Source organism: Bacteroidota bacterium (assembly GCA_016194975.1).
Lineage (GTDB): Bacteria > Bacteroidota > Bacteroidia > Palsa-965 > Palsa-965.
In genome coordinates this window covers 115,343-230,685 of the sequence record JACQAM010000004.1, presented here as the reverse complement: position 1 = coordinate 230,685, position 115,343 = coordinate 115,343, and the positions used below count along the sequence as shown (strand labels likewise).

Sequence of the window (115,343 nt, the reverse complement as noted above, 5' to 3'; positions counted from 1 at the left end):
GGGATGGTGGGATTCGGGAATATGGTCGCTCCGAAAAAAATAAAAAAACCAAATTCCAAAAAGAAAATTTTTATTTTGGAATTTGGAATTTCTTTTTTTTACTGAACAATAAGTCTCCTCACTGTTCGCTGCCCATTTTGTTCGAGTGAAACAGAATAAACTCCACTCGCAAAATTTTGCAGGTCGATAGCGATGCGCTGCTGCCCGGTGGAAGAAATATTTTCTTCATGAACTTTTCTTCCGGATGCGTCAGTGATGGAAAGAATAATTTCATTGGAAGGATTGTTATTCTCAAATTCTATCCACGCCACATTGCTCGCCGGGTTCGGATACAATTTCACCAACCCGAATTTATTCCATTCAGTCCCTGTACTCAGCAATGAAGATTTCAGTTCCACATCATCAACATAAAGAATACTTCCCGTATTCGTGCTGTCGGCATTTCCGAAAACAGAAGCAAATGTCAATCCAAGAGTATCAGGAGCGCTGAAGGAAGAAAATGGAATTGAAAAAGAAGTCCACACTGCAGCAGGAGGCAAGCCCACGTAAGCGCCGCCAACTCCTGACGCATTATTTGTGCAATTGATCCAAACTGTTGCACTGTCAATTCCTGCCGGCAGAAATTTATACCAGCCCACGAGTGTGTCCTGCATGAGCGTGTATGGACGCCCGCCTACGGGACCCATGTTAGTGAGTTGGCCTGTTGTCGCAACTCCGAAGCCAGTATTCGGTCCGCCGCTGCTGATGTTATTCAGTTGCAAACAATAAGTTCCGCTATGCGCAGATGTAGAACGATAAATGGTATCGCCACCAACAGCCCAACTCACAGGAGTGTACATGGAACGCGAAATCCAGTTTTCAAAACTTCCGTTCAGTTGTGTCGGTTGCGAAACAACTCCTGTAAAATAAATATTATCGATCTGCAGCATGCTTCCCGGAATTCCGTTGAACACAAATGCATTGCTCGATGCAGCGCCTATGATCACCGAATCCGGCGTTGCAAATCCGGGAATATTGAGCGTGACTGTGAATGGAGTGTAAGTATTGTGCACGCCATAAAATTGCCCGGCATCAAAACTCACTGCACTTCCTGCTTGTTTGAAAATGACAAGAATAATTCCGGTATCACCCGCAGGAATATTGCTTTTGTAATAACCGGTGAGTGTAACAGGATGCTGGCTGTATGGAATTCCACCAGCCAAAGTATTCGGATCTCCATTGATAAAATATCCGAAAGAAGTATCCGTGGCGTTGGAAACGGTGGTGAGTTGAATGGCATAAGTTCCTGCCTGCGGGTCGGGAACTTTGTTTGCATTCACAGGAAGTCCGCGCAGAATATTATTCTGGTTGGAAGTCATCCAGTAGTACATCGGATCTTCATACGATGAAGTATTCCAGTTTTCAAATCCTCCGTTGGGGATCGTTTGCGCGAATGTTGCTGCGCTGAGAAATGAAACGGAAAGAAAGAGTAGTAGTTTTTTCATTTGATAACATTTTTGTCAAAATTAATGAATTGTGGTGTGCGTTTCAGATGATAGTTGGCAGATGAATTGATGATTTATTCCCAGTTAAAGAATGTTAACCTTCCGAATGAAAAATAGGGGTTTGTTAATTTTGTTAGGCATGCGAATCGTTTCACCCAAGCTGATCACATTCCTGGCAGGAACCGCTCTTGTCGGACTTTGCGTGATCCAGTATTACTGGATAAGCGGCGCTATTTCGCAACGTCACGAACATTTCGGGCAGGACGTGCGTGAAGCGCTCATGCAGGTTTCGCGGAAATACAATCGCGAGAAAGCAGAAATGCGAATTCGCAAGCAGCTCGATTATCGCCGGCAGAGTTTGTTTCATCCGAGTTTAAATTCAAAAACGTACGGGCAACTGCAGGTGTTCGAAGAATTCAATACGGATTCCGGCGGGCATCACACTTCTTCGCGCCGCGAACAATCTTATTATGGCGATACGATTTCAAAAGAATATAATTCTATACCGGCTTACAACACACTTTATGCGCCTTCGCATTACCTGCCGAATGGTTTTCTGAAAACAGATTTCAATAAAACGCCGGTCATGTTCGGAAATCTTTTTGATGAAGTGATTCACATCAATGTGTATGACGATTACAACAGCTACATCGATACCGCGCTGGTCGATTCTCTTCTGAAAAATGAACTTACCAGCCGTGGCATCAACACGCATTACATCTGGGCTATTCTCAATACGCCCGTTTGTGTTTTCAAATCCGATCATCATTCGCTCGATCCGTTCCAGGACAGTTTGCTCACTTCGCGCTATCGCGTGAGTCTTACTCCCGACAACCTTTTTTCGCAGCCGCGTTTACTTTCCGTTTATTTTCCCAATGAACGCAGCTTCATTCTCCGTTCACTGTGGGTGATGCTTATTCTCTCGGCGATGTTCATTCTTTTCATCATTCTGCTTTTCTATTATTCCATTACCACCATTTATCGCCAGAAACAACTTTCGGAAGTGAAGAATGATTTCATCAGCAACATGACGCACGAACTGAAAACGCCGATCTCCACGATCTCGCTTGCGTGCGAAGTGCTCGGCGATGAAGATGTGACGAAAACAAAAGAAAGAAAAGACCGTTATCTCTCCATGATAAAAGAGGAAAACAAACGGCTGAGTGTACTCGTGGAAAATGTGCTGCAAACCGCTATTCTCGATAAAGGAAATTTTAAACTCAAACCCGTTCCGTTCGATATGCACGAACTCATTCGCGCAGCGATCGCCAATGTGCAGTTGTCCGTCGATAAAAAACAGGGAAGTATTTCCTGCGAGTTGCGTGCAGAACATTCGCAGATCGTTGCCGACAGAACACATATTCAGAATGTGATCTACAATCTCATTGACAATGCCGTGAAGTACACGCCGGAAAAACCAAAGATCAGTATCATCACGAGTGATCTCCCCGGAATTTTTGAATTCTGCGTGCAGGATAATGGCATCGGCATCAGTCGCGAAAATCAGAAAAAAGTTTTTGAAAAACTATACCGCGTTCCAACCGGAAATATCCATGATGTAAAAGGTTTTGGACTCGGCTTGAGTTATGTAAAAGCAATTATAGAAAAACACGGAGGACAGGTATGGGTGGAAAGCGAGCCGGGACAAGGCAGCCGCTTCTGCGTTCGTCTTCCGTTCACCCCAAATGAAAAACCAGTTTTATGACAGAAGAAAAAACAACACGCATCCTGCTTGCGGAAGATGATCCGAACCTCGGACACCTGTTGCAGGAATATCTCGATGCAAAAGGATATCAAACTGTTCTTGCAACGAATGGCAAAGAAGGATTTGAACAATTCCGCAAAGGAACATTCGATCTCTGTTTGCTCGATGTGATGATGCCCGTGAAAGACGGCTACACACTTGCAAAGGAAATAAGAACGATCAACAAAAATATTCCGGTGGTTTTTCTCACGGCAAAATCCATGAAGGAAGATACCATCGAAGGATTCAACGCCGGCGCTGATGATTACATTACCAAACCATTCAGCATGGAAGAATTGTTGCTGCGGCTGAAAGCGATTCTCCGCCGCACACAGGGACATGTCATTGACATGGAACAAACGCAGTTCACCATTGGCGATTACAAATACGATTACAAAAGACAGATGCTTGATTTCGGTACGCGCTCACAGAAACTCACTTCGAAAGAAGCGGATCTTCTTCGTTTGCTCGCGCTGCACAAGAATGAAGTACTCGATCGCTCCTTTGCATTGAATACCATCTGGGGCGACGACAGTTATTTCAATTCACGTTCGATGGATGTTTACATCGCTAAACTGAGAAAATATCTGAAAGATGATCCTACCGTAGAGATCATGAATATTCACGGAAGAGGATTCAGGTTGATCGCGAAATAAAAGCGGCAGGTTTCAGCAGCAGTCATCGCGGAACAATCTTTTTCGGACAGTTAGCAAGTTCGTACTTCGCATTTTCGTCCCGAAGCTGTTCGGGATTCGCAATTCGTTCCCTGCGCCTGTGGTATGCGCGAAGCGTTGTACTATAGCACAACCACTAATTTCACCGTGTTGGCCTCATTCCCTTTTTCAAAACGGCAACTGTAGATGCCGGCAGGTAAGGACGTTTCTATCTTTTCTCCATCGGTTACCATTGCAGAAAAACAGATCCTTCCCGTTTCATCGAAGATCTCGAGTGGAATGGCTTTGGTTTCATTTGTTCTTACTGTGAAATTTCTATTCGAAGGATTCGGAAAAACAGAAATTGCATTTACAGAAGTATAAGAATGAATTCCGGTGCAGGGCATCACGGTCACAGTGAGTGGTGGATAAACAACCGGTGTGCATGTTAATCCATAGATCCAGAATCCGCCGAAAATCGTGGTCTGTGTGATGTTGCACGAATAAGAACCGGTGACGCTGCTGCTCGGATCGCAATTCGGATTATCGGAAAAATAAGTTTGCGCCATCGGTATCACGGGGCCATTTGGAGAAGGAATAAATGAAACAATGATCTGGTCGCCTGAACAAACTGTATCATTAGGAATGATCGTGATCGTTCCTGTTCCTGCATTTGCATCACAAATACTAAATGGAATTGGCGTAGTATTTTGTGTGCAGCCCATCGCAGTATTTGCAGAATCGGTTACCGTCACATTGAATTCTCCCGGAGGTAAACCGGAAAGTGTGTCGTTCATAGAACTCACCGTATCGGTGCGCAAAACCTGGTTGAACGGCAATCGCACCCACGTCACATAATAAGGAGCAACACCGCCCGTGTAATTTACAGTTGCGAGATAATCGAAGGGAGGACCAACAGCGGCGGTTGTTACACCGGTGATGAGCGCAGGAGTAACGAGCGTGAGTGAACCGGAATACGTTGCCGTATTTCCGAAAAGATCTGCGACGGTAACGGTGTAAGAAGTTCCGCACACGCCCGTGAATACGCCCGATGTGTTCAGTTGTGTAGCGGGTGCGAGCGCGTACGTGTAAGGAGGAGTTCCGCCCGATGCAGAAAAAGTAAGTGCGCCGTTGCATGGATTAAGGCAACTCGCGCTTGCGCTCACGAGTGAAACGGATACCTGCGCGTGCACGATGCATGCGCAAATAATGAAAGCAAAAAGTAATTTGAATTTCATGAGGAGGGTTTTGAATGAGAATGCAAATTACAAAAAACAAAAATCTTTCTCAAAAAAATTGCATCAGGAAAAAATTTTAAAATTTCGCACTGAACCCGACGCCAAGCACCTGCCTGAATTGCAAACGCGGGCCATGCGCATCGATCACGCCATCGTGATTGGAATCAACAGCAATGATCACATCATCGTCATAGATCGCCTGCATGTTCAGCCCCGCAGAAATATGTTTGTTGATCTTCATTGACAAAAGCAGTTCAGTATTCACATCCACATTCTGCGGTTTCTTCAGGTAGTTCGAAAAAAGTTCGAGGCGATAAGTGAGCGTTACATTTTTCATGATTTCCGCTTTGTACTGTACGCGAACATACGAACCGAATTCATAGCGTATGTTCGCACCATTTGCAATTTTATTTCCGTTGAGATCGTATTGCGCTTTTTTCACACCGAATGCGCCTGAATCGGCAAGCGCCTGGTCGAGGACGAATGTTGTTCTTCCTGTCAATGGAGAAACCAGCAACGAGATCTTTTCACTCGGTTTGTAATCGAGACCGATAGCAGTGATCAGGTAAGCCGGCGACATAAAACCGGAAATGAGCGTTTTCGAAATATCATCTTTGTAATTGTAGCCCGGCTGAAATTGTGTTTTAAATCCGGCGAGCGCAGAATAGTACCAGACTTTTTTAAAAGCATAGCGGCCATACTTCGAAGTGAAATCAATTTTATCATCTGTTTTTCTCATGAGCCCCGTTCCCTGGTAGAGTAATCCGTAAGCGAGATCGAGACCGTTATCCCACGTGGTAACTTTCTTTTTGTAATTCGCAAAAACAGTAAGTGTAGTTTGCCCGGAAACAGAATTCGATCCGCCGGAAGCCCAGTTGGTGAATGACGACTGGGTAAAATTCAAAGCGAACAAACCTCCGTGCTTCCACGCTTTGGCCGTATCGTGAACAAGAGAATCCCTGCCCGTCCGGCTGGCAGGCTGTGAATGAAGAAAAACCGGGAAGAGAAAAAATAAAAAAAGAATTTTTTTCATGGGCAGTTATTTTTTCGCCTGCAGAAGATCGCGGATCTCGGCGAGCAGTAATTCCTGTTTGGCAGGTTCGGGAGGAGGAACAGGTTTTTTCGCTTCTCTTCTTTTCGCAGCATTAATGCCTTTGATCACAAGAAAAAGTGTGAAGGCAACGAGAATGAAATTGATCACTGCGGCAAAAAAACTTCCGTACTTCACCGTTCCCATCACGGTGAGTTCTTCGAGTTTGGTGAGGTGAGCGGCATCGAGCGCAGGTTTGAGAAGGAGCGGTGTGATCACATCTTCAATGAGCGAACTCACAATCTTTCCGAAGGCAGTGCCGATGACCACACCAACCGCGAGATCGATCACATTTCCCTTGATCGCAAATTCTTTGAATTCTTTGATGAGCCCCATTTCGTTTTTTTAATTTTCAATTGCACAACGAATTTACTCTGCAGAAAAAAGCGTTGCACTCATTTACACAAAGAGAATCAACAGGGAATTGTTATTAAACCAAAAGAAAAATACCAAAGGGAAAAATCCAATCCCGATGGTTATCGGAACCAAATTTCGGTAGTGGTCAGTTTGAGAACTTCGTGAATGAACATCGTGGCCTGGGGCCTTCGTGGCATTTCTGATTTTTTGCCACCAAGTCACAAAGCCACAATGAAAAGAATGAAACTGACCCACGACCCAAATTTCTTTAGTGAGCAGGGAAATTTTGGGATTTGGAATTTTATTTTTTTAAACTTTCATTGGAAAATCTGATTCGGGATGAATCCTTACAGGTTTCCTGTTCTTCCCCCATCAACCGGAATATTTATTCCATTGATGTAAGCGGCGGCAGGTGTAGCGAGAAATGCAATGGCCGCTGCAACTTCTTCAGGAGCGCCGAATCGTGCAGCAGGAATTTCCCGGAGCATTTCTTTTTCCGCTTCTTCGCGCGACATTCCTTTCTTCTGCATTTTTCCCTCGATGATCACGAACAAACGTTGTGTTGCTGTTGCGCCGGGCAGCACATTATTAACCGTGATCCCGAATGGAGCTACTTCCATGGAAAGTGTTTTTGCCCAATTAGCAACTGCAGCGCGAATAGTATTGGAAACGCCAAGTCCGTAGATCGGTTGCTTTACAGAAGTGGAAATGATATTGATAATGCGCCCGAATTTTTCATTCTTCATTCCGGGAAGTACGGCCTGCACGAGAATGTGATTGCATAAAAGATGATTGGAAAATGCACTTTCAAATTCTTCTGTCTTCGCTTCGATGATCGGCCCGGCAGAAGGCCCGCCGGTATTGTTCACGAGAATATGAATGATCTTTTCTTTTTTTAGAAAATCCGCAATTACATTTTTTACCTGTTTCGGATCGGAAAAATCGGCGACGAGATAATTGTGTTTTCCTTCTCCGCCGAGATCAGCCACCGCATTTTTCAATCGCGGTTCATTTCTCGAAACAAGTGTAACATCAGCGCCGAGCAATGCAAGTTCCATAGCCGCAGCCTTGCCGATTCCCTGCGAACTTCCGCAAACAAGAGCATGTTTTCCTCTGAGATCAATATTCATAGTTCAAAAAAATTAAAATGTTTGATCAGGTCTTTCATAGCTCCAGGAAATTTTTCCGGTTGCCACGTTCACGCCGATCGCATTACGGTTGCCGGCGGTCATGTAGATCACAATGTTGTTTTTACCTTCTACCAATTGCAGTGCATTGTTATTGGCGCCGTATTCATCAGAGAATGGTTTCAGCGATGAACCACCAAGATCCCATAATTGCTTCCCCGAATTATCATAACACACAATGTGAAGTGCCGATTGTTGCGCATTACTTTCTTTGTAAGCGATCACCGCACGAGCATCATTCGCAGAAAGCAGAGTACCGTTGAAAAAAACTTTGTCCGGGATATTTTTGAATTCTTTCACATCCGCGCGCATGTAATCGGGCATACCCGCGAGTGAACCATACCCGTCAACTTCATTGGCAAAAAGCATGGAGGTGGGATCGAGCGCATAACTTTTTTCTTTTGAAATGTAGAGCGCAGGACGCGAACTTTCGGAGAGGGTGAAAAAATTATGCATCACTTTCCGTTCATCATTCGCTTTATCCCATTCCGATTTGGAGTACACTTTTTTCAAAGACGGAAGAAAAACAAAATCAAAACCATCGGCCGTATTCACTTCGAAGTAACGGTTGTTATAATACGAAGACACCTGAGTTATTCCCGCAGCGAACTGCGGATAATTTTTTTTCATCTGGTTAGCATCAACGAGAACATTCCCGGAATAAATATCACGCGCTATCAGTCCGTCGCGTTTGTTCGCCTGCCAGCACGTATCACCCTGCGCGTAAAAATCGCCAATGAAATCGCCCGAACTGAATCCATCATGCCACGTTACATCAGGAACAAAAAGAAATTCTTTCTTCGCCGAATTCTTAATCGGATCGAAGATCTGCATGGTGTAACGTTCACTGTCGAGCGAGAAACCGCTTTGCTCACTCAGCACCCAGGCAACAGGGCCTTTGCTACCGTTGAATAAATGATAAGAAGTGATCGTTGCCGCCGACCAGTTTCTATCACCCCCAAGCGAATTGCCAGTCGTGTTTTTTGCTTTGAAAAAAACAAATCCTGCAACTCCCGCGACCATCACAATCCCTGCAAGCATTCCTGTCATCACAGCGGTTTTCCGTTTTCTACTAAGCTCATCGTAATTCGGATAATTGGCGGAAGGATTTGTTTGATAAGGAGTCGAAGTGTAATTCGCAGTTTGTTTTTTAAGAATATCATTGATGAGATCTCCGGCATCAGCTTTCACTTCAAAATCACTATCACAGTAAATGCAATGATAATGCGTGGCCGAAACTTTCATGGAACTTGCAGCGCCGCACTGTGGACATTGGTATTTGTTCATCGTTCAAATGTAGTGAAGAAACGATTCTTTTTCATTAGCACATTAGCACATTTACGCATTAGCACATTAGCACATTTACAATTAACTTCGTCGTATAAAAATCAAACTCATGATCACACGCCCTTTCTCTTTCAAAAAATGGATCGACGAAAATCGTCACCTGCTGAAACCTCCCGTAAATAATAAAGTTGTTTACAAGGACACCGAATTCATTGTCATGGTCGTTGGCGGACCGAATGCAAGAAAAGATTATCACTTCAATGAGAGTGAAGAATTTTTTTACCAGCTCGAGGGAAACGTCACGGTAAAAATCCAGGAGAATGGGAAAGCGGTGGATGTTCCTATCAACGAAGGAGAAATTTTCCTGCTTCCTCCGAATGTGCCGCACAATCCGGTACGGGGAGAAAATACAATTGGACTGGTAATGGAACGCAAGCGCCGCGAAGGAGAGAAGGACGGACTGTTGTGGTTCTGTGAAAAGTGTAATGAAAAACTTTACGAAGAATATTTTGTGCTCACTGATATTCAAACACAATTCCAGGGTGTTTTCGCAAAATTCTACGGCAATGAAAAACTGCGCACCTGTAAAAACTGCGGACATGTAATGGAGCCGCCTGTTCCTACAAAATCTTCCAGTCATTAAAAATTCAAAATTCAAGATTCAAAATTGCGTTCCGTGCCGTGCCAATCTTGGATCTTGAATTTTGGATCTTGAATTTTATGGAAATATTAACCATCGACATTCACACCCACATTCTCCCTGAGAATATCCCAAACTGGAAAGAAAAATTCGGTTATGGTGGATTCATTCAACTTGATCATCATAAAAGCTGTTGTGCGCGAATGATCCGCGATGATGGAAAATTTTTCCGCGAAGTGGAGGACAATTGCTGGAGCGCGGACAAGCGCATGCACGAGTGCGATCACCACCGCGTGCACGTGCAGGTGCTCTCGACCGTACCTGTACTATTTTCTTATTGGGCAAAACCGAAAGATGGCCTGGAAATTTCTGTTTTTCTCAATGATCATATTGCGGAAATTGTAAAAAAATTTCCGAAACGTTTCATTGGGCTCGGCACCATTCCCATGCAGGATGCAAAATTGGCTGTGCAGGAATTGGAGCGTTGCAGGAAAATTGGATTGCGCGGAATACAGATCGGCACGAATGTGAATCAGAAAAATCTGGATGAGCCGGAATTTTTCGAAATATTTTCTGTGTGCGAAAAACTTGGCATGGCGATTTTCATTCACCCGTGGGAAATGATGGGCGAAAAAGAAATGCAGAAATACTGGTTGCCCTGGCTCGTGGGAATGCCGGCAGAAACTTCGCGCGCCATTTGCTCTATGATCTTCGGTGGAATTTTTGAAAAACTTCCTGAACTTCGTGTTGCATTCGCTCACGGTGGGGGAAGTTTTCCTGCAACCATTGGAAGAGTGCAGCACGGATTTGATTGCCGTCCCGATCTTACTGCCATTGACAATAATATTCCGCCGAAAAATTACATTGGTAAATTCTGGCTCGACTCGCTTGTACACGATGCGCGCATGCTCGAATACATTGTCGATCTTTTTGGCGCCGGTAGAATTGCATTGGGAAGCGATTACCCTTTTCCCCTCGGAGAAAATATTCCGGGAGAATTAATTAAATCGATGAAGTGGAATGATGAGAAGAAAGAAATGCTGCTGCACAGATCGGCGCTGGAATGGCTGGGGATGGAGAAGAGTTTTTTTGAAGGAGCTTAGACTTCGCGGGGCGCGAACTGCGAATGTCACCTCACAAAACCCTGCCCGCTTCGAATATGCGAAAATATACTAAATGCGAAACAGGAAACTTTTTGACATTCAAATGAATCAGACTGAGCATCGGGAATGCCTTGCAAATGCTCAGTTTTTAATAATGGAGCGCTTGCAATCATTGTTATACAACTCTTAATCGATATAAACTCTAATCTTTGAATCATCGAAATTTGAATTCCCCCTGTAACTAATCTGCTATTCTCCCCGTCTTACGCACAACTGTTAAAGGAACATTCCGTCTCCGTAATGTGATGTACATTTGTTTCCGACTCCCACTCATGCGTAAAAGCATTCTTTTTTTTCTTCTTTTTATTTTCCCAGTCTTCGCTTTTGCCGGCGTAGTGAAAGGTGTGGTGCGCGATACTTCAGGTCAGCCGCTTCCTTTTGTTGTTGTTGGTGTGAAAAATTCCACGTACGGCGTTAATACCAATCTTACCGGCGCGTATTTTATGGAATTGAAAGCAGGAAATTACACCCTCGTTTTTTCGCAGCTCGGTTTCGTTTCCCAGGAAAAAAATATTGTGATCAGCGATGATCATGCAAGCGAAGTGAACGTGGTGATGAATTCCGATGTGCGCGTGCTGAATGAAGCGCAGATCACGGCGAAGGGCGATCGCGATAAAGGAAAAGAAATTATGAAAGAAGTGATTGCTCATCGTGACGATTACTGGAACCGCGTGCAGAATTATAAATGCGATACGTACCAGAAATCTTCATTGGAAAAAATACTGCGAGAGAAACCGGATTCCGCCATTGTTCCTATTGCACCGCCGAAAGTTGACACTACGAAAAAAGGAAAGAAAAAAAATAAGGGAGAAGATCTGCAGGCAGAGATCAACGACGATCACCTGAATCTCATCGAATCGGTTTCCACTACTTTTTTCAAAGCGCCGAATCAATTCAAGGAAAATATAATTGCTTACCACGATTATGCAGGAAAGAAAAAGTACGAAGGCGGGAACGGAGGCGCAAGCGTAGGCGTGGAATACGGCGAGCACGAGATCGCGCCCGTTACGTACGAAGCAGATAATCCATATCTGTTGGTCAGTGATGCACAGAGTGCCGATTTTAATTTTTACAAAAATGAAATTGATGCACCTTCTCTTTGTTCGCGCCCGCTGAAATCTCCGGCTGCTACAGGAGCATTTCTCAGTTATCGTTTCGAATATGTTTCTTCCTTCGAAGAGAACGGAAAAACAATTCATCGCATCAATGTAATTCCGCTCTTCAATGAAGACGCTTTGTTTTACGGAACAATTTTCATTGAGGATTCTACCTGGGCTATCGTCTCTGTCAATCTCAATATCAATTCAGGTGCACTTTTATATTGCAAAGATTTTTCCGTGATCGAAGATTATTCCGAAGTCGATTCATCTGTTTATCTCCCGGTGCGTCGTGAATTCAATTACACGATCCGCGAAGGAAAATACAACATCATCGGAAACACGCGTGTCGATCACACAAATTATGTGGTGAACGGAACTATTCCGCCGAAAACTTTCAACGACGAAGTGAAACATTATGCCGATGATGCGTTCGATAAAGACAGTACGTACTGGTCGGAGAATCGTCCGCTGCATCTCGAAGACAAAGAAATTTCCTACGTGCATAAAGTGGATTCACTCACGGAATATTACACGAGTCCCGCTTACTATGCGCATATCGATTCCTCTTTCAATCACATCAACGTGTGGAGTTTTTTATTGAATGGAGTTGGGCATCGCAATCGTGCAACCGGAACAGAATTCTTTTTCGATCCGCTCATTGCTGATGTGGTTCCGTTCGGCGTAGGAGGATATCGCCAGAAACTCGGCGGATATTTCAATAAAGATTTTGACAACGGATATAAATTAGAAACGGAAGAGCAGATCGATTACGGATTTCTCAATAAAGATGTGCGCGGTAAAGTGGGAGTAGGGCTCACGTACATGCCCCTGCATTTCGTGCGCACGTTCGTGCGCGTCGGCGATTACTACGACATGGTGAATAATTATGCGTCGCTCGAATCTGTTTTTGCCCGGAGCAATTATGTCCGTTGCCGTGAGATCAGCGTGGCGCAGCGTGCAGAATTGGTGAACGGGCTTTACGCCGAACTTACATTGGAATACAGCGATAAATTTCCGATCACAGGAATGAAATTAGAATCGTGGTCGCAATATCTTTTCGATACACTCAATACGCCGTCCGATTTCCAGGAATACATCAAATCGGAAGTTCGTCTTGAATTGAAATATCGTTTCAAACAGAAATATATTATCAAGAATCACAAAAAAATTATCATCGGAACAAAATATCCTGAGATCCGTTTTTTCTACCGCAAAGGAATTCCCGGTTTGTTCAACAGCGAAATTGATTTCGATTACATCGAGATCGGCAGCCAGGATGAACTCAAGCTCGGGCGATTCGGAACCAGCGACTGGAATATTCTCTATGGTTCATTCCTCAATAAAAAAGATCTGCGCCTGCTCGAGTATAAATATTTCCGCGGCTCCGACTCGTTTATTTTTTCCGATCCCATGCGTTCCTTCCAGTTGCTCGGCCCCCGGTTGAGCACATCGAATTCTTTTTTCCGTTTGAATTACATTCATCATTTCGAAGGTGTATTCGGAACAAAAATTCCGTTCTTCAACAAATTGAAAATTACTGCGGCGGTCGGCGGCGGCGTATTGATGATCCCTGATCAGAAATTCACGCACGAAGAATTCTTCCTGGGACTCGAACGGATCGTCCGCATCAAAAAACAACTTTTCCGCATTGGAGTTTTCGCAGTAACGGCAGACAGTAACGTAACGAAAGCAGCCATCACTTACAAAGTCGGGATAAGTTATTACAACACGTTTACGAGGAAGTGGAGTTATTAGCATTGAGCAGTTCTCATCGGTAGTAAGCAGCAGGCAGTTCTGAGTTGGCAGCAGGCGTAAAAAATTCATTTTACACCCAACAATTGGCTGATTTCATTCGTAAGGGTCAAATGAAAGGAGTAACTTTCTTCTTCATGAACATTGATCTCGACCTGATAACTGCCTGCATCCGCCGGGAGCGCAAATCCGAGTACGAATTGTACCGGCTCACGTACAGTTATCTTCTGAGCATTTGTCTGCGTTATTCGAATTCGAAAGATGATGCCAAGGAAATGCTCAATATCGGGTTCACAAAAATTCTTTACAATCTGGAAAAGTATAAACCGGAAGTCCCGTTCAAAAAATGGATTCGGAAAATAATGATCAATATTCTCATTGATGAATACCGGAAAGAAAAGAAACACCAGGAGGTGATTGATTACGTGGAAGAATATACCGAGACGGCACATCACGCCGAATTAAATGATGCGCTGGTGAAAATGGATGTCGATCAGATTCACAGTCTTATCATTAAACTTCCGCCGGTAAGCCGCCGTGTTTTTACGCTCTATGTCATTGACGGATTCAATCACAGGGAGATCTCCGATATGATGGCGATGACGGAAGGAACATCGCGCTGGCACCTGAATTTTTCGAGAACAAAATTGCGGGAACTTTTTAAAAAATATATTTCAAAATCAGAAGTAGCGTGAAAAATAATCTGGACAAATGGGAAGAAACGCTGAGTTCGAAATTCACCGAGCCGGATTTCCCGTTCGATGAAGAGAACTGGGAAAGAGCCGAAGAACTGCTTGATTCCCGGCTGAAAAAAGACAAACGAAAAAAATGGATGTTCATTTATTTTTCCGGCCTTCTCTGCGGATGCCTGGCAACTTTTTTCACAATGAAATTATTCCTCACGCCGGGTATTCACCAGGAAAAAATTATTCAAACATTTCCGGTAAAAGCGAATAACGCTGCGGACGTGAAAAATAATTCCGGCAATTCAGGAATAATTCATTCGGATAATAGTCCGCTTTCTTCCTCTGGAAATTCAACTTCATCCAACGGGAATTCCACATCGCGCATCAACGCGCACACGGCGAACGATGCAGGCAACAACACCAATTCAGGCCAACAACACACCGGCGCAAATTTAAATTCATCGCTGATCATTCCTGCCGCTAAACATACAGATCATTCCGAAATACTCGTCTCGTCTTCGGATAATCTGGATCTGCAAACCAACAAGGATAATTTTCTCACGGAAGAATTTCATCACGCATTGAAACAGAATCTTCATTTTCATTATGGAAATATACTCGGTGAGGATACGATCGCGACGATCAGGAACAGTAATGAGATGCTGGCGAAAAGCGCAGACACGGCGCATGCAAAAGAAAACGGACATATCGGAAGCACTACTGATTCAGCTATGAAAAAAACAAAATTCATTGTGGTTGCAGGAGCCAACTACACGATCGGATGGAAATACGGAAGTGGTGTTGAGGCCAGAGGTTTCAACCCGATCGCAGGAATGGAAATGGAACGGGAACTTAAACCGAAGTGGGCGGTACGATTCGGAATTCACTATGAGCGGATCGGATATTTAAAAGGATACCGCGAAATTATTTCTGATTCTAAACCCGGATTCGGAATGAACAATACGATCACGACTATCATTCCGCAACAACTGCACTACATGAGTTTCCCGTTTCTTATTGAGAGAAAAACAGGAAAACATTTTATTGCCGGAATAGGAATTGATATAAATTATCTTTTCAATACTACAAGCAGGATAGAAATAGGGCAGCAGACAGATGGCAACCAACCGCAGGTAATGCAAACGAAAAACGAATATGGCCACATGGATGGATTCAATCGCGTCGATGTTCAGTTAAGTATGTTTTGCAGATACGGTATCGGCCGCCATTGGGATATTGAACTCCAGGATATGATTGGCATTGGAACCATTAAACGACAGTCTTACTTTACTGATGGGGAAAATCACGGGAGTACTGTTTATGGAGCGCGGCTGCTATTGCTTTACACTTTTTAAAATAAAATGAGAACAGCACTCAAAATACTATTCGCATTGACGATTATTTTTTCTTCAGCTTCCTGTCGCAGAGAGGATCCGCAATCGGTAATTTCTTCACCTGTATTTTATTTTACAGGCACAGTGGGCAGCGCTGTGGTGAATATGCACGCGGGAGAAAATAATTATTACATGTATTCTTCGCACACGCAGGACGTGTACGGTATTTACAATTTCACCGGCGATCTTCATGTTTACAATTGCACTTCCTGCGGCAACGGAATCAAAATTACGATCAACGATTTTCAACCTTCCGTTCCCAATGGAAATGCGGCGATCAACACGTCACTTTCCCCCGGGCATTACGCGTATAAAATTCCAGGTGGAGCTCCAACAGAGTTTAATGTACAGTTCTATTCTGCACCGCAAAACGGAACAGCGTCTTCTTATCTCTGGGATTTTGGCGACGGAATAATTTCAACAACACAAAATCCTCTTCATACTTATGCGCGCCCGGGAAAATATCTTGTCTCCAATTCTGTGACGTTCACCAATACAACTGTGAGTGTAAGTTCGTATTTAGTCAACGTAGGAATTCCGGATGCAGCATGCTCGGCCGCATTCGGTTCTTCTGTAACCGGCACAACTGTTCTGTTCACTCCTGCTGTAAGTGGCCAGGCGCCGTTCACTTACCAATGGGATTTCGGTGATGGAAATAATTCCTCTGCGGCAAATCCTTCTCATACGTATGCGGTAAACGGAGTTTATTCCGTTCATCTTATCGTTACCGATGCTAATAATCACATTTGTGAACTGGTGCGCAACGTGGCAACGCAGAGTTTCACGGGCAGCTATTCCTATTTCTATTTTTCACCGGCAATAACAACTAATCCTAATCCAAGAGCTTTTTCCAATGTAACAGTAGAATGGACGGATGCGTCAGGAACAATTTATTCTTCCGACAATTCAGCGCAATCGGCATTCAATTATTTTAAACTTGTTGCCGCTGATAGTTACGATAATAACCAGAATGGAGAAACGACAAAAAAACTTCATGTTTATTTTAATTGCAAAGTTTATTCAGCTACCGATTCATTGCAGATTAATAATGGAGAAGCTGTAATGGCCGTTTCTTACCAATAAATTTTTTTGCACCACCCAACGTTATTGTTTTTTCATTCGTGATAGTCTTATGAAGGGAAAGGATTTTATCCTTATCCCGGGAATCACTTTGAATCCCGTTTTATTTTTTTATCTCTACGGATCACTTCAAGCATTTTTCCGGGAGTATTTTTTTCCATTATATAAAAAGACGCACTATGAACACAAACACTACTTCTGCACAAAAGAAAAAAACTCAACCGGCAAGTGTTTTTTTCATGATGTTATTCTTTATTCTCATTCCTGCTTTTCATGCCGGTGCGCAATTGATCTTTCAGAAAATATACGGAGGATCAAGTGGCGACAATGCGACGGATATGCATGCTATGCCCGGTGGTGGTTATGTTTTCGGCGCATCTACGAGTAGTTTCCTTCCTGCAAACCAGGGAAAAAGTTATGTTATCCGTACGGATAATAATGGTGATACTTTATGGACTTCTGCATTCGGTGGCACGGGCGGTGTTTGTGATGGTGAATACATCAATGAAGTTTGGCCGGTAAATGACGGCGGAGTAATTGCAGCTGGAGGAAAAGTTGCGTGCAATAGCAGCGGAAGCGGACACATTACGCGCCTTGATGCGAATGGAAATATTATCTGGTGCAAACAAATGTCTCCATCAGGAGAAGATGCCTACCCGGTCATTCAGTGTGCCGATGGAAATTTTGTAGTAGGCGGTGGCGGGTTCGGGGTAGGTGCGGGAGGCGGAGATGCGATCATGATGAAACTTGATGAAGCAACCGGCGATACACTCTGGTCAAAAACATACGGCGGCCCGAACAATGATTATTTCACTTACATACTGCAAACCCCGGACAACGGATTTATTTCCGCAGGTTTTACTTACAGTTTTGGTGCAGGACGAAAAGATATTTATGTGGTGAAGACAGATGCTAATGGAAATGTGATATGGTCGAAAGCATACGGTACTTCCGCATTCAGCGAAGAACCTTATGGCAATTGTATGCAGGCCACTTCCGATGGAGGATTTATTTTAACCGGTTATGGCGACAGTGTGGTGCAGGCTCCACAGGGAATTTTTTTATTGAAGATTGATGCAACGGGAAATATGCAATGGGCAAAATATTTTACCGGACAGTATGGTCATGGTCTGAAGCAAACTCCTGATGGAGGTTATGCAATAGCAGGTCGGCAATATTTTGCGGCATCTAACACGGATGCATTACTTATTAAAACAGATGCGAACGGAAATGAACAGTGGGTTAAAGTTTATGGAGGCGCACAAAGTGATAGCGGCGATATGCTTGACCTTGCCAACGACAGTGGTTTTGTATTGGGTGGTTCCACTACCAGTTTCAGTGTGAGCCGTGATGTGTATGTAATAAAAACAGACCCCAATGGCATTTCCGGGTGCAATGAACAAAGTGTTGTCCTCGCAACGAGTGCAGCACCTTTCATTGTGAATAATGCTCCGACACAAGTGTTCACCGGTTTTCATACCACTTCATATCCCTATTTCCTTACGCATGGCGGAGTCATTGCAGATCTTTGTACCACACTCGGTGAGAATGATCCGCAGAAAAAAAACTCATTGAAAATTTTTCCGAATCCATCAGTTGGAATGATCACCATTCAATCGCAAAACAAGTTGGGGGCTGTTGTCATTTACAATACGCTGGGAGAAATAATTTTCAACGAACAAACGGATACATCGGAACAGGAAATTGATTTGAGCAGCCAGCCCCCCGGAATTTATTTTCTTCTCGTTAACGGCGGGTTCAAAAAAATTATGCGCGAATAAATTTGTCATAATATTTTTTGTTCACCCAACGCTTTGTTCATTCGTTGCGTAAAAGTCAGCAGAGGGCATCACCAAAAAAACTAACCCCTATGAAAACGAAAATTACTTTAAGCACAATATTCATTGCAGGAATATTTTTCATTGCACGCGCACAAGCCCCCGCTATACTCTGGCAGAATTGCACCGGCGGAACTAAAATGGATTATTTCAACGGAGCAGATCAACTTCCCGATGGAGGATTTGTCGCTTCGGGTGATGGAGAATCAAATGATTTTGATCTCACCGGCGACTCGCAATGGGGGGTGCAGGAAGGATGGGTGAAAGTGGTAAACTCAAACGGAACACTTCGTCATCAGAAAACTTTCGGAGGATCGGGCGGCGATCAGCTTCCGAGCGTAGTGAGAACTTTCGATGGAGGATATGCGTGTTGCGGACCCTCGGCATCAGGCGATCATGATCTTCCGGGAAATTATGGTTCCAATGATTATTGGGTAATTAGAATGGATTCCCTTTTGAATATTGTATGGTCAAAACATTTCGGGGGAAGTGGAGACGATTGGTGTTACATCATCAAACAAACTTCCGACAGCGGTTTTGCAATAAGCGGACGTTCCAATTCGCTCGATCACGATGTAACCGGTAATCACGGAACATTCGATTGGTGGGTCATCAAATTAGATAAAAACGGAATCCTCCAATGGGAACGGGCAATTGGCGGATCAGGAATAGATAATTTTCCTGCTGCATTGATGCAGACTTCGGACGGAGGTTATCTCGTTGGAGGAAATTCCAATTCAAATAATTCAGGAGATATCGGCGCAAGTCATGGCGGATATGATGCTGTACTCGCAAAATTAAATGCGAACGGAACAGTGGCGTGGACAAAAAATTATGGTGGTGCAGGAGATGAAGGTGTGCGTAGTGTTTGCCAGACTCCCGATGGAGGATTTGTTTTTTGCGGAAGCACCACTTCCGTTTCAGGAGATGTGAGCGGTAATCACGGCCTGAATGATTATTGGGTGGTGAAAACAGATTCGGCAGGAAATCTCCAGTGGCAGCGTTGTTGCGGAGGAACAAGAAATGACTTTGCTTTGAATATTGCATTGACCACTGAAGGCGGTTACGTGGTGTGTGGAAGAGCATTCTCTTACGATGGAGAAATTACCGGGCATCAACCTGCCGCTTCCACCTTTGTTGACAGCGCCGATTGCTGGGTGGCAAAAATAAATGCATTCAATCCTACAGGCGCGCTCGATTGGGAAATTGCATTCGGCGGTTCTCATTACGACGGCGCGAATTGGATTCTTCAAAGTGCAGATCATGGATTTTTAGTTGCAGGAGAAGTTTATTCTTCCGATGGAAATGTCACCAACTTTCATGGTTCATCTGCATTCGAAGATGGATGGTTAGTGAAACTTGCTCCCGACCCTGTTCTTTCTTCCAACGAAATTTTTCCTAACGAGTCGAATGTAGTTGCGTATCCGAATCCATTTCACGATCAATTTAATATTCAGCTTAACACCATCAACAATGAATCGAATACAGTTTCTGTCTACAACGCTATTGGAGAATTAGTGTTGTGTATAAACAGCCCGGCGAATGAGGTGATTGGAATCGGGAGATCTGATCTTCCTGCGGCCGGGCTGTATTTTTACACCGTGACGAATAAAAATCTGATTATAGCCCGTGGGAAAATGATGGCCGAATAGAATTTTAGTTTCCGAACCCTTCAGTTGAGGCGGGCAGGTAAATGGCAAACATTTCCTGCCTGTTTTTTTATGCAACTTTTAGTATCTTTTCGTATTTCGTACTCCACTTTTTTTTTCGCATCTTCACGTAAACAAAAAACAATTCCGCATGAAAAAAATTTACTCCTTCTGCATTTTATTTACTGCCCTCAACGCTTCGGCACAGATCACCTGGAACCAGCAAACCGGTGTTGGCTCCAATGATCTTTATGGTTGCTCTTTTCCTGATGTCAACAATGGTTGGGTAGCAGGATTTGCAGGAACAATTCTTCATACGGTGGATGGTGGAAATAACTGGGCGCAGCAAAATGTGACCACGACCAACAATTTCCGCAGTATAAATTTTGTAGATGCAAATAACGGGTGGGCCTGCGGCGACGGAGGAATTATTTTTCACACCACAGACGGAGGTGCGAACTGGAATCCACAATCGAGCACCGTCACAACCAATCTCCGTTCCATTTATTTTACCGATGCAAATAACGGATGGTCTTGCGGTTTTTCGGGAGTGATGTTGCATACTACCAATGGAGGAACAACATGGACTCCGCAAACAAGTACACAAAGCAATTCACTGATGAGTGTGAAATTTTTAAACACCACAACAGGATGGGTTGCGGGATCTTCTGCACCTTCCACGCAGGGATTTATTCTTAACACTGCAAATTCAGGATCAACATGGGGATCGCAAACTCCGCCGAACAGTTACAATTTATATTCCGTAGATTTTTTCAATGCAACAACAGGATGGGAATGCGGAACAAATGGAACCATTGACAAAACAACCAATGGAGGAACCACATGGAATTCTCTTACGTCCGGAGTGTCCCATACTTTCCGCGGAATCAGTTTCCCTTCTCTTACTGATGGATGGGTGGTTGGTGATTCAGGATACATTTACACAACGACGAATGGGGGAACTTCCTGGACACAGCAACAAACATTCATGATCAGTTTTTTGCGCTCCGTTCATTTTGTTACTACAACTGTTGGATGGGCTGTGGGCGATAACGGAACCATTCTTAAAATTTCCAGTCCGGCGGGATTGAATGAACTCCGCAAGCTGGATGATTTTATTACACTTTGTCCGAATCCCTCCAATGGAAATTCAACGATGAAAATTATTGCGGATAAGAATCTGAAGATGAAATATTCCGTCACGGATATTAACGGAAAAGAAATTATTAATCGCGAAGTGGAACTTTCTTCCGGGGAAAATATTATTCCGCTGGAATTACCAATGGATATTGAACATGGAATTTATTTTATCACCGCAAGAAAAGAATCCGGCGAAATTATCACGAAGAAATTAGTAGTGGAGTAATACTATACGCCTTAAATAAGGGTTGGCCATTGGCCGACCCTTATTTTTTTAAACAAACTTTTATTGAAACTCTGATTTAATTTGATATCACAAAGCAGCATCGATCATTTCAACAATTCCAAAAAAATCATTGGCATCTGTTGTAGCGCTCATTCCCATGGAGGTTGCTCTTGGCAGAGTGATCACGACAATGTGAGTTCCGTTCGCGGCCGGAATCAATCTGAAATAGCGGTCCATTTTCAATCCTCCGCCAATATCCGATTGTACACGGGCAAATTTGTCGGCGGCTTTCAGCAGGTTTTTATTCCCGTTGAGTTTTGAAGCCACAGTTGCATCGCCTGTGAATTTTGATGACCCGAAAAATTTCGGCGCTTCCAGTGCAACTTCGGCGGTTATCATTTTATTTATAAAAGCGGAAAATGTGATGGAACCCACATGAGATCCTATTCCCTGGCGATTGACATTCACTTCAAGCGTAATTGGTTTTGGTGTTGCTATATCGAATTTCATTCTGAAAAGAACAGTTTCGTTTCCGCCGAAAATAAAATTAGCGGCTGTCTTCGCGATCGATTCAAGAGCTCCAGCCTGAATACCGGATTCTGCGAGCGAATAGATCAATGGAGAACTACTGTTGAGATCTTTGCGGATGATTTCCTCCACTCTGGGAGCAACGTCTTCCGATTTTTGTTTGGAATAAGTTAAGTTGTTCATGGGAAAAAAATTTAGTTTTATTTAGTAGGAATCGAAAGTTAAACAAAAAGTGATTGATGGAATTTTTTATGCGATTCAAATCATCCTGCCCTTGTGATTGCCCATTGAAATATGTTCGTCTACTCAAAACCACCATCGGTCTACACAAAAATTTCACGCCGATTAAAACCTTAAATTTGTACTCCTGACGACGGATAAAATATTGGACTGTTCTGAAAACTTCGGGACTTTCGGAAAACAAAAAGGTCGCAGGAAAATAAAATGAGCGAAGCCATAAAGCATGAGTGCGGCATTGCACTTATTCGTCTTCTCAAACCTCTCCAGTATTATATCGACAAATACAACTCGCCCATGTACGGGTTGAACAAATTGTATTTGCTCATGGAGAAACAACACAACCGCGGACAGGACGGAGCGGGAGTGGCCACTATAAAATTTGATATTCCTCCCGGCACGCGTTACATCAGCCGTTATCGTTCGAACACTTCGAGCGCCATCAAAGATATTTTCGGAAAGATCAATGATAAATTTTCTGACGGGTACAAAAAAAATCCGGAGAAAATGAAAGATGCGCGCTGGGTGAAAAAACATGTTGCATTCGCGGGAGAATTGATGCTCGGCCACCTGCGCTATGGAACTTACGGCGGAAATTCCATTGAGAACTGTCATCCTTTTCTTCGCCAGAATAACTGGATCACGAGAAATTTAGTTGTGGCCGGAAATTTTAATCTCACGAATGTCGATGAGTTATTCGATCATCTTGTTGAACTCGGCCAGCATCCGAAAGAAAAAACAGATACAGTTACTGTAATGGAAAAGATCGGGCATTTTCTCGATCGTGAAGTAGAACGCCTTTTCGGAATTCATAAAACAAAAGAAAATACAAATGCGGAGATCACGGATCTCATTGCACGCGATCTGAACATTCAGCAAATTCTGAAAGACGCCGGAAAAAAATGGGACGGAGGATATACGATGGCAGGAATGTTCGGCCACGGCGATGCGTTTGTATTGCGCGATCCGAACGGGATACGTCCTGCTTACTGGTATGCGGATGAAGAAATTCTTGTTGTCACATCGGAACGTCCCACGATTCAAACTGCATTCAACGTTCCATTCGAAGAGATCCGCGAGATCACTCCCGGTTGCGCACTCATCATAAAAAAAGACGGGCATTACGAAGAGAAGCGCGTGCGTACGCAGAAAGAAAAACTCTCCTGTTCATTCGAAAGGATTTATTTCTCGAGGGGAAATGACAAAGATATTTATGAAGAAAGAAAAAGTCTCGGCCGGCAACTCACTGCAAATGTGCTGAAGAGTGTGGGCTTCGATCTGAAGAAATCTGTTTTCTCTTTTATTCCCAATACAGCGGAAGTTGCATTCTACGGATTGGTGGATGGATTGAATGCTTACATGAACACGGTGAAGAAACTGAAAATTCTCACTATGAAAACGGTGGCCGATCCGGAGTTGTCTGAAATTCTGAATATGCAGCCGCGCATTGAGAAGATCGCTTTGAAAGATGCAAAACTCAGAACGTTCATCACGAGTGATACGCACCGCGATGATATGGTCTCGCATGTGTACGATACAACTTATGGAGTACTGAAACCCGGCGACAACCTCGTGGTGCTCGACGATTCCATTGTGCGCGGAACAACATTGAAGCAAAGTATTCTGAAAATTCTCGACCGGCTTGGGCCGAAAAAAATAATCATCGTCTCATCGGCACCACAGATCCGTTATCCCGATTGTTATGGAATTGATATGGCGAAGATGGGCGACTTCATTGCTTTCCAGGCGGCGGTGGAATTGCTGAAGGATAATTACAAAGAGAATCTTCTCGAAGAAGTTTATGAAAAAGCAAAAGCGCAGGAAGATCTGCCGAAAGATAAAGTGATCAACGTGGTGAAAGAAATTTACAAACCATTCACGGCCGATGAGATCTCGCAGAAAATTTCCGAATTGCTCACGCCGCCGAACATCAATGCAGAAGTGGAAATTATTTACCAGACCATAGAAGGTTTGCGCAATGCCGTTCCCGGGAATAAAGGAGACTGGTATTTCACCGGCGATTATCCAACGCCCGGAGGAAATAAAGTAGTGAACCGCGCTTTCATGTATTACATGGAAGGGAAAAATGTGAGAGCATACTGAGGTTGTGTTGAAGTACAACCCCATTTCTTACTCAATTCATTCTTCATCATAATCCATTTACCAAAAAAAGTTACTGCCGGTCGATCCTGCAAAAAGCGCTCCGCCCGAAAAAACGCATCTACATGTTTATTATTCCTTGTGAATCAGCAATTTAAAATCAATTATAAAAAACTGATAATCAGCCGTATGCCTAAAAATTTATCAATGAATAAAATAATTGACTTCCAGTAAGCGCCATTTTCCGTATCTTTTTTCTGGCAAACAAAGTACTTCTTAACCATGCACACCCTTACACGCAATTCAGCAGGATTTTGTTGCGGACTTCTGGCAATGATCTTTTCTGCTTCTGTTCCGCTTCATGCGCAGCAGATCCTGAATAAACAGGGAAACCTTCTTCCCGGAAATAAATTCAGCGAAAGTCCATTCACGGCAAATTTCATCGACAACAAAACGCAGTTCGATAAATATTCTTCGAAAGGAGAGACCGTGAAATATGGTGCTTTCGCCGGCGGTGCTATCACTTTATTTTCCGGCGATGCGGTTCAATATGTACAGGACGTGGCGATCCATTCGAAAGAAGATAAAGAGGCGCGCAAAAATAAAATGGAGGAGAAAAAATTCGAGTTGCGCCGATTGACGATGAAGTGGGTGAATGCAAATTCCAATATTCAATTTGAAACCGGTGATGCATTGACAGAATATTTTTCCTGCCCCGATCCTGCCGATAATCAAAGAACAATTTATTCTTCCTGCTTCACCACCATCACTGCAAAGAATGTTTACAACGGCATTGATGTTGTTTACACTTTTCCGGCAGAAGGCGGAGTGAAATATGCATTGCGCGTTCATCCCGGCGCCGATCTTTCTCAGGTGAAAATTCAGTGGGAAGGGGACAAAGATATTCAACTCGTTGACGGAAATATAGAAGTGATCACAGAGAAAATGGGAACTTCCACCGATCATGCCCCGAAATCTTTTTACGAAGAAAACAATGCTTCACTTACTTCCTCATTTATTCTCAACGCTGATAAAACGATAGGATTTGATCTCGGAAGTTTCGATCATACAAAAACAGTGCTCATTGATCCATGGACGTTCAATCCTGCATTCACCACCTTCAACAGCGCGTATGATATTGCACAGGATGGAAACGGAAATATCTATTTGTATGGCGGAGCGAATCCTTATGAATTAAAAAAATTCACGAGCGCAGGCGCGCCGGTGTGGACATTCGCAACATTTGCATCCGGTTATTATGGCGACATGTGCCTCGAACCCGGAACGTGGAATATTTATTGCGCGTATGGCCCGTGGGGAGATGCCATCATAAAAATTTCTCCTGCTGCCGGAATTATTTACCAGGTGAACAGCGGAAATTTTTCGAGAGAGATTTATCGCATTTATTACAACCCCGTGAGTTTACAAATGACTGTGATGGGAATGAATCTTCCGAGTTCACTCAACCCGATGGTGCTCAATATTAATCCTGCTACCGGCGCCTACTCCGCCGCAGTGCAACATCCAACGTGCACGTCGGGCGAGATCCGCGGTATGTGCGTGGATGCGAATGGCGATGTGTATGGAGAAGTTTTCAATACTGCAGGTTCGCCGAATCCTCCGGCAGATAATCTTATCTGGCATGTGAACAGCGCATACACTACAATTAATTCTGTGCAGGACGGTTATCTTCTCAATGAGATTGATCCGAGCCAAACAGATTCCTGGTTCTCCGGTTACAATGGAATGGCTGTTGGCTGTGATCTTTATTCTACCGACGGATTGGTTGTAAAACACTGGGATAAAAATACACTTGCACTTCTTGGCAGTGTTCCTGTTGCCGGTGGAATAGAATATAACACCAGCGGACTCTGTCTTGATGGTTGTGGAAATGTTTATGTAGGAACTCCCGGTGGAGTTAAAGAATATGATGCCGGATTGAATCTGCTCACAACAATTGCAACATCGGGACCTGTGTATGATGTTTGTCTCGGCGCAAATCCCGGAGAAATTCTTGCATGCGGACAGGGATTTTTTGCATCGCTTACTTTTCCTGTTTCCAACTGCAGCGCAAATACAACAACGGCTATGCTTCCTTCTGCAGGTTGTACCTGTTCCGGACAAGCTTCCGTTGCTGTTCAGGCATTATGTACTGCAGGAAATTATACTTATCAATGGCTTCCCACCGGCGGAACAAATGACACTGCATTCAATCTTTGCCCGGGAACATACACTGTACTTTTTACAAACACTTCTACCGGCGGAGTTGATTCTGCATTTGTAACCGTTACCGGCTCAGTAGGAAGTCTTGCAGCAACAACGACTTCAGTTAATCCAACTTGTTTCGGTTCGAACAATGGATCCATCACTGCAAATCCTACAGGAGGAACAGGGCCTTATACTTATCTCTGGCATCCGGGAAATCAAATCACACAAACGATCACCGGACAAACTGCAGGAACTTACACGGTCGATATCACCGATGCTACGGGTTGTACTCTAACACAAACCATCACTCTCGTGCAACCACCGGGAATGACATTCACCACGGCGAACACAGCAACATCATGTACAGCTTGTAACGGAACGGCAACTGTGAATGTGAGCGGGGGAAATCCGGGTTACACTTACAGTTGGAATTCCACACCGGCACAATCTACATCCACCGCAACAAATCTTTGCGCAGGCACATACACATGCACGATCGTTGACGCGAACGGATGCCAGCAGGATACTTCTGTTATTGTTCCGCTCACCGGCGGACTCACTTCCACTGCAAGTATCCAGGCGCCGATCACTTGTTTCGGTTCATGCAATGGTTCACTAACCGCAACACCTGCGAGCGGAACGGCGCCTTACACTTACAGTTGGAATACTTCACCGGTGCAAACGACGCAAACAGCAACGGGACTTTGCGCAGGAAATTACCAAGTGGATATTACCGATGCGAACGGATGTACTTCCACAAGCACTATCACGCTCACACAACCCGCTGTTCTGAATGCAACACCATCGGCTCCTCTCGCTGTGTGTGCAGGAAAATGCGGCATCATTTCCATTGCGCCATCAGGCGGAACACCCGGTTATACTTATTCGTGGAATCCAGGAGCGATGACAACGAGCAGCATTAATATTTGCCCGGCAACAACTGGATTTTATACGGTAACAGTTACTGATGCGAATGGATGTACGACCACAGATTCTATTCAGGCGATTGTAAATCCGCTTCCGGTTGTTGCATACACTGCTGATACTACACAGGGATGTTCACCGGTTTGTGTTACGTTCACGAACAACACTCCGAATACACAATCACTTTTGTGGGAATACGGAAACGGGAACAGTGACGGCGCAGGTTTCCAGTGTTACACAGTAGGAACTTACAATGTAACGTTGGTGATTACAGGAACAGATGGTTGTATTGATTCACTCACGAATATCGCTTACATCAATTCCTGGTTATCGCCAACGGCAGGATTTGTTCCGAGTGCAACGCAGAATATTCTGATGGAAGCAAATTTCTGTTTTAATGAAACGGCGCTCAATGCCACAACGTACCTCTGGAATTTCAACGATCCGAACGATGCGAATAATTCTACAGTACCGGATCCGTGTCACTCTTACACCGACACAGGAACGTATTGCGTGCAGCAGATCGTTTATTCTTCGAATGGTTGTACAGATACTACGGTGAATTGCATCGAAGTTGTTCCTGATCCTGCGTCCATTTATGTTCCGAATACTTTCACACCGAATGGAAATGGGCTCAATGAAATTTTCATGCCGGTCGGTTATAACATTGACGCGAACCGTTATCACTTCATGGTATTCGATCGCTGGGGAATGCTCATTTACGATACGCGTGTGTGGGGCGATGGATGGGACGGAACTTTCAAAGGAAACAAATGCCAGATCGATACGTATGTGTGGAAAGTGGAATGCAATGATATTTTAGGATACCATCATTCACTCATTGGTCACGTTAACCTCATCAGATAAAAGATCACAGTGAAAAGTTTTTTTAATTTGCCCTGTATTATTTTTTCCATCGCCGGAATTCTTTTTCTTCATTCGGCGAAAGGGCAACTCACGATCAATTCGGCGGTCACTGCGAATCAACTTGTGCAGGCACTCGTAGGAAACGGATTGCAGGTTTCAAATGTCACGCTCAATTGTTCTGCGGGCGGTTACGGTTCTTTTTCCAACGGAGTGACCACCAATCTCGGTTTGAACAACGGCATTGTTCTCAGTTCAGGCGCAGTCGATAGTATTCCCGGAACGAACAGTTCTTCTTCCGTAGATGTGAGTTATTGTTTCAATGCAACTTCCTGCAATGATCCCGATCTCACGGCGCTTGATCCGAACACGAATCATGAAGATTGTTGCGTGCTTGAGTTTGATCTTATTCCGCATTGCGATTCACTTTCCATACGTTTTGTTTTCGGTTCGGAAGAGTATCCGAATTTTGTGAACTCGTTCAATGATCTTTTCGGATTTTTTATTACCGGCCCCAATCCTTCAGGACCTGCTTATGCCGGAACAAATATTGCAACACTTCCAAACGGACAATATGTTTCGATCAACAATGTGAATAATGGAAATTCGAATACGGGGCCTTGCGTGAACTGCGCATATTACATTGACAACACTGGCGGAGCTACGATCAGTTTAAATGCATTCACAACTGTACTCACCACAACAGTTGGAATGGTTCCGTGTCAAACGTATCATTTTAAAATCGCGATTGCCGATGCGATCGATTGTATTTACGATTCTTCTGTGTTCGTTGATTTTCTCCAATGCACCACGGCTTATACTTTCACTTCGAATTCTGTTCCCGACCAATGTAATTCATGCACAGGTACTGCTTCTGTGAATGTAACGGGCGGACTTCCTCCATACACCTACACGTGGTTACCGAGTGGTGGAAACGCAGCAACTGCAACCAATCTTTGCGCGGGAACTTATTCTGTTCTCATCACGGACGCTTCATCGTGCGGAGTGCCCGATACTGCGATCATTAATGTGGGAAATATTGGTTCTTTGTCATCGGTCAATACTGCGCAGAATGTAACGTGCAATGGAGCTTGTAATGGATCGATCGTGCTCAATACTTCGGGAGGAACAACTCCGTACGTTTACACGTGGACGCCGAATGTGAGTACAGTGGACAGCGCAACCGGACTTTGTCCTGGAACTTACACTGTGGATGTTGCAGATCAATCAGGATGTACAAACAGTTATACGTTCACAGTTACACAACCAACTGCTCTCGCGCTTTCAGTTACAGGAACGAATGCGATCTGTATTGGTAAATCGACCACGCTTGTCGCTACTCCGTCAGGAGGAACCGCTCCATACACGGTGAACTGGATGCCGGGCAATTTGAACGGTACTTCGCAGACCTTCAGTCCAACCGTAACGACCACTTACACGGCAACGGTCACCGATGCCAATGGTTGTACTCAAACACAACCGTTCACGGTTACGGTCAATCCATCGCCGGTCGCAGCATTTGCACCTGGACAGGGCGGTTGTGTTCCTTCTATTGTGAATTTTACGGATGCATCTACGGGTGGCATTTCCTACAACTGGGATTTCGGCGATCCGACTTCCATGACCAACACATCGACCTTGCAGAATCCGTCGCACATTTACACGCAGGCGGGAACTTACAATGTGACACTCGTGGTGGTGAACGGAAACGGATGTTCCGATACACTGATCATGAATGCAGCCGTCACCACGTACGCATATCCTACAGCATTATTTTCTGTGAACACGGATAGCGTGGGTGAATTGACACCTGATATTATTTTCACAGATGCAGAACTTGGAGGAGACACCTGTGTATTTTATTTCGGCGATGGTGACTCGCTTAGCAATTGCAATTTCGGAACGAATGATCACACCTATCCCGGTGCAGGATATTATACGGCCATGGAGATCGTGACGAATGCGGCAGGATGCGTGGATACATTCATGATCGATGTGGTGGTTGGAGAAGAAACTTCATTGTATGTTCCGAATGCATTCACTCCGAATGGCGCTCCGCCGAATGAGATCTTCCTTGCTTACGGAGTGAATGTCCAGAAATTCCACATGATGGTATTCGATCGATGGGGAAATCTTCTTTTCGAATCGAGCGACATCAATAAAGGATGGGACGGAACTTACAAAGGACATCTGTGCCCCGAGGATACGTATGTGTGGAAGATCGATTATGTCGATACGCACGGAAAGATGAAAAAGCTGTATGGCCATGTGACGATGGTGCGCTGACGAAAGTCCGGCAACTCTTTTTTTATTCACAACCTTAATTTTTCAATGCAAATTTATTTCGCAGTTGAATTGATGTGTTGTTTTTATCCGGGAATAAAATTCATTCCGTGATTTCTTTAGCTTTGCAAAAAAACAGTTCATGAAAAATATTATTCTTCTCTCAGCGATTCCCATTTTCCTTTCGGTAAATGTTCATTCACAATCAACCGCCAACGACGGGGACTGGAAAGCGCAATATGTAAAAATGCAGAACACTCCCGAAGCGGCGTGGATGATCCGTTATGGTGATATCGATAATCTTGGATTCGGATGGGAAAAAAATTTCGATCCGTTTTCCGGGAAAGAAACTCCTTCGCATCCTTATCCCTGGGATCGGAATCCGAAAGACACGATCGGTTTCGATATGATCATGCTGCCATCGAGTATGGGAACAAAAGATGAACCGTGTGGTGGCGATGGTTACAGCGGCCAGTACGATTCGATCAAGTTCAAATACGGAAAAACAAATTTTCCCTTTCACATCCCGATGGGTGTTCCGAAAGAAACAAAAATTACAACGGCAACTATCATGATGTTCGTTGATGATTTTCAGCATCCTGTTTTCTGTTCGCAATTCGAAGCATACGTCAATGGAAGAAGAGCCCCGTTCATTGAAAAAGCGCTCAACGCACTCAATCAAACCGGCCCTATCGGAAAAATGATCACGCTGAATGTTCCGCTCGATTTTCTTGACTCACTCAAATCTCCGTTGCTTACAATTTATATTGACGATGCAACCACAGGAGCCGGCGACGGATACGCGATCGATTTTATAAAAATTCTTGTGAATCCGAATATAGCGAAGATAACGCGCGCCGCTTTGCAGGGAACTGTGGTTGACCAGGAGACCGGAAAACCGGTTGCCGGAGCAGTCGTGACATTATCAGACGGAACTATGACGACCACGAATGCACAGGGAGTTTTTCAATTGCAGAAAGTTTCTCCCGGGCTTGCTGTAATTGAAGTGAAAGCAAAAGGATACAAAGAAGATTCATTCACTGCGAATGTGATCGTGGGAGAAGCGAATGAAACAAGAATAGAATTGCAGAAATAATATTTTTATTTTAAAAAATAATTTCAGTGAATGAATGGATCCGAAAACTTCGGATCGGTGATGAAGGAAGGATCCGACAAAGATCTCAGGAAAGCTTCCAGTTGTTGTTTCTCCAGTTCAGTCAGCCCCATTTGCACAACCGGGAAAACGGACCAGTCGAAGGAATTGTTATTCATGTTGATATTCAGCGAATCGATGGATTCATCAGGGATCACGCGCAACACCGGGCTGAGATTTTTCGAATCCATAATTCCGTGATCATAATGATCGATCACTTCGCGCAACGTGTTGTACCGGCCATCGTGCATATAAGGCGCGCTGTATTCCACGTTCCGCAATGAAGGCACCAGGAATTTTCCATTGTCATGCGCATCATGCGTTATTCTTCCGCGGCCGATGTCGGAATAATTTGCATCGAGTCCTATATTCTCATAATCGGATTGGTAACCATTGAAATTATCTCCATTGTGGCAGGAATAACATCTCGCTTTTCCATCGAAGATCTGTTCACCTGCTTCCGCGAGAGCGTCCATCTGGTTCAGATCAAATTTGCTGTTGAAGGAATAAAGATTATCCACAAAACATCCTAAAGCATGACGAATTCCATACACCGTAATTTCAGGCGATCCATAGGCGTCCTGGAAAAGTTGCGCGTAATAAGATAATTGTGAAAGCCGTGGCGGAAGAAGATTCAGATCAAAAACATGCATCTCCACGTTATTCATCACCGGCATAAACACCGCTGTATCTGCATTAGCTGCACGCCCGTCCCAGAACCTGTTGTGAGGAGAAAAGGAATTTGAACTTCCCGGACCGATCGCAGAAGAATTGCGCGCGGTATAACCATTGAATAATCCGCGGCTGAAAGGATGATTATCGGCAAAAGCATAACGCTGCTGGTGACAGGATCCGCACGAAGTAGTATTGTTCAGTGAAAGATTCCTGTCGTAAAAAAGAACGCGGCCCAAAGTTGCAAGTGCGTTCTGGCCGGAAGGATAAGAATAAAACTGAGCCGGAAGTTGCGGCGTACCCGGGCTTGCATTTATTTCAAGAGGATCTTTTTCTTTTTTGCACGATGCAGGAACGATCACGATCAGCGGGATCAGCGCTGCGCAGATAACGAGTGCGCTGTTCCGTAAAATATTTTTTCTTTTCATGCGTCCGGTTTTTTTTAAAATCTTATTCCAAGATAAAGTGTAACGGGAAGCGTAATGGTAAACCTGGATCCGGTGATAGTGCTGGTCGAAGTATTCGTGGTGATCGTATATTGCGATCCGGATAAATAGTTATTGTAATCATTCGTCTTGTCTTTCTGCATGGAATAAAAAGCATAGAACGGAATTTCAGTGCTCAAACTCATTCGCTTGCTCAGGTTGAACTGGATACCTGCAGCAGGGCCTCCGCCGAATTCCATCAAACCTGATGTGAAAATTGTTTTCGAGTAAGAATAATAATTCGGAAGGTTGTTATATAACACAACCGTTTGCGAAGCGGAATTCTGTATGTGCGTCGCAAGATCCAATGCTACCCACGTAAGAAATCTTCTTCCCAACGGGAAACGCCATTCCCATCCACCGCGGAAATAAATAGAATAAGAATCAGAGTAAGTAGGTGCAACAGGATCGGGGCCGGCAATGACCGAAGTTCCGGAATTAACGGTGCTCGTTTTCGAATTGTTCATGTCGGCTCCCAAACCGAAACGAAGTGCGTGTTTGTTCCACGCAAGTTTATACGTCACCGAATAAGGAAGCATGGTGAACGTGTTGTTCGAAAGATTGAAAACCTGCTTGAGCAGAAGCGTGGTATTGAAACCGAATTCGTGATGAAAAATTTTCTGCTCATTCGCGGGAGCAAGCGTGTCCTGCGCATGCATGCGCGCAGTCAGCAGCGCACTCGCGAGAAAAATTGTACAAAGAAGATGACGCATAGAGTGGGGTTAAGCGTGAAAATCAAATTTAGGAATGAAAAGCATGAATTGCAAATCGCAATACGCGATCCGTCTTCTCAATGGAAGACGGGGATTCCTCACTTTGGTTGCTTGTACACCGGCACCGTCGAACACGGCTCTCCGTACATGATACTTTTTACCACGGGCTGCAGTCTTCTTGTCAATTCCACATACGCGGTTTTCGGAACCGGTTTATCTCCGCAACCTTTTATGATAATTCTTTTGTCGCGGTAAATTTCCACATCAAATTTATTCAGCGCTTCTTCGAAGAGAACGGTTTCGAGCAATTCCATATTTCCGAAAACAATTTTTTTTGCGAATGGCTGTAATGACGAAGCGAGAAGCATCCAGGTCCAGTCGGGAATAATAGCATCAGCAGAACAGGTGAGTGCAACAAATTTTCCGTCGTACTCTTTCCAGTTTTTATTTTTAATGAATTCACGGAAATCTTTTTCTTTCAAGATCAATCCCTGGTAGAGCTGATCTTTTATATCGATCACCACGCGCTCACCTGGAAAATAAATTTCACCCGGATCGATCGTGATCAATCCGCTCTGTTCCACTTTATTTATTATTTCTTCCATTTGTTTAGAACATAGAATCGAGAGCTTAGAAGTTAGACTTAACGAACGAGAGGGAATTTCTAAGCTCTAAGTTCTCTGCTCTTTTTACATAAATCCCAATTCCAGTTGCGCTACTTCACTCATCATTTCTTTTTCCCACGGCGGATCGAAGGTGATATTCACTTTCGAAGATTTTACTCCTTCTACTTCGCGCACTTTATTTTCCACATCCTGCGGCAGTGATTCTGCAACAGGACAATTCGGGGAAGTAAGTGTCATGAGAATTTCCACTTCATTATCGTCGTTCACTTTTATTTCGTAGATCAAACCGAGTTCCCAGATATCGACAGGAATTTCCGGGTCGAAGCACATTTTAAGTACATCGATGATCTTCTGCGTGAATTCTGCGTCTTTTGAAACTATTGTTGCCGGCATAGGATACTGATTACAAATTCTTACTGATATACTGATCACAGATTTATTTTGCACTCAAAGCGAGTGCGTCCATTTTCATTTGTTTTACCATTGCTATGAATCCATTCGACCGTGTTGGAGAGAGATTATCTTTCAAACCAATCGTATCGATAAATGTCAATGGTGCTTTTGTTATTTCTTCCGGAGTGTGACCTGAAAGAACGTGTACCATCAAAGCAACGAGCCCTTTCGTGATGATCGCATCACTGTCCGCCTGAAAAAATATTTTTCCATCACGCAATTCAGTATGGAGCCACACTTTGCTCTGGCATCCTTTGATGAGGCGGTTTTCTGTTTTCAGATTTTCATCCATTGGCGCAAGCGATTTCCCGAGATCAATGATGTATTGGTATTTATCGTCCCACTGATCGAACATGGAAAAATCTTCCACGATCTCTTTTTCATTTTCTACAATTGAATTCATGACAGCATCTTTATTGATTTGACAAGTGCGGTTATGAAATGATCTATTTCTTCTTTGGTATTATAAAGTGCGAATGAAGCGCGTATAGTTCCCGGTATTCCGAATTTTTCCATGAGTGGTTGTGTGCAATGATGCCCCGTTCGTACCGCCACTCCCTGCTGATCGATAAGCATTGCAATATCGAAAGGATGAATTTTTTCTATCACGAATGAAAGAACGCCGGCTTTTTCTTTTGCTTCACCAATGATGCGAACACCTTTTACCTGCTTGAGTTTTTCAGTCGCATATAAAAGCAATTCATGTTCGTGCGCCGCAATATTTTTCATTCCCACTCCATTCACATATTCCAGTGCTTTCGCCATTCCTATAGCACCTTCGATGTTCGGGGTGCCCGCTTCGAATCGCAACGGCCCATCGGCGTAAACTGTTTTTGCGAAGGAAACAGTTTTGATCGTTCCGCCACCGGTTTGATAAGGCGGTAACTCATTCAGAATTTCTTCTTTCACATAAAGCGCGCCGATACCGGTAGGCCCGTAAACTTTGTGTGCAGAGAAACAATAGAATTCGCAACCGAGTTCCTGCACGTTCACGCGCATGTGCGGGGCCGCCTGTGCGCCATCTACGAGGACGGGGATATTCTGCGCGTGTGCGAGAGCAACAATTTCTTTAAGCGGGTTTATCGTGCCGAGCGTATTCGACACGTGCGCAACAGCAACGAATTTTGTTTTTGGTGAAAGCAGCAGCGGCACCCGGGTCATTTCAAGTTCACCGTGTTCATTCACCGGAATTATTTTAAGTGTTGCATTTTTTTCTTCACACAATTGCTGCCACGGAAGAATATTGGAATGATGTTCCATTTCTGTGACGAGAATTTCATCACCGGCGTCGAGTTTTTTTCTCAGGAAAGAAGCAGCAACAAGATTGATGCTTTCTGTTGTTCCTCTTGTGAAAATTAGTTCATTCGGAGAATTTGCGCCGATGAATTCTGCAACAGTTTTTCTTGCTTCTTCATACGCCTGAGATGCTTCCTGGCTGAGCTTGTGTACGCCGCGGTGAATGTTGGCGTTGTAATGTGAATAATAATTTGAAATGCAATCGATGACCACTTGCGGCTTTTGCGTAGTAGCCCCGTTGTCGAAATAGATCAATGGTTTTCCGTTGACTTCACGGGAAAGAATGGGGAAGTCCTGGCGGAGCAGATTCACGTCGTAAGTGTTTTTTGATATGATCTTTGTTTCCGTCATTTTTCAGCGATTAAACTTTGTGGCAGCATGAGCAGGAAAGGGATACTCAAATCGTAATTGATGGTATAATAATTTCCGCCGAGCTGCAGATTTTTGTAGTAATTACTTCGGTTCAGGAAATAATTTTTCTCTGACTCGATATTCCACGCTTTCATTCCGAGTTTCGCTGCAAGAAACCATTTTTCGAGCAATCGTGTCGCGCGTCCGTTGCCATCCACGAACGGGTGAATGTTTACGAATTTGAGATGGATCATGGCTGCGAAATAAAATGTTTCTTCGAAAGAGAGTTTCATTTTCAACAGCAATTCAATATCGGCAAAAAGTTTTTTCAATTCCGTTTTTACAAATTCCGGTTCGATGGCGAGATAAAGCATTTTTCCTCCTCCGGCAACGCCGACCATCGTTTTCCGCAATTTTCCTACTTCTCTTTTATCTGAAATAAAACTTTTCGCATATATCGAATGCGTATGCAGAATATTTTCAAGTGAAATATTATTTTTCTGCGCAAATGTGTAAGCTTCCACAAGGTCTTCAATTTCTTCCGTTTCTTTCTTTTTAATGCTCAGGCCGAACGTTTTATTTTTGAGATACGTTTCAAAATCAAGAGAATTTCCTTCGATGTTGGATGAAAAAGCGGAAGCGCTGGCGAGATAATAATCGAAGTTCTGAAAACCTTCATTCTTCCCAGGCAATGCAGCAAAAAGTTTTTTCAGATCAACCTTCAGCTTCTTTTTATATTCGCCCAGATAGTTGACCGGTAAAAGTTTTATTTCGCTGAACTTTTTCATTTCAGTAGTTCATCAATTCTTCTGTCAATATAATTTCTCAGTTCTTCGTTTTTTACTTTTTCCACCACTTCGCCTGCGAATGCGCGTATGAGGAGTGCACGTGCGCCCGTTTCGCTTATGCCTCGTGCGCGCAGGTAGAACATTGCATCTTCATCCACTTTACCGGTGGAAGTTCCGTGCGAACATTTCACATCGTCGGCATAAATTTCCAACTGAGGTTTGGTGTTGATAGAAGCATCATCGCTCAGCAGAATATTCCGGTTCGTCTGGAAAGCATTTGTTTTCTGCGCATCGGGCCGCACAAATATTTTTCCATTGAAAACCGCCATCGCTTTCCCGTCGATAACTCCTTTATACAATTCATTGCTCAGGCAATTCGGTACCATGTGATCGACAACCGTGTGATTGTCCACCACCTGTGAATTCTTCACCGGGTAAAGTCCGTACAGGTGAGCTTCCGCATTTTTTCCGGAGAAAATAATATTCAGGTTATTGCGGATGAAATTTCCGCCGAGTGTAAACGTGTACGTATTGTACAATGCATTTCCGCACACATGTGCATTCGATGTATTCACCTGCTGTCCTGATTCACTTTCATTCTGCAGGCGGTAGTGATCGAGTTTTGCATTCGCCCCCACAAAAACTTCGGTCACTGCGTTGGTAAATGTTTTTACAGGCCCTATCGATTCATACGATTCGATGATGACCGCCTCACTGCCTTCTTCGGCGACGATGAGATTTCTCGACTGGTGAAATGAAGAGATCTCGTTATCTGCAATGTGAAGAATGTGAATAGGATTTTTAAAAGCAATGTTTTTTTCAATGTGAATAAAAACACCGCCGTCAGCCATGGCTGTATTCAGCGCAATGAAAGGATCGGAAAGATGGGAAGCGTATTTCCCGAAATGTTTTTTTGCAACTTCATTATCCGCGATCGCGCCAGAAATATTTTTTATCGTGATGCCTTCCGGGAAATTCTCCGAATGTGAACTGTATTTTCCATTCACGATCACAATGTTCACTGCATCTTTCACCAATGAAAATTCCTTCAAATCATTTTCCGTAACGCCGCGCATTTTTTCATTTCGGAAACTCAACCCTTTCTTAAGAACAGATTCGGGATTCACATATTTATAATCTTCCCACTTCTTCGTCGGAAAACCATTCTCACGGAAAAATTCAGCCGCTTCACTGCGCAACTTCGCATCTCCCGGTAAAGCCGGAAGCATTTCTTCAAAATGAGCGAGAAGAACATCTCTGAAATTCATTGTTTCTGTTGCATTCATTTTTATTTTTTCTTCGATCGTAGTTTTTCAAGCTCTTCCACGTCTAATTTATCTCTCGTTCTTCCGGTTGACATCTTATTTTTAATAAGGTCGTTATAATGAATGAACACCATTTTTGTTCTTTCGAACTGAATGCTTTCTGCATTTTTGTAACATTCATCAAATTCGACTCCTTCAATAGAGTTGAGAATGTCGATCCGAAAAGGTTCGTTCCCGAAATATCCGCCGGCAAGCGGATTCTCATTCAGAAAATCCGCTTTGGCGAATAGATTTTTCGGAGCAGGAAATTCATTGATAACATGCATCATTTTCTCCGCATTTTCGTTTGATATTTTGATCCATATATCCAGATCGCCGGTGTACCTGGGAAGTCCGTGATAACCGACGGCGTAACCACCTACAATAATGTAGAGCACCTGATTTTTATTCAGGAGATCAATAAAATCTTTGAAGTGCTGACTTATCATTTTATCTCTTGCCGAAAACTGACAGATCCGGCGTTTTTGATTTATTATACATCTCAATGAATTGTAATCGCAGAATCTCAATCGCGGTAAGCCGTTCTTGAAAACTTTTTGAGAGCCAGTTTTCCCGGAGATCTTCCCAACCGGCTTTTGAAGAAATTATTCCTCCACGATCCCGGTCTGTATTTTCTTTTTCTTTTTTCATCGCTATTTAAAGTGCAGCTTCAGTTTTCAACCAGTCATATCCTTTTGCTTCCAGTTCAAGCGCCAGTTCTTTTCCGCCCGACTTCACAATTTTTCCATTGTAAAGAACATGCACAAAATCGGGAACAATGTATTCGAGCAATCGCTGGTAATGCGTGACCACGATGAAGGAACGTTTTCCATCACGGAGTTTATTCACGCCTTTCGCCACAATTCTCAACGCATCAATGTCGAGGCCGGAATCAGTTTCATCAAGTATAGCCAGCGAAGGTTCGATCATGGCCATCTGGAAAATCTCGTTGCGTTTTTTTTCTCCACCGGAAAATCCTTCGTTCACCGAGCGATTCGCCAGTTTGCCATCGAGCTCCACTAATTTCTGTTTCTCTCTTACGAGTTCAAGAAATTCTTTCGGTTCTATCGGCGGAAGATTTTTATAAGTGCGGATTTCGTTGATGGCGGTTTTAAGAAAATTAATATTACTCACACCGGGAATTTCAACCGGGTACTGGAAGGCAAGAAAAATCCCTTCGCGAGCGCGGTCCTCAGGTGAGAGTTCGAGCAGGTTCTTCGAATTGTATTTCACTTCATCGGCGGTCACTTCATAATTCTCATTGCCGGCGAGCACGGAAGCAAGTGTGCTTTTACCGGAACCGTTCGGCCCCATGATAGCGTGCACTTCTCCTTCTTTCACTTCAAGATCGAGTCCACAGAGAATTTCTTTTCCTCCAACAGATGCATGCAGATTTTTTATTGAGATCATAAAATTATTTTTTACTGATTATTTCGAATGCAACAACACCGCGGTATCGCTGTTGTTCATTCACATTAAAAAGCCCGCGGATCACATTCTTGATACTATCACCTGCTGCCAGTGCGTGATCACCGGGCCGGAGCGAATCGGCAGAAGTCATGATGTGCAATTCTTTTTTCTGCTCATTCATTTTATTGTGATAAAAATCCAGACACTGGTCATGCCAGTTCTGAACAACGCACCAGCGATTAAGATCGGTCTTGTCATTGCCGGAGAGAAAGAGATACGTTGACAATTCCTCTGCTTTCCGGTCACCGGGAGCGATATCGTTGGCGATCGATTTTTTTATGGCAAAATAAATAGGGATGAAAAACAGAAGCATCATTGCTCCATGAAATTTCAAGGGAGAAAAATTTTCAAAATTGAAAAGTTGTAACACAGCAGAGAGGGCATAGCCGGCAGCGATGGCCAGTAAAGGATAAAGGGGCACATCGTACCACTCGAGTTTCGTGACCGAGAGAGAAATGGTAAGGAGAAAAGAGATCACGCAAGCGAAAACAGAAATTCCCAAACGATGAATGCGTTGCTCGCCCGAACGCATCATGAATATCATGCCTATGAAAGAAAGAACGATCCAGAGTGTATAACGCCAGTTGAAAAAATTATTCAGGTAAAAATCAAATGGCTCACGATGCGATTCCACCACGTTCGTCACGCGCATGGCATCGAAACGGAAAAGGTGTGCGAGATAACCGGGTTGTTGCATATTGCGGATCAGAAGCGGAAGAACACCGGCCAGAAATGCAGCGGCGAGTCCAAGATAGAATGCCCTGTTCTTAAGTAATGGAATAATTTTGTGGTAAACGAAAAGAAGAATGGCCTGCGCAGGAATGAAAAGCAATGCGGCAAAACTTTTCGATGCAAATGCCAATCCGGTGAACAGCAGGTAAAGAAAAATATTTTTCCGCGCCGGGGTTTCTTCAATCAGGATGCGGTAAAAATTAAAAAAAGAAAATGTAAGAAATACGGCGAGCAACGCATCCATATCGCCGGTGCGTGATGAATGAAAATGAATGAATCCGGTGGAAGTGATGAGTACGATGAAAGAGGTCCATGCCCAGGTATTACCGAAACTGCGCCGAATGAAAATGAGCAACCCTATAGCGGTGCATACAGCGGCGATGGCGGATGGAATGCGGATGGAAAGTTCGGAGAAACCGAAAACACTGATGGATGCTACCTGCAGCCACAAGGGAAGAAGTGGTTTTGTGCTGTACATATCGGGAGAACCATGATGCAGCGGAACAAAATAATTTCCGCTCTTCCACATTTCATAAGCATGATTTGCATAGATGGCTTCATCCCACGGGCGTATCTGGAATGCACCGAGTTTCAGAAAAAAAATAAAGTAAAGCAATGCTCCCCCCGCGATTAAGATCAGGAAAATTTCGAAATTTATTTTGCGCGCGATCATGAACAGTGATTGACTATTTTTTTTATCCTACGCTACCTTCGAGTGATACCGCCAGTAATTTCTGCGCCTCCACGGCAAATTCCATCGGCAGTTTATTCAATACATCTTTACAATATCCGTTTACAATAAGGCCGATCGCTTTTTCAGTATCAATCCCCCTCGAGTTGCAATAGAAAAGCTGGTCTTCACCGATCTTGGAAGTGGTTGCTTCGTGTTCTACAATTCCGCTCTTGTCGTGAATTTCTATATAGGGAAAAGTATGAGCGCCGCATTTATCGCCCATGAGCAGCGAATCGCATTGAGAAAAATTCCTTGCATTCGTTGCGCCTTTCGCCACGCGCACGAGCCCGCGGTAACTGTTGTTGCTTTTTCCTGCCGAAATTCCTTTCGAGATGATCGTACTCTTCGTATTTTTTCCGAGATGCGTCATCTTTGTACCGGTATCGGCTTGCTGATAATTATTGGTAACGGCAACAGAATAAAATTCGCCGGTAGAATTATTTCCTTTCAGGATCACGGAAGGATATTTCCAGGTGATAGCTGAGCCGGTTTCTACCTGCGTCCAGGAAATTTTTGAATTATCACCGAGACAGATTCCGCGTTTGGTCACAAAATTATAAATGCCACCTTTCCCTTCTTTGTCGCCGGGATACCAGTTCTGTACGGTGGAATATTTTACTTCCGCATTTTTGTGTGAAATAATTTCAACCACGGCGGCGTGCAATTGATTTTCGTCGCGTTGTGGTGCAGTACAACCTTCGAGATAGGAAACGTAAGCATCTTCATCCGCAATAATAAGCGTTCTTTCAAACTGGCCTGTTCCTGCAGAATTGATTCTGAAATAAGTGCTCAGTTCCATCGGGCAGCGAACGCCTTTCGGTATGTAACAAAAACTTCCATCGGAGAAGACGGCAGAATTCAGCGCAGCAAAATAATTGTCGGTGTAAGGAACAACGCTGCCCATATATTTTTTCACCAGATCAGGGTGCTCTTTCACCGCTTCCGTGAATGAACAGAAAATAATTCCTTTCTCCATCAGCGTTTCGCGGAAAGTAGTTTTCACCGAAACAGAATCGATCACCGCATCAACGGCAATTTTCGATTCCATTCCCACGAGGCGTTTCTGTTCCTCGAGGGAAATTCCGAGTTTCTCAAAAGTCTTCAGCAATTCCGGATCCACTTCATCGAGCGAACCGACTGCATTTTTTTTCTTTGGCGCAGCGTAATAACTGATATCCTGGAAATTTATTTTCGGATAAGAGATCTGTGCCCAGTTTCGGGGCTCGTCCATCTTCAGCCAGTAACGGAATGCTTTCAAGCGGAATTCAAGCATCCATTCCGGTTCTTCCTTCTTCTTCGAAATGAATTTCACGATCTCTTCGTTCAATCCCTTCGGCGCAAACTCGGTATCAATGTCGGAAACAAAACCATATTTGTAATCCGACGAAATGTGCTCTTCTAATATTTGATTTTTGTTGCTCATAATTTTTTATCCCCCCTTGTCACGCTTCGACGAACTCAGCATGACAATTTTGTTTTTCATATTTGTCAGACTGAGCCTGTCGAAGTCTGACGGTTAAACAGAAAAACTTTCTCCGCATCCACACGTGCGCGAGGCATTCGGATTATTGAAAACAAAACCTTTTCCATTCAATCCGCTCGTGTAATCGAGTTCCGTTCCCACGAGGTAGAGAAAACTTTTTTTGTCCACCACTATTTTAATTCCCTTGTCTTCGAAAACCTGGTCATTCGGTTTGATCACGTGATCGAATTCAAGTTTGTAGGAAAGACCCGAACACCCACCGCTCTCTACACTTACGCGTATGAACGAATTACCCGGATGTTTTTCTTCAGCGATCAGGTGAATTGCCTGCTGTTTCGCATTCTCAGTTACTGTAATCATTGGTTTTCAATGTTTTATGTCCATGATTTTATTTAGACTAATTCCAAACACTCTACAAAAATACCGTATTTATGGTAGAGCAGCAAGTACAAACGACAATAATTCCATTGACAAAAGTGATGATAATGGTCATGATTTGGAATGTTGCTTTCATTCCAGATTCACGTTACACCTGCTGAATTATCCGGTTGTTATGCAGCGCTTATTCCGTGTTCCGGATTTTATTTTGGATCGGGAAGAGAAAAAGTGAACGTTGCGCCTTTGCCGATTTCTCCTTCAGCCCAAATTTTTCCTCCGTGTTTATTGATGATGCGCTGAACGATCGCAAGGCCGACGCCTGTCCCTTCGAATTCTTCCGTTTGATGCAGGCGTTGAAACACTCCGAAGAGTTTATGTACATAACGCATATCGAAGCCGACGCCATTATCTTTAATGGAATAAATAATATTGCCATCCTGTTTCGAAGAATTTATTTCAATCGCAGGATGTGCATTTTTAGAAGAATATTTAATTGCATTTGAAACGAGATTCATAACTACCTGATGAATGAGGGAATAATCGCCATACACAGGAAGCAGTTTTCCAATCCGGATCTCTGCATGATGCGCAGCAGATTTGTTGAATTCAATGAAAACGCCTTCGGTCAATTCATTCATGTCGATTTCCGATTTCTGAATTTCTTTTTTTCCGAGTCGTGAAAAAGCAAGAAGATCGTCGATCAGCTTTCCCATTTTGAAAGCATTATACCGGATATTACCAAGCAATCGTTTTCCTTCTCCGTCAAGTGATTTATCATGCTCTTCTTCCAGGATATTAGCGTAACCCGAAATTGCACGCAGGGGCGCGCGCAGGTCATGAGAAATCGAGTAGGTGAATGCCTCGAGTTCTTTGTTCACAGTTTCCAGTTGTTCCTCCGCTCTTTTTCTGTCAGTGATATCGTAAATGATATTGATCGCATACTTTTCGCCTTTGAGGGTGATCGTTTCGATAGAAGATAAAAATTCAAGAACATTTCCGGACCTGTTGCGGATGGTCATTTCGAAATTCTTCGCCGAACCATGCTCCTGCACTTTTTGGATAATTTCTTCCCGTGATTTTATATCAGTGATCAAACCCAACTCCAGGAAATTCCGTCCTATTATTTCTTCCTCCGAAAATCCCGTCATCTTTACGAATGCCTCATTGACATTAAGAAAAGTTCCTTCGGGTAAGCGCGTGATCGTGATACCGGCAGCGCTGCTCTGAAATGCTTTCTGGAATTTTTCTTCACTCTCCCTGAGTTTATCCTCGAGTTTTTTGCGTTCGGTGATGTCTTTGATGATACCAATGAAAAAAGATTTTCCGCGGATTGAGGAAGGAGATATTCTTAATTCAGTCGGAAATTCGGAACCATCTTTTCTCAGTGCAGGCATTTCAATCGTTTTGTTGAGTACGGGGCCCTGGCCGGTTTGAATAAAATGCTTCAATCCCATTAGATGAGCTTCACGGTATTTCAGAGGAATGATCAGTTCGTGAAGAAACCTGCCTGCCGTTTCTTCCTGCGTCCAGCCGAAAGTTTTTTCTGCCATCGGGTTCCACTCGGTAATTTTTCCGCCGGCGTCAATTACGATCACTGCATCGGGCGCATTCTTCAGAATGGACTGAATCTGATCTTTACTTTCCCTAAGCTCCATGAGATAATGCTCCAGTTCTTCACGCATTGTATTAAGGCCAACCGCAAGCGCATCGAGTTCATCTCCCTTGTCTGAAACAGGAATGGAAACGGAAAAATCTTTCTGAACATACTTCAGCAGAATTTTCAGGATAATATCGATCCGTTCATCATTCAATTTCATTGCTGCAATAATTTTTCAGCCAAGTGAGCGCGGCTGTTTCATCCGAAAATAATTTTGTGGGGACTTTTGGTTTGTTCAGTGTCAGAAAAATATTTCCGAACATTTTTGTCAATGGATTGCCGGTGAGCAGTGCGCCGGCTTTGATCAATTCAGCTCCTTCTTTCCCCATATAATCACGCGCTTCCTTACTCGCTTTTCTCAACCCTTTCATATTGATGAAACACGGGTAATCCTTTCCACCCGAAAATTCGATCCTTGTTTTTACGCAATACTTAGCGGTGGGGAGATCCATATCGAGCCCTTCGTTGAAAACACAATGCAGGATCCCATCTTCCTTCCATATTGTCATGAAAGGAGTTTCCAGTTTTTCCGACTGATCTTTTTTTGCAGTTTTGTTTTCAACCATATCATCATCTTCTTTCGTGGTAAGCGAATTATAAATAACCCATTTGAAAAAAATGAATTTTAGACAGTCTCTAAACAAAAATAAAAAAATACGGATTCCTCATTCGATTGTCGCCCTCTTATTAGATAGCTGGTATGTTTATGGCGAGCGTTGGTAACTGCTGTTACTATGGACAAGGTGAAATTTGTTCCTCAACTTAGGATCATCACCTGTTTTGCGTGAATGACAATCCGGCTAACTTTGGCAAATGTTAGACAACAATTCGCGAACTGAAATTTCAAAGCTGGGAGAATTCGGCCTCATTGAGCAACTCACAAAAAATATTGAACTGAAAAATCCTTCTTCGCTCAAAGGAGTTGGAGATGATGCTGCCGTGATCGATGCCGGCGATGGAAATGTAAAACTTATTTCTACCGACATGATGGTGGAAGGAATTCACTTCGATCTTACGTATGTTCCTTTAAAACATCTCGGGTATAAAGCGGCGGTCTCCAATTTTTCCGATATCTGCGCGATGAACGGAACGCCGAAACAATTATTGGTTTCTATTGCGTTATCATCGCGCTTTCCACTCGATGCCGTGGAAGAATTATATACAGGAATTCTTTCCGCGTGTAAAAATTATAATGTGGATCTTGTCGGTGGTGATACTTCTTCTTCAAAAGTCGGGCTTATTATTTCATGCACGATCATCGGTGAAGCGAAAAAAGAAAATGTTGTTTATAGAAACGGAGCAAAAGAAAATGATCTGCTCTGTGTGAGTGGTGATCTTGGCGGCGCGTATACCGGATTGCTTTTGCTCGAACGCGAAAAAGAAGTTTACAAATCACATCCGGGCACACAACCTGATCTCGAAGGGAACGATTACATTCTCGAACGGCAATTGAAACCGGAAGCGAGGATCGATGTTGTTCAGCTTTTGAAAAACCGCGCTGTGCAACCCACTTCCATGATCGACATTTCCGACGGACTTGCTTCTGAACTCATGCACCTGTGCATGCAGTCGGGCGTGGGCGCGAATCTCTACGAAGAAAAAATTCCGATTGATCCCATGACGTACACACGTGCGCGCGAATTCAATCTCGATCCTACGATGTGTGCAATGAGTGGCGGAGAAGATTACGAATTACTTTTCACTATAAAATATGAGGATCACGAAAAACTGCAGAATGATCCGGATGTAACTTTCATCGGACACATGACGGCGAAAGAAGCGGGAGTGAATATGATCTCCAAATCAAATACGGTTCACCCGGTTACTGCACAGGGATGGGACGCTTTTCGAATTAATAATGAATAATTAACGATTAAGAATGCGCTAAGCCCTGCGCTGCACTATGTACAATCATTCATTATTCATTATTAATCGAGTTCATCCGTAACCAGCATTGTTCCTATTTCACCTTTCTCTTTGATGGACGTCGATTTTTTTTTCTTTGATTTTTTCGCCTGCTTATAAATTTTCACTGTGAAAGTTTTTTCTCCACCGCCTTTGAGCAGCGAACGGAAATCAACTTTCAGGCCATCGCCTCTTTTTACCACGGCGCCAGTCGAGTCATAAATTTCGAAAGAGACTTCTTCAGAAAAAGTGAGCAAGTGTTTTCCGGCATCATAATTCGCGGAATATTTTTTTCCGAGATAAGTGAACTCGGCCGAATTGGTCGGAGGTTGCGAATGAATGATTCCGGTTACAAAACAAAACAAAAACAGCAGAAAGGTTTTCATTTCTATAAATATAATTCGAAAATTTGAGAATCTTCGAATATTATTTCTGCAATGATTTTTCTGCAACTATTTCCCGGAATGGCTTGTGCAGCACTTTGCTTTTCGCCCACGCCGGGAAATCAAAATATTCGAAAGCAGTTTGTTCAAAATGATCGGCCTCTAATTTATCGAGGTGTTCCGAAAGATCGGCGAACAATGGCGCCATTTCTTTTTCATTCGAAGTCTTCGAAATTTTTTCCGCAAATTTCATCAGCACATTTTCGAATTGGTAAGAGCGATTTCTTGTTTTCAGATAGCGCTGCACATTGCGGCTTACATAAGGAAGAAGATCGCGGTGATCGAGTTCTATATGGAGAATGAGTGAAAAAACCTGCGCGACTGCATAGATCCATTCGTTCTGGCCAATGGCAGGATCGTTGATCACGCGCGTGTTCCAGCGCAACGCCTGCTGCAGCTTGCCTGCGCCATAGCACGCCACTGCGCACGAGATGCAGAAATGCGCTTCACGTATTTTACTGATGCGCCCTTCGTATTTTGCAAGTCCGCCTTCAATTTTCGGAACGAGAGTCATCGCTTTTTCAAATTCGCCCATCGTATTATAAAGCGTGATCTCGATGCTGTATGCGCTTGCAAAAAGTTTGATCTCGAGATCTTCATTGCGCGCGGTGTCGAGTTTTTCGGGAAGCGCACGAAGTTTTTCCAGGTTCTTCAGCGCCTCATCATTTTTTTTCAGATGCTGGCAAACGTAAATGAGATTCGTGAGCACACCGAAATATACATTCGGTTCATCGCGGAAAATATCAGTGTTCTTTTCAATGAGTGAAACGTTCGCAGAAAGATGCTTGTAACAATTATCAGCATCGGCGATCGCGAAATAATACGCGCTGTAAGTGTGGTGATACATGAAACGCGCATTCACACTAAGTCCCTCGAGCGAGTGATCCTTGAGCGAAGCGTCAATGAGTTTGCGGAAATCTTCGAGCTGATGTTTTTCTCTTGCGCGTCCTTTGGTATTGAGCAGCATGAACAAACGGCTCTTCACATTCCACAGATCATTGTAAGCACGGATGTCTTCCGCTACTTTTTTATCTTCTTCCTGCAGTTTCAGAATATCTTCATCCGTCATCCCGGAATAACTGTCTTTTTCTGCGAGCGCTTTTTCCATGGCGTGTATCTGCACGAGCGCAGCATGTTTCTCGAATTTTTCGGCAAGGCGTTTTACACTTTTCAATCTTTTCGCGCATTGATCGTACAAAGTTTTCTTGTAAAGAATTTCTGCATAATGCAATTCTTTCCACAACTGCGCGTCGGCCGAACTGTTGTGATGAAAAACATCGAGCGAGCGGAGAATGGTTTCATACAAACGCGACTTGGTGATGGAAAAATTATTGAGCAGCGATTCTCCCTTGAATTTTTTCAGCAAAGTTTCTTCACTGTATTCTTTCATCTTTTCGATCGCATCAAAAAGCAGCACATAATTATTCTGATCACCGATCGTATGTCGGCCGGCGAAAATTTTAAAATGTCTTTTCTCCTGCTTGGTGAGCGAAGAAATCAGTTTATGAAGCGTATCGGATGACTTTCCTGACATGTTTATTTATTTCAAAAATTATTGACCATTAGATCGGTTAATTTTTTGGAAAACTGCCGTGATCCCTGATTTTACTTATTGTGGAAATAACCTTCGGCTCTATAATGGAAATCTGAACCTTCGGTGTTTCTTCCAATAATGAAGTTAATGGATAATTGCCGTATATCAATAAAAAATACAACGTTCACAAAGGCATATTGGTTGCCTCTTGACATGTTAAATGATAAAAGTTTGTTGTAAAAGCGCTGGACTACGAATGAGAACGCCAATTAGCTCATTAGTTACCAGGCGATTGAAAATTCAAAACCACCGCAGCAGGGTCTTTGACATGTTTAATTGCCCGTTTACATGAATTGGAATGCAGCACTGCACAAAATAATTTCGATCCTGTATTGGTAAATTTCATGCGATCAGCTGCGGGGTCCGGTTTCAAAGGGGATGTTGGCCGGGCCCCCGGCAATCGCAGAAAAAAATTCTCCACTTCTTCTTGCCGGGTTTTATTAACTTAACAATATGAAAAAAATACTTTCTCTTGCAGCATCTGCTGTTCTTGCAACAAGCGTGGTTGCTCAATCTTCTTTCGAACGCCTCGATATTAATCACTTCAACGCCGGATTCAATGCTGCCGGAGATCAGTTGTCGTTGATCCCGAATTTTACCAATAACGTGATCACGCCTTATAACCAGGTTCCTTTTTCAATCGGCAATCTCTGGATCGGCGGCTATGACCAGGGAGGACAATTGCATGTTGCAGCGCAAACGTATCGACAGAACGGAACCGATTTCTGGGCCGGCGCTATGGATACTTCTCTTGCGGTATCATCAGGATTTCAAACCAACTTCTACAACAAAGTCTGGAAAATAAATAAAACAACAGTCGATAGTTTCCGTCTTGGATTATTCACGGTTGTTCCCGCTTCTATAACAACGTGGCCGGGAAATGGAAGTGTAGCGAACAATGAAGGACATCTGCTCGCACCTTATGTTGATGTGAATGGAGATGGAATGTATAATTATCTCGATGGCGATTACCCGAAGATCCGTGGCGACCAATCTTTGTTTTTTGTTTACAACGATTCACTTGACACGCAGGACCATGGTGAAACGGGAGGCAGAAGAATGGGAGTAGAGATCCGTTGTCTTGCTTATGCAGTAAATTGTAATGATTCCGCTTTGGCAAATACGATCTTTCTTCATTTCGATATCATCAACAGATCTTCCACCACTTATGATTCTACTGTTGCAGGATTATGGACCGATCTTGATGTAGGAACTTCATTCAATAACAACGTAGGAAGTGATAGTTTGCAGAATGATTTTTATTACTACAGTAATTATTTTGCAGTAGGAGCAATTTTTCTCAATCGAACAATGACATCGACCATGAATTACAACAATGATTTTTCTGTGACCGGAAATCCTGTCGGCAGTGCCAATTATTACGGATACATGCGCGGCCGCTGGAAAGATGGAACTTCACTGACGTACGGAGGAAACGGATACGGAGGAACCAGCAACACTTCTTATTGCTATACCGGAAATCCATTTTCAGGAACGGGATGGAACTCCGGAACCCCGGTTGATCGTCGTATGCTGGGATCAATAGCGCCATTTACCCTTCAACCCGGCGAAATTTATTCTGTTGACATGGCTTACGTCGCTTGCTATGATCCCACTTCTACTTTGAATCTTTGTGTTCCCAATCTCAAGCAGAGAATGCAATCGATCCGGAATTATTATACGAATGACCTTACTCCCTGCGGCGATAATATTACCTCTGTACCCGATGCAGCGGTAAATTCTTTCACAAATATTTTTCCTAACCCCGTTTCATCTTCATTCACGCTGCACACTTCTTCATTACAAACACAACCGTATTTTATTTTCGATCTCACAGGCCGCCAACTCACAGGCGGAACTACGTCCGGAAATGAAACTCATATTGATGTTGAAGGTCTGCCGGCGGGAATTTATTTCCTGCGCACAGGCGAAGGCGCACACGCCAGTGCGATGAAATTCGTGAAGACCGAATAATTTTTCTATCACAAAGGAACGTGTAACTTTAACCATGTTCCGCAAAAGAAATGCTGCAGCAAAAAAATGGCGTCACTCGTTGGCGCTTTTTATTTTTCTGTTCGGATCTTTTTCCAGCGGATTTTCCCAGTCACTCAACTTCAGAAATTATTCTGTGGACGATGGACTTCCATTCGTGGAAGTGTACACGATCTTCCAGGATGCGAATGGAAATCTGTGGTCGGGTGGTTATGGCGGGCTCAGCCGTTTCGATGGAATTTCATTCACGAATTTTTCTCCGCGCAGCGGTTTGCCCAATCACTGGGTCACTTCCATCAGCGAAGATGGCAATCACGATCTTTGGGTGGGAACCATCAGCGGCGTTTCCCGTTACTCGGAAAATAAATTCACGAATTACAAAAAGCAGGACGGCTTGCCCGACGATTATGTGAATTGCCTGCTGCATGATAATTCAAACGTGTTGTGGATAGGAACTTCAAAAGGAATTTGCAAATACAACGGTGATAAATTCCTTTCGGATACTTCAGAGGGCCCGCATAAAAATTTTATTCTCTGTTTTTACCAGCAACAGAATTCGCAGAAAGTGTGGATAGGAACGGATCACGGAGTTTTTCTTTTTGAAAACGGGAAGTACACTTACTTCGATGTCGCACTTTTCGGAAACAATTCCATCACCGCTCTTACTGCTGATAAAAACGGAAACATCATTGCCGGAACTTCCGATGGCATTTTCAGACTGGAAGACGGCCATTTCAAACTCATTCTCACCCCGCAGGGTTTCGATATGCCCGCTGTAAATTCGATGATCACCGATCGCAACGGAATAACATGGATCGGATCAGGAAATGGATTGTATTCTTTCGATGGAAAAAAATTTACCTACTACCGCATCTCGAATTCAGATGTGAATGCCGATAACGTGGTGAGTCTTTACGAAGATTACGAAGGAAGTTTATGGCTGGGAACACACACGGGAATTTTCCGTTTTCGCGGTGAAGGATTCATCAGTTACGGAACGGCAGAAGGGTTGAATTCCAGTTTCATTTTCGGAATTGATAAAGACAAGAATGGAAAACTCTGGGTGTGTTCGGAAAATGACGGCGCTTACAAATATGACGCATCAGCGCCGGCCGGAAAAAAATTCATACGTTTCAGTAAAGAGGAAGGGCTTGCTTCCGATAAATCGAATACAGTTTGTGCGATGGAAAATAATGACGTGTGGATAGGAACTGATCGCGGACTGAGTGTGATCACCAATGGAAAAGCAAAGAATTTTCATCGCAGCAACGGATTGAATTCCGACACTGTGAATTGTATTTTCCGTGACCGCAAAGGAAGATTGTGGCTGGGCGGCGGAAAAGGCATCACACTTTATGAGAATGGGAAATTCATCCCTTATTATATTTCTACTGATCCGGAAATGAATTTTGATGTGTGGTGCATTGCAGATGACGATGACGGTAAATTGTGGGTGGGCACCTACACCGCCGGACTTTATGTTTTCGATACGGGCACCGGAAAATTTTCTGATGGAAGAAAAAAACTCGGCATCAGCGCCGATTCTTATTTTTCAGTTTGTGAAGACAAGCAGGGAAAACTTTATTTCGGAACCCTCGACGGAATTTTTATTTACGATCATCACACCACCGATCACGTTGGCGAAGAAAACGGATTAAGTTCGGAACTGATCTATTGCATGTCAATGGATAAAGAAAAAAATTTCCTGTGGGCGGGAACCAACCAGGGATTAAGCCGGCTCGATGTGAATGCTTATGATAAAGACGGTTCTAAGATCATTACCACATTCGGCAAGGAAGAAGGATTTTCAGGAGTGGAAAGCAACACGAACGGAACGTACCTCGATGAGGATGGTGTGATCTGGTTCGGAACTGTGAATGGACTCATCCGTTATTCCCCGGATGATTTTGTAAAAAATTCGGCGTACACAAAAACTTCCATCACCGGCGTCCGTTTGTTTTACAACGATACTGCGCTGGCAAACGGAGCTCTTCTCAATTGGGACGACAATAATATTTCATTTGATTATGTTGGTATCTGTCTCACGAATCCTGCCAAAGTTCAGTATCAATTCATGCTCGAAGGATTTGATTCTAAATTTTCTCCGCCTACAAAAGAACGCACGGCTCGTTACTCGAATCTTCCTCCCGGGAATTATACATTCAAAGTGATCAGCGCAAACAACGAAGGACTGTGGAATAATGATCCCGCTGCTATTTCTTTCACGATCGAAACTCCGGTATGGAAGCAGGCATGGTTCTGGTTGCTGCTCACCGGAATTTCAATTTCGATTCTCGGCCTGGCAATTTTGTGGAGAATACGATTGATCAAAAATAAAGAACGAGTTGAATCGGAAGTGCAGGTTGCGCTCGCGCGTAACGAGCTCAAGGCATTGCGTGCGCAGATGAATCCGCATTTCGTTTTTAATTCACTCAATTCCATCCAGCATTTCATTCTCACCAATAAAAGTGCCGATGCAGGAAAATACCTGAACAAGTTTGCGCGATTGATGCGTGTCATTCTCAATAATTCTGAAAAATCAGTCATCGCACTTTCCGAAGAGATCGAATACCTTAAATTATATCTTGGCCTCGAGGAAATGCGTTTCGAAAATAAATTCGAATGGTCGATAGAAGTGGAAAAAGATATTGATGCCGATTTTTTCGAAATTCCTGCTATGCTGCTGCAACCTTACGTCGAGAATGCGATCCTGCACGGACTCACGCCGGCGAAACAAAAAGGACATCTGAAAATTTCAATGAAACTCAAAGGAGAAACGCTGGTGTGCACCATCGAAGACAACGGAATAGGAAGAGAACGCGCAAGAGAGATGCGCCAGTTTTCAAAACGCAAGGACGACAAATCGCTGGGCATGAAGATCACGCACGACCGGCTTGAACTCATTAATCGCCTGCACGGATCACAATTGAGTCTTGCAATAACCGATCTTTACCACGAAGACAAATCGCCGGCCGGAACCCGGGTTGATATATTCATACCTGTTTCCTAATTCGTACGAAATACAGATATTTACAGATATACGAAATACTGATAATAACGAAAAACTCCATACTTATGATAAACTCCATTATTGTAGAAGACGAAAAAAAAAGCATGGAAGTGCTTGAAGCGCTAATCAAAGCAAATTGCCCCGATGTGAATATTATCGGCGCAACAGATTCCGTTGCTTCGGGCGTGGAGTTGATCAAGAGTGCGAAACCAGCCCTCGTTTTTCTCGATATAGAAATGGCGGATGGAAGCGGATTCGATCTGCTTGAAAAATCGGCCGGAAGTGGATATGATGTCATCTTCACCACCGCGAGTGATGCGCATGCGCTGCGCGCGATCAAGTACAGCGCTATCGATTATCTTCTTAAACCGATCGATGCTGATGAATTGAAAGCTGCTGTCGACAAGATCCGCGCAAAATCGGCGAGTTCTGCCAATCTCGATAACCTGAAATTTCTGCTGCAGAATTTCCGCAAACCAAGTGAACATTATTCGAAGATCACTTTGCCAACGGGGAATGCGTATGAAATTGTGAATGTGAAAGACATTATCCGTTGCGAAGCCGATGGAAGTTACACCACATTTTTCCTCGAGAATAAAAAGAAACTGTTGGTGTCGGCGAGTTTAAAACATTACGAAGACATTCTTCCTTCCGATGAATTCATCCGCGTGCATCACGCACATCTCATCAACATGGGACATGTGGTTCGTTACCTGAAAGCAGATGGAGGATATGCCGTGATGAGCGATGGAACACAGATAGAAGTTTCGCGACGGAAAAAAGATGCGTTCCTCCAGCGACTGAATAAAGTGTAGTAAGAAAAAGCGGAAGTTTTCAGCGGTAGCGGGCAGCAAAAATAATCTGTGTGTAATCAGTGAAAGTCTGTGGCAATATTATTTTCTTCTGCCAGATTTACGTTTTGGTGAATTAAAATAATGCAAGGTTACAGCGCAGATCCACTTTCATTTTCCAATTAATCGGCTCACTCTTCCAATTGTGCGTGAATTCTCACCACTTGTTTTCCGTTCAGAAAAAATCCAGATTTACCAATGAGAATTGTCGTATAAGAATGACACAGCGCGTTGTTTTTTTTCTCTTCGCCAGATAATCTTTTTCTTCTCCCGATTATCACAGTTCACTCACCATCTGTTAGAAGTCGCTATCCTTCCTGTATTTGTCGTCGTAATATTGAGTGGAAATCAGCAATACAAAACATAGAGTGTAAAGCTGGTGACCAAAAATAAATTCCGCTCTTTCAAATTTTGTTACAGAAGAAAAAGGCCCTGAGCCACCGGGTGTGAACAGATGGATGGCGTATTCGGGGATGTTGCGCTGACTATTTGTTGCACCCGGCTTTTTTTCTGTAAAAAAACTGTAACAGAATTCGCAACGGGCGTTATGATCAAAACAAAGAAGGCGAGCCGCAATGAAAAAACGGCCAATAAATAACTGAATGTTTAATCTTTTAAAACAGTGTGCCATGAAAAGGACTCAAGATTATCGGAAAGGTCACTCGTATCACGTAGACGGCCTCGGCACCATCGGCATTGTATTCGGAATTGCATGCGTTGGTTTCATTCTCTATAATGTGTTTCACGTAATTTTTACATGAGTGTGTGTGGAATCCCGGTTTTGTCGAAGCCCAAAAGCTGAGTTCGAAACCGGGATTTATTTCAATAAAAAAACAACAAGAAAATTTCAAATTCCAAAACTCAAAGAGAATTGAGTTATCAGTGAATTAAATTTTAGAATTTGGAGTTTGAATTTTGGAATTTTACTTTGTCACTTCCGGCCTTTTCAACGGCCGCCACTATATAGAGTAAGTATCCGGACATCCTGTCCGGATTTTTTTTTAAACGCTTCAATCGTTGAACATGTTTAATGATGAAATTATTTTGTCCGGCATTAATAAGTATTACCAGTTAATTTTATTCCATCAGAATTCATCCCGGCAACTATCGGGACAAAAAAAGATACCATGAAAAAAAAATTACTTTCCTTCTGCACACTTTTCTGCTTTGTGAATTTTATTCATTCGCAGAATTGGGCCAACGCCCGTCTCGACATCAACGGCGTGAGCGCGCTGGTCAACTCCAACGGCGATCTCTTCTGGGATTATGCTTCCGCGCAATACACCGTTCCTAAAGGCGGAACGGCCAACACCATTTTTGCCGGCGCATTATGGATCGGCGGACTCGATACATCGGGACAGCTTCATCTCGCTGCGCAAACGTATCGCCAGAGTGGAAATGATTTTTATCCCGGGCCTGTTATGAATTCAGTTTCCTATTCTGCAGCAACTGATGCGCAATGGAACAAAGTTTGGAAGATCAATAAAACAGCGGTCGATTCTTTCTGCACGTGGTGGGTGAATCATTCTGTTTATCCCGGCTACACCATTCCTTCTTCAATTCTCAACTGGCCGGGCAATGGAAATGTTGCACTCGGTGAAGCGGCGCAACTCGCTCCTTATGTAGATGGGAACAACGATGGAATTTATGATCCTAATTTTGGAGATTATCCCTGTATAAAAGGAGACCAGGCCGTGTTCATGATTTTCAATGACGATCGCAATGCGCACGGAGAAACAGGCGGACAGAAAATGAAAATTGAAGTTCACGCGATGGCGTATTCATTTATTGCTCCGGGAAGTTATCTCGACAGCGTAGTTTTTCTCAATTATAAAATTTACAATCGCTCATCGAATGATTATGTGAAATCGTACATCGGAAGCTGGATGGATTTTGATATTGGTGCGTATGATGACGATTACATTGGTTGCGATGTAACAGGAAATATGTTTTACGGATACAATGGCGATGCGAATGATGGAACATCTGCAGTACCAACAACCGGAACTTACGGAGCAAATCCTCCTGCGCAGGGTGTGGTTTTTCTGCGCGGCCCATTGGCAACTCCCAACGATGGAATAGATAATAATCGCAATGGAGTAACAGATGAAGCGGGTGAAGTTTGCATGATGAATCATTTCAATTATTATAACAATGATTTTTCTGCAATAGGCAATCCGGTAACAGCGTGGGATTATTTCAAATACATGGATGGATTCTGGAAAGACAGCACGCATGTTACTTACGGCGGAAATGGTTATGGAGGAACAACAAATTGTGATTTCATGTTCCCTTATAATTCCGATCCGCTCGGATGGGGAACGAATTTTGTTCCAGAACCAACATGGGATGAGGGAACAGTTGGAAATACACCATTCGACAGGAGAGGAATGGCTTCATCCGGCCCATTCGATTTTTATTCAGGAGAAGAATTGTGTGTCGATTTTGCTTTAGTGTATGCCCGGCACGACACTTCCATTTCGTGGATTCCGCGAAGCGTTACAGCAATATCCGGGTATGCTGATTCTGTTGCGGCTTTTTATCAAACCACTTCTCCATGCACGTGCGTACCGAATCCACTCGGGATAAAAAATGTGAGCGAAGAAAATAGCATCGGTGTTTATCCTAATCCTTCGAATGGAAATTTCACGATCAGTTGGAAACCGAAAACTGCCGCTGCTAAATTGGAAGTGTATGATGTTTCCGGAAAAGTTGTACTCGTGCAGACCATCAATCGCAGCACCACAGAACTGAACATAGAAAATTTTTCTTCAGGAATTTATTTTTTGAGGATTGAAGACGGAGCAACTGTTGCAGCAACGAAGCTCATCAAAGAATAAATTTTTTTCTGCCGGATATTTTTTACGTAAATGATGTGAATGAAAATTACCAGTAATAATTTCATTTTATTGCAGGTCAAATTCATCTCCCTCAAAACCGCATTTGTCGAATTCCTGCAAACGGGAACGGGCTGCACACGTATAGCAATAAACAAGGAGTACGTTTCCCCCTAAATTCCTTTTATGAATAAGTCTGTCCGTGAAATGAAATTGGATCTCTGTATCCGAATGAATGATCTTATAGTTTCCTATCTGCGCTCCACTGAAAAATGTTCCTGGAGTATTTTCGATGAAGGCGGAGTGGAACTTAAAAAAGGAATGATCCAATCAGGATCTACACATGTGATCGGGCTCGGAAATATTGCACCGGGATTTTACCAGTTGTGTGTAATCGACGGCGACCAGCTTCACAATTCGAGATTCCGTCTTCCCTGAAAATTATTTTTTTCTGAAACAATAACCGGCAAAGGCGATTATTTTTTTCGCAGTAATATTTTTTGCTTCCAGGAATCCCATGTGTCCCGTGCGCTCGAGCGCAACGAAGCGGCAATCGTGCGGCAGTTTGGAAATTTCTTTCAGCGAGTCTATCGGAATAACAGGATCCCGCGTTCCGGCAATGATCATCAATGGAAATTCTGCATCGCGGAAAATATTTTCCCTGTTCTTTCTTGCTTTCATTCCTTCGAGGCAGGCAACGATCGATTGTTTTTTTGTTCGCGATGCAATTCTCCTCGCCGCATTTATTTCCTTCTTCATGTATTTCTGATTCGCAACAGCAAATAAATTCATCACGAGTTGATTCGTGTATTTCAACGGATCACGCTTTACAATTTTTATGGCACGGTCGCGATCTTGTTTTTTTTCATCACTGTCGCCGCGGGGCGTGGAATGAAAAAGACAAAGCCCGCTCAGTTGCTCCGGATATTTTTCTGCGAATGCCATCGAAACATATCCGCCCATAGAATGGCCAACGAGAACATAACGCCGCAAGCCGAGTTCATTCATCACATCTTTCACCACATCAGCCATGCGTTCCATTTTCTGCACGTATCCCATCACTTCCGATTTTCCGTGCCCGGGAAGATCGATAACTATCACACGGAATTTTTTCGCCAGCTCATTTGCAAAATCATTGATAAAAAAAATATCGAGCGATTCGAGAAAACCATGAACAAGAACGATCGCTCTCCCTTTGCCAACATCGGCATAGCGGATCTTTGCACCGCGGGAGATCATGAATTTTGCAGGAACAGAAAACATATTATTCACCGTGTTTTCGGTTTACTGTTTTCAGTTCCTAAAATGCAAACCGGAAACTGAAAACTCATTTTTTCATCAACGCCTCGATCTCATCCGCCTCTATCGGAATATTTTTCATGAGATCCTGGTTTCCTTTTTTCGTGATGAGAATATCATTTTCAATCCTCACGCCTATTCCTTCTGCCGGAATATAAATTCCCGGCTCGCAGGTGAAAACCATTCCCGCTGCGAATTTTCTGTAGCGGCTTCCCACATCATGCACATCGAGCCCGAGGTAATGCGAAGTGCCGTGCATGAAATATTTTTTGTAAGCCGGCCATGCGGGATCCTGTTTTTTAATATCTGATTTTGAAATGAGGCGCAGCTTGAGCAATTCTTCTTCCATCGCCGCGCCAACCTGTTTGTGATATTCCTGGATCGTATTTCCAACTACTAATTTTGTCATCGCGAAACGCATCACCCGCAGCACCGCATTGTAAACATTTTTCTGGCGCTTCGTGAATTTTCCATTCACAGGAATAGTGCGCGTGAGATCACTCTGGTAATTGGCATAACCGGCAGCGAAATCCATCAGCAGCACATCGCCGTCTTTACATTGTTTGTTGTTGATGTTGTAATGCAGTACACAGGAATTTTTTCCTGAAGCAATGATCGGTTCATATCCGGCGAAACCCGATCCTGCTTTTACAAATTCATGGCCGAGTTCCGCTTCTATTTCATATTCCCACACACCGGGTTTCACAAAATTCAATAAACGGCGCAACCCTTTTTCAGTAAGATCACATGCTTTCTGGATGAGTTCCACTTCCATGTGCGACTTGAGCGCGCGCAGTTCGTGCAGGATGGGTGCGCTGCGAACATACGTGTGCGCGGGATAAATTTCCCGGCACCATTTGAAAAAACGGGCATCACGCGTTTCCACTTCCACATTCGCACGCACATGTTCATTTGTATTCACATAAATATTTTTCGCTTCGAAAATAATTCCGGTGATCACCTGTTTGAACTGGTGGGTCCAGTACACTTTTTTTATTCCTGAAATCTTTGTTGCCTGTTCTTTCGAAAGTTTTTCTCCTTCCCATACGGCAATGTGATCATTCGTTTCGCGCACAAATAATATTTCGCGATGTTCTTCATCGGGGCAATCGGGAAATAAAACAAGAATGGTTTCTTCCTGGTCAATTCCGCTCAGGTAAAAAATATCAGCATGCTGGCGGAATTTCATGGTGCCGTCGGCGCTCGTGGGCATCACATCATTCGAATTGAAAAATGCGATGGAAGAAGGTTGCATCTGTTTTGCAAAACGATGACGGTTCTCAATGAAAAGAGAAAAGTTGATGGGAGCGTAGCGCATAGGAAGATTTTTTTGGAATGTTAAAGATAGGATGAATTACAGAACACGGCAGTTCAAAAGAAAATCGATTCAGTCTCCGTATGAAAAATTCTTTTGCGCCTTTGCGTCTTTGCGGTCAAATAAAAGAATGGATTATGAACCGCGAAGGCGCTAAGACGCGAAGTTCAATTGCAAAAGAACAAACTTATCCATTATCAGAAAATCAGTGAATGAAAATTCAAATTGGAGTAAGTACAAAGCTTAGTGTCACACAATGAAAATGTTCAATAAAAAAGCTGTCGCAGAAGGACAGCTTTTGAAATGAAAAAAAAATCGTGCTATTGTTTTTCCACTTTACAGACCACGGGAGAAGTTCCCGCTGCCGAAACAGAAACATAATAGATGCCGGGAGTAATGCTGCCGAAATCAAAATCTTTTCTGAAGTTGCCGAAACATTGTGCAATATCTTCCGAATAAACTTCCTGTCCGAGCATATCTGTTACACTAACGTGAAGATCTTTTTGCTGAAGAATATTTGCCGACAAAGTAAATGTTCCATTGAATGGATTCGGATACACCGCCATGTTCGTGAAATTTCCCGATGGATCATCAATGCCCGCAGGGGTGGTCCATTTTGCGATCGCATATAAATTTCCGGATTGATAATCGCCACCCGCATACAACGCACCATTGATCGTTGTGAGATCATACACGCGCGTGCTCGGGTACGGAGGATTTGTTCCCACATCACTCCAGAAACTTCCATTGTAGGAATCAACACAATCACCACTTATAAAATCGCCACCCATGTAAGCGGTGGAATTATAAGATCCCGTTGCATAAACTGTTCCGCCGCCCCATGAACCTATTGCGCTGAAAGCACTTCCATTCCACAATGTGATCCCGTTATTCGGTGTTGCAAAATTTCCACCAATGAGAAGATCGGTAAGATGCGGAGTCATGCTGTACACCCAGTAGCTTGCGCCGGTTCCTACAGAAGACCATGCACTGCCGCTCCATTTCGCCATGTAACTTCCGGGCGATGTAAATCGCCCACCGGCATAAAGAGAACCGGAATAACTTGCGAGTGTGAGAACACGATCGTTGCATCCGGAAGAAAGCGCCGACCAAGTTGATCCATTCCACATCGCAATATTAGTTGCAGCATTTCCTCCGGCAGTTGTGAATTCTCCTCCGACATAAAGGTTGCTGTTGAATACGGCGAGTGCATACGCGGTTCCATTGAGCCCGGTGCCGAGCGCCGACCATGAAGAGCCATTCCATTTTGCAATATAATTTGCAGGAGTTCCATCTGCAGTGGTGAATGCTCCGGCTACATAAAGATTTCCATTGAACACCACCATCGCATTTACGTCACTGTTCATTCCGGTTCCCATCGCCGTCCATGCAGCGCCTGTCCAGATAGAAATATTATTCAGCGTGAGAGAAAACGATCCGTCATTCACAAACGAACCACCGGCATAAATTTGCGAATTGTAATAAGCGACTGCTTTTACATTTCCTGCAATTCCGGAAGAGAGATTCGTCCATTGGCTGTAACTGTTCAGCGACAAAACAACCAGAATAATTACGAGTAGATTTTTTTTCATAGAGAAAGGGTTAGAATTAGTTTTGAAAAGTAGGTATTAAATGGAGACACACTCCTGATAAAGGTCACTACTGAGTGAACTGCTGTTCGGGTGAGGAAAAGGTCGTTTCGGGAACAATTAATTTAAAATGAAAAACGAAAAAGTAAAATCGGAATTCGCGGCAGTTTTCAACTTTTCAACCGGTTTTTCTTTCATTTAGTTCACAAATCATCTTGATACTTCCCGTTGCGACCGATATATTTGTGCGCCGGTTGAAAATCGTTTCTCCGGCAGAAAAATTCTTTTCTATGAATAATTTTCTCACTTCTTCCATTGGAAAAAAAACAGTGATGTCCCTCAGCGGACTTTTCCTCATTGTATTTCTGGTGGAACATATTTACGGAAATGTTCTGCTTTATTTCGGTGATGGAGGCAAAGCATTCAATGATTATTCGCACGATGCTGTGCGCAACATTCTCATCCGCATCATTGAGGTGGTGTTGTTCTTTGCCATCGTCGTGCACGTAGCGCAGGCGATCCTGCTCACGCGCGAGAATACAAATGCGCGTCCGGTGAAATACGCGGTGAATGGTGTGAACAAAACTTCTTCGTGGATCTCGCGCAATATGGGAATTACAGGAAGTGTTATTTTCTTTTTCCTCGTCGTTCATCTCTGGCAGTTTTTCGTTCCTTATCGCATAACAGATACTGTGGGCCATAATGAAAACCAACTCACACTTGCTCAATCGGTAGCTGTGGCATTCGGAAATCCGCTGTACGCTGTATTGTATTTTGTTTCCGTGGTCATTCTCGCTTTCCATCTCAGTCACGGATTCAAATCGGCGTTTCAATCGCTCGGGCTCAACAATAAAAAATACACTTCGGTGTGGGATATGGCAGCAACCGGCGTCGCACTCGTGTTCGGCATTGGCTTCGCATCATTCCCCATCCTGTTCTACGGCGCAAAACTTCTGCACAAGGATCTGCTCAACTGGAACATGTAAATAAAAAAAATAAAAAAAATCAAATCACAAAATCCAAAATATAATATTCACCAGGTTGGAATTTGGGATTTTCAATTTGAAATTTCGCTATGAAACTTGATTCAAAAATTCCCGACGGAACGCTCGACCAGAAATGGACGAATTATAAATCCACTGTTCCTCTTGTCAATCCTTCGAACAAACGTTCTATCGAGATCCTCATTATTGGATCAGGACTCGCAGGTGCATCTGCTGCTGCATCATTGGCAGAACTCGGTTATAAAGTGAAAGTTTTCTGTTTCCAGGATTCTCCGCGGCGCGCGCACTCGATCGCCGCACAGGGAGGTATCAATGCTGCAAAAAATTATCAGAATGATGGCGATAGTGTTTATCGCTTGTTTTACGATACGATCAAAGGCGGAGATTATCGCGCACGTGAAGGAAATGTGCATCGTCTTTCTGAAGTGAGTGCAAACATCATCGATCAGTGCGTTGCACAGGGGGTTCCTTTTGCGCGTGAATATGGCGGATTACTTTCCAATCGTTCATTCGGCGGAACACAAGTGCAAAGAACTTTTTACGCGGCCGGGCAAACCGGCCAGCAACTTTTACTCGGCGCGTATTCTGCATTGCAGAGACAAGTCGGACTCGGTGCTGTGAAAATGTATTCGCGACATGAAATGCTTGATGTGGTTCTTGTCGATGGAAAAGCGAGAGGAATCATTGCGCGCGATCTTGTAACCGGAAAACTCGAACGTCATTCGGGCCACGCGGTTCTTCTCTGCACCGGTGGATACGGAAATGTTTTTTATCTCTCCACGAATGCAATGGGGTCGAATGCCACTGCGGCGTGGAAAGCGAACAAGCGCGGTGCATTTTTTGGAAATCCATGCTTCACGCAAATTCATCCAACATGTATTCCTGTTTCCGGCGATCACCAATCGAAACTCACACTCATGTCGGAATCATTGCGCAATGACGGACGCATCTGGGTTCCGAAAAAACAAAATGATACAAGAAAAGGAAATGAGATTCCGGAAGACGAACGCGATTATTATCTCGAGCGTCGTTATCCTGCATTCGGAAATTTAGTTCCACGCGATGTGGCTTCGCGCGCTGCGAAAGAAAGATGCGATGCAGGATTCGGAGTAGGCACATCGAAGATGGCGGTATATCTGGATTTTGCTGCTGCTATAGAGCGCTATGGAAAACAGCAAGTGACAAAGCTCAATGAAGAACATGCTTCACCGGAACGGATCACTACGCTCGGAAAAGAAGTGGTGAAAGAGAAATACGGAAATCTTTTCGAGATGTACCAGAAGATCACCGACGAGAATCCGTATGAAGTGCCAATGAGAATTTATCCTGCTGTGCATTACACGATGGGCGGATTGTGGGTTGATTATAATCTCATGACAACTGTTCCGGGAATGTACGCGCTTGGCGAAGCAAATTTTTCTGATCACGGTGCAAATCGTCTCGGTGCTTCTGCATTGATGCAGGGACTCGCCGACGGATATTTTGTGATTCCCTATACGATCGGCGCTTATCTCAGTGGAATGATCCGCGATAAAGGAATTCCTGTTGATCATGTTGCATTCGCAGAAACAGAAAAAGCGGTGCAGGAAAATATTGACAAGATGATGGGAATAAAAGGAAAAAATTCTGTTGATCATTTTCACAAAAAACTCGGAAAGATCATGTGGGATAAATGCGGGATGGGAAGAAATGCAAAAGGTTTGCAGGAAGCGATTTCAGAGATACGCACGTTGCGCGAAGAATTCTGGAAAGATTTACGCATTCCCGGAACGCAGTACGAATTTAATGTTGAACTGGAGAAAGCAGGGCGCGTTGCCGATTTTCTCGAGCTGGGAGAATTGATTTGCATGGATGCATTGCAGCGGAATGAATCGTGCGGCGGGCATTTCCGCGAAGAATATCAAACAGAAGAAGGAGAAGCAAACCGTGATGACGAGAATTTTATGTTCGTAGCCGCGTGGGAAAATAAGGGCAACAATAATTATGAAATGCACAAAGAAGAATTGCAATACGAGAAAATAAAAGTCACCGCACGATCCTATAAATAATCTTTGCGTCTTTGCGGTTTCAATTTCACCGCTAAGGCGCTAAGCTAACGCAGAGAATTATGAATCTTACATTAAAAGTCTGGAGACAGAAAAATGCAAATGACAATGGCGGATTCGTCACTTACAAAGTGAGCGATATTTCTACCGACATGTCGTTCCTCGAAATGTTCGATGTGCTCAACGAGCGATTGATCCGTGAAGGAGAAGAGCCGATCGCGTTCGATCACGATTGCCGCGAAGGAATTTGCGGAATGTGTTCCATGCACATCAACGGACGTGCGCACGGGCCCTGGAGCGGAACCACCACCTGCCAGTTGCACATGCGCGCATTCAAAGACGGAGATACGATCACCGTTGAACCCTGGAGAGCATCTTCATTCCCGGTGATAAAAGATCTCGTCGTTGATCGTTCTTCATTCGATAAAATCCAGGCGGCCGGCGGATTTATTTCTGTGAATACAGGAAATGCAAAGGATGCGAATTCTATTCCTGTTCCGAAAGATGATGCTGATGCTTCATTCGCTGCTGCGGCCTGCATTGGTTGCGGCGCTTGTGTTGCCGCTTGTAAAAATTCTTCTGCCATGCTTTTTGTCTCTGCAAAAGTTTCTCAATTTGCACTTCTTCCGCAGGGAAAAACAGAACGCGCTGATCGTGTGCTGAACATGGTGAAAGAAATGGACGCGCTTGGTTTCGGAAATTGTACCAATACCGGAAGTTGTGAAGCAGAATGCCCGAAAGAAATTTCACTGGAGAATATCGCGAGGATGAATCGGGAATATTTAGTGGCGAACCTGAAAAAGTAATTCTACCCATAAAAAAACCGCCTCGTCACTTCGATAGTTAATCGGGAACAAGGCGGTTTTCTTTTACATCTACATCAAAAATCATTCCATATTTTAATTTAAATCCTGTATTTTGGTGCTGTAGAAAATCACTATGCTACGACAGGGACTATACCAGAAATTACTCCAGAAATTATCGCCGCAGCAAATACAGCTGATGAAGTTGCTGCAGCTTCCTACCGTTGCGCTTGAACAACGCATCAAGGAGGAACTGGAAATAAATCCTGCGCTCGAAGAAGGAGATGAGAATGATGAAGAAGAAAATAAAGATGATCTCGCTGAAGATGATGATGGATTATTTGAAGAAGGAGAAGAGAAGGACACGAAGGATGATTTTGCATTGGAAGATTACATGAATGAAGATGAGGGAATTTCTTATAAGGAACGTGTAAATAATTCTCCGGCCGATGAAGAGCGAAGGGAATCTCCATTATCGCAGGGCCCCGGATTTCATGATCAGCTGCTCACGCAACTCGGATTGCAGCCGCTCGATGATCATCATTATAACGTAGGAGCATATCTCATCGGGAATATTGATGAGGATGGTTATATGCGTAGAGAACTTGCAGCGATCGTAGATGATATTGCATTCGCGCAGAACATCACGACCACTGAAGAAGAGTTGAAAGAATTACTCGAACTCATCCACACGTTCGATCCTGCGGGAGTAGGCGCACGCGATCTGCAGGAATGTTTGTTGCTGCAGTTGCAGCGGAAAATTCCGAAGACGGCAGAAGTGGTGCTCGCCATGCGCGTGGTGCAGGAACACATGGAAGAATTTTCCAAAAAACATTACGATAAAATTGCGCGTCGACTCGGTGTAGATGATGATTCATTGAAGCGTGTCATTCGCGAGATCACGAATCTCAATCCGAAACCCGGCGGCGCTACCGGTGATACCGCACGTGCCGTGCAGGATGTGGTTCCTGATTTTGTGGTTACCAATAATGACGGGAAACTTGATCTTACACTCAATGATCGCAATATGCCGGAGTTGCGCGTGAGCGGAATGTACGCGGGTATGCTCTCGGAATACGCGCGCAGCAAAGACAAGAGCAATAAAGAAGCCGCGACGTTCATCAAACAGAAAATTGATTCTGCAAAATGGTTTATGGATGCATTGCGCCAACGTCAGCAAACGTTGTTACTCACGATGCAAACCATTCTCGAATACCAGTATGATTATTTTGTGGAGGGCGATGAAACTTTATTGAAACCGATGATCCTGAAAGATATTGCAGACAGGGTGGGGCTCGACATTTCAACGGTGTCGCGCGTGGCGAACAGTAAATATGTGCAAACACAATTCGGCACTTTCCTGCTGAAAACATTTTTCTCCGAATCACTTTCCACTGATTCAGGCGAAGAAGTTTCGACGCGTGAAGTGAAAAAAATTCTTTCCGATTGCATTGGTGCCGAAGACAAACGCAAACCGCTGACCGACGATCGCCTTGCAAAAATTCTCAAGGACAAAGGGTACAACATTGCGAGAAGAACGGTTGCAAAGTACCGCGAACAGCTCGATATTCCTGTTGCGCGGCTGAGGAAGGAGTTGTAATATGACACAACTCTGTCGCGCTATTTCTTTTTTATTTCATCCGTTGCTCATGGTGGCTTATGCCACGGCCCTTTATCTTTTTTTCATTCCCACACCATTTGCTCCTCCTGATGAGCGTTTGCCTTTTTATATTCTCGGGCTTGTTGTTACAGGAACTTTTCTGCTGCCAATTATTTTTTCACTCATCACGATGCGTATCGGAAAAATAAAATCACTTGAAATGGAAACGCAGGGCGAAAGAAACTGGCCGCTCCTGCAAACCTCGGTAATCTATTTTGTAATTCTGTATTTTGTTCATCGCGCTGGCATTCCCCCGTTCATCCAGGTGTTCATGCTCGGCGCAACGGCCTGCATCATTCTCGCACTCATCATCAATTTAAAATGGAAGATCAGTTTGCACATGATCGGTATTGGCGGACTCGTGGGCGGACTTGCCGGCGATATTATCCGTGAAGAAACACCGGCCATAAAATTTGTTGCAGCGTTGTGTGTGCTGGCAGGAATTATTGCATCAGCCCGGCATTATCTGGGAACACATTCTTTATTGCAATTACTTGCCGGATTTATCACTGGATTTGCAACATTATTTTTACTGATGATGTACCTGTTGCATTGATCGGGAGAATCGTCTTTTCTCAACTCAAATTACCAGAGAATTCACTTCAGCATAGCGGCCACCTTATCGTAATTAATCTTCACCACCACCTCATCTCCATTGGTAAGCATGATCTTGCATCCTTTTCCAAAACGCGTTACAGAACGGATATTTTTCTTGATAAAATAGTATTCATCGATCTTGAGAAGAACCGGAATATCATTGGCAGGGGGAAGGTTCTCTTCTTGTTTGTTATTCACAGGAGTATTTTTTACTTTTAGTCTTGTAAAGGTAACGAATCGACCCCCGTTTTCGTACACTGTTAACAACCTTGTTTATTTTCAGGGAAAAACGATAACCGCAGGCAACCCGGTTTCGAAGACCTTTATAGCAAACACCATTAGCGAAACACTGTTTTGAAACAACATCTACTTGTTTTAGTTTTTTTCTTTTCATTGCCGCTGAGCATTTTTGCCGGCAATAAATATTGGGTGGGCGGAAGCGGGCGCTGGAACGATCCTAATCACTGGTCAATTGTTGCGAATGGAAAACCGGGAACAGGTATTCCATCCTCGACTGATAATGTTATTCTGGGAACTGATCTGTCTTCCGCAACCGATTCCGTTTTTATTGATGATCATGTTTTTGCTTTGGATTTTTCTGTGAATGATCTCCCGGGTGCTGCAAAAATTATTCTTTGTGGCAATGGAGAAATTCACATTGGCGGAAATATTTCCATTGGAATAATTTTCAATGATCGGTTCAGCGGTAAATGGATCCTGCAGGACGAATTCGGTGGAATGCGTGATAACAGCACCGCATTAATTAAAACGAATGGACAGGTTTTTACGGGAGAATTTATTTTCAATGCGGATAAAAAAATTGAGAGTACTTATTCTGTTTCCGATAAACTTTACGTAAACAATTCGATCACGATCAATGTAAATGCCGAACTTCTTGTAGGAGAAAATTCAACAGTAGTTTCAAAACAGATCATTTCCGCAGGGTCACTCATCAACCAGGGCGGGCGTGTACTCGCCTCCAATGATGATCCTGCTGCACAGCGAAATTCTAATCCACAGAATCCGCAAACACATACGGTAACCACAGTTGTTACTCCTAATCTGTGCAACGGCCAATGCAATGCAACGGCGACTGCTGTGGTATCAGGCGGATCAGGAACGTTCACTTATCTCTGGAGTAATTCTCAAACAACACAAACCGCAACCGGACTCTGCGCTGGAACTTATCTTGTTGTGGTAACTGACGTAGTGTTTGGCGACCAGGTTCCTGCATTTGCTATTGTTACCGATCCACCTCCAATTGTAATTTTCTTTTCTTCTGTTGCCCCTTTATGCAGCGGACAATGTAATGGTTCTATTACTGCAAGTGCTGCAGGTGGAACGGGCGCTTTCAGTTATTTGTGGGCACCCGGTGGACAAACTACAGCTACGATCAACGGACAATGTGCAGGTGGTTATACAATAACCGTCACCGATGCGAATGGTTGTACTCTAACACAAACCTTTAATCTTACACAACCCAATCCGCTCGTTGCGAACGGAACCAGTGCCAATGTCAATTGCTTCGCAGCATGTAATGGAACAGCTTCTGTTGCACCAACAGGCGGCACTGCTCCTTATACTTATTCCTGGTCGCCGGGCGGACAAACAACGCCTGCAGTGTCTGGTTTGTGTCCCGGTACTTATACATGCACAATTACTGACGCGCATAATTGTACTACTACTTATGTTGCAACAATAACACAACCGCCTGCACTCACCGTTACTATGAGTCATACCAATGCAAGTTGTTTTGGTGTGTGCGACGGAACTGCAACAGGAACGGTTTCCGGTGGAACAAGTCCGTATGTTTATTCTTGGCTTCCGGGATTACAGGTCACGCCTACTATCAATGGACAATGTGCAGGAACATATACATTGAATGTTACTGATGCAAATGGTTGTACCGTGCAGGGAACAGTTACTATTACACAACCCGCGCAACTTTTTGTTGCACCAACCGGTGTGAATATTACCTGCTTCAACGCGTGCAACGGAACTGCTGCTGCGAATGCTTCGGGCGGAACATCTCCTTACACATACAATTGGTCTCCATCAGGCGGAACCGGCCCAACGGCTTCCAATTTATGTCCCGGAACTTATACTGTGAATGTTACTGATGCGAACGGATGTACAGCGAGCGGACAGGTCACCATTAACCAACCCACACAACTTCTTTCAAATGCAACGGGAATAAATATTACATGCTTCGGTGCATGCAACGGTTCGGCAACTTCAAATCCTTCGGGAGGAACTTCACCGTACACTTATAACTGGATGCCCGGAAGTTTAAATACGCAAACAATTTTTGGTCTTTGTCCGGGATCTTACACATTGACAGTAACGGATGCGAACAATTGTACAGCGAATGCAACCATCACAATTACTCAACCGAACCAATTATTTGCCGGAGCTTCACACACCAATGTTTCCTGCAACGCAGCGTGTGACGGAACTGCCACAGCAACGCCATCGGGTGGTGTTTCACCTTATTCTTACAATTGGCAACCAGGAAATTTTTCTACTTCTACCATCAGCGGACTTTGTCCCGGAACATATACTCTTACAGTTACAGATGCGAATGGTTGTACTGCAACACAAAACGTAACCATCACACAACCGAATCCGCTTTCTGTTACGATCAATTCAACGCAAATCACCTGTAACAGTAATTGCAATGGAACAGCAGCTGCAGTTGTTGCCGGAGGTTCACCAACGTTCACGTATTTGTGGTCCCCGGGCGGACAAACAACTTCTTCCATCAGTGCATTATGTGTGGGAACATATACGGTTGATGTTACTGATGCGAATGGTTGTACCACGAGTGCACAGGTTACGCTCAATCAACCTTCCGCTCTTATTCTCACTCCGGCTTTTTCCAATGCAAGTTGTAGTGGAAATTGTAATGGAAGTGCAAGTGTAACTCCATCGGGCGGAACTTCACCGTATACTTATTTATGGTCGCCGGGCGCACAAACAACTTCTTCCATCAATAATCTCTGCGCAGGAACTTATACCTGCAATGTCACTGATGCAGCTGGTTGTACAGGACAGGATATTATTACAATAACGGAACCGAATGCTCTGCTTGCGAATGTTACTTCAATAAATGTTTCGTGCAATGGCGGATGCAATGGATCTGCTACTGCTAATCCAAATGGAGGAACTGGGCCTTACACTTATTTATGGATGCCTGGAGGGCAAACTACAAATAACGTAAGCGGACTTTGCGCAGGAAATTATACAGTTACCATTACAGATGTGAATGGATGCACAGTGAATCAGCAGGTGAATATTACACAACCACCTCCGCTTCTTGCAGTAGTAACTTCAACAACTTCGAGTTGTAATATCTGTAATGGAACAGCAACTGTTTCTCCGAGTGGAGGAACCGCTCCGTTCGCTTACTTCTGGACTCCGGCCGGAGGAACAAATCCAACAGCAACAAATCTTTGCATCGGGAATTACACCGTTACAGTTACTGATGCTGGCGGTTGTACTGCAACAGCAATAGCAGTTATTACACCAGTTGTGAATATTGCAGTTACCACTTCCGGTTCTAATCTCACTTGTTTCGGATCGTGCAATGGAACTGCAAGTGCGAATGCTTCCGGTGGAACAGGCCCTTATTCTTATAATTGGTCGCCTATCGGGCAGAATACACAAACTGTTTCCGCATTGTGCGCGGGTAGTTACACAGTAACTGCAACAGATGCCAACGGATGTTTCAATACAGATACCATCACATTCTTAGATCCTCCGCTGCTTACTGCGACCACGACAAACACGAATGCATCCTGTAATGCAGTTTGCGATGCAACTGCAACTGCAACACCTTCCGGCGGAACCGGTGGTTATTCTTATTCCTGGATGCCCGGCGGACAAACTACTCAAACAGCAACGAATCTCTGTGCAGGATCATACACGCTCACCGTGACGGATGCCAATGGTTGTACTGTAACACAAACCATCACTGTTACCGAACCTTCATTGATCGTAGCAAATCAAACAGTAACCAATGCAAACTGTACCTTATGTGACGGAAGTATTACAGCAAATCCATCAGGAGGATTCGGCCCGTATACTTATTCATGGGCGCCGGGCGCACAAACCACGCAAACTATTTCTTCACTCTGCCCCGGAATTTATACGCTCACAATTACAGATGCAACAGGATGTTCTGTGAATACGCAGATCGCAGTGAGCAACATCGCCGGCCCGACTGTGACTGCTACATCTACCAATGCAAGTTGTAACGCCGTGTGTGATGGAACAGGAACAGCAACTGTAACAGCTGGTGTTTCTCCTTATACTTATGACTGGACACCGGGCAATCCTGTTGGAGACGGAACGCCGAATGTTTCTGCATTATGTGCCGGCACTTATTTCTGCCAGGTGACCGATGCGGTGGGTTGCATAACTTTTACCAGCATCACCATTACAGAACCTCAGCCACTCACTGCAACATCTACGATCACCAATGTTTCTTGTGGCGGAAATTCTGACGGAAGTATTACTGTAAATCCATCCGGCGGAACGGGCCCCTATTCTTATTCATGGGCTCCGGGCGGGCAACCTACTCAAACAATTTCAGGATTAACTGCGGGAACTTATACGATCACCATTACAGATGCGAATAGTTGTACACTCATTCAGAATATTACGGTAACTGAACCGGCAATTCTTACTTCAAGTTCTTCATTCACGAATGTGCTTTGTAACGGAGCTTGCAACGGAACAGGAACAATTACTCCTGTAGGAGGAACCTCTCCTTATGTTTACAGTTGGTCGTCAGGACAGGGAACAGCCACTGCATTGAATCTTTGCCCGGGAACTTACACTGTTGATGTTACCGATGCGAATGGTTGTACTACAACACAACAGGTGACCATTACCGAACCTACGCCGCTTGTAACGTCTGTTTCTTCTACTGATGCAACCTGCAATGCGGTTTGTGATGGAACTGCTACAGTTAGTGCAAGCGGCGGAACACCGGGATATACTTATTCGTGGTCGCCCGGCGGAGGAACGACTCCTTCTGTAAATAATCTTTGTGCCGGCGCATATTCGATCATCACTTCAGATCTCAATGGCTGTACTTCGGTACAATCGGTCACGATCCTGCAACCAACTGCGATCGTACTTTCGGCAAGCAGCGGACCTTTGAGTTGTTTTGGAAATTGCAATGGTGTTGCAAGTGTGAACGCTTCTGGTGGAACTCCGGGTTACACTTACAGCTGGGCACCGGGTGGGCAAACAACTTCTACCGCAACTGCACTCTGTTCCGGAACATACACAGTAACAGTAACTGATATTGCTGGTTGTGTTCAAACCGGGAATACTACAGTCACTCAACCACCACAACTTCTTGCGAATGTTTCTTCAACACCAACTACGTGTGGAAATAATTGTGATGGAACTGCAAGTGCAAATCCTGTGGGAGGAACAACACCGTATTCGTATCTCTGGGCACCGGGCGGACAAACCACTGCAACCATCACCAGTCAGTGTGCCGGAACTTATACTGTAACAGTTCGTGATGCGAATGGTTGCCAGGATATTCAGCAGGTAACAATCGCTAATTCTTCCAACATCACAGTTACCGTTGCAAATGCACCGGCAACTTGCAATGCCTGTGATGGAACAATGTCGGTGACACCAGTTGGTGGAACTGCGCCTTATACTTACAGTTGGTCTGGCGGATTACCTCCGCAACCGAATCAAACAAATCTTTGCGCAGGAATTTATACAGTGACGGTAACGGATGCCAACGGATGTTCATCTTCATTCACACTCACGCTGAATAATTCCGGAGGGCCAACTGGTGAAACGGTTGTTACAACTCCAACTTCCTGCTCTTATTCCTGCGATGGAACAGCGAACGTTACTCCGATCGGCGGAACAATTCCTTATACTTATCTCTGGAATCCCGGTGGGCAAACCGTGAATTCACTTTCGAATATGTGCGGCGGAAATTATTTTCTGCAGGTTACTGATGCAAATGGATGTATTCGTTTCTCTCCGGTCACGATCACTACTCCTCCTGCAATTGTTCCGAATCCATTTGTTGCTAATGCGTCTTGCACCGGAATTTGTGACGGATCAATTTCTCTTGCACCAACAGGGGGAACCGGCGCGTACACTTATCTGTGGTCGCCCGGCGGACAAATTACTTCGAACATCAGCGCGCTTTGTGTTGGAAATTATAGTTGCGTGATCACCGATGCAAATGGTTGTACGGATACTTCGGCTTCTGTGGTCAATCCGTGGAATACATTAACCGCAGCTATTACTTCATCAAATCCGGGTTGCAATACTTCCTGCAATGGAACAGCAACAGTGAACATCACTTCCGGTACAGCGCCATTCACTTTCCAATGGAGCGATCCGATTGCGCAAACAACACAAACAGCAACGGGATTATGTGCGGGAACTTATTCGGTGATCGTCAATGATGCCGGAGGTTGTTCCAATACTTTGACTGTAACACTTGTTGCACCTTCAGCGATCACGATCAATCCTTCTATCACTCCGACTACATGCGGACAATGCAACGGAAGTGTAACGCTCAATGCAAGCGGTGGAACAAGTCCTTATACTTATTTGTGGAGCAATGGAGCGCCAACTTCAACGGTGAATAGTCTTTGCTCCGGAGTTTACAATGTAACGGTGACCGACGCAACAGGATGTTCTGTTACATTCACCATTACAGTTACCAGCAGCGGCGGGCCAACGATTACCAGTTCTTCACTCAACAATGCTTCCTGTAACGGAGTTTGTGACGGATCACTGAGTGTGAATGTGAATGGAGGAATTCCGCCTTACACTTATCTCTGGTTGCCAGGCGGACAAACTACGACGAGTATCAATAATCTCTGCGCGGGCGTGTACATCTTCCAGGCGCGCGATTCTGCAGGTTGTACTGTAACACAAACCTTCGCCATCAACGAACCTTCTGCTATTGTTCTGAACCAGCTGATTGATAATACACTTTGCGGAGTTTGTTCGGGCGCTATCACGCTCACGCCTTCGGGTGGAACAGGCCCGTACACCTACGCGTGGCTGCCCGGTGGACAAACTACCAGCAGCATCAATTTACTCTGTGCAGGAATTTATACCGTTACCGTCACCGATGCGAATGGTTGTGCTCAAACACTACCCATGCCTGTGAGCAACAGCAATAGCGGAATGGTTCTCACGACAACAGCTACTGATGTTTCCTGCAACGGAAGCTGCAATGGCGTAGGCGTTGTTGTAGCTGCCGGCGGAACGGGACCTTATACTTACAACTGGAGTAATGCCAGCGTGAATGATACGGCAAGTGCATTGTGTCCCGGAAATTATATTGTGCAGGCAACGGATGCATCCGGTTGTGTTGCATCCGGATCTGTAACGATCACGCAACCTACACAACTAGCCGGATCGATCCCGTTCGTGCAGGATGAATTATGCGCGGGTGCATGCAATGGAACGATCACTGCAATTCCTTCCGGTGGTACTATGCCTTACACATATACCTGGAGCAATGCCCAGACCACTCAAACTGCGAATAGTCTTTGCGCCGGAACCTACACGGTCACGATCGCCGATGCCAATGGTTGTATTATAACACAAACTGATACGATCATATCGCCGATAGTCATTGTGATGGGAAGCCCGGTTGTTGTTGATGCGAGTTGTACGAATACAGCTGATGGATCTATTACTACCACTGTGAGCGGCGGAACATTGCCTTACCTGTTTGCATGGACCGGCCCGAACGGTTACACAGCGAATACACTGAACATTTCCGGTTTATTGCCCGGCTCCTACACACTCGTGGTCACCGACGCGAATGGTTGCAGTAATGGAGATACGGTTCTTGTGAATGCACTCACTCCCGTAGTGGCAGGTGCAGGCAACGATACTACATTCTGCCAGAACGGAAATATTACGCTCAATGCGACAACTTCTGCCGGTGCAACATATCAATGGTTCCAATTGCCGGGAAATACCAGTGTTGGTAATACACAATCGGTAACAGTGATCCCGCCTTCTGGAACAACCAACTATATGCTCGTTGTTACCAATGGCGCGTGCAGCGATACGGATTTTGTTGCAGTTACTTCCAATCCGGCGCCGAATGCAAATGCAGGACCAGACGTGGAGATCATTACCGGAATGACAACAACACTCGGAGGAAATCCAACCGGCCCTAACGGAACTACATTCATCTGGTCGCCGACAACAGATCTTGGAAATTCTACTTCATCGAATCCTGTTGCTTCTCCGCAAACAACAACAACTTATGTTGTTTATGTTACTGATGCGAACGGATGTATCGGCAGCGATACGGTCGTCGTGACGGTAGTGCCGGAGATCAATTTTCCCAATGGATTTACGCCGAATAACGATGGAATAAACGACGTGTGGGTGATCGATAATATTCAATTGTTCCCGCATTGCCGCGTAGAAGTTTATAACCGCTGGGGTGAATTACTTTTCGGTTCCGACGGATATAATATTCCGTGGGATGGAAAATACAAAGGACAGGATCTTCCTGTCGGAACTTATTATTACATCATCAAACTGAATGATCCGATGTTCCCGCAGGTTTACACAGGGCCAATTACCATCATGCGATGAAAAAATATTTTCTCCATATTGCAATTGCAGGGTTGTGCTTCAGTACAACCTTGATCCGTGCGCAGCAATTGCCGCATTACAGCCAGTACATGCTCAACGATTATGTGATGAACCCGGCGATAGGGGGGAAGAATCCTTATTTCATTGGAATGTCTGCTAACCGTTACCAGTGGGGAGGAATTACTGATGCGCCGAGAACATACATTCTCAGTTGTCATGGCCCGATGAAATACGATCACATGGGAATAGGCGGGCAATTGTTCACTGACATTGTTGGCCCAACACGACGCACCGGATTTTATATGTCGTATGCGTATCACGCGCCGCTTACGGATAAAATAAAATTGTCGTTCGGACTTTCCGCAGGAATACTTCAGTTTATGGTGGACGGACAAAAAATAACTTTACATGATCCTGGCGATCTTATTCTCACCAATTCATTGCAGTCGGTGCTCACTCCCGATTTCGGTGCAGGATTTTATCTGTACAGTGATCATTGGTGGGTGGGCGCATCATGCCTGCAGATCCAACAGAGTAAATTGAAATTCTTCGATTACATGTCGAACACCACAAGTATTTTAACGCGTACTTATTATGGGATGATGGGATATCGGCAGCCGATCGGCGATGATTTTATCATTGAAGCATCGGCGCTCATGAAATATGTTCATCCTGCTCCGTTCCAGTTCGACGTGAGTTTGCGCGGAATTTACAAAGGGAAATTCTGGATTGGCGCTTCGTATAGAAATCTTGATGCGTACGATCTTTTCGCCGGATTTGTGATGCGCGAAAACCTGATGTTCGGTTATGCCTACGATCTTACGTACACTAATCTTGCAAATTATTCAACGGGCACACACGAGCTGGTGATCGGAATAAAATTCAATGAGCACGGTGTGAAAAAAGGAGATGGGTCGACACCGCAATTCAACTGAGTACGAAATACGAAATCCCGAATTAATTCGGGATTTTGTATTTCGTACTCCCCAAAAAAAGACCCGCCTCATTCGAAGCAGGTCGTTTCTCAAATATAAAAAGGGGTGATTACGCCAATTTTACATTTACTGCGTTAAGACCTTTCTTGCCTTCTTTCAGCTCGAAAGTTACCGCGTCATTTTCACGAACCTTGTCAATAAGCCCTGTTGCATGAACAAAAACTTCGTTGTTTGATCCGTTTACTTTGATGAATCCAAAACCTTTGGACTCATTGAAGAATTTTACAATTCCACTTTCCATTGTGATGATGATTTTTTGATGAAATGCAAAGGTAACAGGAATAATCGGCTTTGAAAGAATTTTTTTACGTTCCGGGAATATTGTCAATATATTGCTGGTAATCAGTATACTTGCGTAAAATAATATTGCCATGAAAACCCTATTTGACCAGGCCGTTTATGAAGAAATCACCGGCCGCATTCGGAAAATCTCGGAAAACACGACACGAGGATGGGGCAAAATGGAGCCCGCGCAGATGCTCGCGCATTGCTGTGAAGCCATGGAAATGGCCATCGGCGACAAAAAACTTCCACGTTCGGTGATGGGCCGCATACTGGGACCGATGATCAAAAAAAGTTTTCTCAGAGATACACCTTTCAAACAGAATAATCCAACAGCGAAGCAATTCATCATCACCGATAAACGCGAACTGGAAAAAGAAAAACAACGTTTACTCACTTTGACAAAACGTTTTCATGAAGGCGGAGAAAAAAATGCGACAAAACATCCGCACGGATTTTTCGGACACCTCACGCAGAAACAATGGGGAGAAATGCAGTGGAAACATCTCGATCATCATTTAAGGCAGTTTGGAGTGTAGTTGTACGAATTACGAATCAATACGGATATACCTTCCCGGTCATTTCCCTTCCACCGCCAATTGCTTATCTTCATTGTCATTAATAGCCGCCCTAGCCAGCCATTTACACCGATGAAAAATTTTTTATTTTTCTCCATACTCCTCCCTCCATTCTCCATTCTCACTGCGCAGACTTTTTCCGGATCAACAGGAATTGTTCACGACGTGCAGACGAATACTTTCTCCGCGATCGTAAGCGGACTTTCTCCGGCGAACATCGACACGAATACATTCGGGCTTGAAAGTGTGAGGATCAATCTCACGCACACGTGGGACAGTGATCTCGACATCCGCATCATTGCGCCCGACGGAACACAGGGAATGCTCAGCAGCGGAAACGGTGGCAGCGGAGATGATTATACGAATACAGTTTTCACCGACACCGCTTCAACAAACATCGGCAATGGAAATTCTCCTTTCACAGGATATTTTAAACCGCAAGGACAAATGGGTTTGGTGAACAATAATCAGAATGGGAACGGAACGTGGATCCTGCAAGTGACTGATATGGCCGCGCAGGACAGCGGAATGGTTTTAAGCTGGAGCATCACTTTCGGAAATAATCCGGCCACTTATTTTTCATTGTCATCTTCCAATCTTCCGATCGTCATCATCAACACACTCAATTCACAAAGCATTCCCGATTCGCCGAAAATTCAGGCCGACATGGGAATTATCTATAATGGATTTGGAGTGCGGAATTACATGACAGATCCATGGAATAACTATAATGGAAGAATAGGAATTGAACTCCGTGGATCGAGCTCGCAGATGTTTCCTAAAAAAAGTTACGGACTCGAATTGTGGGACACGATGAACTGGCCGCACAATGCTCCGCTCATCAACATGCCTTCGGAAAACGATTGGGCGCTCATTGCAAATTATTCCGATAAATCTCTGATGAATAATAAACTTTCTTACGATCTCTCGAGGGAAATGGGATGGTGGGCGCCCCGCGCGGAAAATGTGGAAGTTGTACTCAACGGAGAATATCAGGGTGTTTATTTGCTCGTTGAAAAAATAAAACGCGATTCAAATCGTGTAAATATTGCACCAATGACGATCACCAACACGAGTGGCGATGCACTCACCGGTGGCTATATAATTAAAATTGACAAAGGAACCGGAACCGGTGGAGGTGGATGGACATCTCCATTCGCACCTGCATCAGCAACTTCAGGACAAACAATATTTTTCCAGTACGACACGCCTTCTGATGTAACTATAAATATTCCGCAGCAGGCGTACATTCAGGCTTACGTTGACAGTTTTGAAACCGCACTCGCCGGGCCGAATTTTGCAAATCCGAATACGGGTTATGCAAAATACATTGATGTGAATTCTTTCATCGATTATTTTTTCGTGAATGAAATGAGTCACAATGTGGATGGTTATCGGTTGAGTACTTATTTGTTCAAAGACCGATACAGTCGCGGAGGAAAATTAGTGATGGGTCCTGTTTGGGATTATGATATTTCGTGGGGCAATGCTAATTACTGCAATGGAAACAATACTGCAGGATGGGCGTACCAGTTCGGAAATTATTGTTCCGGAGATTACTGGCAGATCCCTTTCTGGTGGGATCGTCTCATGCAGGATCCGGCGTTCCGCGATAAAGTCCGTTGCCGCTGGGAAGAATTAAGTCAGACGATTCTATCTCCAACTTATTTGCATAACTATTGCGATTCGATGGCGCTTTACCTCAATGAAAGTGAACAACGGAATTTTTTCGTGTGGCCTACACTCGGAACTTATGTCTGGCCGAATCCATCTCCGATTCCAACTACTTACCAGGGAGAAGTGGATGAGCTGAAAAATTTCATCACCGGAAGATATACATGGCTCGATGCGAATATGCCGGGAACACTGAATGGTTGTAACGTGGCCGGCGTGAATGAAAACTCATCGGGAAATTCAGATGCTGCGTTTCCGAATCCTTTCACCGGTACAGTAAATCTTTCCATTTACCTGCGCGATCCTGCTCCCGTGCACATGGAATTGTACAATTCATTGGGGCAACTTGTTCAGCCGGAGGTTGTATTACAACACAACGGAGGAACACAGACACTTGTTTTCAAAACGGAAGAGGATCTTCCTGCGGGCATGTACCTGCTGCGCATACGCACCGGAAACCTGGTGTGGACACAGGAATTGTCGAAGGCAGAGTAACCCGCGCCTGTTGCGCCTATTCGAAAATTTGAGATTAGAAATTTCGCTGCGGCTATATCGAACGTAGTAGAGCTACTGCCGCCACTGAATTCTGCCTACTGCTTACTGCCTGCTGCTTTCTGATTGGTTCATCACTTCCGTCTGTTTCCTGATCGACGCTTTGTGCAGCAACTGGCAAAGATCCACGATGAGATCGTGATCGATGCCAAGCGATTCTCCTGCTGCTGTTCGTGTTTTTAAAATTTCCAGCCAGCGATCGATCTGCAGAATGGTCACGCCGTGATCCGCTTTGAATTCACCAATACGTTCCACCACATCCATTCTTCTTGCAAACGCCTGGATGAGTTCCTGGTCAATTTCGTCAATGACTTCGCGCAATGTGCGCAGCATGTGCTCGAATCCCGCGTCGCCTATGTACGCGTCGCGCATCACGAGCGATTCGAGTAATTCATCCAATTGGTCGGGCGTGAGTTGTTGCGCGGCATCACTCAGCGCAGTTGCGGGATCACAATGTGTTTCTATCATGAGCCCGTTCATATCGAGATCGAATGCGCGTTGTGCGACCGATGAAATAAGATCTCTTCTTCCGCTGATGTGACTCGGATCGCAGAGAACAGGCAATTGCGGACAAGCTGCTTTGAGATCGATTGCCAGTTCCCACATCGGTGCATTACGGTATTGCGTTTTCACCGCAGTGTGAAATCCGCGGTGAATAGCGCCGAGTTTTTTTATTCCTGCGCGATTCACACGTTCAAGAGCGCCTTTCCACAATGGAAGATCGGGATTCACCGGATTTTTTACGAGAACAGGAATATCAATTCCCTTCAGCGCATCTGCAATTTCCTGCACAGAAAAAGGATTCACTGTTGTGCGCGCACCAATCCACAACACATCGATGCCATATTTCAAAGCGAGTTCCACATGTTCTGTTGTCGCTACTTCGATGGTGACAGGAAGACGGAATTCTTTTTTTACGCGCTGCAGCCACTTCAATGCTTCTTCTCCCATTCCTTCGAATGAACCGGGACGCGTTCTCGGTTTCCACACGCCCGCGCGGAAGAGGTTTACTTTTCCGAGTGATGAAATGTCTCTTGCAGTTTCCATTACCTGCATTTCACTTTCAGCACCGCACGGGCCTGCAATAATGAGTTTTCTTTTTGCAGAAGGAAACCAGGCAGACAACGGAAGAAGATCAAGTTCGAGCGGAGTGATTGCCATAAAGTAAAGTTAAGAAATGTGCTAATGTGTGAATGAATTTCCAATCACATATTAGCACATTATTGTTTCTGCCGCGATTTGATCTCCTGCATGGCATCGCGGTAAATTCTGCGCAGTACTCTCCGCTCTATTTTATCCGGAAAAGTAATAGTGGTGGTGTGTGGCGTGAAAAATCTGCCTTTCCCGATCGGCTCTTCGCGTAATTTTTCTTCATCGTGTGCAGCAGCCGACACCGGAACTGCATACCCGTAAGCATCTTCTATGATCGCGTTCATATTCACCTCAATTCTATGAATGTAATACCATGTGGTATCGTGTGGGAAAGCACTATCTACCCTGAATTGGGCGTCCACTGTTTCTTCAAAATTGCAGGACGTGATCTCCAAGGTCCATTCTCCATTGGCATCCACGACCTTCACATCATTCCCTTTGCCGGCGAATTGATTTTTCAATTGCGTGATCACCTCAGTTCTTTTATCAGCAGAATCGGAAGGATTGTAATATTTTTCATCAGCGGGAGCGTGAATATTAAATTGCATTATGGAATCATTCACATTAAGCGTGATGTCGTGATCAAGATTTCTTGCGCAGGATGAAAAAAGAAATGTGCTGATAAAAAATACAGAGAGGAGCAGCGGGGAACGCATGAGTGGCAGAGTTGTTTACTTTATAATGCGTTCGTTAGTGAAAAGTTATTTTTTATTCCATTGAATTCATATCCGGTAAAATTACCGCTACAAGTGGAGTTCTTTTATTTGTATTCATTGAGCAGCACATCAATATCCACCATCAACCGATTCACTTCGTTCGGATCGAGTCCATCATACAATCCACGGATGTGCCCGGTTTTATCCACGAGCGCAAAATTCTGTGAATGAACAAAATCTTCTTTTCCACCGTCACCTTTCGTATCGGAAATCAAATACGACCTTCTTGCAAGATCATACAATTCTTTTTTATCGCCCGTCACAAAATGCCATTGTGTTTCATCCGCATTACGTTGTGCCGCATAAGCAGCGAGAACCGGAACGGAATCTCTTTCCGGATTTACCGTATGTGAAATGAACTGAACTTCTTTATTGCCTTTGTATTTCGCATACACGCGCCCCATCTGGTCATTCATATGCGGACATATTCCTTTGCAACTCGTGAAGAAAAAATTCACCACGCAAATGGAATTTTTAAAATCGGCACGAGTAATTATTTTTCCGGATTGATCGGTAAGTGAAAAATCATACACCACGTGGCGGCCGAGTGAGTCGTTATGATTCTGCAGCGATGTTTCAACGGGCCCGAAATAATTAAGCGTGCGCACTTTTCCATGAAAGAAAAAATACCCGGCAATGAGCAGGCCGGCTGCAGTTACAAGAAGAATAAGATTGACGAACTGTTTTTTCATAGCGCAAAGTTACAGCAATTGGTTATGCATAAAAATCTAATTTGCCCGGTCATTCTGTCAATGATAATAGCTGTAAGAATATTTCCGCGACCATTTAGTGTAGTCGTTGATATTTTCAGCCATGAAGCGCGAGGAATAATGATAAACAGAAGGCAAACCATCTTTATTGTATTCCCAGCTTTCTTCGATCAGCGGTTTATCCACCGGGTCAAATTCTTTGTAATTGATCTTATTTGTCAGCCGTCCTAATGAGTCGTAACGGAAAAAATAAATATCCATGGTATCCGTTTCAAACCATTCTTCCTCCATCACGAGCCAGTTTTTCTTATTGTAGAAAAAAAGTATTTCGTGTCGTTGCGAAGAATCGGCGTTCAATTTAACCTGAGAGGAAAGATCGCCATGCGGCGTGTACGTGTAAGTAGTGATCCCGTCATTTTCAATTTTCCGGCTGCGTCTCCCGGCGTTATCATGTTCTACAGTAGCAACAGTTGTGTAATTTCCATCGGTGAGAATGTTCGTGATCTGCACACATTGAGTGTCGTTGTAATCGTAACGTATGATGAAATCAGCGCGGTCTTTCCGGAGATGATCATATTCGGTGAGACACCCGCGATCATTGAAATAATATTTTATCCCGGAACGGTTCGGTCCCCCTGACGAAGAAGAGACCAATCGTCCTTCCCTGTCGAATAGGGAAAAATCGACCGATTCATTTCTCCCGCTCACATTCATTTTTTTCAGCAGCATTTGTTCCGTGAATGGATGCGCATTTGCATTCGCAACTTTCATTTCAAGATCTGCATAATCTGTATCGTGGTGAATGACTGCATTCACAATGGGAGCAGGAATATTATTTGTTCCGTGATCTTTTTTTTATTGCTGCCAATGGCGCAGGAAAGTAACAGGGAAGAAGAGAAAGAGAAGAGAATTATTTTCCGCATGATCTGCATTCTGGCTCTAAAAAAAATCCCCGCATCATTTTCAGAGGCGGGGAAAGTGGAATGAATAAAAAAATCAGGAACGTTTCGGTTTTCCTGTTCCGGATGTTCCCGTGCTGGAACTTCCTGTTCCGGATTTTGTTTCGGGGACAGCAGGAATTGGTTTAGGATCCATTGGTGATCCGGAAACTACTTTTCCCGCTGCGTATTTCACGGTGCCGGAAGTTTTTCCATCCTCACTCATTTGTTTCCAGGAACCGTCGCGCTGGCCGTGAACGAATTTTCCGGTCTCATAAACTTTCCCGCTTTCATAAGTGGTGGTCCACACTCCTTCTTCGAGATTGTGTACGTAGTTGCCTTTCGTTTTCACTTTTCCATTTTCGTAGTATTCCACGTACGCGCCTTCCATGTCATTTTTCATGTACATCACTTCACTCGATTTATTTCCATTCTCATAATAGGTAGTCATTTTTCCTTCGAGCGAACCGCCTTTGTAATTCGATTCTGTATTCAGTTTTCCATCGGTGTAATACCATTTTGCTACACCATCGCGTTTGCCGTCCACAAAATATCCTTCTTCCTGCACTTTATTATTGTTGTTGTAGATCTTGCGGTTGCCGTTCAGTTTCCCATTCTTATAAACCTCTTCCGTTTTCACGCGCCCGCCTGTGAAAAATGTGCGGCGTAATCCGTCGAGTGAATCATCAATGAAATTTTCCTGGCGAAAAATATATCCCGCACGATCGATGCCGAGAGAAACGCCATTCTTTTTTCCGTTGTGATAATTTTCAACGAAAGCAGGCATTGGAGTTCCCACGGGGTAAGCCATCCAGGTTCCTTCGCGCTTGCCGGCCATATAATTTCCTTCCCAGTCGTAAGCGCCCGTCTTTTCGATCCAGAAACCGGATTTCTGCCCGTTCGCATCTGTTTTATTGGTGTCACCGGCAGCAAGGCCCGGATCGAATTTGAAAAAATAATTTCGTGCAGAAATGCTATTCACACCGGTGAATAACAAGGTGGTCACAGCAATAACGCGGCCGATAGAGATCAGATTTTTCATGAGAGTTGTATAACAATGATTGCAAGCGCTCCATTATTAAAAACGGAGCATTTGCAAGGCATTCCCGATGCTCAGTCTGATTCATTTGAATGTCAAAAAGTTTCCTGTTTCGCATTTAGTATCTTATTCGGAATAAACTCTAATGAAAATTTTGCTTTTTAACCTTACCGTTCAAAAACTTTATCCACGTTCTTCGAGTTCAGAATATCATCGGGTGTAACCATGGGGGTGTCAAGCGGAAAATTCCCATTGTATTTTTCATAGAATTTCTTTTTCACTTCCGGTTCGGTGAAATGCAATTCAGAAAATTTCCTGGTATCGCATAACAAAACGCCGAGTGAAGTGTGATAGATCTTGTAAATGAGTTCGGAACTGTACATCGCATCGTCGCCCCACGAAAAGTAAGGATCGTTGGGAATGCCTTTGTAGGTTTTAGCTGCCTCTTTCAGTTTTTTCGTGCGCGTGGCATCAAGATAAATTTTTGCATTTTTTATACGCGCTACAGCCACATGTTTTCCATCACCACGATTCACCCAATCGGAAAGGGGAGTTGCTTTCACCGAATCGCCCACTTCGATCACCATGTAAAGATTGTCGCGCGGGCGCTGGAAGATCATTCCCATGTTATTGTATTTCGACCCGGTAGCGGTCGTGAAAAATTTCCCATTGGCATCCGAGGTCATTTGAAAAATAAGATCGCCTTCCTGTACCGGGGGAAGCGCCGTGAGATGCGTTGTATCGTTCTTCACCGTGTTGTTGGCGGCATTATCCTTCGTCGATTTCTGCAATGCTGCAAATGCAGAATCAATAGTGAAGGTTTGTTGTTTTTCCTTCTGCGGTTCTTCATCGCAGGCAAGGAAAAAATTAATAAGCAGCAGAACTGCAATAATATTTTTCATAGCCATTTTTTTCTTCGGAAATAGATGATGAGTGAAACGGTGATGGCGATCATGATGCCCCACACAATGAAATATCCGGAATGCTGATCGAGTTCGGGCATGTATTTGAAATTCATTCCATACACGCCGGCAATGAATGTCAATGGAACAAAAATAGTGGTGATGATGGTGAGCGTTTTCATTACTTCATTCATGCGGTTGCTCACGCTCGACATGTACAGGTCCATCATTCCCGAAAGAAGATCGCGGTAAGTTTCCACGGTGTCTATCACGCGTATCGTGTGATCGTGCGCATCACGCAGGTAAACGGAAGTGTTCTCGCCCACCAATGGCGACTCGCTGCGTTCGAGATTACCGATAAGTTCACGCATAGGCCACACGGCTTTTCGGATGTAAACCATCTGCCGTTTGAGGTGATGCAGGTGATGAAGCGTTTCGGGATTCGGATTGTCCACTAAAATATCTTCCAGCGTTTCCACTTCATCACCGATTTTTTCCAGCACATTGAAATAAGAATCGATCACCGCATCGAGCAATGAATAGGCGAGATAATCGGCTTTACATTTCCTGATCCTTCCTTTTCCCATTCGCAAACGTTCGCGGATAATATCGAACACATCGCCACCTTCAGCTTCCTGGAAAGAGATCACGGTTTCATCGCTGAGAAGAAGAATGGACAACTGTTCGGCAACGAGCGCATCTTCCGTTTCTTCACGGATCTTCGCATCTTCGAAGATCATTTTCATGATCGTCACAATGTAATTATCGAAGTCTTCGAATTTCGCACGCTGATTCGTATTCGCAATATCTTCAAGCGTGAGCGGGTGAATATTGAACAGCGTTCCTATCTTCTGGATGATTCCCGTATCGTGTACGCCATCTACGTTTATCCATTTCACCAATCCCGATTTCACATGCGAAAGACATTCATCAATGTCAAAAAATTCGCGCTCAAAAAATTCCTGTTCATTGTATTCGATAAGTGTAATGCGCACTTTATCCCTCGTTTCTCTTCCGAGATACACGAGCGTTCCCGGAGGAGCGCCTGATTTGATGGATAAATGCTGCATAGTACGAAATACGAAGATGTACGAAAGTACGAAAAGGATAAATTATAAAATTAAAGTAGCATTTTCTCAGGGAACTTTTAGTACATCTTCCAATTTCGTTCTACTAATTCGATTTGTTTTTTTTCGTTTTGTCGGGAATATTAAAATCAACGATTTCTTTGAGTTCAATTTTTAAAACCTTCGAGATCTGATAAAGCATACAAATGGTGACATTATTTTCTCCTCGTTCTACACGACCGATTTGTTTTCCGGAATTTCCAACTTCGAAACCGAGTTCTTCCTGAGTCATGCCTTTTCTAATGCGAAGCTCCCTGATTTTAATGCCAAGCGCTTTAAGAAACGGTTTATCATGGATATTTTGCACATACAATGATCAATTTGTACAAAAAATCTCGAAAGCCCATATATGGGCTAAATTCTTTTTTATATGTTTGGCAAACGAATTAATCAATGTCCCCCGTTGATTGATTCGGATGATGAAAGAGGAGTACGGTGAGGAATAGTTGCAGTGTAAATGCACACGTACAGTGAAGCTGAAAATTTGCGGACGATTTTTTTCGGTTTACCGGAAAGAGTGGGGGTGAATATTTTTTATGAGAACGAAAATAATTTCCAGGGCAGGAATGCTTTGGAATGAAACTATAGTAATTGTATAACCTCAAAACCAAAACACATGAAAACAAATCTCCCAGCTGTAAAATTATTTTCGAGAACGACAATTCTTATTTTCGAATGTCTGACGTTTACGAATTTGTTTTCGCAACAAAATCAGCTAAAAGTTTTCGAAGACTTCAACACCAGCGTCGGCACGCAGCATTTTTTCCAGAAGAGTGTAACGCGTACCGATGCAAATCATTACGGGTACATGGCAGGCGCAACATACAATACTGCCAATGGAAATTACGATATGCTCGTTGCAAAAGTTTCTCCCGCGGGCGCGCTCGTGTGGGCGCGCTCATTTAACGGCGCAGGAAACGGTGATGACGATGCAGCCGATGTAAGAATTGATGCAAACGGAAATGTGTACATCACCGGATCTGTTTACCAAAACGCCGCCGACAGCAACGATGCGATTATCCGCAAGTACGATTCAAATGGAAATTTACTGTGGTCTCAGATTTACAATGGCGCTTCTTCGCACAACGATGGAACAGTAAATTTGGTTTTGACAACAAATTTCGTTTACGCCGTTGGTTCTACTTATGCGGGCAGCACAAACAATTATGATTTTCTCGCGCTCAAATATTCTACCGCCGGAACTTTTCAGTGGGCAGGAACGTGGAACGATGCGAATTTAAACGACGGCGGAGTGCGCGCAACAGTAAACAATAATTTTCTCACTGTTGCCGGAGCAGCACAAACAACTTCTTTAAAATACAAATATGCAGTGGTGAAATTCAGAGTGTCGGACGGATTAGTGCAGAATTCACATACCAGCGGAGGAAACCAGGCCATTGCATTTGACAAGATCACCGATTTGCAGGAAGATGCAAGCGAAAATATTTATGTAACGGGCGGCGTTATGAATTCAGGACAGGGATTTGATTATAGAACAGAAAAGCTCGACAGCGCGCTCACACAGCAATGGGCTGTTACGTACAACGGCGCGGCAAATCTTGATGACATTGCAAGCGGAATTTATCTCGATTCGCTCAACAATGTAATCGTAACCGGATTTTCAACAACAACATCGCAGGGGAAAAATTATGTCACGATAAAATATGACAACAGCGGAAATCAGCAATGGGTGAGTTCATTTAACGGCGCCGCAAACGGAAATGATTCTGCAACTGCAATTGCCGTGAAAGGAACGGACCGAATTTACGTCACGGGTTATAGTTTCAATGGTACAACAAATGATTATTATACATTGCGTTACGACGGGAACGGAAATTTAGTCTGGCAAATTAATTTCAACAGCATTGTGAATGGAAACGATCAGGCCACCGATATTGCGAATGATGTTCCTGGAGTGATTTGGGTGGTGGGGCAAACTGCAGCCGATTCGGGAAAATTTCAATATACAACCGTGAGATACATTGAGAAAGGAGTAACGCTCGTTCACGACACAATTACAGCCACATCAAGTTCGTTTGTTTTTACGGAAAATAAAGATCAGTTACTAAACACAAACGGAGCTGCAATTCCCCAGGAGAAATTTTACACTATTCACGGAGCGCCGAATGTCTATTTTTCCGATACGGCAATCTCGTATGTTTTCGCTAAATTAGATTCATCGTCCGCGCACCATGATACGCTCGCCCGCGTGGACATGAAATACGAAAATGCGAATGCCAATTTAAAAGTACGATCGATGGAAGTGCGCGATGATTATGAAAATTTTTTTCTCGGGCATATTCCCGAAGGAAGAAGTTATGTGCGCAATTACGATAAGCTGATTGATTTTGAGGTGTGGAATAATGTGGATGTGATGTACGGAAGTAATCTGCGCGGACTGAAAACCTATTTTATTTGCAAACCTGGCGGCGGCGGAAATTCTGCAACTGAAGTTGATTTAAAATTTGAAGGAGCAGATAGCGTACGAATAGATTACGTGGGCGAACTTCACATTTACACACAGCTCGGAGAAATAATTCAACCGCGGCCGGCAGCGTGGCAAATTGATGCGGGCGGAAATTTTGTTGCATTAAACTGGCAACCGTTCTACTCGATGATCGGCGTAAACGAAATAAGCTTTTCAAACTTCGGTTCGTTCAACACGGCGCTGCCATTGGTAATTGCAACGGATTGGGGGCATTTAAGTCCACAGAACATCCAGAATATTGAATGGAGTTCTTATTACGGTGCCGGCGGAAATAATCTGAAAGGAGAATTCCGCGATGTGAAAGTGACGAAAGATGGACATGTTTTAGTTTGCGGATTTTCAAACGCGTTTTTTTTTCCATTATCAACTCCCCATTTTTACGGTCCAAGTTCTCTGGGAGGTTCAGATGGAACAGTGGTGAAGTTTAAAAAGAGTGGTGAAAGAGAATGGGCAACGTTTTATGGAGGAAATATTGATCAATCAGGAAGTAATTACGCTTTTGACGAGGTGACAAGTGTTGATGAAGATTCTGTTGGTAATGTTTTCTTTACTGGTAACACTCAGAGTACTGATTTTCCACTTCATCATTGGGGAAGTGCATATTATGACAGTACAAATACATGCACAGGTGGCGGTTGTGTAAAATCGGATGTGTTCCTTGCTCAATTGGATGCAAGTGGTCAAAATCAGATTTGGTCAACTTATTACGGGGGCAACGGCACGGATTATGGTTTGAAATTGCGTGTTTCAAAATCCAATGGCAATATTTACGTTGTTGGTATTTGCGAATCAGATTTCCCCCTTGATTCTTCCTCTGCATATTGGAATTCACATTATGGAAATGGGTTTATTCTTCGTTTTAATGCTGTTGGCGTAAGGAAATGGGCAACAAAAATCGGTTCCGCGGACTCACCCACTATTTTCTCGGACAACACTGTGGGATTGGTGATTGATAAGAGTGGAGATATTGTAGTAACAGGTGCAGTTGTTGATGCAAATGGGTTTCCCATAAAACATAATTTATGTACAGATTCGAGCAACGTCAGTTTCCCGGGTGGCGTTCTTTCAGCATACGTGACGAAATTTACAGGAGAAACAAATGATTTAGTTTGGAGTACATTTTATGGCGAGCAGATAGAAGATTATTCGTGGAATGTTATAGCAGATTCTTCGCTCAACTATTATATAACAGGCCAAACTTTTGCAGGAAACGTTCTTCATCTCGTAAACCCCGGTGGCGGTGCTTATTTTCAAAATAGTGGCGGTGGAGGTAAAGATGCCTTCATTGCTGAATTTGATAATAATGGTTGCCTGATTTGGTCGACTCTATATGGGGGTTCAGGTAATGAGCAAGGATTTGCTCTTGCCATCGATTCATTACAAAATTTGTATTTAGCCGGAAATACTTCGAGTAACAATCTTCCTTTTGCAAATCCTAATTTGAGCAGCGCATACGTTGATGCAACGTATAACTTTTCCGGTGATGACGGCTTTATAAATTGTTTTCAAAATGGGACACACCAACAGATCTGGACTACATATTTTGGAAGAGATATTATTTTTCCATGGGCGCTTGCAACCAGCAGCGATACCACTTTATATTTTGCAGGCCAGGTAATCGCTAGTGGCCCAGGTGCTATTCCATTGGATAATGGCGGAGGGCCTCCGGTTTGGTATCAGGATACTGTGAATGCCTTCACTGGCTGGATTACCCGCTTTGATATTAATCCAACTATTGTTGGAATTCCCGAATTATCAAGTGCGAATCAGTTGAGTCTAAATATTTTTCCAAATCCATCGCAGAATGTATTCTGGATCGCCGGGAATATTAATACAGCATACCCAATTAGCATTGAAGTTTTTGATCTGCTCGGGCAGGCAATTTATTCTGAAAATATTTCCCCTTGCTCGGTATTGAGACATGAAATCAATCTTGAAAACTGCTCGAACGGTATTTATGTAGTTCATTTAAAAACCGGAGAAAAAATATTTACGCAAAAAATAATTATTCAAAGGTGAAAACAACTCGACAACTGTTCTTGTTTTTTCTGTACACGCCGTGCTGTTTTGCGCAGCATTGGGATTCACTTTATGGTGGAGTCAATAGAAATATTACTTGTCTTTATGCAGATTCTATAAGCAATCGACTTTTCGTTGGAGGAATATTTACGGAAGTAAATCGGGATACCATTTGGGGAATAGCTACATGGAACGGTAATCAATGGGACTCCCTGAAAAGTGGAATCGATAATTCTTCAATCGGAAATATGCCCGGCAGTACCTGGGCTATCGCTCGCTATGGCAACTATATTTATGTGGGAGGAAATTTTTCACTGGCAGGAAACCTGAATACACCAAAAATGGCAAGATGGGATGGATCACAATGGGATTCTATTCCCGGCGGCCCGCCAAATTCAGCAGTGGACGATATTATTATTTATAACAACGAATTATATATTTCTGGTGTATTTAATATGGTTGGAAATACCCCGGCAAATGAAATCGCAAAATGGAATGGCACTTCATGGCAGGATGTCGGAAATAACTATAATTTCAACGGATATGTTTCCGAAATGATTTTTTATAATGGCAACTTATACATCGCTGGTTTTTTTGACGATCCGTTTGGTAACACCTGCCACATTGCAGAGTGGAATGGAAGTAATTGGCAGTTTATGACCAGTGCCTTACAGGGAAGTGTTGCTGATGTTTGGGATATGGAGGTTTACAATAATGAACTATTTGTTTCCGGTCTTTTTTATTCATCCGATGGAAACCCGGCTAATAGTATTATGCGATGGAACGACACAACCTGGAATGCGGTTGGGGGCAGCGTTCAGATTGGGAGTTTAAATCCGTTCCCTGTTGTAAAAAAAATGTGTGTACACAATGGAAAATTATTCTGCGCAGGAAATTTTGAAAAAATAGGAGGAGTCCCTGCAATGGGTTTGGCTTCATGGGACGGAGATAATTGGTGCGGTTTCAATACTTTTTTTAGCAATGCATTGCTGCAATATGACGGCGCCGACCAGATAACTTTTTTTAATGATTCCATGTATGTTTCGGGCCCATTTTTACAAACCGACAGCACCCCTGCAAATTATAATTACATCGCCAAATGGATCGGCGGAAATTATGTAGATACCTGCGGAGTAATTTCAACAGGAATAAATCAATCGGAGAATTCAGAATCAGCGTTTAATATTTTTCCGAACCCGGCAAATGATCTTTTAACTATACAATTGAAAAATCTGCAAGAAAAAAATGTTGATATAAAAATTCTTGATGTGCTGGGCCAAACCGTTATTGAAAAGAAAGAAGATGTTTCTCAAAGCGCAGTATCACCCGGTGAATTGGAAGAAAGGATTAACGTTTCGGGCCTGAGCGCGGGTGTGTACTTCGTGCGCGTGTGTGTCGGCGAGATGGCGTTTACGCAAAAAATAATTATTCAAAGGTGAAAAAAACAGTACTGTTATTTTCTTTTGTTCTATTACAATGTTGTGTTGCAGCACAACACTGGCAGGCACTTTTGGGATGGCCCAACAGGTTTATTGCGTGCCTGTATCCCGATTCGGTTAATGATAAATTATATTTTGGCGGAGACTTTTCGTTCGTAAACGGGGAGCATATTCGTGGCATTGGTTCGTGGAATGGTACGCAATGGGATTCTCTTGGAGCGGGAACGGATGAATTTAATTCGGTCAGCTACCCGAATAATACGCTGGCACTTTGCAGATACAACAATGAAATCCTTGCGGGCGGGGCATTTACAGAAGTTGATACCATCTATTCTCATTTTTTAGCACGATGGAATGGTAGCCAATGGGATTCAATGTGGGGAGGACAACAACCAAATTCCGTTGTTGACGACATTAAGGTTTACAATAACGAGTTATATATCTGTGGCCCTTTCGACAGTATTGGTAATGTTCCTGCGGATTGTATTGCTAAATGGAATGGAGTCGCATGGCAATGTATCGGAAGTAATTACCATTTTTCTGCAAATGCAAGTTTATTATCTAAAATAGATTTTTATCACGGCAATCTATACGCAGCAGGAATGTTTCTTGACCCGCAAGGAAATATTTGTCGTTTTGCAAAATGGGATGGGATTAACTGGTATTTTTTTTCAAATGAAATTCACGGCGGATTCTGTCAAATAGACGACTTGCAGGTTTTCAATAACAAACTTTATGTTGGTGGATTATTTTTTGCTTCAGATGGGAATGCCGGAACTGGTATTATCAGTTGGAACGACACGGCATTTAATGCAGTCGGCGGAAGCGTTCAGATAGGGATTAACAATTCTTTCCCGACGGTAAAAGATATGTGTGTGCATAATGGGAAATTATATTGTGCCGGAAACTTTGAAAAAATAGGCGGGGTGATAGCCGATGGTCTTGCTGTTTGGGATGAAACGCAGTGGTGTACATTTGGATCAACTTTTAACGCAGGAATTGGCAGTGTGGAATTTTATCACGACACAATGTATGTTGGCGGAGGATTTATTCAGTTGGACACTTCGAGCATTTCTAATTTGGCCAAATGGATCGGCGGAAATTATGTAGATACCTGCGGAGTAATTTCAACAGGAATAAATCAATCGGAGAATTCAGAATCAGAGTTTAATATTTTTCCGAACCCGGCAAATGATATATTAACTATACAATTGAAAAATCTGCAAGAAAAAAATATTGACATAAAAATTTATGATGTGCTGGGCCAAACAGTAATTGAAAGAAAAGAAAATAATTTGTCCATCTCTTCTTCCGGAGAATTACAGGAACAGATCAATGTTTCGGGCTTGGGCGCGGGAGTGTACTTAGTGTGTGTGCATGCGGGTGAAAATATTTTTTCGCAGAAAATAGTAATACAACGCTGAAGAGTTTTTCGGTAATCTCCTTAATGACCGCCTTCCATTACTATCACAATTTCTCCCTTCACTGTTTTCGCTGAGAAATGCGCGATCGCTTCATTCACCGTTCCCCGAAAATTTTCTTCAAACATTTTTGTGAGTTCGCGCGAAATACAAACGGCACGATCTGCACCGAAATGTTCTTTGAATTCTTCGAGCGCTTTTACCAGCCGGAAAGGCGATTCGTAAAAAACCATCGTGTGCTTTTCCTCTGCCAACTCTTTCAGTTTTGTTTGCCTTCCTTTTTTCTGGGGAAGAAATCCTACGAACAAAAAAGAATCGCAGGCCAAACCCGATTGCACGAGCGCAGGAACAAATGCAGTCGGGCCGGGAAGGCATTCCACTTTCACGCCTGCGCGCACACATTCGCGCACAAGTAAAAATCCGGGATCGGAAATTCCTGGTGTACCTGCATCGCTCACGAGCGCAATCTTTTCTCCTGCAGCAATTCTTGCCACGATCATTTCCACGGTCTTGTGTTCATTGTGCTGATGATGCGGAAATAATTTTGTTTTGATCTCAAAATGTTTTAAAAGATTTCCTGTAGTGCGCGTGTCTTCGGCCAGAATAAGATCCGCCTCCTTTAAAATACGCAAAGCACGAAGCGTAATGTCTTCGAGATTGCCGATCGGAGTGGGAACTAAGTAGAGCATTTTAGTTTTCAGTTTTCGATTTTCGGTTTTCGATTTTCGGTTTTGCTTAACTGAAAACGGTAAACAGAAAACAATAAACAATCAGAGTTGGTCTTCCCAATCCGTAAAATCTCTCAGCAGTTTAAACAGGTCTTCGAATTTTGACAGTGGCAATGTTTCTCTTCTGTCGCACGTATCATGGTAAGCTTTTATTCCGCCAAGTGTGTAAATGTAAAAGCAGCGAACTTTCATTTCGGTGAAACAATAATGATCGCTGATCATCGCCTTCCCTCTCGGATTTACTTTCGCAAGATAATTGCCATTGGTATTCAGCGCCTGTAATTTTTTGAATTCCGGTTGAAATTCAGTTGCATTCACCACGGTGATTCCTTCGTCGCCGGTTCCGAGAATATCCATGTTCACCAGAAATTTTATTTCTTTAAGCGGGAACAAAGGATGTTGCGTGTAATAATAACTTCCGAGCAAACCCACTTCTTCTCCACTGAATGCCATGAATGCAATGGAGCATTTCGGTTTGTGTTCAGGATTGGAATAATAGCGCGCCAATGAAAGTAACATGGCTATTCCGCTTGCATTATCATTCGCGCCGGGAAAAAAAGTATTCTTTCCCATTTGCCCGAGATGATCATAATGCGCAGTGAATACCATAAACGAATCGGGATTCACACTTCCTTTCACATAGCCGATCACATTCTGTGAAGTATATTTTTTCAGAAATTTTGCTTTCACATTTATCGAGAGAGCAGTAATGTGTTTGTACGAATAAGCGATCTCAAGAACGGGAACCGTGGTTTGTATCATAGACATATCCCACGGAGAAAGTTTCGTACACGTCTCTGTCATTGAATTCTTCTTTTCCGGAATGAGAATGCCCCTCACGTTTACCGGGTGCAACACAAAATCCGTCATGTACCGAAGCATCGCGCGATTGCGAACGCCATTCGTATCCACCATCACAAAACTTTTTTTCAGATCCGATTTTTTAAATGCATCTAATTTTGCATCATCATAAACAATGGCCGAATCGAGCATCGTTACTTTAAATTTTCCTTTCACCGACGGTGACTGGCACTGCACGAGAAATTCTTCTCCCGGAACCGGTTTCTCATTATGCCCGTCGGGAAACGTAACAGAAAGATCGAGCGCACCAGGAAATGTATTGATGGGAAAAGAAAAATTCTGCGTGTAAAGCCCTGCGATGTTGAACGGAATAAGTCCGAACGATTTGTATTGATCCGAAATATATTTTGCAGCAATTTTATCACCGTTGTTCACGTATCCGCGTCCGTGCATGGACGGAGATGCGAGCGTGTCGATCACCTGCTTCGCATACGCGCGATCCTGCGCAGGCAAAGTAACAGTGCAAAGCAACAGCGGCAGGAGAAAAGAGCAGGAAAATTTTCGGGGCGACATTTTCAATTATGCAAAACGACGTTTGACAACAGCGCGGAAGGAAACAACAGCATCACTTCCGTCTTTCCATTTGTACTCGCTGCTGATCGCGGAAAGAAAAGCAGTTACTTCTTCCAATGAAGAACAGGCGTCGATCTGTTTCAATGCTTCTTCATAAGAGGAAATATTTCCACCGAAGAGTTGTGCGATGAACATGAGTTTTTCATTGAAGCCGATGAGTGTTTTTATTTCCGGTAATTTTTTTCCCGTTTTCTTTTCACTGAAGGGGAACATCACTTTCGGAATGAACTGATCGCCGGGAGGCATTATCGGTTGAATAACAGGGATCTCTTTTGGTGTCTGCGGAATTTCTTTTGCAACCGGAACTTCCACGATCATTCTTTCTTCAATAACGGGTTCCAAATGTTCAAGCGCAGAAATTTTTGAAAGCAGTTCACCCACAAGAAGGCGCAACAAATTCAACTGCACATGATCGGCGGTGGCGAGATATTTTTTCTGAAAGGTGATCTTGTCAATGAGAATTCCAATCTCTTTTCGCAATGCGTCTTTGGTCTCCGCCAGATTTCCCATTAGAAGAAGTGCGCTTTTTGGTTAGATTTGCCTCGTGAGCGAAAGCGTATTCAAAAGTACGTTTTTTCTCCATCGTCACCGGAACGCAATTATCCCGATCGGAAATGTTTCTTGAAAACACCATTCACCCGCACAAGAGAAAAGGATGCATCGAAGTCGTCTGCGGTTCCATGTTTTCAGGAAAAACAGAAGAACTCATTCGAAGATTGCGCCGTGCTAAGATCGCAAAACTGAAAGTGGAAATTTTCAAACCGGCTGTCGACAATCGTTATCACGAAGTGAAAGTAGTTTCGCATGATGCGAATGAAATTCATTCCACTCCTGTTTCATCTTCATCAATGATCACCGGTCTCGCTAAAGAAGTGGATGTGGTGGGAATAGATGAAGCGCAGTTTTTCGATATGGAAATTGTGGACGTTTGTTCTTCGCTTGCGAATAATGGCGTTCGCGTTATCGTTGCCGGGCTTGATATGGATTTCATGGGAAAACCGTTCGGCCCTATACCCGCGTTGCTTTCCATTGCAGAATATGTAACGAAAGTGCATGCCATTTGCATGCGGTGCGGAAATCTTGCAAATCATTCGCATCGCATTACCGGCGGAAATGAATTGGTGCAATTGGGAGAAAAAGAAAGTTATGAGCCATTGTGCAGGGATTGTTTCGAAGAGGCGATGGAAAAATAATAGAAATTAAAAAAAGTGTCCTACACCCTCTCCGATATATCCCGCCTCCTCGACGCAAAAAATTCCATCATTAATAGTGATGATACGATCCTTCATTTGCTCATCGACAGCCGCCGCATCGATCACACAGCCAACACACTTTTCTTTGCCATAAAGGGAGAGCATCATAACGCTCACGATTTTATCAGCGACATTTACCAGAAAGGTATTCGCAATTTTGTGGTGGAAGAACTTCCCGCCGATGCGGAAACTGTTTTTTCAGAAGGGAATTTTCTTGTTGTGAAAAATTCGCTGGCGGCTCTTCAGCAACTCGCTGCAGCGCACCGGGGAAAATTTTCCATTCCTGTTATAGGTATCACCGGCAGCAATGGAAAAACAATTGTAAAGGAATGGCTGTGGCAATTGTTGCGCGATGAAAAAAAGATTGTTCGCAGCCCGAAAAGTTACAATTCACAAGTGGGCGTTCCGCTTTCTGTTTGGCAAATGAGCGCTTCCGATGAACTCGCGATCTTCGAAGCAGGAATTTCGAGAGTGGGGGAGATGGAAAAACTTTCCGCTATTCTTCGTCCCACCATCGGGCTTATGACGAATATTGGAACTGCACATGATGAGAATTTTTCAGGGCCTGATCAGAAACTGCTTGAAAAAATAAAATTATTCTCCGGCGCGGGAACCGTTATTTGTTGTAAAGACAACGCAGAAATATTCTCCGCGCTGCAAAATAATTTTCCGGGAACAAAGTTATTCACCTGGTCACGCAAAGTGAAAGCAGATATGCAGATCGGGAAGATCACCAAAGAAGAATCGGCAACGAAGATCCAGGGTGTTTTCGAAAATCGTTTTTCCGATATAGAAATTCCATTTACCGACGATGCTTCCGTGGAGAATGCGATCCACTGCTGGGCAACTTTACTGATGCTCGGAGTTGCGCAGGAAAATATTGCTGCCGGCATGAAGCAGCTTTCTCCCGTTGCCATGCGCCTCGAAATGAAAGAGGGGATCAATAATTGCTCGGTGATCAACGACAGTTACAATTCCGATCTCGGTTCTCTTTCCGTTGCACTTGATTTTTTAAAACAACAGCAGCAATATCCGAAACGCACACTCGTACTCTCCGATATTTTCCAGAGCGGACTCGGAGAAAAAAAACTGTACGGGGAAGTTGCCGCGCTCGTGCGCTCGCGCCATGTGGATCGTTTCATTGGCATTGGAGAAGCATTGCAGCGTAATCGTGATTTTTTTTCAGAAATTGAAAACGAATTTTATTCTTCCACGAACGAATTCATTTCTTCGATCCAGGCTTCTTCTTTTCATAACGAAACCATCCTGCTCAAAGGTGCACGCGCTTTCGGATTCGAAATCATCAGCACTTTATTGCAGCGAAAAGCGCACGAAACGGTGCTCGAGATCGATCTTCATGCACTCGTTCACAACCTGAATTATATCCGTTCTCGTTTGAAAGCGGAAACGAAGATCATGGCCATGGTGAAAGCTTTTTCCTATGGCAGCGGAAGTTTCGAGATCGCAAATGTGCTGCAGTTTCATCACGTCGATCATCTTGCAGTTGCATACGCCGATGAAGGAATTGAATTGAGAAGATCAGGAATTACATTGCCGGTCATGGTGATGAATCCCGAAGAGCAGAGTTTCGGTGATATGATCCGTTATCAGCTCGAACCGGAAATATTTTCTTTCCGCATCCTGCAAATGTTCGACGAAGCAGCGCGCCGTTATCGCTCCCGTAATCCTTCTTCTGCTCCTGTTGCGGTGCATGTGAAATTCGACACGGGCATGCGGCGTCTTGGCTTCGAAGAGAAAGACATGAATGAACTCGTGGTGCGCGTAAAAAATTGCCGCGATCTTGTTGTGCGCAGTCTTTTTTCTCATCTCGCGGCAAGTGATGAATCCGTTCACGACGATTTCACACGCAAACAGATCCGAACATTTTCTTCGATGTGCGATGAATTCAGAAAACATTTTTCTCATCCCATTGATCGCCACATTCTCAATTCATCCGGCATCCTGCGTTTTCCCGATTCGCAATTTGAAATGGTGCGGCTCGGAATTGCATTGTATGGAATTGCAGATGGAGAAGAAGAACAGAAACATCTTCACCCGGTGAGTACACTCAAAACAAGGATCTCGCAGATAAAAAATGTGAATGCAGGAGAAAGTATCGGTTACAGCCGTAAAGGAAAAGCGGAAACTGCAATGCGCATTGCCACTGTTCCCATCGGTTATGCCGACGGACTCAGCCGCGTACTCGGAAATGGAAAAGGAAAAATGATCGTGAACGGAAAACCCGCCGCGATCATCGGTAACGTGTGCATGGATATGTGCATGCTCGACATCACCGCGATAAATTGTGCAGAAGGAGACGAAGTGATCGTGTTCGGAGAAGGGCACCCGATCGCATCAATGGCAATGGAAATGGGAACTATTCCGTATGAAGTGCTCACGAATGTTTCGGGAAGAGTGAAGCGTGTTTATTTCCAGGAATAATATGGGATTTTTCATTGTTGATTTTTAAAATCCAAAATGTAAAATCAAAAATCCTTCATCTCTTTTTCTAATTTCAGGATCAGCCGCGATTTTTTTTCACGCGCTTCATCAATGATCTTCGCCGATCTTTTTTTCTGATCATTTTCCATCTCATCAAAAATTTTCGCCAGTTCTTTTTCGCCTGCCAGCGCTACCGACGATTTGAGACGATGTGCCGCGGCCTTTGCAGCGCCCTGGTCATTTTTATCAATGGCATTTTCCAGCCGCGAAAATTCTTCGGGAATGGAACGCAGCATCAGCCCGATCATTTCCTGCTCGAATTTTTTATCTCCTCCTGCGAGTGAACGCAGCGGATTCTCTTCGTCGATCTCTGCTGCAGTTGCCGGCGGATTTTTTTTCAATGCAGAAACGATGCGGAAATAAAAATCCTGTGCACGATAGGGTTTCGAGAGATAATCATTCATCCCGAGTTGAAGGCAGCGTTCTCTTTCTCCGGCAGAAGAATGCGCCGTCACTGCCACGATCGGAATTTCAAGATGCAGTTCCTGGCGGATGATGCGCGTAGCTTCGTAACCATCCATCTCCGGCATTTGCAGATCCATCAGTATCACGTCGAATGCATTCGGGCTGCTGCGGAGAATTCCTGTTGCAGCAATTCCATTCGAAGCGATCTCGCACGTGAATCCGAAATCCGCAATGAGCCGCGATGCAAGTTGCTGATTCAATTGTTGATCTTCAACAATGAGAATATTTATTTTCCCCGGAGAATCGCCGGGTGAAAGCGCCTGCTCCACTTTCTGCACCACATCCTGTCCCACTTTTCTGAAACTGAGGAATACGCGGAAAATACTTCCCTTGCTATTCTCACTTTTCACTTCCACGGTTCCGCCTTGCAATTGCACGAGATCGCGAACAATGCTCAATCCTAATCCTGTTCCGCCGTACTTGCGCGTCGACTCCGTACTCGATTGCACGAACGGCTCAAAAATATCTTTCAGTTTTTTTTCAGGGATACCGATCCCGGTATCTACAACGAGCAATTCCAGATTTACACTTTCATCATCTTCGCGAATGAGATGTGCGGAGAAACGAACGAAACCTTTTTCCGTGAATTTTATGGCGTTGCCCACGAGGTTGATCAGAATTTGCGAGAGGCGATGATCGTCGCCCATGATGTAGAGCGGAATTCCTGTTTCACATTTCCATTCGAATTCGATCCCGGTTTGCGCGGCTGACTGTGAAAGTAAAAGATGCGTTTCCTCCATTACTTTGCGGATGCTGAACGGGTGACTTTCAAATTCTATTTTTCCTGCTTCTATCTTCGCAAGATCGAGTACATCGTTGATCATCGTCGTGAGATTTGTTCCAGCGAGATGCACCGCGCCGATATATTCTTCCTGTTCTTTCGAAAGTTTTGTTTTGATTAATAATTCAGTGAAGCCGACAATCGCATTCATCGGTGTGCGCAGTTCGTGGCTGATGTTCGCAACAAAACGATCTTTCATCTGCAAAGCTTCTTCCGCTGCTTTTTTTGCTTTGCGCAATTCTTTTTCGAGATCCATCCTGCTGGTGAAATCCACATTGCTGCTCAGCACGCAGGGATCTCCCTTTGGCCCTTTTATGATCACGTTATTGTACAGCCATACTTTTGTTCCGCCCCGTTTCATTTTTGCACGGATCAGGCCGCTTGCAGTTCCGCCGGTTTTCATTCCGCTCATGTAATTTGCAAAACCATCAGCGTCGTCTGAGAAAAAAAACTGCCGGATATTTCTGCCGATCACTTCTTCAGGTTCATATTCGAGCGAGTGTGTACCGCTCTGGTTGATGCTCATGATCACGCCATCAAGGTCATGCATGATGATCATGTGCTGCGAATTTTCAAAAAGCGAGCGGTATTGTTTTTCCGCCAGGTGCATTTCTTCTTCAATGCGTTTTCTTTCGGTAATGTCCTGCAGCGTTCCGACGAGTTTTTCTGCGCGCGATCTTTCATGACGGTAGATCTTCGCTGTGAGATAAACGTGTTTTAATTTTCCTTCTGCATAACCACGGAAACCTGTTTCGAACTGGGTCCGCATTTTCAAACCGTTCTCAATGGCGAGTTTTACTTTTTCCAAATCATCGGGATGAACTTGTCCATAAACTTCATCGATCGTGATCCTGTTGCCGGAATTCATTCGCCCTGTAATGCCGAGAATTCTTGCCATCTCATCGCTCACTGTAATGAAATCATTTCCATCTTCCCATTCCCAGCTTCCGATCTTCGCTTGTTCCTGGGCGGCTTTTAGTTGTTCCTTGCTGCGAATAAGTTGTTCCTCCGTATTTTTTATTCCGCTGATGTCTTCCTGTATGGCAATGAAACGTTCGGTATTTCCGTTCTCATCGGTTAACGGGGCGACATGCATCTGCACCCATATCGGTTTTCCGTTCCGGTCGTACTCGAGAATAGTTTCATGAAAAGGGGCCAGTTCTTTTTTTCTTTTTTCAATTTTAGCAAGTGTTATTCCACTTGTTCCCGCTCCGTGAAGAAGCGTTATTTTTTTTCCGGAAACTTCTGCCGCGCTATAGCCGAACATTTCTGTGAAGCGATCATTCACCCATTCCATTTCACCTTTGCTATTACAGATGATGACAGCTGCATTGGCACGGCTCGCAACAAGAGAAAGAAGATGTTCATGTGAGAGTCGCGCTTCCAGTTCGTTCTTTGTTTCAATGAGCGAAAGATTTTCACGGGACACTTTTTCACTTTGCGACTGGATATGTTGCTGGAATCTTCTTGTGGAATACGACAAACCGAAAACCATGCAGGCGGCGAAAAAATTCCGGAGAACATAAACCGAAGGAGTGATGAGCGGATCTTTCGTGATGAGAATGCAAACGCTTTGCAAAACAAATCCGAGAAAAAGATAGAGCGCCAGTTCGGGCATTTTGCGGAAATACAAACTGCAGACGATGTAAACACCGAGAAGTGTGAGCGCGTTTTCAAAATCAAAATGATGAACCACGTTGAACCACGCAGAAAAACTGATCATACCTCCAATGGAGATGCATGCGAACATGCGCACGATCCATTGCGCGGGCCGTTGCGTGTAGGTGTAGGCGAGTGCGACAGCGGAAAAAAAACCAACGGAAATTCTCAGGAAAGGATCCGCGGAAAAATGATCATACACTCCGAGTACCCATCCGTCGAGAAGCATTCCACCCGAGATCGCGAGAAAAAGGATACGCTCGGAAAAAAAATGACGATTGAATATTTTTCGGAATAAGGAATCCATGAGTTATGCGTGTTACTAAAGTTACGGAGGGAAACTCCAAGTGCCAAATGAAAAAAACAAATTCCCAATGAAAAATCCCCAATTCAAAACTCCAGATCCCAATCAAAGTTATTTGTTCATTTGGGATTTGATTTTTAGAATTTGTTATTTCTGTTTTAAATCAAAGGGTGCCCTTTCGGACACCCTTCTTAGCGGGAATACAACACAGCATAACCCCTACACTTTTGTTTGCATCCCCGTTTGCGATCCGGTATCGTTTTCGTTTTCCACCAGAATGCGGTACATCTCGGCGACTTTCATATCGCTGTATCGCTTAAAATCGAAATCAAAGTAAACAGGATGTTTTTCCCTGATGAGCATGATCTGCAAATCGCGTTTCTGCGCTGCCAGCACATTTTTATATTCCGATTCCATCATCACTTCTGCTTAACGGGGTTCAACCTTTTTACCGGACAAAAATGCGGTAAAAGAATAATTTCCTGTAAGAATTACGACACTTTACCTACTGCGTCCGACGAAATGCACTGTGAGGGGGATGAAATGTTAAGGGTTCGAAGTTCAACGTTCCAATGAGAAGGTGAAGTAAATTATTAAACGCATCGCAAGAAGAAAAATTCCGGTAGTGGGTTAGTTTGTTGTTTCCCTATTCAACTTCGCGCCGCAGCCTGCCCTGAAGAATTGAAGTGCGGTTCCTATGCCATTCTTTTATTTAACTGCAAAGACGCTAAGGCGCTAAGAATTTTTCAAACTGAGCCACTACCAGAATTCTAAGATAGCCTGGAAAAAAATTCTCAGAGCAGTTTCAGCCGTTTGAAAAGATCATCTTTGTGAGAGCGGCTAACCGGTAAAACTTTTCCTTCAATGATCACAGAATTTTCTTCGATCTCGGAGATACGATCGATGCGCGCAATGTAGGAACGGTGAATGCGTACAAATTCTTTTGGCGGAAGTTTTGCTTCTATGGATTTCATAGTAGCAAGCAGTGTATGCCTTCCATCCTTCGCATGAATATTCACATAATCGGCAAGCGCTTCAATGTAAAGAATATCTTTTGCTTCGATGCGGATGAAACGGCTTCCTTCTTTTTTCACGAACAACGCGCCCGATTCTTCGGGACTCACATGCATGTTCGTATGAATGACATGCGCTTTGTTCGCTGCTTTCAGAAACCGCGCATAGTCGATGGGCTTGAGCAGAAAATCCGTCACTTCATAATCAAATGCTTCTGCTGCATATTCTTTTTTCCCTGTGATGAGAATGATCTGCGGGATCTCATGGAACGTGCGCAGAAAATCGATGCCGGTCATCTCGGGCATTTCCACATCCAGAAAAATAAGATCAATTTTTTTTTCTCGGATGATCTTCAACGCCTCAGGTACGGAAGCACATGTGCCCGCAAGCGTGAGAAAGTCGGTGCGCTCCACGCAATGCTTTACAGCAAGCCGTGCGATCTCGTCATCATCTATAATAATGCAATTCATGGGTTATACTACAGCAATATAGGGAGGTCGTGGTAGATGGGCAAATTATTTTAGAAGGCAGTTGTCATCGGCCCGTCCGACCGGGTCATCCGGGCGGGCAGTTTTATAACGACAGCCGTCCGTTCGACCGAAGCGGGCCGTCGAAAATAATCGGTGAAGTAATCGGTGCTTAATCCGTGCAAATCCTTTCCTGCGGCAGGCGGGTGTGACAAAATTTCTGTGCTGTGTTCTGATTTCTATTTGGGGAAATGTTGATGTGAATTTGACGAACTGAAGAAACAACACCAGCCCCGATGGAAGCGCTTTGCCCCGCCTGTTCCCGATTGCAATCGGGATTCGGCTGGCAGGCGGCGCAATAGCGACAGCGGGAGGAAAGGAAAATAGAAGTGTTGCAGTTGCGCTCCTGAAAAAAACAAGCAAAGTCCACAGTAGAATTCTCAATCAAGATTTTGAAGAGACGTAACGATACAATTGAAAACTGTTTTTATCGAGCAGCGTATTTATTTCTTTCACCATTTCTTCTTTGCGGATGTCTTTCATTTTTTTCTGCTGGATGAGACGGAGCGCTTTGTCGGCGAACAAAAATGCTTTACGGGAATTATTTTTTCCGGAAGATAAATGTGCCGCTATAGCAGCGAGTAATTCTTCTGCGCCTTCATTTTTAGTTGCAACGGTTTTCACGAGACGCGGCGCCCAGTCGGAATTATTTTTTTTGTGAAGATGCTGATGAATATTTTTTTCAAATGTATTCGCGCCCGGACGATCGGATTTGTTGATCACAAAAATATCGGCAATCTCCATGATGCCCGATTTCAATGCCTGCACATCATCACCCGATTCAGGAACGAGAACGAGTACGGTAGTATCGGCAAGTCCTGCAATTTCCACTTCACTTTGCCCGACACCGACCGTTTCTATAATGACAAGATCAAATCCTGCAGAGCGGATGATGTCGCTCACTTCAATTGCTTTTGCAGAAAGTCCGCCGAGCGATCCGCGCGTGGCGAGTGAACGGATAAAAACATCGGGATTGTTGAAATGTTCCGACATGCGCAAACGATCGCCGAGCACAGAACCGAAACTGAAAGGAGAAGTAGGATCGACTGCGATGACTGCAATTTTTTTTCTCTGCGCGGTCAAATTTGAAAGCAACATATTGATGAGCGTACTTTTTCCAGCGCCCGGAGGGCCGGTGATGCCGATGACGGGAGCCAGTTTTTCCATCTCAAGCGAAGCCAGCAATTCTTCCGCACCGGGCATTTCATTTTCCACGAGCGTGATGGCGCGTGCGAGGGATTTGCGGTCGCCGGAGCGGAGTTGGTTTAGAATTTCCAGAGACATTTTTTCAAAGGTAGTTAGTTTGTGCGTTTCCTGTGATTTGCCTGCGATGACCCGCGCACAAATGGCATCATAACAATTCCAAAAAATGAATTTTAAACAGCCTCTAAAAGCGATAAACTGAAAAACCGTAAACCCTCCAACTGATTACCTTTGTTTGAGAATGTCTTCTCCAATAAAACTTTCCGTCGTTATCATCACGTTCAACGAAGAAAAAAACATCGGCCGTTGCCTGGATGCGGTGAAGCCGATTGCCGATGAGATCGTGGTGCTTGATTCTTTTTCTACGGATGCGACGGAGAAGATCTGCAGGGAAAAAGGCGCGAAATTTTTCCAGCACAAATTCGACGGACATATTGAACAGAAGAATCGCGCGATCACGCACGCGACATACCCGCACGTGCTCTCGCTCGACGCGGATGAGGCACCCGATGAAAAACTGCAAACGGAAATTTTGAAAATAAAAAACGATTGGACGCACGACGGATATGAAATGAACCGGCTCACCAATTATTGCGGCAAGTGGATCAAACATTGTGGCTGGTACCCGGACAGGAAATTACGTTTGTGGGATTCGCGCAAGGGAAAGTGGGGCGGCATCAATCCGCATGATGAATATAAAATGACGGAGAAGAATGCGAAGGTGAAACATATTGACGGAAATATTCTGCATTACAGTTTTTATTCCATTTCCGATCATTACAAGCAGGTGGAATATTTTACAACTATTTCTGCGAAGGCGATGTTTGCTGAAAAAAAAACAGGATCGGTAATGAACCTGATTTTTTCGCCGCCGGCAAAATTTCTGAAATGTTATTTTCTGCAATTGGGGTTTCTCGATGGCTACTACGGTTTTGTCATTTCGAAAATTTCGGCGAAGGCAACGTTCATGAAATATAAAAAGCTGAAGCAGTTGGGGCGCGGGTAATCCCAACTTGCGATGGCGAACGTCAGCAACCGGGGTCGATGAGTTTTCTGAATTCTACGAGATATTTTTTTGTTACCGCTTCAATGGAATTATTCTCCTTCACTTTTTTATTTGCTTTCATCGTGAGTTCGTTCCGCAACTTTTCATCATTCAGCAAACGATCGATATTCTCCGCAAGCGCAACGGGATCTTTTATTTTGCAAACGAGTCCCGCATCGCCGATGATTTCTTTGAGTCCGCCTGCTTCGGTGGAGGCGACGGGAACGTTATAGAGAAAAGCATCGAGCACGCTGCTGCCAAGACCTTCTTCTTCCGAGCTCATTGCAAAAACATCGAATACTGAAAAAAAATCTTCCACATTTTCCACAAAGCCCATCAGTTTATAGCGATCGGAAATTTTCAATTCAGAAATTTTATTTTCAAGAACATTTTTCAAAACACCATCGCCGAAATGAAGGAACACAAAATCAGTTCTTTTTTTCGAAAGCTCCGCGATCGTCGCTGCCATGTTGAGCGGATCTTTGTGCTGCACGATAGCAGAAGTAGTGGCGATGATCTTTTTCCCGGAGAAATTATTTTCAGCAATGAATTTTTTTGCCCGCTCTGCGTTCAGTTTTTTTTCTTCAGCGATTTCGGTAATGAGTCCGACGTTTTTCACGCCGATCTTTTCAAGAATATTTTTTATGACTGTAGAAATAGCAATGATTTTATCCGTGCGGCGGTATTTTCTTTTCGTGAAAAATCCGGAAGGAACAAAATCCACGCGGCGCGTGTACACCACGGGGCGCTTGTGAAACGGGCGCGCGAGTAAAGCATGAAACTGGTTGCGCGCTGTCTGCACATGAATGATATCGAACGAAGAACCTTTTTTTGCAAGGAATAAAAAAGTCTGCCATGCAGAATGAATTCGATGAACAGGAATTTCCAGCGAAGAAATTTTTTCACTCAGCGGGCAATTTTCCCTGCAGAGCAATTCCACTTCTTCACCGGCATCACGGAAACCTTTGCAGTTGTACCAGGTCTGGCGTTCTCCTCCTCTCCACGTTTTTTCTGTATTGACCTCGAGTATGCGCATGGAACAGGATCAGTTTTCAGTTTTTATTTCATCCATGATCTTCATCTCGGTGTTGAGCGCGCTTTTTCTCGGCATTGCATAGAGGAGGAGTGCATTGAAGAAGGCGAAAAAATTCACACCCTGTTCGGTTTCGAGTGTATCGTCGTCGAACATGGAAAGAAAGAAGACGAGAAAAAATGCGAGATACAGATAACTTCTCCAGCGTTTCATAGACCACGGCGCATAGAAAAGCATGAAGAGAAAAAAAATAATTCCGGGAATTCCGAGTGTAACGCCGATAGCGAGAAACTGATCGTGCGAATGCAACCACTGCCATTCTTTTCCGAGTTTGGTTCCTTCTTCAGAATATTTTTTTCCGAAAGCTTTTTCCTGCGAACCGGTTCCCGTCCCGGCGAAGGGATGATCTTTGATGCACGACCACGCAGTTTGCGCAAGTTCGAGCCGCATCGTAAATGAATTTCCACTTGGATTCGCACCATTCATGTAATGATAATATTCCCAGAACACCTGGTAAATTCTTTTTTCGAGCGGTGAACGTTCTTTGTCTTTCGCATTCGTCACCCCATTTTCTATTTCATGAATTTCATTTTCAGAAAGTGTTGCAAGTGCATCGGCATCTTTCCGCAAACCTTTTGATGCGAGATAACGCAATAGCGTAATGGAAACAGAATTCCCGTTTTTATCTGTTCCGCCGTTGAGAACAATTTTACTTTTGCGGTTCCATGCCGAATCAAGTTCGCCCCAACAGACGTACATCATCACCTGGTTCCCGTTCTCGATCATCGGGTAATTGATCTTGTTCGTGTACGGATTTCCGTGTGCAGTGAGCGAATCCACTTTTTTTACGTCAACAGGAACTACAGCAAAAAGATCGTTGTATGCTTTTCGCAGAATCCATATTCCGGAAATTGAAGCGCCGAGATAAATGAGCAATAAAACGAAGGCGAGTTTTTTTCTGCGATAAATAAAAGCCATGGACAAAAGCAATATTGCGCCGCCAAGAGCGAGGATCACCATCCCGGTGAGCGATTGCATTCGCTGGAGAAACCACATAAACCAGAGCATGAAAAGGAGACAGCCGGAACGAATGAAAATATTTTTCATGCGCACGGTCCATCGCACGAGAAGAAAAATACTGAACACCACCATCAGCGCGAGACGCATGAGTGGAACGAAGAGCGAGCAATCGCGCAGATCATTCACCGGGTTTGTCGGGTGAACGTAACCATAAGCGACAAGAATGGTGATGAGTGAGCTGGTGAAGACAGAAAGAATGAAAACAAAAATAAGCGGCTCGAAGAATTTTTTTTCCAGCGGATCAGAAGTTCCGATAACAAGAGGAATGATGAGCAATGGCAATTTGATCTTCACATCGTGCCACGCATTTGCTTTATCTGCCGCCCACGCAACGGCTATTAAATGAAGAATAAAAAGCAGGATGAGTACGAGGATGGATTTTCTTGCGCGGAGCAATCTCCATTTAGTCGGAAAATTTCCTTCCGCCACCCAGTTGATGCCAATGAGGAATAGAGAACCGCCGATAAAAAATTTTCCAAGCGACATGGCCGCAGCCATGAGAAACAGGCCGAAGATGTAGATCCAGCGATGGTACTTTTCCCCGAAGAGCAAAATGAGGTGTAATAGTGAGCGACGAAATTACGAAAGATAAAGCGTGAAGAGCTTTTAAAAATCAGTTGTCATTCTCGAGGTCGGCGCGCTGTTTCGGTTTTTCTTTTTTGACAACCGTAGTCAGTATTCCTTCATATTTTTTCTTATCGGCAAGAATGGATTTTGCTTCATTCAGATCCGTATCATCCTTGAGTGTTGCAGCTACGCGTCCGCCTTCGTGGTAGTAGCGGGAAGCGATCTCCGATTCGAGCAGGAGTTTTATTTCATTTTTGTTTTCCGTGAAATCATCTTCTTTGCCGGCATCTATTTTTTTCTGCAACGCATCGTATTCTACGGTCACATTCGCGAACGAATTATTTTTCTGAGCATGCCTTTTGAAATCGGCGAGATCTTTTTCTTCTTTCGTCACGTAAGTATAATCCTGCGTTTTCACCCACGTTACAAATGCATCGTACTGCGCATCGGTGAGATGAAAAATTTCCGCTTTGTCGATGGAAGGATTTTTAACTGCGAATTGTGTGGCGTAATTGAAAATGAGCGAACGGCTCATCAGCGTATCAGCAAGCACACTGTGTTTTCTTGCTGCTACTTCATCATCCGGAATTATTCCGAGTCCGTCCCAAACCATTCTGCCATTTTTTGTTTTGAAAGGAGTGATGAGCGAGTCGGGAAAACGGATGAGTGTTCCGTCTGCTCTTCTGCTGGAGTAATCGATGGACTGCACACATCTTCCGCTCGGGATATAATATTTTGCAACGGTCACTTTGAAGATCGCGCCGTAAGGAAGCGGAACTGTTTTCTGCACGAGTCCCTTTCCGAATGAACGTTGCCCGACGATCACTGCACGATCAAGATCCTGTAATGAACCGGCAACAATTTCGGAAGCAGAAGCGCTCCACGCATTCACCATCACCACCAATGGAATTTTTGTATCCACCGGATCGAATTGCGTCTGGAAATCCTGGTCCCATTCTTTCACACGCCCGCGCATGCTCACGATGAGTTGTTTCTTATCGACAAAAAGATTTACGATGTTTACTGCTTCAATGAGAAGTCCGCCCGGATTTTCGCGCAGGTCGAGAACGATGGAAGTTGCGCCTTGTTGTTTCAGATCAAGCAATGCCTGCTGAACTTCGAGCGCAGAATTTTCGAGAAATTGTTCGAGGTGAATGTAACCGACTTTATTATCGAGCATTCCGTAATACGTCACATTTTTTTTCTTGATCTCTTCGCGCGCCAGTGTGATCTCTTCGGTTTTCCCGTCGGCTGCATGTTGAATTTTTAGTTTCACGGTTGTTTTCGGAATTCCTTTTAAAAGTTTTCCAACCTGGTCATACGTTTTTCCCTTACAGGGACTTCCATTTACCTCCAGTAAAATATCTCCTGCTTTTATTCCGGCTTTGTCTGCGGGAAATCCTTCGAACGGATCAGAAATAAAAAATTGTCCATTTATAATTCTCACCGATGCTCCGATGCCGCCATATTCTCCTGAAGTTTCATATTTGTATTGTTCCACCATTTCTTCGGGATAATAAACGGTGTAAGGATCGAGTGAAGCAAGCATGGCATCAATTCCGGTTTTCATCAATCGACCGGGTTGCGGTTCGTCCACGTAAAGTTTATTCAGCTGCTGGTAAACGGAACTGAAAATCTCCATGTTCTTCGAAATTTCGAACAGGTGATCGTCTTCTTTGTCGAATGAAAAACCGATCATTGCCCCGGTGAGAAGAGCAAGCGGCAAAGCAAATGATTTCAGTTTTCGAAGAATGAATTTCATGCGATAAAAATTTTTTTTAAAATATTTTTCACGGAACAGGATCATGCCCGTGTCCGCCCCAGGGATGACAGCGCCCGATCCTTTTCAGTGTGAGCCATCCTCCTTTGAATGCGCCATGTTTGCGGATGGCTTCAATTCCGTAAGTGGAGCAGGTGGGTGTGTAACGGCAAGAGGAAGAAAAAAGAGGGGAGATAGCACCTTTATAAAAACGGATAAGCCCTATGAAGAGATAACCGATGGAGCGTGAAATGAGATCAGGTTTTTTTTGCGTGAGATCCGGCTGCATCAATTTGTTTTATCAGTCTTTGTAAAGTTAGGATAATTTTAGCGTCGGTTTCGGCGAATTCCATTGGAGAATGCGCGGTAAAAATGAAAAGTATGTTAAGCTTTTTTCCGCGTTCGGAAAGTGAAGAATAAAACGCAGATTTATTTTTGCGATAAGTTTCCCGCAGGATCCTTTTGATATGATTGCGGTCTACGGCGCGCTTGAAATTTTTTTTCGGAACGGCGAATGCTACCTGTGCCGGTTTAGGAAGATCTTCATCGGTTTCCATCCAGATCACGCGGAAAGGAAAAATGAAAAATGAATTTCCTTTTGACAGGAGCATAGAAAATTTTTTCCTGCCCGAGATTCGTTCTGTTTTGTGAAAGGTCTGTGTCATGAAATAAAAAGATCCGCTTTTCAAATGGAGCGGACCGGGTGTTGATGAATTTCCGTTCGGTTATTTTCTGTTTGCTTTGCGGATATATTCTTCGAGCGCCATGGTCATAGAAGGAGTACCGGGCTTGGGTGCATGAATATCGACGCGAAGACTCGCTTCTTCAATGGCTTTTGCAGTCGTAGGGCCGAAAGCGGCGAGACGTGTTTTGTTCTGTTTGAACTTCGGAAAATTCTTGAAGAGCGAAGTGATGCCCGACGGGCTGAAGAAAACAAGAACATCATAGAACACATCGGCCAGGTCGCTCAGGTCGCTGCATACCGTGCGATAAAGAACTGCTTTCGTGTAATTGATCTTGTATTTTTCGAGAATTTCCGGGATGTCTTCCTTGTGCACGTCTGTGCATGGATAAAGAAATTTTTCCTCCTTGTGTTTGCGGATGATCTCGATCAGGTCATTGAAAGTGGCTTTGCCATGAAAAATTTTCCGCTTGCGGTACTGTACATATTTCTGAAGATAATAAGCAGTGGATTCTGAAATGCAGAAATACTTCATCGTATCGGGAACTGTGAAACGAACTTCCTGGCAAATGCGGAAAAAATGATCGACCGCATTGCGGCTGGTGAGGATCACGGCTGTGTAATCATTGATATTCACCCGCTGCTGGCGGAATTCCTGGGCAGGAACGCCTTCCACATGAATGAACTCGCGGAAATCTATCTTGAGACTGTACTTCTTAGCCAGGTCCGCATATGGATTTTTATCCGTTTCGGGCCGGGGCTGCGTAACGAGGATGCTCTTTACGCGGAGATCTGTATTTTTCGTTGCGGCCAATCTGTTTTTCGTTAGGGGTGAAACGGGTGAAATTTGACAACGAATACCTTTATTAGTACGACAAAAGGCAATAATTCAAGGGTGCAAAGGTATAGAATTAAATACAGAAAGGAAACTGATGAGTTGGCTATTCCTATCAATATCAGCCGTAAAAATCTATAGATCAAAACGCTGATAATTGCTGTTATTCCGCACCAAACGAGCCATTCCTGGGGTATTTGCCGGGCATAAGCGATAAGCAGCACTAATGGGAACAGTACAAGGCCGATCACTTCATTGAACAGAAGGACATTTGCCTCATATTCTTTCGCCGCCTCTTTCAGATCGAAAATTTTTCCGAATAAACGGATGAAATAAATTTTCACCACGTAAGCACTTGTCAAAGCAAGGATGATCCAGCCAATACTTTTTATTCCATCAGCATTTATTCCCGCCAATCCTGCGCTTTTCCAGGCGAAGAGTCCCATCACCAATAAATAATTCAGCAGCAGCAAAAGTGTTACGCGCGAGCCGAAAGAAACTTCATCACGATAAACAACCATCACCGATGAAGGACGGATAAATCCGCTGAGAACAGAAATGAGTCTTCGTGAATCGAAAACGCGCAGCACCACGATCATCGTAAAGCAACTGAAAAGCAAAAGGGCGATCCACCAGTTGTGATCTCCGTGCGCGATCACTTCCGGTGAAAAATTTCCGCCACTTAATTCATTCAGCTGAAGAAGTAAATGACGATGCATGCAGAAAAAAATTTCAGTAAAGGTATTGAAAGCAACAAACAGAAAAAGAAAAATCCCTGCTATAACAGGGACTTTCCTCAATGAAATTACTTCTGCTTATTTTGGTTTGGTGGTTGACATTTCTGTGTGAACGGTCACCGCGATGCTCTCCGCTACTTTCGTTCCCAGCGCTTCCGGTATGGTAATGTTGTGATCCGCCAGCAACACGGTGAATTTAGAATCAATGGTCACCATTCCACCTTTGATCGTCAACGTGCCGGGAAGTGTACGTGGTTTTGCAACACCATGAATGGTGAGAGTTCCGGTAATGGTGATCGGGATCACAGCATCTTTGGTGTAATCGATCTTCTCATTTATTTTTCCAACGAAAGATGCTTTGGGGAATTTATCACTCTCCATATAATCTTCGTTGAAGTGTTCCTGCATGAGCGGGCTCGGGAATACGAAACTCTTGATGGAAATATTTGCCACCACATCGCCGGTCGCAGCGTTGAGGATCATCGTTGCAACCGTATCTGTTGCACTGATGTTTTCCAATGCGGTAACGGAGAAGAAATCAATTTTTGTTTTTTTGCCCTGGTAGATCTGTGCGTGCATGGCAGCGACAAACCCGAGGACAGTAACGAGAAGAAGAGCGGATCTTTTCATTTTGTTTTGTTTTTGAAATGTAGATTGCAATTTCCCTGCCATTCCCGGAAAAAATTTTACGGCAGTGCAGGAGCGGGATACAAATATATGTTTCTGCTCATATACCCGGCTAAAGATCACTCATTTCGGTAATTTTTCATTTTTCCCCTCAGGTTATCTCACTTCGCGCCTTTGCGGTTTCAATAGCACTCTTCTGGTTAACCGCGAAGAATTATCAATAGAGAGACACTCCTTCCAAAACATACTATAAAATCCAAGACCATGTTTTAACTATTTTTGCACCTCAATAAACGAACACTTTCTATTATGGCTACCGACAATTTCCAGGCACCGGATTATTACCAGGTCGATGAACTTC

At 43.9% G+C, this 115,343-nt stretch carries 91 protein-coding genes (2 of these 91 running past the window's edge); 38 read left to right on the top strand and 53 right to left on the bottom strand.

Going from position 1 to position 115,343, the window contains the following annotated elements; translation table 11 throughout:
• Positions 1-43: the 3' portion of a GNAT family N-acetyltransferase gene (locus tag HY064_02935; GenBank protein ID MBI3509591.1), read on the top strand. 503 nt of this gene lie to the left of the window's left edge; the window shows 43 of its 546 coding nt (coding positions 504-546); the start codon falls outside the window, past its left edge; the stop codon is at positions 41-43.
• A 55-nt stretch (positions 44-98) separates the two neighbouring features.
• Here the strand turns inward: HY064_02935 and HY064_02930 are convergent, their stop codons facing one another.
• A complete protein-coding gene (locus HY064_02930; protein MBI3509590.1) occupies positions 99-1,484 on the bottom strand; it encodes a T9SS type A sorting domain-containing protein in 1,386 nt (461 codons plus the stop codon).
• A 139-nt stretch (positions 1,485-1,623) separates the two neighbouring features.
• Between HY064_02930 and HY064_02925 the strand changes: the two genes are divergently transcribed.
• Both HY064_02925 and HY064_02920 read left to right on the top strand, forming a co-directional pair.
• Positions 1,624-3,189, top strand: coding sequence for a HAMP domain-containing histidine kinase (locus HY064_02925; GenBank protein ID MBI3509589.1), 1,566 nt, complete (start codon positions 1,624-1,626; stop codon positions 3,187-3,189).
• Positions 3,186-3,884 (top strand): response regulator transcription factor, encoded by a 699-nt coding sequence (locus HY064_02920; protein ID MBI3509588.1) that lies wholly within the window; start codon positions 3,186-3,188, stop codon positions 3,882-3,884. The genes HY064_02925 and HY064_02920 overlap by 4 nt, the downstream gene beginning before the upstream one ends.
• Positions 3,885-4,024: 140 nt before the next feature.
• Here the strand turns inward: HY064_02920 and HY064_02915 are convergent, their stop codons facing one another.
• The 5 genes from HY064_02915 to HY064_02895 form a co-directional block, all read right to left on the bottom strand.
• A complete protein-coding gene (locus tag HY064_02915) occupies positions 4,025-5,119 on the bottom strand; it encodes a T9SS type A sorting domain-containing protein (GenBank protein ID MBI3509587.1) in 1,095 nt (364 codons plus the stop codon).
• A gap of 76 nt (positions 5,120-5,195) precedes the next feature.
• Complete coding sequence (locus tag HY064_02910) at positions 5,196-6,152, bottom strand: DUF3078 domain-containing protein (protein ID MBI3509586.1); 957 nt, start codon at positions 6,150-6,152, stop codon at positions 5,196-5,198.
• 6 nt (positions 6,153-6,158) lie between these two features.
• The gene (gene mscL / locus HY064_02905) at positions 6,159-6,545 is read right to left on the bottom strand and encodes a large conductance mechanosensitive channel protein MscL (GenBank protein MBI3509585.1); all 387 of its coding nucleotides are present in this window, start codon (positions 6,543-6,545) and stop codon (positions 6,159-6,161) included.
• Between the two features lie 368 nt (positions 6,546-6,913).
• Positions 6,914-7,696 carry an SDR family oxidoreductase gene (locus HY064_02900; GenBank protein MBI3509584.1) on the bottom strand — a complete coding sequence of 261 codons (783 nt, stop codon included), beginning with the start codon at positions 7,694-7,696 and terminating at the stop codon, positions 6,914-6,916.
• Positions 7,697-7,708: 12 nt separating this feature from the next.
• Positions 7,709-9,040, bottom strand: a complete 1,332-nt coding sequence (locus HY064_02895) for a hypothetical protein (GenBank protein ID MBI3509583.1) — start codon at positions 9,038-9,040, stop codon at positions 7,709-7,711.
• A gap of 109 nt (positions 9,041-9,149) precedes the next feature.
• On the opposite strand from HY064_02895, the gene HY064_02890 reads away from it, so the two are divergent.
• From HY064_02890 to HY064_02850, 9 genes are all read left to right on the top strand, one after another.
• Entirely contained in the window at positions 9,150-9,683 is a 534-nt protein-coding gene (locus tag HY064_02890; protein MBI3509582.1) for a 3-hydroxyanthranilate 3,4-dioxygenase, read from the top strand.
• 77 nt (positions 9,684-9,760) lie between these two features.
• The gene (locus HY064_02885; protein MBI3509581.1) at positions 9,761-10,783 is read left to right on the top strand and encodes an amidohydrolase; all 1,023 of its coding nucleotides are present in this window, start codon (positions 9,761-9,763) and stop codon (positions 10,781-10,783) included.
• A 332-nt stretch (positions 10,784-11,115) separates the two neighbouring features.
• Positions 11,116-13,698 (top strand): carboxypeptidase-like regulatory domain-containing protein, encoded by a 2,583-nt coding sequence (locus tag HY064_02880; GenBank protein MBI3509580.1) that lies wholly within the window; start codon positions 11,116-11,118, stop codon positions 13,696-13,698.
• Positions 13,699-13,808: 110 nt separating this feature from the next.
• The gene (locus HY064_02875) at positions 13,809-14,390 is read left to right on the top strand and encodes a sigma-70 family RNA polymerase sigma factor (GenBank protein MBI3509579.1); all 582 of its coding nucleotides are present in this window, start codon (positions 13,809-13,811) and stop codon (positions 14,388-14,390) included.
• A complete protein-coding gene (locus HY064_02870) occupies positions 14,387-15,736 on the top strand; it encodes an outer membrane beta-barrel protein (protein MBI3509578.1) in 1,350 nt (449 codons plus the stop codon). The genes HY064_02875 and HY064_02870 overlap by 4 nt, the downstream gene beginning before the upstream one ends.
• A gap of 6 nt (positions 15,737-15,742) precedes the next feature.
• Positions 15,743-16,858 (top strand): PKD domain-containing protein, encoded by a 1,116-nt coding sequence (locus HY064_02865; GenBank protein MBI3509577.1) that lies wholly within the window; start codon positions 15,743-15,745, stop codon positions 16,856-16,858.
• 176 nt (positions 16,859-17,034) lie between these two features.
• Positions 17,035-18,636 carry a T9SS type A sorting domain-containing protein gene (locus HY064_02860; GenBank protein ID MBI3509576.1) on the top strand — a complete coding sequence of 534 codons (1,602 nt, stop codon included), beginning with the start codon at positions 17,035-17,037 and terminating at the stop codon, positions 18,634-18,636.
• An 89-nt stretch (positions 18,637-18,725) separates the two neighbouring features.
• A complete protein-coding gene (locus tag HY064_02855) occupies positions 18,726-20,345 on the top strand; it encodes a T9SS type A sorting domain-containing protein (protein ID MBI3509575.1) in 1,620 nt (539 codons plus the stop codon).
• A gap of 148 nt (positions 20,346-20,493) precedes the next feature.
• Positions 20,494-21,708 carry a T9SS type A sorting domain-containing protein gene (locus HY064_02850; GenBank protein ID MBI3509574.1) on the top strand — a complete coding sequence of 405 codons (1,215 nt, stop codon included), beginning with the start codon at positions 20,494-20,496 and terminating at the stop codon, positions 21,706-21,708.
• A gap of 87 nt (positions 21,709-21,795) precedes the next feature.
• On the opposite strand, the gene HY064_02845 is transcribed toward HY064_02850, so the two are convergent.
• Positions 21,796-22,419, bottom strand: a complete 624-nt coding sequence (locus HY064_02845) for a hypothetical protein (protein MBI3509573.1) — start codon at positions 22,417-22,419, stop codon at positions 21,796-21,798.
• A 261-nt stretch (positions 22,420-22,680) separates the two neighbouring features.
• On the opposite strand from HY064_02845, the gene HY064_02840 reads away from it, so the two are divergent.
• From HY064_02840 to HY064_02825, 4 genes are all read left to right on the top strand, one after another.
• Positions 22,681-24,576 carry a class II glutamine amidotransferase gene (locus HY064_02840; GenBank protein MBI3509572.1) on the top strand — a complete coding sequence of 632 codons (1,896 nt, stop codon included), beginning with the start codon at positions 22,681-22,683 and terminating at the stop codon, positions 24,574-24,576.
• A gap of 279 nt (positions 24,577-24,855) precedes the next feature.
• Entirely contained in the window at positions 24,856-28,572 is a 3,717-nt protein-coding gene (locus HY064_02835; GenBank protein ID MBI3509571.1) for a T9SS type B sorting domain-containing protein, read from the top strand.
• A gap of 9 nt (positions 28,573-28,581) precedes the next feature.
• Positions 28,582-30,855: a choice-of-anchor L domain-containing protein gene (locus HY064_02830; protein ID MBI3509570.1), complete on the top strand. Its 2,274-nt coding sequence runs from the start codon at positions 28,582-28,584 to the stop codon at positions 30,853-30,855.
• A gap of 139 nt (positions 30,856-30,994) precedes the next feature.
• Positions 30,995-31,948 (top strand): carboxypeptidase regulatory-like domain-containing protein, encoded by a 954-nt coding sequence (locus HY064_02825; protein MBI3509569.1) that lies wholly within the window; start codon positions 30,995-30,997, stop codon positions 31,946-31,948.
• 23 nt (positions 31,949-31,971) lie between these two features.
• On the opposite strand, the gene HY064_02820 is transcribed toward HY064_02825, so the two are convergent.
• The 16 genes from HY064_02820 to HY064_02745 all read right to left on the bottom strand — a co-directional run bounded on the left by HY064_02820 (position 31,972) and on the right by HY064_02745 (position 45,712).
• A complete protein-coding gene (locus HY064_02820; GenBank protein ID MBI3509568.1) occupies positions 31,972-33,105 on the bottom strand; it encodes a hypothetical protein in 1,134 nt (377 codons plus the stop codon).
• A gap of 14 nt (positions 33,106-33,119) precedes the next feature.
• Positions 33,120-33,875 (bottom strand): hypothetical protein, encoded by a 756-nt coding sequence (locus HY064_02815; GenBank protein MBI3509567.1) that lies wholly within the window; start codon positions 33,873-33,875, stop codon positions 33,120-33,122.
• Positions 33,876-33,973: 98 nt separating this feature from the next.
• Positions 33,974-34,480: a DUF2480 family protein gene (locus tag HY064_02810; protein ID MBI3509566.1), complete on the bottom strand. Its 507-nt coding sequence runs from the start codon at positions 34,478-34,480 to the stop codon at positions 33,974-33,976.
• Positions 34,481-34,564: 84 nt separating this feature from the next.
• Positions 34,565-34,894: an SUF system Fe-S cluster assembly protein gene (locus tag HY064_02805; protein MBI3509565.1), complete on the bottom strand. Its 330-nt coding sequence runs from the start codon at positions 34,892-34,894 to the stop codon at positions 34,565-34,567.
• A 43-nt stretch (positions 34,895-34,937) separates the two neighbouring features.
• Positions 34,938-35,357, bottom strand: coding sequence for a SufE family protein (locus HY064_02800; protein ID MBI3509564.1), 420 nt, complete (start codon positions 35,355-35,357; stop codon positions 34,938-34,940).
• A complete protein-coding gene (locus HY064_02795) occupies positions 35,354-36,601 on the bottom strand; it encodes a cysteine desulfurase (protein MBI3509563.1) in 1,248 nt (415 codons plus the stop codon). The genes HY064_02800 and HY064_02795 overlap by 4 nt, the downstream gene beginning before the upstream one ends.
• On the bottom strand, positions 36,598-37,389 hold the full coding sequence (locus HY064_02790) for a Fic family protein (protein MBI3509562.1): 792 nt from the start codon (positions 37,387-37,389) through the stop codon (positions 36,598-36,600). The genes HY064_02795 and HY064_02790 overlap by 4 nt, the downstream gene beginning before the upstream one ends.
• On the bottom strand, positions 37,386-38,675 hold the full coding sequence (gene sufD / locus HY064_02785) for a Fe-S cluster assembly protein SufD (GenBank protein MBI3509561.1): 1,290 nt from the start codon (positions 38,673-38,675) through the stop codon (positions 37,386-37,388). Before sufD ends, HY064_02790 begins: the two co-directional genes overlap by 4 nt.
• A gap of 2 nt (positions 38,676-38,677) precedes the next feature.
• Positions 38,678-39,142 carry a hypothetical protein gene (locus tag HY064_02780; GenBank protein ID MBI3509560.1) on the bottom strand — a complete coding sequence of 155 codons (465 nt, stop codon included), beginning with the start codon at positions 39,140-39,142 and terminating at the stop codon, positions 38,678-38,680.
• A 1-nt stretch (position 39,143) separates the two neighbouring features.
• Positions 39,144-39,344, bottom strand: coding sequence for a hypothetical protein (locus HY064_02775; protein MBI3509559.1), 201 nt, complete (start codon positions 39,342-39,344; stop codon positions 39,144-39,146).
• A gap of 6 nt (positions 39,345-39,350) precedes the next feature.
• Positions 39,351-40,103, bottom strand: coding sequence for a Fe-S cluster assembly ATPase SufC (sufC, locus tag HY064_02770; protein ID MBI3509558.1), 753 nt, complete (start codon positions 40,101-40,103; stop codon positions 39,351-39,353).
• Between the two features lie 4 nt (positions 40,104-40,107).
• Entirely contained in the window at positions 40,108-41,568 is a 1,461-nt protein-coding gene (locus HY064_02765) for a glycosyltransferase family 39 protein (GenBank protein ID MBI3509557.1), read from the bottom strand.
• Positions 41,569-41,590: 22 nt separating this feature from the next.
• On the bottom strand, positions 41,591-43,051 hold the full coding sequence (gene sufB / locus HY064_02760; GenBank protein ID MBI3509556.1) for a Fe-S cluster assembly protein SufB: 1,461 nt from the start codon (positions 43,049-43,051) through the stop codon (positions 41,591-41,593).
• A gap of 93 nt (positions 43,052-43,144) precedes the next feature.
• Positions 43,145-43,471 (bottom strand): iron-sulfur cluster assembly accessory protein, encoded by a 327-nt coding sequence (locus HY064_02755; protein ID MBI3509555.1) that lies wholly within the window; start codon positions 43,469-43,471, stop codon positions 43,145-43,147.
• 221 nt (positions 43,472-43,692) lie between these two features.
• Positions 43,693-45,306, bottom strand: coding sequence for a PAS domain S-box protein (locus HY064_02750; GenBank protein ID MBI3509554.1), 1,614 nt, complete (start codon positions 45,304-45,306; stop codon positions 43,693-43,695).
• Positions 45,293-45,712, bottom strand: coding sequence for a hypothetical protein (locus HY064_02745; protein ID MBI3509553.1), 420 nt, complete (start codon positions 45,710-45,712; stop codon positions 45,293-45,295). The genes HY064_02750 and HY064_02745 overlap by 14 nt, the downstream gene beginning before the upstream one ends.
• 247 nt (positions 45,713-45,959) lie before the next feature.
• Here HY064_02745 and thiL point away from each other — a divergent pair, with 247 nt between their 5' ends.
• On the top strand, positions 45,960-47,012 hold the full coding sequence (gene thiL, locus HY064_02740) for a thiamine-phosphate kinase (GenBank protein ID MBI3509552.1): 1,053 nt from the start codon (positions 45,960-45,962) through the stop codon (positions 47,010-47,012).
• A 62-nt stretch (positions 47,013-47,074) separates the two neighbouring features.
• Here the strand turns inward: thiL and HY064_02735 are convergent, their stop codons facing one another.
• Both HY064_02735 and HY064_02730 read right to left on the bottom strand, forming a co-directional pair.
• Positions 47,075-47,437 (bottom strand): hypothetical protein, encoded by a 363-nt coding sequence (locus HY064_02735; protein MBI3509551.1) that lies wholly within the window; start codon positions 47,435-47,437, stop codon positions 47,075-47,077.
• A gap of 40 nt (positions 47,438-47,477) precedes the next feature.
• Positions 47,478-49,028: a hypothetical protein gene (locus HY064_02730; GenBank protein ID MBI3509550.1), complete on the bottom strand. Its 1,551-nt coding sequence runs from the start codon at positions 49,026-49,028 to the stop codon at positions 47,478-47,480.
• A gap of 513 nt (positions 49,029-49,541) precedes the next feature.
• On the opposite strand from HY064_02730, the gene HY064_02725 reads away from it, so the two are divergent.
• From HY064_02725 to HY064_02705, 5 genes are all read left to right on the top strand, one after another.
• Positions 49,542-51,062 (top strand): T9SS type A sorting domain-containing protein, encoded by a 1,521-nt coding sequence (locus HY064_02725; GenBank protein ID MBI3509549.1) that lies wholly within the window; start codon positions 49,542-49,544, stop codon positions 51,060-51,062.
• A gap of 34 nt (positions 51,063-51,096) precedes the next feature.
• Positions 51,097-54,090, top strand: coding sequence for a histidine kinase (locus HY064_02720; protein ID MBI3509548.1), 2,994 nt, complete (start codon positions 51,097-51,099; stop codon positions 54,088-54,090).
• 65 nt (positions 54,091-54,155) lie between these two features.
• On the top strand, positions 54,156-54,905 hold the full coding sequence (locus HY064_02715; protein ID MBI3509547.1) for a response regulator transcription factor: 750 nt from the start codon (positions 54,156-54,158) through the stop codon (positions 54,903-54,905).
• A gap of 1,163 nt (positions 54,906-56,068) precedes the next feature.
• Positions 56,069-57,781 (top strand): T9SS type A sorting domain-containing protein, encoded by a 1,713-nt coding sequence (locus HY064_02710; GenBank protein ID MBI3509546.1) that lies wholly within the window; start codon positions 56,069-56,071, stop codon positions 57,779-57,781.
• A 183-nt stretch (positions 57,782-57,964) separates the two neighbouring features.
• On the top strand, positions 57,965-58,216 hold the full coding sequence (locus tag HY064_02705; protein ID MBI3509545.1) for a hypothetical protein: 252 nt from the start codon (positions 57,965-57,967) through the stop codon (positions 58,214-58,216).
• Between the two features lie 3 nt (positions 58,217-58,219).
• Here the strand turns inward: HY064_02705 and HY064_02700 are convergent, their stop codons facing one another.
• From HY064_02700 to HY064_02690, 3 genes are all read right to left on the bottom strand, one after another.
• Positions 58,220-59,017: an alpha/beta hydrolase gene (locus HY064_02700; GenBank protein ID MBI3509544.1), complete on the bottom strand. Its 798-nt coding sequence runs from the start codon at positions 59,015-59,017 to the stop codon at positions 58,220-58,222.
• 88 nt (positions 59,018-59,105) lie between these two features.
• Positions 59,106-60,395, bottom strand: coding sequence for an aminopeptidase P N-terminal domain-containing protein (locus tag HY064_02695; protein MBI3509543.1), 1,290 nt, complete (start codon positions 60,393-60,395; stop codon positions 59,106-59,108).
• A gap of 317 nt (positions 60,396-60,712) precedes the next feature.
• Positions 60,713-61,984, bottom strand: a complete 1,272-nt coding sequence (locus HY064_02690) for a T9SS type A sorting domain-containing protein (GenBank protein MBI3509542.1) — start codon at positions 61,982-61,984, stop codon at positions 60,713-60,715.
• 287 nt (positions 61,985-62,271) lie between these two features.
• On the opposite strand from HY064_02690, the gene HY064_02685 reads away from it, so the two are divergent.
• The 5 genes from HY064_02685 (at position 62,272) to HY064_02665 (ending at position 68,049) form a co-directional block, all read left to right on the top strand.
• Positions 62,272-62,967: a succinate dehydrogenase cytochrome b subunit gene (locus HY064_02685; protein ID MBI3509541.1), complete on the top strand. Its 696-nt coding sequence runs from the start codon at positions 62,272-62,274 to the stop codon at positions 62,965-62,967.
• Between the two features lie 89 nt (positions 62,968-63,056).
• Complete coding sequence (locus tag HY064_02680) at positions 63,057-65,033, top strand: fumarate reductase/succinate dehydrogenase flavoprotein subunit (protein ID MBI3509540.1); 1,977 nt, start codon at positions 63,057-63,059, stop codon at positions 65,031-65,033.
• 59 nt (positions 65,034-65,092) lie between these two features.
• Positions 65,093-65,836 (top strand): succinate dehydrogenase/fumarate reductase iron-sulfur subunit, encoded by a 744-nt coding sequence (locus HY064_02675; GenBank protein MBI3509539.1) that lies wholly within the window; start codon positions 65,093-65,095, stop codon positions 65,834-65,836.
• Positions 65,837-65,969: 133 nt separating this feature from the next.
• The gene (gene rpoN / locus HY064_02670; protein MBI3509538.1) at positions 65,970-67,433 is read left to right on the top strand and encodes an RNA polymerase factor sigma-54; all 1,464 of its coding nucleotides are present in this window, start codon (positions 65,970-65,972) and stop codon (positions 67,431-67,433) included.
• Between the two features lies 1 nt (position 67,434).
• The gene (locus HY064_02665; GenBank protein ID MBI3509537.1) at positions 67,435-68,049 is read left to right on the top strand and encodes a hypothetical protein; all 615 of its coding nucleotides are present in this window, start codon (positions 67,435-67,437) and stop codon (positions 68,047-68,049) included.
• Between the two features lie 41 nt (positions 68,050-68,090).
• Here the strand turns inward: HY064_02665 and HY064_02660 are convergent, their stop codons facing one another.
• Entirely contained in the window at positions 68,091-68,288 is a 198-nt protein-coding gene (locus HY064_02660) for a hypothetical protein (GenBank protein ID MBI3509536.1), read from the bottom strand.
• 156 nt (positions 68,289-68,444) lie between these two features.
• On the opposite strand from HY064_02660, the gene HY064_02655 reads away from it, so the two are divergent.
• Positions 68,445-76,715 carry a gliding motility-associated C-terminal domain-containing protein gene (locus tag HY064_02655; GenBank protein MBI3509535.1) on the top strand — a complete coding sequence of 2,757 codons (8,271 nt, stop codon included), beginning with the start codon at positions 68,445-68,447 and terminating at the stop codon, positions 76,713-76,715.
• On the top strand, positions 76,712-77,650 hold the full coding sequence (locus HY064_02650) for a type IX secretion system membrane protein PorP/SprF (protein MBI3509534.1): 939 nt from the start codon (positions 76,712-76,714) through the stop codon (positions 77,648-77,650). The genes HY064_02655 and HY064_02650 overlap by 4 nt, the downstream gene beginning before the upstream one ends.
• Before the next feature lie 109 nt (positions 77,651-77,759).
• Here HY064_02650 and HY064_02645 read toward each other — a convergent pair whose 3' ends face one another.
• Positions 77,760-77,951, bottom strand: coding sequence for a cold shock domain-containing protein (locus tag HY064_02645; protein MBI3509533.1), 192 nt, complete (start codon positions 77,949-77,951; stop codon positions 77,760-77,762).
• 130 nt (positions 77,952-78,081) lie between these two features.
• Here HY064_02645 and HY064_02640 point away from each other — a divergent pair, with 130 nt between their 5' ends.
• Together HY064_02640 and HY064_02635 are read left to right on the top strand one after the other, a co-directional pair.
• Complete coding sequence (locus HY064_02640) at positions 78,082-78,531, top strand: DUF1569 domain-containing protein (protein ID MBI3509532.1); 450 nt, start codon at positions 78,082-78,084, stop codon at positions 78,529-78,531.
• Positions 78,532-78,642: 111 nt separating this feature from the next.
• Complete coding sequence (locus tag HY064_02635; protein ID MBI3509531.1) at positions 78,643-80,739, top strand: CotH kinase family protein; 2,097 nt, start codon at positions 78,643-78,645, stop codon at positions 80,737-80,739.
• A 102-nt stretch (positions 80,740-80,841) separates the two neighbouring features.
• Here the strand turns inward: HY064_02635 and HY064_02630 are convergent, their stop codons facing one another.
• The 8 genes from HY064_02630 to HY064_02595 all read right to left on the bottom strand — a co-directional run bounded on the left by HY064_02630 (position 80,842) and on the right by HY064_02595 (position 87,687).
• Positions 80,842-81,957 (bottom strand): bifunctional 3-deoxy-7-phosphoheptulonate synthase/chorismate mutase type II, encoded by a 1,116-nt coding sequence (locus tag HY064_02630; GenBank protein ID MBI3509530.1) that lies wholly within the window; start codon positions 81,955-81,957, stop codon positions 80,842-80,844.
• A gap of 59 nt (positions 81,958-82,016) precedes the next feature.
• Positions 82,017-82,604 carry a hypothetical protein gene (locus HY064_02625; GenBank protein MBI3509529.1) on the bottom strand — a complete coding sequence of 196 codons (588 nt, stop codon included), beginning with the start codon at positions 82,602-82,604 and terminating at the stop codon, positions 82,017-82,019.
• Positions 82,605-82,708: 104 nt separating this feature from the next.
• On the bottom strand, positions 82,709-83,356 hold the full coding sequence (locus HY064_02620; GenBank protein MBI3509528.1) for an SCO family protein: 648 nt from the start codon (positions 83,354-83,356) through the stop codon (positions 82,709-82,711).
• A gap of 57 nt (positions 83,357-83,413) precedes the next feature.
• Positions 83,414-84,190 (bottom strand): hypothetical protein, encoded by a 777-nt coding sequence (locus tag HY064_02615; protein ID MBI3509527.1) that lies wholly within the window; start codon positions 84,188-84,190, stop codon positions 83,414-83,416.
• 180 nt (positions 84,191-84,370) lie between these two features.
• Positions 84,371-85,354, bottom strand: a complete 984-nt coding sequence (locus tag HY064_02610) for a toxin-antitoxin system YwqK family antitoxin (GenBank protein ID MBI3509526.1) — start codon at positions 85,352-85,354, stop codon at positions 84,371-84,373.
• 164 nt (positions 85,355-85,518) lie between these two features.
• Entirely contained in the window at positions 85,519-86,253 is a 735-nt protein-coding gene (locus tag HY064_02605; GenBank protein MBI3509525.1) for a hypothetical protein, read from the bottom strand.
• A complete protein-coding gene (gene corA, locus HY064_02600; protein ID MBI3509524.1) occupies positions 86,250-87,323 on the bottom strand; it encodes a magnesium/cobalt transporter CorA in 1,074 nt (357 codons plus the stop codon). Before corA ends, HY064_02605 begins: the two co-directional genes overlap by 4 nt.
• Before the next feature lie 103 nt (positions 87,324-87,426).
• Positions 87,427-87,687, bottom strand: a complete 261-nt coding sequence (locus tag HY064_02595) for a helix-turn-helix transcriptional regulator (GenBank protein ID MBI3509523.1) — start codon at positions 87,685-87,687, stop codon at positions 87,427-87,429.
• A gap of 309 nt (positions 87,688-87,996) precedes the next feature.
• Here HY064_02595 and HY064_02590 point away from each other — a divergent pair, with 309 nt between their 5' ends.
• The 3 genes from HY064_02590 to HY064_02580 are packed head-to-tail and all read left to right on the top strand — an operon-like array spanning position 87,997 to position 94,750.
• Complete coding sequence (locus HY064_02590; protein ID MBI3509522.1) at positions 87,997-91,887, top strand: T9SS type A sorting domain-containing protein; 3,891 nt, start codon at positions 87,997-87,999, stop codon at positions 91,885-91,887.
• The gene (locus HY064_02585) at positions 91,884-93,326 is read left to right on the top strand and encodes a T9SS type A sorting domain-containing protein (protein ID MBI3509521.1); all 1,443 of its coding nucleotides are present in this window, start codon (positions 91,884-91,886) and stop codon (positions 93,324-93,326) included. The genes HY064_02590 and HY064_02585 overlap by 4 nt, the downstream gene beginning before the upstream one ends.
• Complete coding sequence (locus HY064_02580; protein MBI3509520.1) at positions 93,323-94,750, top strand: T9SS type A sorting domain-containing protein; 1,428 nt, start codon at positions 93,323-93,325, stop codon at positions 94,748-94,750. Before HY064_02585 ends, HY064_02580 begins: the two co-directional genes overlap by 4 nt.
• A 20-nt stretch (positions 94,751-94,770) precedes the next feature.
• Here HY064_02580 and rsmI read toward each other — a convergent pair whose 3' ends face one another.
• The 3 genes from rsmI to HY064_02565 form a co-directional block, all read right to left on the bottom strand.
• Complete coding sequence (gene rsmI / locus HY064_02575) at positions 94,771-95,436, bottom strand: 16S rRNA (cytidine(1402)-2'-O)-methyltransferase (protein MBI3509519.1); 666 nt, start codon at positions 95,434-95,436, stop codon at positions 94,771-94,773.
• Positions 95,437-95,517: 81 nt separating this feature from the next.
• Positions 95,518-96,468 carry a M28 family peptidase gene (locus tag HY064_02570; GenBank protein ID MBI3509518.1) on the bottom strand — a complete coding sequence of 317 codons (951 nt, stop codon included), beginning with the start codon at positions 96,466-96,468 and terminating at the stop codon, positions 95,518-95,520.
• A gap of 387 nt (positions 96,469-96,855) precedes the next feature.
• Entirely contained in the window at positions 96,856-97,419 is a 564-nt protein-coding gene (locus HY064_02565; GenBank protein ID MBI3509517.1) for a hypothetical protein, read from the bottom strand.
• Positions 97,420-97,523: 104 nt separating this feature from the next.
• Here HY064_02565 and HY064_02560 point away from each other — a divergent pair, with 104 nt between their 5' ends.
• The gene (locus HY064_02560) at positions 97,524-98,102 is read left to right on the top strand and encodes a thymidine kinase (GenBank protein ID MBI3509516.1); all 579 of its coding nucleotides are present in this window, start codon (positions 97,524-97,526) and stop codon (positions 98,100-98,102) included.
• Positions 98,103-98,117: 15 nt separating this feature from the next.
• Positions 98,118-100,604 carry a bifunctional UDP-N-acetylmuramoyl-tripeptide:D-alanyl-D-alanine ligase/alanine racemase gene (locus HY064_02555; GenBank protein MBI3509515.1) on the top strand — a complete coding sequence of 829 codons (2,487 nt, stop codon included), beginning with the start codon at positions 98,118-98,120 and terminating at the stop codon, positions 100,602-100,604.
• 44 nt (positions 100,605-100,648) lie between these two features.
• Here the strand turns inward: HY064_02555 and HY064_02550 are convergent, their stop codons facing one another.
• From HY064_02550 to meaB, 4 genes are all read right to left on the bottom strand, one after another.
• Positions 100,649-103,876 (bottom strand): PAS domain S-box protein, encoded by a 3,228-nt coding sequence (locus HY064_02550; protein ID MBI3509514.1) that lies wholly within the window; start codon positions 103,874-103,876, stop codon positions 100,649-100,651.
• Between the two features lie 216 nt (positions 103,877-104,092).
• Positions 104,093-104,293 carry a hypothetical protein gene (locus tag HY064_02545; GenBank protein MBI3509513.1) on the bottom strand — a complete coding sequence of 67 codons (201 nt, stop codon included), beginning with the start codon at positions 104,291-104,293 and terminating at the stop codon, positions 104,093-104,095.
• A gap of 374 nt (positions 104,294-104,667) precedes the next feature.
• The gene (locus HY064_02540; GenBank protein ID MBI3509512.1) at positions 104,668-105,357 is read right to left on the bottom strand and encodes a response regulator transcription factor; all 690 of its coding nucleotides are present in this window, start codon (positions 105,355-105,357) and stop codon (positions 104,668-104,670) included.
• A gap of 441 nt (positions 105,358-105,798) precedes the next feature.
• Positions 105,799-106,698 carry a methylmalonyl Co-A mutase-associated GTPase MeaB gene (gene meaB / locus HY064_02535; protein ID MBI3509511.1) on the bottom strand — a complete coding sequence of 300 codons (900 nt, stop codon included), beginning with the start codon at positions 106,696-106,698 and terminating at the stop codon, positions 105,799-105,801.
• Positions 106,699-106,858: 160 nt separating this feature from the next.
• On the opposite strand from meaB, the gene HY064_02530 reads away from it, so the two are divergent.
• Positions 106,859-107,623, top strand: coding sequence for a glycosyltransferase family 2 protein (locus HY064_02530; protein MBI3509510.1), 765 nt, complete (start codon positions 106,859-106,861; stop codon positions 107,621-107,623).
• Between the two features lie 22 nt (positions 107,624-107,645).
• On the opposite strand, the gene HY064_02525 is transcribed toward HY064_02530, so the two are convergent.
• The 8 genes from HY064_02525 to HY064_02490 all read right to left on the bottom strand — a co-directional run bounded on the left by HY064_02525 (position 107,646) and on the right by HY064_02490 (position 114,985).
• Positions 107,646-108,698 (bottom strand): glycosyltransferase family 4 protein, encoded by a 1,053-nt coding sequence (locus HY064_02525; GenBank protein MBI3509509.1) that lies wholly within the window; start codon positions 108,696-108,698, stop codon positions 107,646-107,648.
• Positions 108,699-108,707: 9 nt separating this feature from the next.
• The gene (locus HY064_02520) at positions 108,708-110,327 is read right to left on the bottom strand and encodes an O-antigen ligase family protein (protein ID MBI3509508.1); all 1,620 of its coding nucleotides are present in this window, start codon (positions 110,325-110,327) and stop codon (positions 108,708-108,710) included.
• Positions 110,328-110,388: 61 nt separating this feature from the next.
• Positions 110,389-112,104 carry a S41 family peptidase gene (locus tag HY064_02515; protein ID MBI3509507.1) on the bottom strand — a complete coding sequence of 572 codons (1,716 nt, stop codon included), beginning with the start codon at positions 112,102-112,104 and terminating at the stop codon, positions 110,389-110,391.
• 28 nt (positions 112,105-112,132) lie between these two features.
• The gene (yidD, locus tag HY064_02510) at positions 112,133-112,390 is read right to left on the bottom strand and encodes a membrane protein insertion efficiency factor YidD (protein MBI3509506.1); all 258 of its coding nucleotides are present in this window, start codon (positions 112,388-112,390) and stop codon (positions 112,133-112,135) included.
• On the bottom strand, positions 112,359-112,766 hold the full coding sequence (locus HY064_02505) for a ribonuclease P protein component (GenBank protein ID MBI3509505.1): 408 nt from the start codon (positions 112,764-112,766) through the stop codon (positions 112,359-112,361). The genes yidD and HY064_02505 overlap by 32 nt, the downstream gene beginning before the upstream one ends.
• A 60-nt stretch (positions 112,767-112,826) precedes the next feature.
• On the bottom strand, positions 112,827-113,597 hold the full coding sequence (locus HY064_02500; protein ID MBI3509504.1) for a uroporphyrinogen-III synthase: 771 nt from the start codon (positions 113,595-113,597) through the stop codon (positions 112,827-112,829).
• An 11-nt stretch (positions 113,598-113,608) separates the two neighbouring features.
• Positions 113,609-114,337 carry a DUF4271 domain-containing protein gene (locus HY064_02495; protein ID MBI3509503.1) on the bottom strand — a complete coding sequence of 243 codons (729 nt, stop codon included), beginning with the start codon at positions 114,335-114,337 and terminating at the stop codon, positions 113,609-113,611.
• 96 nt (positions 114,338-114,433) lie between these two features.
• The gene (locus tag HY064_02490) at positions 114,434-114,985 is read right to left on the bottom strand and encodes a YceI family protein (protein ID MBI3509502.1); all 552 of its coding nucleotides are present in this window, start codon (positions 114,983-114,985) and stop codon (positions 114,434-114,436) included.
• 306 nt (positions 114,986-115,291) lie between these two features.
• On the opposite strand from HY064_02490, the gene HY064_02485 reads away from it, so the two are divergent.
• A protein-coding gene (locus HY064_02485; GenBank protein MBI3509501.1) for an acyl-CoA dehydrogenase family protein crosses the window boundary here: on the top strand, positions 115,292-115,343 show its 5' end (the start). The gene runs 1,127 nt beyond the window's last position; only the first 52 of its 1,179 coding nucleotides appear in the window; it begins with the start codon at positions 115,292-115,294; its stop codon lies beyond the right edge, outside the window.

What these genes read in the sequence shown, in the direction of transcription:
- HY064_02820 (MBI3509568.1), bottom strand. Translation starts at nt 33,105, where the DNA reads ATGAAAAGAAAAAATATTTTACGGAACAGCGCACTCGTTATCTGCGCA.
- HY064_02865 (MBI3509577.1), top strand. Translation starts at nt 15,743, where the DNA reads ATGAGAACAGCACTCAAAATACTATTCGCATTGACGATTATTTTTTCT.
- HY064_02515 (MBI3509507.1), bottom strand. Translation starts at nt 112,104, where the DNA reads ATGAAATTCATTCTTCGAAAACTGAAATCATTTGCTTTGCCGCTTGCT.
- HY064_02675 (MBI3509539.1), top strand. Translation starts at nt 65,093, where the DNA reads ATGAATCTTACATTAAAAGTCTGGAGACAGAAAAATGCAAATGACAAT.
- HY064_02850 (MBI3509574.1), top strand. Translation starts at nt 20,494, where the DNA reads ATGAAAAAAATTTACTCCTTCTGCATTTTATTTACTGCCCTCAACGCT.
- HY064_02890 (MBI3509582.1), top strand. Translation starts at nt 9,150, where the DNA reads ATGATCACACGCCCTTTCTCTTTCAAAAAATGGATCGACGAAAATCGT.
- HY064_02665 (MBI3509537.1), top strand. Translation starts at nt 67,435, where the DNA reads ATGACACAACTCTGTCGCGCTATTTCTTTTTTATTTCATCCGTTGCTC.
- HY064_02625 (MBI3509529.1), bottom strand. Translation starts at nt 82,604, where the DNA reads ATGCGTTCCCCGCTGCTCCTCTCTGTATTTTTTATCAGCACATTTCTT.
- sufD (MBI3509561.1), bottom strand. Translation starts at nt 38,675, where the DNA reads ATGAATGCAACAGAAACAATGAATTTCAGAGATGTTCTTCTCGCTCAT.
- HY064_02810 (MBI3509566.1), bottom strand. Translation starts at nt 34,480, where the DNA reads ATGGAAGAAATAATAAATAAAGTGGAACAGAGCGGATTGATCACGATC.
- HY064_02695 (MBI3509543.1), bottom strand. Translation starts at nt 60,395, where the DNA reads ATGCGCTACGCTCCCATCAACTTTTCTCTTTTCATTGAGAACCGTCAT.
- HY064_02765 (MBI3509557.1), bottom strand. Translation starts at nt 41,568, where the DNA reads ATGATCGCGCGCAAAATAAATTTCGAAATTTTCCTGATCTTAATCGCG.
- HY064_02895 (MBI3509583.1), bottom strand. Translation starts at nt 9,040, where the DNA reads ATGAACAAATACCAATGTCCACAGTGCGGCGCTGCAAGTTCCATGAAA.
- HY064_02590 (MBI3509522.1), top strand. Translation starts at nt 87,997, where the DNA reads ATGAAAACAAATCTCCCAGCTGTAAAATTATTTTCGAGAACGACAATT.
- HY064_02845 (MBI3509573.1), bottom strand. Translation starts at nt 22,419, where the DNA reads ATGAACAACTTAACTTATTCCAAACAAAAATCGGAAGACGTTGCTCCC.
- HY064_02840 (MBI3509572.1), top strand. Translation starts at nt 22,681, where the DNA reads ATGAGCGAAGCCATAAAGCATGAGTGCGGCATTGCACTTATTCGTCTT.
- HY064_02690 (MBI3509542.1), bottom strand. Translation starts at nt 61,984, where the DNA reads ATGAAAAAAAATCTACTCGTAATTATTCTGGTTGTTTTGTCGCTGAAC.
- HY064_02915 (MBI3509587.1), bottom strand. Translation starts at nt 5,119, where the DNA reads ATGAAATTCAAATTACTTTTTGCTTTCATTATTTGCGCATGCATCGTG.
- HY064_02565 (MBI3509517.1), bottom strand. Translation starts at nt 97,419, where the DNA reads ATGGGAAATCTGGCGGAGACCAAAGACGCATTGCGAAAAGAGATTGGA.
- HY064_02735 (MBI3509551.1), bottom strand. Translation starts at nt 47,437, where the DNA reads ATGAAAACCTTTCTGCTGTTTTTGTTTTGTTTTGTAACCGGAATCATT.
- HY064_02925 (MBI3509589.1), top strand. Translation starts at nt 1,624, where the DNA reads ATGCGAATCGTTTCACCCAAGCTGATCACATTCCTGGCAGGAACCGCT.
- HY064_02835 (MBI3509571.1), top strand. Translation starts at nt 24,856, where the DNA reads ATGCACACCCTTACACGCAATTCAGCAGGATTTTGTTGCGGACTTCTG.
- HY064_02685 (MBI3509541.1), top strand. Translation starts at nt 62,272, where the DNA reads ATGAATAATTTTCTCACTTCTTCCATTGGAAAAAAAACAGTGATGTCC.
- HY064_02825 (MBI3509569.1), top strand. Translation starts at nt 30,995, where the DNA reads ATGAAAAATATTATTCTTCTCTCAGCGATTCCCATTTTCCTTTCGGTA.
- HY064_02490 (MBI3509502.1), bottom strand. Translation starts at nt 114,985, where the DNA reads ATGAAAAGATCCGCTCTTCTTCTCGTTACTGTCCTCGGGTTTGTCGCT.
- HY064_02525 (MBI3509509.1), bottom strand. Translation starts at nt 108,698, where the DNA reads ATGCGCATACTCGAGGTCAATACAGAAAAAACGTGGAGAGGAGGAGAA.
- meaB (MBI3509511.1), bottom strand. Translation starts at nt 106,698, where the DNA reads ATGTCTCTGGAAATTCTAAACCAACTCCGCTCCGGCGACCGCAAATCC.
- yidD (MBI3509506.1), bottom strand. Translation starts at nt 112,390, where the DNA reads ATGCAGCCGGATCTCACGCAAAAAAAACCTGATCTCATTTCACGCTCC.
- thiL (MBI3509552.1), top strand. Translation starts at nt 45,960, where the DNA reads ATGTTAGACAACAATTCGCGAACTGAAATTTCAAAGCTGGGAGAATTC.
- HY064_02730 (MBI3509550.1), bottom strand. Translation starts at nt 49,028, where the DNA reads ATGTCAGGAAAGTCATCCGATACGCTTCATAAACTGATTTCTTCGCTC.
- HY064_02815 (MBI3509567.1), bottom strand. Translation starts at nt 33,875, where the DNA reads ATGCGTCATCTTCTTTGTACAATTTTTCTCGCGAGTGCGCTGCTGACT.
- corA (MBI3509524.1), bottom strand. Translation starts at nt 87,323, where the DNA reads ATGCAGCATTTATCCATCAAATCAGGCGCTCCTCCGGGAACGCTCGTG.
- HY064_02620 (MBI3509528.1), bottom strand. Translation starts at nt 83,356, where the DNA reads ATGAAAAAACAGTTCGTCAATCTTATTCTTCTTGTAACTGCAGCCGGC.
- HY064_02795 (MBI3509563.1), bottom strand. Translation starts at nt 36,601, where the DNA reads ATGACGGAAACAAAGATCATATCAAAAAACACTTACGACGTGAATCTG.
- HY064_02640 (MBI3509532.1), top strand. Translation starts at nt 78,082, where the DNA reads ATGAAAACCCTATTTGACCAGGCCGTTTATGAAGAAATCACCGGCCGC.
- HY064_02550 (MBI3509514.1), bottom strand. Translation starts at nt 103,876, where the DNA reads ATGGATTCCTTATTCCGAAAAATATTCAATCGTCATTTTTTTTCCGAG.
- HY064_02495 (MBI3509503.1), bottom strand. Translation starts at nt 114,337, where the DNA reads ATGCATCGTCATTTACTTCTTCAGCTGAATGAATTAAGTGGCGGAAAT.
- HY064_02805 (MBI3509565.1), bottom strand. Translation starts at nt 34,894, where the DNA reads ATGCCGGCAACAATAGTTTCAAAAGACGCAGAATTCACGCAGAAGATC.
- HY064_02885 (MBI3509581.1), top strand. Translation starts at nt 9,761, where the DNA reads ATGGAAATATTAACCATCGACATTCACACCCACATTCTCCCTGAGAAT.
- HY064_02645 (MBI3509533.1), bottom strand. Translation starts at nt 77,951, where the DNA reads ATGGAAAGTGGAATTGTAAAATTCTTCAATGAGTCCAAAGGTTTTGGA.
- rsmI (MBI3509519.1), bottom strand. Translation starts at nt 95,436, where the DNA reads ATGCTCTACTTAGTTCCCACTCCGATCGGCAATCTCGAAGACATTACG.
- HY064_02545 (MBI3509513.1), bottom strand. Translation starts at nt 104,293, where the DNA reads ATGATGGAATCGGAATATAAAAATGTGCTGGCAGCGCAGAAACGCGAT.
- HY064_02560 (MBI3509516.1), top strand. Translation starts at nt 97,524, where the DNA reads ATGTTTCTTGAAAACACCATTCACCCGCACAAGAGAAAAGGATGCATC.
- HY064_02505 (MBI3509505.1), bottom strand. Translation starts at nt 112,766, where the DNA reads ATGACACAGACCTTTCACAAAACAGAACGAATCTCGGGCAGGAAAAAA.
- HY064_02900 (MBI3509584.1), bottom strand. Translation starts at nt 7,696, where the DNA reads ATGAATATTGATCTCAGAGGAAAACATGCTCTTGTTTGCGGAAGTTCG.
- mscL (MBI3509585.1), bottom strand. Translation starts at nt 6,545, where the DNA reads ATGGGGCTCATCAAAGAATTCAAAGAATTTGCGATCAAGGGAAATGTG.
- HY064_02930 (MBI3509590.1), bottom strand. Translation starts at nt 1,484, where the DNA reads ATGAAAAAACTACTACTCTTTCTTTCCGTTTCATTTCTCAGCGCAGCA.
- HY064_02910 (MBI3509586.1), bottom strand. Translation starts at nt 6,152, where the DNA reads ATGAAAAAAATTCTTTTTTTATTTTTTCTCTTCCCGGTTTTTCTTCAT.
- HY064_02860 (MBI3509576.1), top strand. Translation starts at nt 17,035, where the DNA reads ATGAACACAAACACTACTTCTGCACAAAAGAAAAAAACTCAACCGGCA.
- HY064_02755 (MBI3509555.1), bottom strand. Translation starts at nt 43,471, where the DNA reads ATGATTACAGTAACTGAGAATGCGAAACAGCAGGCAATTCACCTGATC.
- HY064_02745 (MBI3509553.1), bottom strand. Translation starts at nt 45,712, where the DNA reads ATGGTTGAAAACAAAACTGCAAAAAAAGATCAGTCGGAAAAACTGGAA.
- HY064_02630 (MBI3509530.1), bottom strand. Translation starts at nt 81,957, where the DNA reads ATGGCAATCACTCCGCTCGAACTTGATCTTCTTCCGTTGTCTGCCTGG.
- HY064_02720 (MBI3509548.1), top strand. Translation starts at nt 51,097, where the DNA reads ATGTTCCGCAAAAGAAATGCTGCAGCAAAAAAATGGCGTCACTCGTTG.
- HY064_02855 (MBI3509575.1), top strand. Translation starts at nt 18,726, where the DNA reads ATGAAAACGAAAATTACTTTAAGCACAATATTCATTGCAGGAATATTT.
- HY064_02775 (MBI3509559.1), bottom strand. Translation starts at nt 39,344, where the DNA reads ATGAAAAAAGAAAAAGAAAATACAGACCGGGATCGTGGAGGAATAATT.
- HY064_02710 (MBI3509546.1), top strand. Translation starts at nt 56,069, where the DNA reads ATGAAAAAAAAATTACTTTCCTTCTGCACACTTTTCTGCTTTGTGAAT.
- HY064_02700 (MBI3509544.1), bottom strand. Translation starts at nt 59,017, where the DNA reads ATGATCTCCCGCGGTGCAAAGATCCGCTATGCCGATGTTGGCAAAGGG.
- HY064_02725 (MBI3509549.1), top strand. Translation starts at nt 49,542, where the DNA reads ATGAAAAAAATACTTTCTCTTGCAGCATCTGCTGTTCTTGCAACAAGC.
- HY064_02750 (MBI3509554.1), bottom strand. Translation starts at nt 45,306, where the DNA reads ATGAAATTGAATGATGAACGGATCGATATTATCCTGAAAATTCTGCTG.
- rpoN (MBI3509538.1), top strand. Translation starts at nt 65,970, where the DNA reads ATGCTACGACAGGGACTATACCAGAAATTACTCCAGAAATTATCGCCG.
- sufC (MBI3509558.1), bottom strand. Translation starts at nt 40,103, where the DNA reads ATGATCTCAATAAAAAATCTGCATGCATCTGTTGGAGGAAAAGAAATT.
- HY064_02800 (MBI3509564.1), bottom strand. Translation starts at nt 35,357, where the DNA reads ATGAATTCAATTGTAGAAAATGAAAAAGAGATCGTGGAAGATTTTTCC.
- HY064_02780 (MBI3509560.1), bottom strand. Translation starts at nt 39,142, where the DNA reads ATGATAAGTCAGCACTTCAAAGATTTTATTGATCTCCTGAATAAAAAT.
- HY064_02790 (MBI3509562.1), bottom strand. Translation starts at nt 37,389, where the DNA reads ATGAAAAAGTTCAGCGAAATAAAACTTTTACCGGTCAACTATCTGGGC.
- HY064_02605 (MBI3509525.1), bottom strand. Translation starts at nt 86,253, where the DNA reads ATGAAAAATATTATTGCAGTTCTGCTGCTTATTAATTTTTTCCTTGCC.
- HY064_02610 (MBI3509526.1), bottom strand. Translation starts at nt 85,354, where the DNA reads ATGAAAAATCTGATCTCTATCGGCCGCGTTATTGCTGTGACCACCTTG.
- HY064_02715 (MBI3509547.1), top strand. Translation starts at nt 54,156, where the DNA reads ATGATAAACTCCATTATTGTAGAAGACGAAAAAAAAAGCATGGAAGTG.
- HY064_02530 (MBI3509510.1), top strand. Translation starts at nt 106,859, where the DNA reads ATGTCTTCTCCAATAAAACTTTCCGTCGTTATCATCACGTTCAACGAA.
- HY064_02875 (MBI3509579.1), top strand. Translation starts at nt 13,809, where the DNA reads ATGAAAGGAGTAACTTTCTTCTTCATGAACATTGATCTCGACCTGATA.
- HY064_02540 (MBI3509512.1), bottom strand. Translation starts at nt 105,357, where the DNA reads ATGAATTGCATTATTATAGATGATGACGAGATCGCACGGCTTGCTGTA.
- HY064_02570 (MBI3509518.1), bottom strand. Translation starts at nt 96,468, where the DNA reads ATGCTCGATTCGGCCATTGTTTATGATGATGCAAAATTAGATGCATTT.
- HY064_02705 (MBI3509545.1), top strand. Translation starts at nt 57,965, where the DNA reads ATGAATAAGTCTGTCCGTGAAATGAAATTGGATCTCTGTATCCGAATG.
- HY064_02680 (MBI3509540.1), top strand. Translation starts at nt 63,057, where the DNA reads ATGAAACTTGATTCAAAAATTCCCGACGGAACGCTCGACCAGAAATGG.
- HY064_02635 (MBI3509531.1), top strand. Translation starts at nt 78,643, where the DNA reads ATGAAAAATTTTTTATTTTTCTCCATACTCCTCCCTCCATTCTCCATT.
- sufB (MBI3509556.1), bottom strand. Translation starts at nt 43,051, where the DNA reads ATGAGCAACAAAAATCAAATATTAGAAGAGCACATTTCGTCGGATTAC.
- HY064_02920 (MBI3509588.1), top strand. Translation starts at nt 3,186, where the DNA reads ATGACAGAAGAAAAAACAACACGCATCCTGCTTGCGGAAGATGATCCG.
- HY064_02880 (MBI3509580.1), top strand. Translation starts at nt 11,116, where the DNA reads ATGCGTAAAAGCATTCTTTTTTTTCTTCTTTTTATTTTCCCAGTCTTC.
- HY064_02650 (MBI3509534.1), top strand. Translation starts at nt 76,712, where the DNA reads ATGAAAAAATATTTTCTCCATATTGCAATTGCAGGGTTGTGCTTCAGT.